129 protein-coding genes and 2 pseudogenes (1 of these 131 running past the window's edge) are annotated in these 112,272 nt (G+C 46.4%); 56 read left to right on the top strand and 75 right to left on the bottom strand.

All coding sequences use genetic code 11. From position 1 onward, the window contains the following. Window positions 1–129 precede the first annotated feature (129 nt). Window positions 130–672, top strand: coding sequence for a DedA family protein (locus tag KNQ02_RS09565; RefSeq protein WP_214808268.1), 543 nt, complete (start codon window positions 130–132; stop codon window positions 670–672). Window positions 673–707: 35 nt separating this feature from the next. On the opposite strand, the gene KNQ02_RS09560 is transcribed toward KNQ02_RS09565, so the two are convergent. The 4 genes from KNQ02_RS09560 to KNQ02_RS09545 form a co-directional block, all read right to left on the bottom strand. Then, window positions 708–1,922 carry a chloride channel protein gene (locus KNQ02_RS09560; RefSeq protein ID WP_214808266.1) on the bottom strand — a complete coding sequence of 405 codons (1,215 nt, stop codon included), beginning with the start codon at window positions 1,920–1,922 and terminating at the stop codon, window positions 708–710. A 24-nt stretch (window positions 1,923–1,946) separates the two neighbouring features. Next, complete coding sequence (locus KNQ02_RS09555) at window positions 1,947–2,288, bottom strand: potassium channel family protein (RefSeq protein ID WP_088837130.1); 342 nt, start codon at window positions 2,286–2,288, stop codon at window positions 1,947–1,949. 4 nt (window positions 2,289–2,292) lie between these two features. Then, window positions 2,293–3,345 (bottom strand): DUF389 domain-containing protein, encoded by a 1,053-nt coding sequence (locus KNQ02_RS09550; RefSeq protein WP_204251449.1) that lies wholly within the window; start codon window positions 3,343–3,345, stop codon window positions 2,293–2,295. Between the two features lie 68 nt (window positions 3,346–3,413). After that, window positions 3,414–4,361, bottom strand: coding sequence for a cation diffusion facilitator family transporter (locus KNQ02_RS09545; RefSeq protein ID WP_214808263.1), 948 nt, complete (start codon window positions 4,359–4,361; stop codon window positions 3,414–3,416). Window positions 4,362–4,669: 308 nt separating this feature from the next. On the opposite strand from KNQ02_RS09545, the gene KNQ02_RS09540 reads away from it, so the two are divergent. After that, entirely contained in the window at window positions 4,670–5,572 is a 903-nt protein-coding gene (locus KNQ02_RS09540) for a sensor domain-containing diguanylate cyclase (protein WP_214769126.1), read from the top strand. Window positions 5,573–5,624: 52 nt separating this feature from the next. On the opposite strand, the gene KNQ02_RS09535 is transcribed toward KNQ02_RS09540, so the two are convergent. The 5 genes from KNQ02_RS09535 to KNQ02_RS09515 all read right to left on the bottom strand — a co-directional run bounded on the left by KNQ02_RS09535 (window position 5,625) and on the right by KNQ02_RS09515 (window position 9,183). Beyond that, window positions 5,625–6,431, bottom strand: coding sequence for an SDR family NAD(P)-dependent oxidoreductase (locus KNQ02_RS09535; RefSeq protein ID WP_214808261.1), 807 nt, complete (start codon window positions 6,429–6,431; stop codon window positions 5,625–5,627). Next, the gene (nfsB, locus tag KNQ02_RS09530) at window positions 6,431–7,084 is read right to left on the bottom strand and encodes an oxygen-insensitive NAD(P)H nitroreductase (protein ID WP_088837125.1); all 654 of its coding nucleotides are present in this window, start codon (window positions 7,082–7,084) and stop codon (window positions 6,431–6,433) included. Before nfsB ends, KNQ02_RS09535 begins: the two co-directional genes overlap by 1 nt. A 167-nt stretch (window positions 7,085–7,251) precedes the next feature. Then, window positions 7,252–7,614, bottom strand: coding sequence for a winged helix-turn-helix transcriptional regulator (locus KNQ02_RS09525; protein ID WP_239456891.1), 363 nt, complete (start codon window positions 7,612–7,614; stop codon window positions 7,252–7,254). A gap of 19 nt (window positions 7,615–7,633) precedes the next feature. Continuing rightward, complete coding sequence (locus tag KNQ02_RS09520) at window positions 7,634–8,305, bottom strand: zinc dependent phospholipase C family protein (RefSeq protein WP_214766083.1); 672 nt, start codon at window positions 8,303–8,305, stop codon at window positions 7,634–7,636. A gap of 20 nt (window positions 8,306–8,325) precedes the next feature. After that, window positions 8,326–9,183 carry an alpha/beta fold hydrolase gene (locus tag KNQ02_RS09515; protein ID WP_214808258.1) on the bottom strand — a complete coding sequence of 286 codons (858 nt, stop codon included), beginning with the start codon at window positions 9,181–9,183 and terminating at the stop codon, window positions 8,326–8,328. Window positions 9,184–9,275: 92 nt separating this feature from the next. Between KNQ02_RS09515 and KNQ02_RS09510 the strand changes: the two genes are divergently transcribed. Both KNQ02_RS09510 and KNQ02_RS09505 read left to right on the top strand, forming a co-directional pair. Next, window positions 9,276–9,956 (top strand): HAD family hydrolase, encoded by a 681-nt coding sequence (locus KNQ02_RS09510; RefSeq protein ID WP_214808256.1) that lies wholly within the window; start codon window positions 9,276–9,278, stop codon window positions 9,954–9,956. Between the two features lie 18 nt (window positions 9,957–9,974). Next, the gene (locus tag KNQ02_RS09505) at window positions 9,975–10,403 is read left to right on the top strand and encodes a GNAT family N-acetyltransferase (protein WP_214801665.1); all 429 of its coding nucleotides are present in this window, start codon (window positions 9,975–9,977) and stop codon (window positions 10,401–10,403) included. On the opposite strand, the gene KNQ02_RS09500 is transcribed toward KNQ02_RS09505, so the two are convergent. The 5 genes from KNQ02_RS09500 to KNQ02_RS09480 all read right to left on the bottom strand — a co-directional run bounded on the left by KNQ02_RS09500 (window position 10,378) and on the right by KNQ02_RS09480 (window position 13,521). After that, window positions 10,378–11,295, bottom strand: coding sequence for a hypothetical protein (locus tag KNQ02_RS09500; RefSeq protein WP_214766075.1), 918 nt, complete (start codon window positions 11,293–11,295; stop codon window positions 10,378–10,380). The two genes, KNQ02_RS09505 and KNQ02_RS09500, sit on opposite strands and share 26 nt — an antisense overlap. Beyond that, window positions 11,292–11,822 (bottom strand): RNA polymerase sigma factor, encoded by a 531-nt coding sequence (locus tag KNQ02_RS09495; protein ID WP_214808254.1) that lies wholly within the window; start codon window positions 11,820–11,822, stop codon window positions 11,292–11,294. Before KNQ02_RS09495 ends, KNQ02_RS09500 begins: the two co-directional genes overlap by 4 nt. Window positions 11,823–11,907: 85 nt before the next feature. Continuing rightward, entirely contained in the window at window positions 11,908–12,471 is a 564-nt protein-coding gene (locus tag KNQ02_RS09490; protein ID WP_214769141.1) for a nucleotidyltransferase family protein, read from the bottom strand. 18 nt (window positions 12,472–12,489) lie between these two features. Continuing rightward, window positions 12,490–13,290 carry a phosphotransferase enzyme family protein gene (locus KNQ02_RS09485; protein WP_214808252.1) on the bottom strand — a complete coding sequence of 267 codons (801 nt, stop codon included), beginning with the start codon at window positions 13,288–13,290 and terminating at the stop codon, window positions 12,490–12,492. Between the two features lie 12 nt (window positions 13,291–13,302). Next, window positions 13,303–13,521: a hypothetical protein gene (locus KNQ02_RS09480; RefSeq protein ID WP_251135052.1), complete on the bottom strand. Its 219-nt coding sequence runs from the start codon at window positions 13,519–13,521 to the stop codon at window positions 13,303–13,305. A gap of 119 nt (window positions 13,522–13,640) precedes the next feature. Here KNQ02_RS09480 and KNQ02_RS09475 point away from each other — a divergent pair, with 119 nt between their 5' ends. From KNQ02_RS09475 to KNQ02_RS09440, 8 genes are all read left to right on the top strand, one after another. Next, window positions 13,641–14,639, top strand: a complete 999-nt coding sequence (locus KNQ02_RS09475; RefSeq protein WP_214808245.1) for an NADP-dependent oxidoreductase — start codon at window positions 13,641–13,643, stop codon at window positions 14,637–14,639. A gap of 45 nt (window positions 14,640–14,684) precedes the next feature. Next, window positions 14,685–15,095 carry a TIR domain-containing protein gene (locus KNQ02_RS09470; protein WP_214769153.1) on the top strand — a complete coding sequence of 137 codons (411 nt, stop codon included), beginning with the start codon at window positions 14,685–14,687 and terminating at the stop codon, window positions 15,093–15,095. 155 nt (window positions 15,096–15,250) lie between these two features. Then, a complete protein-coding gene (locus tag KNQ02_RS09465; protein ID WP_214769156.1) occupies window positions 15,251–15,841 on the top strand; it encodes an ArsR/SmtB family transcription factor in 591 nt (196 codons plus the stop codon). A gap of 17 nt (window positions 15,842–15,858) precedes the next feature. Further along, window positions 15,859–17,076, top strand: a complete 1,218-nt coding sequence (locus KNQ02_RS09460; protein ID WP_214808242.1) for an MFS transporter — start codon at window positions 15,859–15,861, stop codon at window positions 17,074–17,076. Window positions 17,077–17,270: 194 nt separating this feature from the next. After that, window positions 17,271–18,020: a creatininase family protein gene (locus KNQ02_RS09455; protein WP_214808239.1), complete on the top strand. Its 750-nt coding sequence runs from the start codon at window positions 17,271–17,273 to the stop codon at window positions 18,018–18,020. 13 nt (window positions 18,021–18,033) lie between these two features. Continuing rightward, window positions 18,034–18,576, top strand: coding sequence for an AAA family ATPase (locus KNQ02_RS09450; RefSeq protein ID WP_214808236.1), 543 nt, complete (start codon window positions 18,034–18,036; stop codon window positions 18,574–18,576). 65 nt (window positions 18,577–18,641) lie between these two features. Further along, on the top strand, window positions 18,642–19,532 hold the full coding sequence (locus KNQ02_RS09445; RefSeq protein ID WP_214808233.1) for an ABC transporter ATP-binding protein: 891 nt from the start codon (window positions 18,642–18,644) through the stop codon (window positions 19,530–19,532). Further along, a complete protein-coding gene (locus KNQ02_RS09440) occupies window positions 19,529–20,356 on the top strand; it encodes an ABC transporter permease subunit (RefSeq protein WP_088837110.1) in 828 nt (275 codons plus the stop codon). The genes KNQ02_RS09445 and KNQ02_RS09440 overlap by 4 nt, the downstream gene beginning before the upstream one ends. A gap of 127 nt (window positions 20,357–20,483) precedes the next feature. Here the strand turns inward: KNQ02_RS09440 and KNQ02_RS09435 are convergent, their stop codons facing one another. The 6 genes from KNQ02_RS09435 to KNQ02_RS09410 form a co-directional block, all read right to left on the bottom strand. After that, entirely contained in the window at window positions 20,484–21,422 is a 939-nt protein-coding gene (locus KNQ02_RS09435; RefSeq protein ID WP_214808230.1) for a DMT family transporter, read from the bottom strand. Window positions 21,423–21,543: 121 nt separating this feature from the next. Then, the gene (locus KNQ02_RS09430; RefSeq protein ID WP_214808227.1) at window positions 21,544–22,188 is read right to left on the bottom strand and encodes an HAD family hydrolase; all 645 of its coding nucleotides are present in this window, start codon (window positions 22,186–22,188) and stop codon (window positions 21,544–21,546) included. Further along, window positions 22,166–22,660 carry a VOC family protein gene (locus KNQ02_RS09425; protein ID WP_214808224.1) on the bottom strand — a complete coding sequence of 165 codons (495 nt, stop codon included), beginning with the start codon at window positions 22,658–22,660 and terminating at the stop codon, window positions 22,166–22,168. Before KNQ02_RS09425 ends, KNQ02_RS09430 begins: the two co-directional genes overlap by 23 nt. Beyond that, window positions 22,653–23,468, bottom strand: a complete 816-nt coding sequence (locus KNQ02_RS09420) for an MBL fold metallo-hydrolase (protein WP_214808221.1) — start codon at window positions 23,466–23,468, stop codon at window positions 22,653–22,655. Before KNQ02_RS09420 ends, KNQ02_RS09425 begins: the two co-directional genes overlap by 8 nt. A 25-nt stretch (window positions 23,469–23,493) precedes the next feature. Further along, the gene (locus KNQ02_RS09415) at window positions 23,494–23,688 is read right to left on the bottom strand and encodes an LPXTG cell wall anchor domain-containing protein (protein ID WP_088837105.1); all 195 of its coding nucleotides are present in this window, start codon (window positions 23,686–23,688) and stop codon (window positions 23,494–23,496) included. Window positions 23,689–23,720: 32 nt separating this feature from the next. Then, window positions 23,721–23,909, bottom strand: coding sequence for a PspC domain-containing protein (locus KNQ02_RS09410; protein WP_088837104.1), 189 nt, complete (start codon window positions 23,907–23,909; stop codon window positions 23,721–23,723). Between the two features lie 601 nt (window positions 23,910–24,510). Between KNQ02_RS09410 and KNQ02_RS09405 the strand changes: the two genes are divergently transcribed. The 4 genes from KNQ02_RS09405 to KNQ02_RS09390 all read left to right on the top strand — a co-directional run bounded on the left by KNQ02_RS09405 (window position 24,511) and on the right by KNQ02_RS09390 (window position 26,370). Beyond that, on the top strand, window positions 24,511–24,864 hold the full coding sequence (locus tag KNQ02_RS09405) for a hypothetical protein (RefSeq protein WP_214808218.1): 354 nt from the start codon (window positions 24,511–24,513) through the stop codon (window positions 24,862–24,864). A 139-nt stretch (window positions 24,865–25,003) separates the two neighbouring features. After that, window positions 25,004–25,402 (top strand): VOC family protein, encoded by a 399-nt coding sequence (locus KNQ02_RS09400; RefSeq protein ID WP_214804611.1) that lies wholly within the window; start codon window positions 25,004–25,006, stop codon window positions 25,400–25,402. Window positions 25,403–25,443: 41 nt separating this feature from the next. Next, entirely contained in the window at window positions 25,444–25,971 is a 528-nt protein-coding gene (locus tag KNQ02_RS09395) for a shikimate kinase (protein WP_088837101.1), read from the top strand. Window positions 25,972–26,022: 51 nt separating this feature from the next. Further along, entirely contained in the window at window positions 26,023–26,370 is a 348-nt protein-coding gene (locus KNQ02_RS09390) for a DUF2200 domain-containing protein (RefSeq protein WP_214808215.1), read from the top strand. A gap of 120 nt (window positions 26,371–26,490) precedes the next feature. Here the strand turns inward: KNQ02_RS09390 and KNQ02_RS09385 are convergent, their stop codons facing one another. Next, window positions 26,491–27,174 carry an alpha/beta hydrolase gene (locus KNQ02_RS09385; protein WP_371816418.1) on the bottom strand — a complete coding sequence of 228 codons (684 nt, stop codon included), beginning with the start codon at window positions 27,172–27,174 and terminating at the stop codon, window positions 26,491–26,493. A 126-nt stretch (window positions 27,175–27,300) separates the two neighbouring features. On the opposite strand from KNQ02_RS09385, the gene KNQ02_RS09380 reads away from it, so the two are divergent. After that, window positions 27,301–27,771, top strand: a complete 471-nt coding sequence (locus tag KNQ02_RS09380) for a M50 family metallopeptidase (RefSeq protein ID WP_214808209.1) — start codon at window positions 27,301–27,303, stop codon at window positions 27,769–27,771. A 258-nt stretch (window positions 27,772–28,029) separates the two neighbouring features. On the opposite strand, the gene KNQ02_RS09375 is transcribed toward KNQ02_RS09380, so the two are convergent. Together KNQ02_RS09375 and KNQ02_RS09370 are read right to left on the bottom strand one after the other, a co-directional pair. Beyond that, entirely contained in the window at window positions 28,030–28,692 is a 663-nt protein-coding gene (locus tag KNQ02_RS09375; RefSeq protein WP_214808206.1) for a phosphotransferase, read from the bottom strand. 95 nt (window positions 28,693–28,787) lie between these two features. Beyond that, the gene (locus KNQ02_RS09370) at window positions 28,788–29,231 is read right to left on the bottom strand and encodes an Lrp/AsnC family transcriptional regulator (RefSeq protein ID WP_214808204.1); all 444 of its coding nucleotides are present in this window, start codon (window positions 29,229–29,231) and stop codon (window positions 28,788–28,790) included. A gap of 151 nt (window positions 29,232–29,382) precedes the next feature. Here KNQ02_RS09370 and KNQ02_RS15820 point away from each other — a divergent pair, with 151 nt between their 5' ends. After that, window positions 29,383–29,541, top strand: a complete 159-nt coding sequence (locus tag KNQ02_RS15820) for a DUF1272 domain-containing protein (protein WP_088837093.1) — start codon at window positions 29,383–29,385, stop codon at window positions 29,539–29,541. Between the two features lie 59 nt (window positions 29,542–29,600). Here KNQ02_RS15820 and KNQ02_RS09360 read toward each other — a convergent pair whose 3' ends face one another. Then, window positions 29,601–29,927 carry an SRPBCC domain-containing protein gene (locus KNQ02_RS09360; protein WP_371816414.1) on the bottom strand — a complete coding sequence of 109 codons (327 nt, stop codon included), beginning with the start codon at window positions 29,925–29,927 and terminating at the stop codon, window positions 29,601–29,603. A 170-nt stretch (window positions 29,928–30,097) separates the two neighbouring features. Beyond that, window positions 30,098–31,420, bottom strand: coding sequence for a right-handed parallel beta-helix repeat-containing protein (locus tag KNQ02_RS09355; RefSeq protein ID WP_214801614.1), 1,323 nt, complete (start codon window positions 31,418–31,420; stop codon window positions 30,098–30,100). Between the two features lie 94 nt (window positions 31,421–31,514). Between KNQ02_RS09355 and KNQ02_RS09350 the strand changes: the two genes are divergently transcribed. Then, window positions 31,515–32,129: a hypothetical protein gene (locus KNQ02_RS09350; protein ID WP_214808201.1), complete on the top strand. Its 615-nt coding sequence runs from the start codon at window positions 31,515–31,517 to the stop codon at window positions 32,127–32,129. Window positions 32,130–32,172: 43 nt separating this feature from the next. On the opposite strand, the gene KNQ02_RS09345 is transcribed toward KNQ02_RS09350, so the two are convergent. The 4 genes from KNQ02_RS09345 to KNQ02_RS09330 form a co-directional block, all read right to left on the bottom strand. After that, a complete protein-coding gene (locus tag KNQ02_RS09345) occupies window positions 32,173–32,676 on the bottom strand; it encodes a DUF1572 family protein (protein ID WP_214808198.1) in 504 nt (167 codons plus the stop codon). 20 nt (window positions 32,677–32,696) lie between these two features. After that, a complete protein-coding gene (locus KNQ02_RS09340) occupies window positions 32,697–33,881 on the bottom strand; it encodes a hypothetical protein (protein WP_251135051.1) in 1,185 nt (394 codons plus the stop codon). A gap of 122 nt (window positions 33,882–34,003) precedes the next feature. Continuing rightward, entirely contained in the window at window positions 34,004–34,207 is a 204-nt protein-coding gene (locus tag KNQ02_RS09335; RefSeq protein ID WP_214808192.1) for a hypothetical protein, read from the bottom strand. Between the two features lie 68 nt (window positions 34,208–34,275). Next, the gene (locus tag KNQ02_RS09330; protein WP_214808188.1) at window positions 34,276–34,665 is read right to left on the bottom strand and encodes a DoxX family protein; all 390 of its coding nucleotides are present in this window, start codon (window positions 34,663–34,665) and stop codon (window positions 34,276–34,278) included. Between the two features lie 236 nt (window positions 34,666–34,901). Here KNQ02_RS09330 and KNQ02_RS09325 point away from each other — a divergent pair, with 236 nt between their 5' ends. Further along, entirely contained in the window at window positions 34,902–35,597 is a 696-nt protein-coding gene (locus KNQ02_RS09325; RefSeq protein WP_214808185.1) for an ABC transporter ATP-binding protein, read from the top strand. 89 nt (window positions 35,598–35,686) lie between these two features. Next, window positions 35,687–38,323: an ABC transporter permease gene (locus KNQ02_RS09320; protein WP_214808182.1), complete on the top strand. Its 2,637-nt coding sequence runs from the start codon at window positions 35,687–35,689 to the stop codon at window positions 38,321–38,323. Between the two features lie 58 nt (window positions 38,324–38,381). Here KNQ02_RS09320 and KNQ02_RS09315 read toward each other — a convergent pair whose 3' ends face one another. From KNQ02_RS09315 to KNQ02_RS09305, 3 genes are all read right to left on the bottom strand, one after another. After that, entirely contained in the window at window positions 38,382–38,705 is a 324-nt protein-coding gene (locus tag KNQ02_RS09315; RefSeq protein ID WP_088837084.1) for a hypothetical protein, read from the bottom strand. A 147-nt stretch (window positions 38,706–38,852) separates the two neighbouring features. Further along, a complete protein-coding gene (locus KNQ02_RS09310) occupies window positions 38,853–40,244 on the bottom strand; it encodes a DUF1565 domain-containing protein (RefSeq protein ID WP_214808179.1) in 1,392 nt (463 codons plus the stop codon). Window positions 40,245–40,371: 127 nt separating this feature from the next. Beyond that, entirely contained in the window at window positions 40,372–41,283 is a 912-nt protein-coding gene (locus KNQ02_RS09305) for a methyl-accepting chemotaxis protein (protein ID WP_088837083.1), read from the bottom strand. A 356-nt stretch (window positions 41,284–41,639) separates the two neighbouring features. Here KNQ02_RS09305 and KNQ02_RS09300 point away from each other — a divergent pair, with 356 nt between their 5' ends. Continuing rightward, window positions 41,640–42,143: a peroxiredoxin family protein gene (locus KNQ02_RS09300; RefSeq protein WP_214808176.1), complete on the top strand. Its 504-nt coding sequence runs from the start codon at window positions 41,640–41,642 to the stop codon at window positions 42,141–42,143. Window positions 42,144–42,434: 291 nt separating this feature from the next. Here the strand turns inward: KNQ02_RS09300 and manA are convergent, their stop codons facing one another. The 6 genes from manA to KNQ02_RS09270 all read right to left on the bottom strand — a co-directional run bounded on the left by manA (window position 42,435) and on the right by KNQ02_RS09270 (window position 51,006). Beyond that, entirely contained in the window at window positions 42,435–43,373 is a 939-nt protein-coding gene (gene manA / locus KNQ02_RS09295) for a mannose-6-phosphate isomerase, class I (protein ID WP_214766015.1), read from the bottom strand. Window positions 43,374–43,389: 16 nt separating this feature from the next. Beyond that, window positions 43,390–44,538: a glycerate kinase gene (locus tag KNQ02_RS09290; RefSeq protein WP_214808173.1), complete on the bottom strand. Its 1,149-nt coding sequence runs from the start codon at window positions 44,536–44,538 to the stop codon at window positions 43,390–43,392. A gap of 58 nt (window positions 44,539–44,596) precedes the next feature. Beyond that, a complete protein-coding gene (gene mngB / locus KNQ02_RS09285; protein WP_214808170.1) occupies window positions 44,597–47,215 on the bottom strand; it encodes a mannosylglycerate hydrolase in 2,619 nt (872 codons plus the stop codon). A gap of 15 nt (window positions 47,216–47,230) precedes the next feature. After that, window positions 47,231–49,159 carry a PTS 2-O-a-mannosyl-D-glycerate transporter subunit IIABC gene (gene mngA, locus KNQ02_RS09280; protein ID WP_214808168.1) on the bottom strand — a complete coding sequence of 643 codons (1,929 nt, stop codon included), beginning with the start codon at window positions 49,157–49,159 and terminating at the stop codon, window positions 47,231–47,233. A gap of 132 nt (window positions 49,160–49,291) precedes the next feature. Further along, entirely contained in the window at window positions 49,292–50,017 is a 726-nt protein-coding gene (locus KNQ02_RS09275) for a MurR/RpiR family transcriptional regulator (protein ID WP_088837078.1), read from the bottom strand. A gap of 137 nt (window positions 50,018–50,154) precedes the next feature. Next, a complete protein-coding gene (locus tag KNQ02_RS09270; protein ID WP_214766007.1) occupies window positions 50,155–51,006 on the bottom strand; it encodes a YitT family protein in 852 nt (283 codons plus the stop codon). 179 nt (window positions 51,007–51,185) lie between these two features. Between KNQ02_RS09270 and KNQ02_RS09265 the strand changes: the two genes are divergently transcribed. Then, window positions 51,186–51,863 carry a GntR family transcriptional regulator gene (locus KNQ02_RS09265; RefSeq protein ID WP_214766005.1) on the top strand — a complete coding sequence of 226 codons (678 nt, stop codon included), beginning with the start codon at window positions 51,186–51,188 and terminating at the stop codon, window positions 51,861–51,863. Between the two features lie 108 nt (window positions 51,864–51,971). Here KNQ02_RS09265 and KNQ02_RS09260 read toward each other — a convergent pair whose 3' ends face one another. Continuing rightward, the gene (locus tag KNQ02_RS09260) at window positions 51,972–52,400 is read right to left on the bottom strand and encodes an OsmC family protein (RefSeq protein WP_088837075.1); all 429 of its coding nucleotides are present in this window, start codon (window positions 52,398–52,400) and stop codon (window positions 51,972–51,974) included. 240 nt (window positions 52,401–52,640) lie between these two features. Here KNQ02_RS09260 and KNQ02_RS09255 point away from each other — a divergent pair, with 240 nt between their 5' ends. Next, window positions 52,641–53,321 carry a Crp/Fnr family transcriptional regulator gene (locus KNQ02_RS09255; RefSeq protein ID WP_214766004.1) on the top strand — a complete coding sequence of 227 codons (681 nt, stop codon included), beginning with the start codon at window positions 52,641–52,643 and terminating at the stop codon, window positions 53,319–53,321. Between the two features lie 96 nt (window positions 53,322–53,417). On the opposite strand, the gene KNQ02_RS09250 is transcribed toward KNQ02_RS09255, so the two are convergent. The 3 genes from KNQ02_RS09250 to KNQ02_RS09240 form a co-directional block, all read right to left on the bottom strand. After that, window positions 53,418–53,801 carry an ACT domain-containing protein gene (locus KNQ02_RS09250; RefSeq protein ID WP_157898478.1) on the bottom strand — a complete coding sequence of 128 codons (384 nt, stop codon included), beginning with the start codon at window positions 53,799–53,801 and terminating at the stop codon, window positions 53,418–53,420. Between the two features lie 84 nt (window positions 53,802–53,885). Continuing rightward, a complete protein-coding gene (locus tag KNQ02_RS09245; protein WP_214808329.1) occupies window positions 53,886–54,281 on the bottom strand; it encodes an OsmC family protein in 396 nt (131 codons plus the stop codon). Between the two features lie 80 nt (window positions 54,282–54,361). Continuing rightward, a complete protein-coding gene (locus KNQ02_RS09240) occupies window positions 54,362–54,982 on the bottom strand; it encodes a flavodoxin family protein (protein WP_088837073.1) in 621 nt (206 codons plus the stop codon). 208 nt (window positions 54,983–55,190) lie between these two features. On the opposite strand from KNQ02_RS09240, the gene KNQ02_RS09235 reads away from it, so the two are divergent. From KNQ02_RS09235 to KNQ02_RS09215, 5 genes and pseudogenes are all read left to right on the top strand, one after another. Beyond that, a complete protein-coding gene (locus KNQ02_RS09235) occupies window positions 55,191–56,933 on the top strand; it encodes a methyl-accepting chemotaxis protein (protein WP_214808165.1) in 1,743 nt (580 codons plus the stop codon). A 146-nt stretch (window positions 56,934–57,079) separates the two neighbouring features. Continuing rightward, complete coding sequence (locus KNQ02_RS09230) at window positions 57,080–57,823, top strand: alpha/beta hydrolase (RefSeq protein ID WP_239456888.1); 744 nt, start codon at window positions 57,080–57,082, stop codon at window positions 57,821–57,823. 177 nt (window positions 57,824–58,000) lie between these two features. Then, the gene (locus KNQ02_RS09225) at window positions 58,001–58,435 is read left to right on the top strand and encodes a MarR family winged helix-turn-helix transcriptional regulator (protein WP_214808162.1); all 435 of its coding nucleotides are present in this window, start codon (window positions 58,001–58,003) and stop codon (window positions 58,433–58,435) included. Window positions 58,436–58,487: 52 nt separating this feature from the next. After that, window positions 58,488–59,471: a ring-cleaving dioxygenase gene (locus KNQ02_RS09220; protein ID WP_214808159.1), complete on the top strand. Its 984-nt coding sequence runs from the start codon at window positions 58,488–58,490 to the stop codon at window positions 59,469–59,471. Between the two features lie 79 nt (window positions 59,472–59,550). Then, window positions 59,551–59,676: pseudogene (locus KNQ02_RS09215) on the top strand (NADPH-dependent oxidoreductase); the annotation flags it as partial. Between the two features lie 129 nt (window positions 59,677–59,805). Here KNQ02_RS09215 and KNQ02_RS09210 read toward each other — a convergent pair. After that, window positions 59,806–61,101 carry a globin-coupled sensor protein gene (locus KNQ02_RS09210; protein WP_214808156.1) on the bottom strand — a complete coding sequence of 432 codons (1,296 nt, stop codon included), beginning with the start codon at window positions 61,099–61,101 and terminating at the stop codon, window positions 59,806–59,808. A gap of 228 nt (window positions 61,102–61,329) precedes the next feature. On the opposite strand from KNQ02_RS09210, the gene KNQ02_RS09205 reads away from it, so the two are divergent. After that, window positions 61,330–61,983, top strand: coding sequence for a homing endonuclease associated repeat-containing protein (locus KNQ02_RS09205; RefSeq protein WP_088837067.1), 654 nt, complete (start codon window positions 61,330–61,332; stop codon window positions 61,981–61,983). Between the two features lie 51 nt (window positions 61,984–62,034). Here KNQ02_RS09205 and KNQ02_RS09200 read toward each other — a convergent pair whose 3' ends face one another. Both KNQ02_RS09200 and KNQ02_RS09195 read right to left on the bottom strand, forming a co-directional pair. After that, window positions 62,035–62,550 carry an SRPBCC family protein gene (locus KNQ02_RS09200; RefSeq protein WP_251131962.1) on the bottom strand — a complete coding sequence of 172 codons (516 nt, stop codon included), beginning with the start codon at window positions 62,548–62,550 and terminating at the stop codon, window positions 62,035–62,037. Further along, complete coding sequence (locus KNQ02_RS09195; RefSeq protein ID WP_088837065.1) at window positions 62,543–62,893, bottom strand: ArsR/SmtB family transcription factor; 351 nt, start codon at window positions 62,891–62,893, stop codon at window positions 62,543–62,545. Before KNQ02_RS09195 ends, KNQ02_RS09200 begins: the two co-directional genes overlap by 8 nt. A gap of 147 nt (window positions 62,894–63,040) precedes the next feature. On the opposite strand from KNQ02_RS09195, the gene KNQ02_RS09190 reads away from it, so the two are divergent. Beyond that, window positions 63,041–63,898 (top strand): LysR family transcriptional regulator, encoded by an 858-nt coding sequence (locus KNQ02_RS09190; protein ID WP_088837064.1) that lies wholly within the window; start codon window positions 63,041–63,043, stop codon window positions 63,896–63,898. A gap of 102 nt (window positions 63,899–64,000) precedes the next feature. Here KNQ02_RS09190 and KNQ02_RS09185 read toward each other — a convergent pair whose 3' ends face one another. From KNQ02_RS09185 to KNQ02_RS09175, 3 genes are all read right to left on the bottom strand, one after another. Then, window positions 64,001–64,372 (bottom strand): YciI family protein, encoded by a 372-nt coding sequence (locus KNQ02_RS09185; RefSeq protein WP_214765990.1) that lies wholly within the window; start codon window positions 64,370–64,372, stop codon window positions 64,001–64,003. 272 nt (window positions 64,373–64,644) lie between these two features. Then, window positions 64,645–65,112 carry a GNAT family N-acetyltransferase gene (locus KNQ02_RS09180; protein WP_214765988.1) on the bottom strand — a complete coding sequence of 156 codons (468 nt, stop codon included), beginning with the start codon at window positions 65,110–65,112 and terminating at the stop codon, window positions 64,645–64,647. A 16-nt stretch (window positions 65,113–65,128) separates the two neighbouring features. Beyond that, complete coding sequence (locus KNQ02_RS09175; protein ID WP_088837061.1) at window positions 65,129–65,566, bottom strand: NUDIX domain-containing protein; 438 nt, start codon at window positions 65,564–65,566, stop codon at window positions 65,129–65,131. A 285-nt stretch (window positions 65,567–65,851) separates the two neighbouring features. Here KNQ02_RS09175 and KNQ02_RS09170 point away from each other — a divergent pair, with 285 nt between their 5' ends. Beyond that, window positions 65,852–66,535, top strand: a complete 684-nt coding sequence (locus tag KNQ02_RS09170; protein WP_214808153.1) for an ABC transporter permease — start codon at window positions 65,852–65,854, stop codon at window positions 66,533–66,535. A gap of 2 nt (window positions 66,536–66,537) precedes the next feature. After that, a complete protein-coding gene (locus tag KNQ02_RS09165) occupies window positions 66,538–67,440 on the top strand; it encodes an ABC transporter ATP-binding protein (protein ID WP_088837059.1) in 903 nt (300 codons plus the stop codon). Between the two features lie 121 nt (window positions 67,441–67,561). Here KNQ02_RS09165 and KNQ02_RS09160 read toward each other — a convergent pair. Further along, window positions 67,562–67,675: pseudogene (locus KNQ02_RS09160) on the bottom strand (helix-turn-helix domain-containing protein); the annotation flags it as partial. A gap of 270 nt (window positions 67,676–67,945) precedes the next feature. Here KNQ02_RS09160 and KNQ02_RS09155 point away from each other — a divergent pair. From KNQ02_RS09155 to KNQ02_RS09145, 3 genes are all read left to right on the top strand, one after another. Beyond that, a complete protein-coding gene (locus KNQ02_RS09155) occupies window positions 67,946–68,152 on the top strand; it encodes a helix-turn-helix transcriptional regulator (protein WP_088838481.1) in 207 nt (68 codons plus the stop codon). After that, window positions 68,149–68,844, top strand: a complete 696-nt coding sequence (locus KNQ02_RS09150; protein ID WP_214808150.1) for a DUF3169 family protein — start codon at window positions 68,149–68,151, stop codon at window positions 68,842–68,844. Before KNQ02_RS09155 ends, KNQ02_RS09150 begins: the two co-directional genes overlap by 4 nt. Before the next feature lie 384 nt (window positions 68,845–69,228). Further along, a complete protein-coding gene (locus KNQ02_RS09145) occupies window positions 69,229–69,672 on the top strand; it encodes a hypothetical protein (protein WP_088837057.1) in 444 nt (147 codons plus the stop codon). Between the two features lie 33 nt (window positions 69,673–69,705). Here the strand turns inward: KNQ02_RS09145 and KNQ02_RS09140 are convergent, their stop codons facing one another. From KNQ02_RS09140 to KNQ02_RS09130, 3 genes are all read right to left on the bottom strand, one after another. Then, window positions 69,706–70,212 carry a GNAT family N-acetyltransferase gene (locus KNQ02_RS09140; protein ID WP_214808147.1) on the bottom strand — a complete coding sequence of 169 codons (507 nt, stop codon included), beginning with the start codon at window positions 70,210–70,212 and terminating at the stop codon, window positions 69,706–69,708. A gap of 12 nt (window positions 70,213–70,224) precedes the next feature. Continuing rightward, window positions 70,225–70,467: a hypothetical protein gene (locus KNQ02_RS09135; protein ID WP_214808144.1), complete on the bottom strand. Its 243-nt coding sequence runs from the start codon at window positions 70,465–70,467 to the stop codon at window positions 70,225–70,227. Between the two features lie 257 nt (window positions 70,468–70,724). Beyond that, a complete protein-coding gene (locus tag KNQ02_RS09130; protein WP_088837054.1) occupies window positions 70,725–70,904 on the bottom strand; it encodes a hypothetical protein in 180 nt (59 codons plus the stop codon). A 70-nt stretch (window positions 70,905–70,974) separates the two neighbouring features. Between KNQ02_RS09130 and KNQ02_RS09125 the strand changes: the two genes are divergently transcribed. Then, on the top strand, window positions 70,975–71,511 hold the full coding sequence (locus tag KNQ02_RS09125; protein WP_214765980.1) for a hypothetical protein: 537 nt from the start codon (window positions 70,975–70,977) through the stop codon (window positions 71,509–71,511). A gap of 16 nt (window positions 71,512–71,527) precedes the next feature. Then, window positions 71,528–72,013, top strand: coding sequence for an NUDIX hydrolase (locus tag KNQ02_RS09120; RefSeq protein ID WP_214808141.1), 486 nt, complete (start codon window positions 71,528–71,530; stop codon window positions 72,011–72,013). 4 nt (window positions 72,014–72,017) lie between these two features. Here the strand turns inward: KNQ02_RS09120 and KNQ02_RS09115 are convergent, their stop codons facing one another. Then, on the bottom strand, window positions 72,018–72,665 hold the full coding sequence (locus KNQ02_RS09115; protein ID WP_214808138.1) for a hypothetical protein: 648 nt from the start codon (window positions 72,663–72,665) through the stop codon (window positions 72,018–72,020). Window positions 72,666–72,755: 90 nt separating this feature from the next. Between KNQ02_RS09115 and KNQ02_RS09110 the strand changes: the two genes are divergently transcribed. Further along, complete coding sequence (locus tag KNQ02_RS09110) at window positions 72,756–73,052, top strand: hypothetical protein (protein WP_251135050.1); 297 nt, start codon at window positions 72,756–72,758, stop codon at window positions 73,050–73,052. Between the two features lie 21 nt (window positions 73,053–73,073). Next, window positions 73,074–73,940 (top strand): NAD-dependent epimerase/dehydratase family protein, encoded by an 867-nt coding sequence (locus KNQ02_RS09105; protein WP_214808135.1) that lies wholly within the window; start codon window positions 73,074–73,076, stop codon window positions 73,938–73,940. Between the two features lie 362 nt (window positions 73,941–74,302). Here KNQ02_RS09105 and KNQ02_RS09100 read toward each other — a convergent pair whose 3' ends face one another. Genes KNQ02_RS09100 through KNQ02_RS09090 form a run of 3 tightly spaced genes read right to left on the bottom strand, consistent with a single transcriptional unit; the run spans window position 74,303 to window position 75,638 of the window. Next, window positions 74,303–74,884 carry a hypothetical protein gene (locus KNQ02_RS09100; protein WP_214808132.1) on the bottom strand — a complete coding sequence of 194 codons (582 nt, stop codon included), beginning with the start codon at window positions 74,882–74,884 and terminating at the stop codon, window positions 74,303–74,305. Between the two features lie 18 nt (window positions 74,885–74,902). Further along, window positions 74,903–75,250, bottom strand: coding sequence for a DUF3147 family protein (locus tag KNQ02_RS09095; protein ID WP_088837048.1), 348 nt, complete (start codon window positions 75,248–75,250; stop codon window positions 74,903–74,905). Beyond that, the gene (locus KNQ02_RS09090) at window positions 75,231–75,638 is read right to left on the bottom strand and encodes a MarR family winged helix-turn-helix transcriptional regulator (protein ID WP_239456884.1); all 408 of its coding nucleotides are present in this window, start codon (window positions 75,636–75,638) and stop codon (window positions 75,231–75,233) included. The genes KNQ02_RS09095 and KNQ02_RS09090 overlap by 20 nt, the downstream gene beginning before the upstream one ends. Before the next feature lie 105 nt (window positions 75,639–75,743). Here KNQ02_RS09090 and KNQ02_RS09085 point away from each other — a divergent pair, with 105 nt between their 5' ends. Next, window positions 75,744–76,094, top strand: a complete 351-nt coding sequence (locus KNQ02_RS09085) for a hypothetical protein (protein ID WP_214808129.1) — start codon at window positions 75,744–75,746, stop codon at window positions 76,092–76,094. A gap of 20 nt (window positions 76,095–76,114) precedes the next feature. On the opposite strand, the gene KNQ02_RS09080 is transcribed toward KNQ02_RS09085, so the two are convergent. Beyond that, window positions 76,115–76,546, bottom strand: a complete 432-nt coding sequence (locus KNQ02_RS09080; RefSeq protein WP_214808126.1) for a DUF4362 domain-containing protein — start codon at window positions 76,544–76,546, stop codon at window positions 76,115–76,117. A 49-nt stretch (window positions 76,547–76,595) separates the two neighbouring features. Continuing rightward, window positions 76,596–77,231, bottom strand: a complete 636-nt coding sequence (locus KNQ02_RS09075) for a hypothetical protein (RefSeq protein WP_214808124.1) — start codon at window positions 77,229–77,231, stop codon at window positions 76,596–76,598. A 123-nt stretch (window positions 77,232–77,354) separates the two neighbouring features. Between KNQ02_RS09075 and KNQ02_RS09070 the strand changes: the two genes are divergently transcribed. Then, entirely contained in the window at window positions 77,355–78,122 is a 768-nt protein-coding gene (locus KNQ02_RS09070; protein WP_214808122.1) for an SDR family NAD(P)-dependent oxidoreductase, read from the top strand. Window positions 78,123–78,201: 79 nt separating this feature from the next. Continuing rightward, window positions 78,202–79,014: an SDR family NAD(P)-dependent oxidoreductase gene (locus tag KNQ02_RS09065; RefSeq protein WP_214808120.1), complete on the top strand. Its 813-nt coding sequence runs from the start codon at window positions 78,202–78,204 to the stop codon at window positions 79,012–79,014. A gap of 270 nt (window positions 79,015–79,284) precedes the next feature. Here the strand turns inward: KNQ02_RS09065 and KNQ02_RS15630 are convergent, their stop codons facing one another. Beyond that, entirely contained in the window at window positions 79,285–82,941 is a 3,657-nt protein-coding gene (locus KNQ02_RS15630; protein WP_251135049.1) for a YobI family P-loop NTPase, read from the bottom strand. A gap of 466 nt (window positions 82,942–83,407) precedes the next feature. Between KNQ02_RS15630 and KNQ02_RS09055 the strand changes: the two genes are divergently transcribed. Further along, window positions 83,408–84,823: an NAD-dependent succinate-semialdehyde dehydrogenase gene (locus KNQ02_RS09055; RefSeq protein ID WP_214808118.1), complete on the top strand. Its 1,416-nt coding sequence runs from the start codon at window positions 83,408–83,410 to the stop codon at window positions 84,821–84,823. Window positions 84,824–85,144: 321 nt separating this feature from the next. On the opposite strand, the gene KNQ02_RS09050 is transcribed toward KNQ02_RS09055, so the two are convergent. Beyond that, window positions 85,145–87,157, bottom strand: a complete 2,013-nt coding sequence (locus KNQ02_RS09050; RefSeq protein WP_214765962.1) for a Na+/H+ antiporter — start codon at window positions 87,155–87,157, stop codon at window positions 85,145–85,147. Between the two features lie 83 nt (window positions 87,158–87,240). Continuing rightward, window positions 87,241–88,128 (bottom strand): helix-turn-helix transcriptional regulator, encoded by an 888-nt coding sequence (locus KNQ02_RS09045; RefSeq protein WP_214765960.1) that lies wholly within the window; start codon window positions 88,126–88,128, stop codon window positions 87,241–87,243. 85 nt (window positions 88,129–88,213) lie between these two features. Between KNQ02_RS09045 and KNQ02_RS09040 the strand changes: the two genes are divergently transcribed. Further along, entirely contained in the window at window positions 88,214–88,735 is a 522-nt protein-coding gene (locus KNQ02_RS09040) for a dihydrofolate reductase family protein (protein ID WP_214808115.1), read from the top strand. 109 nt (window positions 88,736–88,844) lie between these two features. Here KNQ02_RS09040 and KNQ02_RS09035 read toward each other — a convergent pair whose 3' ends face one another. Further along, complete coding sequence (locus KNQ02_RS09035) at window positions 88,845–89,777, bottom strand: NAD(P)-dependent alcohol dehydrogenase (RefSeq protein WP_214808112.1); 933 nt, start codon at window positions 89,775–89,777, stop codon at window positions 88,845–88,847. Window positions 89,778–89,920: 143 nt separating this feature from the next. On the opposite strand from KNQ02_RS09035, the gene KNQ02_RS09030 reads away from it, so the two are divergent. Further along, window positions 89,921–91,132: an MFS transporter gene (locus tag KNQ02_RS09030; protein ID WP_214808109.1), complete on the top strand. Its 1,212-nt coding sequence runs from the start codon at window positions 89,921–89,923 to the stop codon at window positions 91,130–91,132. Between the two features lie 100 nt (window positions 91,133–91,232). Beyond that, window positions 91,233–91,892: a hypothetical protein gene (locus KNQ02_RS09025; protein WP_214808107.1), complete on the top strand. Its 660-nt coding sequence runs from the start codon at window positions 91,233–91,235 to the stop codon at window positions 91,890–91,892. Window positions 91,893–91,937: 45 nt separating this feature from the next. Here the strand turns inward: KNQ02_RS09025 and KNQ02_RS09020 are convergent, their stop codons facing one another. From KNQ02_RS09020 to KNQ02_RS09010, 3 genes are all read right to left on the bottom strand, one after another. Continuing rightward, entirely contained in the window at window positions 91,938–92,543 is a 606-nt protein-coding gene (locus KNQ02_RS09020) for a GNAT family N-acetyltransferase (RefSeq protein ID WP_088837034.1), read from the bottom strand. Window positions 92,544–92,742: 199 nt separating this feature from the next. Beyond that, window positions 92,743–93,951, bottom strand: coding sequence for an iron-containing alcohol dehydrogenase (locus tag KNQ02_RS09015; RefSeq protein WP_214765949.1), 1,209 nt, complete (start codon window positions 93,949–93,951; stop codon window positions 92,743–92,745). Between the two features lie 219 nt (window positions 93,952–94,170). Further along, a complete protein-coding gene (locus KNQ02_RS09010) occupies window positions 94,171–94,845 on the bottom strand; it encodes a bifunctional 4-hydroxy-2-oxoglutarate aldolase/2-dehydro-3-deoxy-phosphogluconate aldolase (RefSeq protein ID WP_214808105.1) in 675 nt (224 codons plus the stop codon). Window positions 94,846–95,034: 189 nt separating this feature from the next. Here KNQ02_RS09010 and KNQ02_RS09005 point away from each other — a divergent pair, with 189 nt between their 5' ends. Beyond that, window positions 95,035–95,802, top strand: coding sequence for an IclR family transcriptional regulator (locus KNQ02_RS09005; RefSeq protein WP_214808103.1), 768 nt, complete (start codon window positions 95,035–95,037; stop codon window positions 95,800–95,802). Window positions 95,803–95,866: 64 nt separating this feature from the next. Here the strand turns inward: KNQ02_RS09005 and KNQ02_RS09000 are convergent, their stop codons facing one another. The 3 genes from KNQ02_RS09000 to kduI form a co-directional block, all read right to left on the bottom strand. Further along, on the bottom strand, window positions 95,867–96,823 hold the full coding sequence (locus KNQ02_RS09000; RefSeq protein ID WP_214765943.1) for a sugar kinase: 957 nt from the start codon (window positions 96,821–96,823) through the stop codon (window positions 95,867–95,869). 41 nt (window positions 96,824–96,864) lie between these two features. Then, window positions 96,865–97,881, bottom strand: a complete 1,017-nt coding sequence (gene kdgT / locus KNQ02_RS08995) for a 2-keto-3-deoxygluconate transporter (protein WP_088837029.1) — start codon at window positions 97,879–97,881, stop codon at window positions 96,865–96,867. Between the two features lie 449 nt (window positions 97,882–98,330). After that, window positions 98,331–99,161, bottom strand: coding sequence for a 5-dehydro-4-deoxy-D-glucuronate isomerase (kduI, locus tag KNQ02_RS08990; protein ID WP_214808101.1), 831 nt, complete (start codon window positions 99,159–99,161; stop codon window positions 98,331–98,333). Between the two features lie 785 nt (window positions 99,162–99,946). Here kduI and KNQ02_RS08985 point away from each other — a divergent pair. Beyond that, window positions 99,947–100,558 carry a hypothetical protein gene (locus tag KNQ02_RS08985; RefSeq protein ID WP_159173642.1) on the top strand — a complete coding sequence of 204 codons (612 nt, stop codon included), beginning with the start codon at window positions 99,947–99,949 and terminating at the stop codon, window positions 100,556–100,558. A gap of 101 nt (window positions 100,559–100,659) precedes the next feature. Further along, the gene (locus KNQ02_RS08980; RefSeq protein ID WP_214808099.1) at window positions 100,660–103,890 is read left to right on the top strand and encodes an ABC transporter permease; all 3,231 of its coding nucleotides are present in this window, start codon (window positions 100,660–100,662) and stop codon (window positions 103,888–103,890) included. A 48-nt stretch (window positions 103,891–103,938) separates the two neighbouring features. Here KNQ02_RS08980 and KNQ02_RS08975 read toward each other — a convergent pair whose 3' ends face one another. The 3 genes from KNQ02_RS08975 to KNQ02_RS08965 form a co-directional block, all read right to left on the bottom strand. Continuing rightward, window positions 103,939–104,337: a hypothetical protein gene (locus KNQ02_RS08975; RefSeq protein ID WP_214808095.1), complete on the bottom strand. Its 399-nt coding sequence runs from the start codon at window positions 104,335–104,337 to the stop codon at window positions 103,939–103,941. An 85-nt stretch (window positions 104,338–104,422) separates the two neighbouring features. Beyond that, window positions 104,423–104,890, bottom strand: a complete 468-nt coding sequence (locus KNQ02_RS08970) for a hypothetical protein (protein WP_214808092.1) — start codon at window positions 104,888–104,890, stop codon at window positions 104,423–104,425. A gap of 89 nt (window positions 104,891–104,979) precedes the next feature. After that, window positions 104,980–105,279: a putative quinol monooxygenase gene (locus KNQ02_RS08965; protein WP_214804691.1), complete on the bottom strand. Its 300-nt coding sequence runs from the start codon at window positions 105,277–105,279 to the stop codon at window positions 104,980–104,982. Window positions 105,280–105,395: 116 nt separating this feature from the next. Between KNQ02_RS08965 and KNQ02_RS08960 the strand changes: the two genes are divergently transcribed. The 3 genes from KNQ02_RS08960 (at window position 105,396) to KNQ02_RS08950 (ending at window position 106,266) form a co-directional block, all read left to right on the top strand. Then, a complete protein-coding gene (locus tag KNQ02_RS08960) occupies window positions 105,396–105,788 on the top strand; it encodes a hypothetical protein (RefSeq protein ID WP_214808090.1) in 393 nt (130 codons plus the stop codon). Next, the gene (locus tag KNQ02_RS08955; RefSeq protein WP_157898475.1) at window positions 105,781–105,957 is read left to right on the top strand and encodes a hypothetical protein; all 177 of its coding nucleotides are present in this window, start codon (window positions 105,781–105,783) and stop codon (window positions 105,955–105,957) included. Before KNQ02_RS08960 ends, KNQ02_RS08955 begins: the two co-directional genes overlap by 8 nt. Before the next feature lie 105 nt (window positions 105,958–106,062). Next, window positions 106,063–106,266, top strand: a complete 204-nt coding sequence (locus tag KNQ02_RS08950) for a nucleic acid-binding protein (RefSeq protein ID WP_214769320.1) — start codon at window positions 106,063–106,065, stop codon at window positions 106,264–106,266. A gap of 174 nt (window positions 106,267–106,440) precedes the next feature. Here KNQ02_RS08950 and KNQ02_RS08945 read toward each other — a convergent pair whose 3' ends face one another. From KNQ02_RS08945 to bglA, 3 genes are all read right to left on the bottom strand, one after another. Next, window positions 106,441–106,605, bottom strand: coding sequence for a hypothetical protein (locus KNQ02_RS08945; RefSeq protein ID WP_214808087.1), 165 nt, complete (start codon window positions 106,603–106,605; stop codon window positions 106,441–106,443). A 20-nt stretch (window positions 106,606–106,625) separates the two neighbouring features. Further along, window positions 106,626–107,297, bottom strand: coding sequence for a 5'-methylthioadenosine/S-adenosylhomocysteine nucleosidase family protein (locus KNQ02_RS08940; protein ID WP_214808086.1), 672 nt, complete (start codon window positions 107,295–107,297; stop codon window positions 106,626–106,628). Window positions 107,298–107,435: 138 nt separating this feature from the next. Further along, window positions 107,436–108,896 carry a 6-phospho-beta-glucosidase BglA gene (gene bglA, locus KNQ02_RS08935; RefSeq protein ID WP_214808084.1) on the bottom strand — a complete coding sequence of 487 codons (1,461 nt, stop codon included), beginning with the start codon at window positions 108,894–108,896 and terminating at the stop codon, window positions 107,436–107,438. A gap of 167 nt (window positions 108,897–109,063) precedes the next feature. On the opposite strand from bglA, the gene KNQ02_RS08930 reads away from it, so the two are divergent. Further along, window positions 109,064–109,774: a GntR family transcriptional regulator gene (locus KNQ02_RS08930; RefSeq protein ID WP_214804699.1), complete on the top strand. Its 711-nt coding sequence runs from the start codon at window positions 109,064–109,066 to the stop codon at window positions 109,772–109,774. Between the two features lie 66 nt (window positions 109,775–109,840). Here KNQ02_RS08930 and KNQ02_RS08925 read toward each other — a convergent pair whose 3' ends face one another. Further along, window positions 109,841–111,043, bottom strand: a complete 1,203-nt coding sequence (locus KNQ02_RS08925; RefSeq protein WP_214808082.1) for a cation:proton antiporter — start codon at window positions 111,041–111,043, stop codon at window positions 109,841–109,843. Between the two features lie 223 nt (window positions 111,044–111,266). Between KNQ02_RS08925 and KNQ02_RS08920 the strand changes: the two genes are divergently transcribed. Both KNQ02_RS08920 and KNQ02_RS08915 read left to right on the top strand, forming a co-directional pair. Next, window positions 111,267–111,896 (top strand): ArsR/SmtB family transcription factor, encoded by a 630-nt coding sequence (locus KNQ02_RS08920; protein WP_214804705.1) that lies wholly within the window; start codon window positions 111,267–111,269, stop codon window positions 111,894–111,896. Window positions 111,897–111,979: 83 nt separating this feature from the next. Beyond that, window positions 111,980–112,272 carry the 5' end (the start) of an MFS transporter gene (locus tag KNQ02_RS08915; protein ID WP_214808323.1) on the top strand. 952 nt of this gene lie beyond the right edge of the window, so the window shows 293 of its 1,245 coding nt (coding positions 1–293); its start codon is at window positions 111,980–111,982; its stop codon lies off the right edge, out of view.

The following is a 112,272-nucleotide window of genomic DNA, read 5'->3' as shown; positions in this document are numbered from 1 at the left end:
CGTCGAGTCTATCGGAGATGTCGACCGTTTCATTTATGAAGGGCGTGTAACGATTCGGTAAACTTCTGGTGCGGGCTGCCGCTACACGACTTCGAAAGGAGAAATGACATGACAAACTGGCAAATCTGAATGGACCATTATGGGTATCTCGGTGTCTTTCTCGCCCTGTTCGCCCACTTTATCCCGACCGAACTGATCATGAGTTATGCCGGCTTTTTAGTGGCGACGAATCAGCTCTCCTACGTTTTGATGCTTGCGACGGGCGTCATCGGATTCGTCCTGTCGCAACTCGTTTTGTATGGTCTCGGCTACTTCGGCGGTGAACGGCTGCTGCATGTGCTGACGAAGTGGCTTCACGTACGTCCGGACCGTTTGCAACGCGCCGAACACAACTTACGCCAGTATGGTGGCTGGTACCTGCTCTTGTCCCCGCTCTGGAAAACGGTTTTTGCGTTTGGTGCCGGGACGGTCCGGATTCGCTTGACGACATTTTTACTTTCAACGGCACTGTCCTTTACGGTCTGGTCCTTGCTCTTCATGACGAGCGGTTACTATCTAAAGGAACGCTGGGATCTCGTTGCCACATTTGCCATGAAACACGTCTCCTGGATGGTCGTGTTCGTCGTGCTTTCTGTGCTCGTGATTCGTTGCTGGAGCAGGAAAAGAGATTGATTGAAGAAATCAAGGACCGCATGACTCGTCTGACTTTACTTGATACTTCCTTCGATTCGAATCGAGATTTGTTTAATCAAGATTGCGACGAATAAGATGAACGGGAAGAATTGAAGTGGGAACAAAAATAATAACAACGTCGCCGTGACGAAAGGTTGTTTCAAAATGGCGGTACAGCTCGCAGCAACGGCGACGGCGACGAGTAACCCGGGTGTATACGGAAACAAGACAGCAAACGCGAAGCCGATGGAGGTACTTGAGAAAATCGCCGGAAAGATTTTCCCGCCCCGCCATCCGAATGAAAAACAGATATTCGTCAGCAAAGCTTTTCCGAGCGCAAGCAAGACTAAAAAGAGAATGGATTGATCGAGCGCTTCTTTTGAAAAGTCTAATAGTTCATGTTCACCGGAAAATAAAAAATACGGTGACCAGATACCAAACAAACCGATGGCGAGTCCGGCGCTGATTGCGAGTCCGAGCGGTGATGGATATTTGATTGCAAGCTGGTCCGTCCATCGACCAAGAAGAAGAAACACTGCTCCGAAACCTGCCCCGATGAGGATTGCCGGGACTATGAAGTAAAGGACTTCCCGCGTCCAATTGACTTTTGGGGTACTGATACCGAATACGGAAGCACTCGGGAAGAGGCGGTTCAACAACGTAAACGCTAAAATCCCGCACGCTGTCGTAATCCCGTACAAGAGGGCTTTCGTCAGTTTTGATTGAAAACGACGTTCTGCGATTCCCTCTTCGATCGCTTCACTGACACCGACGAACGGTGCATAAAATATCGTCGCTAACATCGCCCCGATCCCGAGTTCAAGCAATTGTTCCTTTTTATGAATCGTCCACGTCATCCGGTCGCCGATCCACGTCATCAATCCTCCCAAAATACTGACGAGTGCCGCTTCCGGACCAAGACTTGCCCCGAACGTTAAGACAAGTAATGCCGCGCTACTGTTTTTGATAATCGCCCCTTCATACGTAACCCGTCCGGTTTCCTGAAATTCACGTAACGTTTCGTGCATCGTCTTCGGATAATCCCCGATGTATTTCTGAAACAGTCCAATCAACACCCCACCCGTCGCTCCCATCCAAATCGGGTACCAGGTGCTGTCAAACGTTTCCGGTAATGTCGTCCACACAAGATGAATCAATGCGTTGACGACGCCTAAAAAAAGTGACGCGACTACACCGACGAGAATCCCGAGTAAGCAACTGTAGAAGATAAAAACCAGATTGAACTTCACATCATTCCCCTCCTCCTTTAGACCTCATTTCGGCTTCCGTTTCGTTTGATGAAATTCTTTTAACGCCCGATTGAAGTTGGCAATGACGGCACTGAGGACCCCGATGCCAAGCAACACGTAGACCATCGAAAAGATTTTTCCGAGTGGCGTGATCGGATGAACGTCACCATAGCCGACCGTCGTCAATGTCATGACCGCTAAGTAGACGGAATCGAGATACGTCAATTTTTCGACGCTATGATAGAAGAACATTCCGACCGCGAGTAAAAAGACGACGGAAAACATGACCGCTTTCTGTTCTTCTTGGCGAAACAGGATTCGGACGACATGAAACATGTTTCGCATCAATATGAAAAAGGCAATCATCGAATCAGTCCTTTAATTGGAATGGAAGTTCATCAAGATTGAATGACCGGTTGCTGAACCAGCTGGATTGACGCAACCGTTCTTCGAGATAACGGTTCAGGACGGCTGCTGCTTGTTCGCCCGTCAAGGCGTTGATGTCCGGGACCTGATTGATCACCAAGTCTGTATCCGCTAATCCATAGTCCGGTAAGCTCGATTCGATTGCCGTCACCTCTTCTTGAGACAGGCGTTTCCCGGTGACCGTCACCGTCAATTGTTCTTTTTGTTCATCATAGGACTGGTCAATCACCACGTTTTCTGCGAACTGCTCATCGATTAACGACGTGATCCCGGTACTGATGACACTTTCCTGGACTAACGTCACGGCAGAAAAAATACTGGGGATCGTAATCAGGATGGACAGGACGGCAAGTGCAATGTTAATGCGAGGGTTTTGACGTTTATTAGCATTCACTGCAGAAGCGATGCCCATGAACCGAATACCGATGAACGTCGCAATCGTTATGAAGCCGCAATTGATGACGAATAAATAACTCGATCCTAAAAAATAGTCCAAATTCATCGTCGCAATCGAATAGCCGACCGTACAAAGAGGCGGCATTAAAGCGGTCGCAATCGCGACACCGGGGACGATGTTATTGCTTACTTTTTTTCGCGCACCGATGATGCCTGCCGTCCCGCCGGCAAACGCAATCACGACATCCCAAATCGTCGGTGACGTTCTTGCAATGATCTCATTACTTGCATACGTGATGGGTGAAATGGAAAAGTATAACGTTGCCACAATCAGACTGACGGACACTTGGACAATCAATAATTTCGTCGCACGTTTGAGGAGTGTTAAATCGGATACAGATAATGCAAATCCGACACCTAAAATAGGGGTCATCAACGGCGAGACGAGCATCGCGCCGATGATGATTGGAATGGAGTTCATGTTCAGACCGATTGAGGCAATGAAGATTGAACACATGAGAATAACGGAGTCGCTCGGTGTTACTTTTAAATCGGCATACATCTTATCTTTAAATTCACTCGGCGAATAATGATGATCCATTATTTAATCAACTCCTTTAAAACAAAAGGACAGCTGTCGTGAACGATGCATGATGTTGTTCCATTTAATTAATGGTGATGCGAATGAGGTGCGGCACGCCCCTCGAGTTCACAAAGTAAGGCATCACTATGCTCGTGATTGGCAGTCTCGATTTGAATCGTCGCATGATGGATATGTTGATCTTCAAGCTTATGCTTGATTTCCTGAAGTAACGCCTCCCCTTCAGCAATCGACATGTCCCCGTCCGTGACGACGTGACACGACAGGGCATTCAATCCACTCGTGATCGCCCAGACATGTAAGTCATGGACGTCGTTGACACCCTCTGTCCCTTGAATCGTCGCGGTGATTTCTTCGAGATTGACGTTCTCAGGGACACCTTCCATCAAAATATTGACGGCTGATTTCGTCACGAAGTAACCACTTCGTAAGACGAGCAGCGCTACGATGATACTTGCGAGCGGATCGGCCCAGTTCCAACCGAAAAACATGATGAGCAAGGCTGCTGCAATCGCACCAATCGAGCCGAGTGTGTCACTCAAGACATGGAGATAGGCACCTTTCATGTTCAGGTTTTCTTTGACGTCGCCACCACGTAACATGATCCAAGCGACAAGCAGATTGACGAGAAGACCGATGACACTGACAATCAGCATCCCTGTCGAGGCAATCGACGTCGGCTCTGTAAAACGACGAATCGCTTCATAAAAGATATAGAGCGAAATCCCGATTAAGGCGACACCGTTGATGACGGCAGCCAGGATTTCGAAACGTCTGTAACCGAATGTCTTACTGCCGCTCGCTGCCCGTTCCCCGAGCTTAAACGCGACGAGCGAAATCGCGAGTGACGCTGAGTCACTTAACATATGTCCGGCGTCAGCGAGAAGTGCCAAACTATTCGTCAAGTATCCGCCAATCACTTCAACGATCATAAATAGTGTGATGATGGAAAAAGCAATCAATAATACACGTTTGTTTCCAGTGTGTGCATGGTCGTGCCCGTGGTCATGTCCCATTTCATTCTCTCCTTTAAGTGTTGTCTGCAATTCGGACAGTCGATCGTCCGTAGATGCACGCGGAAAGGATGAAGCAGCTTCTTGTTTAAAGCAGACCGCAACCCGTTCAATTCCTCGTATATTGCAAGTAGTTCCTATCCACTCGATACCCGAAAAAGACAGGAACAATTCATCCGGTTCAAAAAAAGGAATTACAGTTCTGGATGGAAGCAGAACGGAAACCTAAAAAATCGTCGTGTAAAAAAGTAAAATAATTCAAAAAACATGGTATTATATAGGTTATATAGAATACAAGAAGGTGAATCCGCATGCTTGTTTTAGGAATGAGTATTGGTATTATCATGGCATTAATCTTTACCAAACTTCAAAAACCCGATGAAGCTTCTCAATTATCAGTTGAACTGATCGGACATCATACGAAAGATGTTATTTATGTTTACGAAGTGAAACCGATCCAACGCTTTCGGTACATCAGCCCGTCGCTTGATGAACATATTGGTGATGGCGTCGTCGACGCGAGCTACGCCGATCCGGCTGTCTGTTTTGACCGTATTCATCCGGATGACTTTGATATTTTGATTGCAAAGATATCAGGTACGGGAAATTATGATACCGCCTTTTTACAACGGTGGCGGACGAATGATGGACGATATGTCTGGTTTGAGGAGTATACAACTCCGATTTATGAAAATGATGAACTTGTCGCAATCCAAGGAATCATACGTAATGTTGAACAAGCGATAACTGAAAAAAATGAATTAGAGAAACGGTGCAGGACCGATGCTTTGACAGGACTTTATAACCGTTATCAATTTGATAATATGATATCGGAACTTATGCCGTGTCAAAACGTTCCACTCGCTATCTTATTATTTGATTTAAACGACTTAAAGATTCAAAATGATCATCACGGTCATGCTGCCGGAGATGAATTGCTCAAATTGACCGCGTTCGCTCTAAAGCAGCATAGCCAAAACGTTTACCGCATTGGCGGTGACGAGTTTGCCATTATCGAATCACACTTGACGCTTGAAGAAATCGAAACACTAAGAGCAGGCATTCATGCTGAAATGGACAAGATGCATATCGCTCTCGCTTCGGGCTTCGCGAACGGAATGGCACAAGATGTCGAGCAGCTCATCATGCAAGCTGATGCTGCCATGTACATTGATAAATCAACAAAAAAAATCCGTACATCTTCCACACTTTAAAACGCGGAAGATGTACGGATTTTTTATATAAGCGAATGAAAGGTGCTTCGTCTTACCGACTGATTTCGTCATGCTCAGGAGCACCGTCTGAACGAATCAATTTCTCTAAAATCTGAACAAGCCTTGCACGTTTGACCTGACTGGATGCATCTTGATGCGGATTTACGAACTGGCAACTATCGTTATCGTAATATTTTCCGGAAGCATTTTTGAACTCGTCTGAAAGTGCGGCGTCCACTAAAATTTTTGCGCCAATTTTCACATCATGACCTTCAATGCCAAATGCAGACTTGACCATTTTACTTCCTAATAGTGATTTAGGGTTAATTGCGATAAAGGCAGGTGCTTGCTGTTTCGCCATTTCGATGGTCCACATTGTAAGTGCTAACTTGCTTTGAGCGTATGCATCCCCGTCAGGCAATACTTTTTTTCCGAGAAGGGCATCGACCTCTACTTCTTGTTGAGCTGCTGACGAAACGTTAATGACGCGACTACTTGAAGACATCAATGGCAGAAGCGCTTTTGTCAGCGTATAAGGAGCAATTGTATTTACGGCAAACCGAATGTCTAAACCTTCAGCAGTAACCGTTTCGGGTGCACCGTAGACGCCGGCATTGTTAATGAGCACATCGATTCCGGAAACCTCATGAGAGAGTTGCTCCGCCAATCGCTTAACCTCGATTAACCTAGACAAATCTGCTACAAAAGGTACGATTGTCGAGTTTTTCAAAGTTTTACACACAGCGGTTAACTTCTTTTCGTTCCGTCCGTGTAACAATATCGTATGACCTTGTTCGGCTAGCATCTTTGCTGTCTCAAGTCCGATTCCGTCTGTAGCACCGGTGATTAGGATATTCATCAGAATTCTTCGATGATTTCAGATTGCTCGAGTCGCGATTTTGGTAAGGATGCATTAAAATCAGAAGCAGCCCGATAGCCTAATGAAACGACGACACTTGAAGTGAAGCCTTGCTCGCGTAAGTTAAATTCTTCATCTAATACTTTCATGTCTAGTCCTTCCATTGGGACAGCATCGATTCCTAAATCCGCGACGCCGAGAAGGAATGACCCTAAGTTCAAGTACACCTGCTTTTCCGTCCAGTGTTGAAGATCTTTAAAGTCGTATTTGTGTAAATCAACGAAAATTTTTCGCCCCCCATGATTTGCCTGCTTAAATTCTTCTTCAGCAAACCGGCCATCCGCATCTTCTTTTTCCGTCAGATGAAGTAAATATTCGTCTGAAATGTCGCTTTTCGCGGCAAAGATCACGACAGCTGCTGCACCGGTGATTTTTGATTCGTTGAATCCGAAAAAGCCTTGTGCCGCCTTTGCAATCCGTTCTTTCCCTGCTTCACTTGATGCGATGACAAAGTGCCACGGTTGGACATTTGTTGACGAAGGTGCTAGTTGAAGGAGTGATTTAATTGTTGCCATATCTTCCTGTGAAATTTGTTTTTCCTGATCAAACTCTTTTGTAGAGTAGCGTGTTTGTAATGTGTTGATCAATGTCATATTGCCACGTCCTTTGTATGTTTAATGTGTAAAGTACTTCGTCAGTATATATCCCGGAAAATCGGCAAACAAGTACTGACATTTTTATCCGTACGGACATTAAAGTACAAAAAACGTGAACCGTTCACCCCTTAGTAAAAGGCGCACAGTTCACGTTTTTATGTTTTTTACTCGTATTCCTCGCTAAAAGAAATTTCACCATACTCATACGTTTCGTGGTAGGTTTTTCCCCAAGTGCCCAACTCTTTCAAAATCGGCAGTAATGCTTGTCCCAAGTCCTCTAACGCATATTCGACTTTCAATGGCAATTCGTCATATACTGTTCTTTTTACAAGCCCCGCATCTACCAGCTCTTTTAGTTGTCTTGAAAGGACACGTTCATTCACATTCGGTATTTTTCGTTTCAATTCGCCGAACCGGAGGATTTTTGCTCCGCCGATATGATAAATAATCAAAGGCTTCCATTTACCGCCCATGACATCTAAAGAAAGTTCAACATTACAATAAAAGTGCTTCTTGTTTTGATTCACCATCTTAATCTCCTTTCTATCATTCCCTTTTTGAGTTTATGCTTTTTGAATGAAAGAAACTAGGAAAATGCTGATTGATGGTAATACCAACTTGATTCGAAAGGATTTTTAAACAACTGTTTACAGCTTGATTGATGTAGCTAGTAATTTCTTGATTGTGATTTTTATAAAATTCCAGCTTCTCGGTTTCTAATGAGGCATCAAGTTGAAAATCCAATGCCAACTCGTCAATTAAAGTAGGCAGATAAGTCTGATCATAGCCTTCGATTTCAAACAAAGGAACCGTTAGCGGAGAGAGTTTGAGTTCATATAATTTAATAATCCGACCATTTAAACGGTTGAAATCCCTGTAAGATTTTTCTAAATCCGCCTGCCATTGCTCGCGTGAGACGTACGCGACCTTCTCGAGGTAAAACGCTAACCATACCTGATCGGATATCAAATGACAGAGGTAACCGAGGTAAAACGGTTCCGCTAACCGTGTTTCATATGTATGCAAAAAGCGGTCCAGGTTAATCCGGTTCTTCCCGTTCTCATCCAGGTCCTTGAAATGGGTTTTCCCTTTCGGCACGCCCATCAGACCGTGGATATCCGGTGCAATCCCGCCTAACAGAAAATCACTCCGGGGCTCCGGTTTCAGCTTGTCCGCGAGCAATGACGCAATACAATAATGCATGATCCGCGATCCCATATGTCTTCGCTCCTTTTAGTTTAATCGTTCGCGCGTTCATCGATTCGGCGGACGGCATCAAGGACGGCGTCCGGTCGGTCCAGATGAATCGCATGACTTGCCTGCTCCACAAAAAGTAGTTCGCTTTGAGTCGACAGGTCGCCCTGTTCGCAAATCAATTGTTCCCATGTGTCCTCAAGTAACCGTAGCTCCGCTTCCGGCAACCCCTCTTCGATTCCGCTGTTCACGGCCAGTTCCTTGTCGCGTCCGAGCACAATAAGTGGAAGATTAGCGAGACGACCGCGTCGTTCCAACGTAACAGCGTCGTTCTGCCACTGTTCGATGGCGGTGGCCATTTCGCCGTACAGCAACGGATCGGTTTGGAAATCGAGCAGCTCTCGTTGGACGCTTACCGGTAACTGCCGTTGCTCGTGTGTCAGTTCTGGTCGAATGGCCTCGCATAAGGCGTGACGTGTCATTTCCGCGTAACTTCGGCACTTGTCAAGCCAGACCTGATCCGTCGACAGTTCATCGAGGACCGGTAACGTCAAGGAATCGAGTTGCCGTAAGCGAACGGATGTCGAGTCGACGAGAACGAGTCCACGGACGGTTTCCGGGTAATCATGCGCCATCTGTTGGGCACACAGCCCACCGTAAGAGTGTCCGACAAGCAGGACCGGCTCCGTGACGTCTAAAGTTTTCAGTAATTCCTGCAATTGCAAAGCGACCGCAACTGTCCCGGTTTGAGTTGTGTTCATCAGTTCATGGCGGTGAAATGAAATCACGCGAAATGTTTGTTTTAATGATTCAATGACTGGATACCATTCATGATAGGTGCAGCCAAGACCGGGCAGAATGACGAGTGGTCGTCCCGGCGTTTTCGTATCGAAATGGGACATGTATATCCTCCGTTTTCTACAGTATAAACATTTTTTCCTATAGTCGTCATTTTTCCATTATAATGAAATTATGTTTTGATTTTATTATAGGAATGGCGGTAATTGAAATTAAAAATATTCAAGCTGTTATCTTTGATTTAGACGGTACCCTTCTGAATCGTCAGTTGTCCTTACAAAGATTCATCACGGGACAATACCAGCGTTTTTTTAACGACTTACAGCCTGTTTCACTGCCGGACTATTCGCGTCGCTTCATCACATTAGACAATGATGGTTACGTTTCAAAAGATGTTGTCTATCAACAATTACTTCAAGAGTTCGAGATCACGACGGTAACGTGGCGTCAATTATTCGACGATTACCTCGTTTTCTTTCCAGACCATTGCATCGCGTATCCTGATACGACGGTCATGTTAAACAACTTAAATAAACAAGGTTATCTGATTGGCCTCATTTCAAACGGCGCATCTGACTTCCAGCGCGCCAATTTAGAAGCTTTAGGGATTGTACATTATTTCAATCACATCCTCATTTCGGAAGACATTGGAATCAAAAAGCCGGACCCGCTTATTTTTAACTACTTTTTAGAAAAGTGTGCCCTTGACGCACATGCGACCGTCTACATCGGCGACCATCCCGTAAACGACGTTTACGGTGCGCAGCAAGTCGGGATGAACGTGATTTGGAAAAGAAACGGATCCACGCGTCGGCCCCCGTGTACGGACTGGATCGACGACTGGTCCGAATTAGGCACATTGCTTCAGAACGACTAACAAAAAGGAGTTTTTACCATGTCAGAACTGCAATACCAAATCCGCCCCTACGCGGACCACGATTTCGAGGCGATTCAACGATTGAATGCGGCTGAAGGCTGGAGTAATCTCGTCGCCCGTGCTGACGAAACAAAACGCGCCTTTGCGGCGTCTAACGTTGCTTACGTCGTCGTCATCGACGGCACCGTTTCCGGCTACATCCGTGGCATGACGGATACGGCGATCACGCTCTACATCTGTGAGCTGTTGATCGCGGACAGTGCCCGCGGGCAGGGACTCGGGCAAGCCTTGCTCGGACACGTCCACGCCCTCTATCCGGCGACACGGCTCGAGATTCTTGCGAGCGCTTCCTCCCACTCGTTTTACGAACAACTCGGCTATCGTCCGTTTTATGGTTTTCGAAAGACGATCGATGCCACCGTCACAACGCCTCCCACATCGCTTTGAAGACGACCGGGTCGACCTTAAAGAAGACACCCAGTTGGTGATAGACGACGTAGCCGCCTGCAATCAGCCGCAGCGACACCGTGATCCCGTCCGCTTGCGTCACGCGTAAAACCTTCATTGTTTTGTAATCCGTGACTTCTGGCGGGACTTCTTCGCGTGTCATCGCACGGGCCTCGTACAAGGCATCAATGAAAGCCCGGTACCGATTGTCCGCTGTCATCGGTTGTGCCGTTTCGTCGTCGTTCCACTGGTCAAATGTTTGATAGGCGAGGCGTCTGACCGGCGCGTCGAGGTTTAAATCCCGGAAAAAATCGTTGCCTGTTTTCAGCACGAAGCCCGTCTGGCGCTCGAGTAGCCAGACTTTTTTTATGCCTTCTTCCTCCCCTACAGCGAACAGGAGCACGGACGGCTTATAGCCGTCGACCCGATACAAAGTGACCGGTCCGAGGTTCGAGCCACTTTCCAGTGTTTCAGGGGTAGTATCACCCGTTTCCTCAAGTGTTGCCGTCACGCGCCCCAGTCTCTTCCCTTGCAGGGCACGGACGTCATCCGTCAGCGGTGTCTCCATCGCAAGATAAAGCTCATTTTGATAGACGAGCCCGGGGAGCATACTGCCTGCGGTCGAACTGCCCTCCACTTGTTCGTCCTGCGCCCAGTTCGGGACGACGACGGCACCGTCTGTCCGAACGATTTCTGCCGCAGGCGGTGTCTCTTCCAGTAGCATGCCGCCACCGACCGCCAACAGGAGTGCTGCTGCAACCAGTCCTGTCGCGGTCTTACGTCCGACGAAGCGCGGACGGCGTGCCTGCTGAACGCCGGCGAGCAAATGACTGCGGACCTGTCCGCGGGGCACATCGATTGAATCCACTGCGCGTTTGACCTGCTCTTTCATTTTGCCCCGCCCCCTTTCACCTGTTTGGCCTGAACCTTTTGAATCGCCCGGTAGAGTGTACTTTTGACCGTGCTGACCGGTATTTGCAGAAGATCGGCGACGTGCTGCAGTGTGTAGTCCTCGTAATACCGTAAGAACAGGATCGTCCGTTCCGCTACCGTGAGCACTTCGAGCAGCTCCTGCAAGTAAAGATCATTGACGAGTCGCTCCTCGAAAATAACTGGTTCGGCGACATCCGTTGCCGCCGTCGCATAATCGACCCGGATTCCTTGGGTTTTCTTTAGCATGTCGAGCGCACAATTGATCGCGATCCGCGTCAACCAGGTTTTGGCGATCGTCGCGTCCAATAACGTATGGCGGTGTTTCCAGGCGCGATAGGCAACTTCCTGCACATTTTCGAGTGCATCCTGGTCATTTTTTAAGTACAGGTAGGACATCTTGTAAAGATAGGTATCATGACGCGTCAAAAACATCAGAAACGTTTCATCGTCAAACGCGGGTTGCCGCTTGTTTCGCCGACCGATCATCGCCCGTTCTCCCCTTTCTGTCTGTCACTACCTGTTAGACTGCGTAACCGACGGATTTCGTTTCAACGATTTAAATTTTTTTCACTCAAGTTGATTCATTCTCCGCTTCATGGACACCCGGCCAGTTCTTTCCCCACTGTTTTTCCGTCAGCCGTTGCCGGTAAATCACTTGCCGTGCCGTCGCCTGGAACAGCGGCGTCGGCCGCAGCCGTTGTTGCAACAAATCACCAACACCGTAGGCCGTGAAAAATTCGAGCTGGTCCGCTTGTAGCGTCAGACCGATCGCCGTCACCGTCTCCGGAAACTGTGCCATTGCGTCGCGGGACGACCGGTATGGCGGTAAGTCATTTTTGGTATGCATCCGTGCCTGATTTTTGACGGACCAGGGGTAGTCCGGCAACTGTTCGTTCAGTCGGGCTTCCAGCATTTGGTCAGTCGCTTCCGTCGTGTCGGATGCGTCAAAATAGATGACGTCGATGTCCGCCACCGCTGTCGCTTCCTTTTGCTCTAAAACATCCCAAACCTTTGCCCGGACATACCCGGCACAAATCCACCAGTCCGGTAAGTCGAGTGTCGCGACCGCCTCAAGAAGTATTCTTGTCTCCCGGTCCCGTTCAAACATCTGGACGATATCTGTTTCCGTCTTCATTTGCACCATCGCTCCTTTTTAATCGAACCACGTCACGCCATGCTGCTTGATGAAGGCAAGTTCTTGCTCATAATGCGTCGCATGCCCCTCCTCAATCATCCGCTGAAACGCCTCCTCCCCGTGGGCTGCTTTACGGTGAATCGTCAACAGGAGGGCTTCAATCCGTAGCAGTAACGTATCAAACAATTGCTCTTTTAATTCCGGCATCCCGTAAGCCGCTAAAAAGATGTCGATGCGGCGTTTGATCCGGTCCGGTCCCGTAACGGGGTCATAATCGACTTGTCGCCCGTGTTCATCGTGATGATGGCGGCTGAGCGGGACGAACGTATACAACGTGTAGGCGATGTCCCAAATCCGTGGTCCGGGTGCCGCTAAATCAAAGTCGATGACGCCGATTGGTTTTTTGTCCTTAAAAATGACATTGTAGACGGCAAAATCATTGTGACAGATGACTGCATACGGCAGCGGCGTATTGTCGAGCGGCTCCCATGACGCGGGTACTTCGAAGTCTGCCGTGGCATCATGAAACTGACGGAGTAACCGGGCCGTCTCTTCTAACACGGCCTCCGACCACATGTAGGCTTTGAGGGGATAGTTTCCCGCCTCCCCGTCAAGATACGACAGGATTTCCCGATTTTGCGGATCGATTCCGAGAAACCGTGGACTTGCCGGATACTCTTTTTTCTCGAGATGCACGAGCAGCCGGTGAATCCGCGGACTGTCCGGCTTTTGTTCCCGCCGGACCGTGTCGCCTGCGCGACTGACGGCAGAAACGTTTCCCCCTGTTAACGGTTGTTCCTGTTCGCTTTTCTTTGACAAGATGTAACCTCCCTATCGTTTCGAATCAAACTTGGGTAAGAAGACGATGATACCTGCACCAATCAAACACATGATGACATCACTGAACGTAACCGCTCCTATCTCAAAATCAAGCATCGTCCTGACAAGCTGCCAGACGAGCACGAGCGTGATTGCTAAAGGAACAGTCCGTTTCATCCAGCGGGGTATGCGAATCCATTCTTGTAATAACCGTGCTCCCCATTTCTTCAACACGTCCCCACCTTTCACGATTGGTTAATCCCATATTTTCCCTATCCAATTTCAGTATAGCATTATCGGAAGGCGTGATAAACTGGTTAAAAAGACTTGTCAGAGAGGGTGGATGTCCGGTGAAAGCAATGACGATTGAAAAATATGGAAACGTGCCACTCGAACTAACGGAACAGCCCCTTCCCGTTGTCTCCGCACATGATGTCTTAGTCGAAATTCATGCCGCGAGCATCAATCCGGTTGACTTTAAGATTCGGGACGGCAAGGTCAAACTGTTGATTCCCTTCCAGTTCCCGTTGATTCTCGGCAACGATTTTGCCGGCATCGTCACGAGGGTCGGTTCCGCGGTAACACAGTTTCAAGTCGGCGACGCCGTCTACGGCCGGGCCGAAAAACAGCGGATCGGGACGTTCGCGGAATTCATCGCCATTCATGAAGACCTCGTCGCACGAAAACCGGATGCGTTATCGTTCGAAGAGGCGGCGTCGATTCCGCTCGTCGGTTTGACGTCCTATCAGGCACTCCACGACGTTCTACAAGCGACACCGGGTCAAAAAATCTTGATCCAGGCCGGTGCCGGGGGTGTCGGGACGTTCGCCATCCAACTGGCGAAGGCGATGGGACTGTATGTCGCGACGACCGCCAGTCCTGCCGGCCATGACCTTGTCAAAGCACTCGGTGCCGACGAAATCATCGATTACCGGACCGTCGCGTTCGACGAGGTCTTACATGACTTCGACGGCGTCTACGATACGATTGGCGACGACACGCTCAGACGGTCCTTTAAAATCGTCCGGCCCGGTGGAAAAATCGTCTCGATTTCCGGATTGCCGAATGGTCGGTTCGGTAAAGCGTACGGTTCCGGATTTTTAAAAACGATGTTATTTCGTCTCTTGACGGTCCGTGAGGCATTTCTCGAGCGAAAATACCGCGTCACATACACGTTTTTGTTCATGAAACCGAGCGGACGACAACTGCAGCACATCACGGAATGGATTGAGACGGGGCAAATCAAACCGGTCATCGATCGCGTCTATCCGTTTGAAGCGGCACAGGAGGCACTCGCCTATTCGGAATCCGGTCATGCGAAAGGGAAAGTCATCTTGAAGGTGAAGTAAGCGAATTAAATGTTTTTGACAACCCATGCTGAAAGGAGCAGACGGATGCAGTTTTATATCGGATCAAGCTTTGCAAATATCACGAACGTCCGGATATTACAACACAAACTGATCGATCGCGGATTTACGCTGACGTATGATTGGACCCAAAATGAACGGGCGACGAGTAAAGCGGCACTGCAAACGATTGGTCATGCTGAAAAACAGGCCATCACGCTCTCGGACTGCGTCATCATTTTACTGCCGGCAGGGAAAGGAAGCCACATCGAGCTCGGAATCGCCTTAGGACAAGACAAGCCGATTTTTCTCCATTGTGTTGATCAGACATACGACCGGTTCGAGACGACGAGTACGTTCTATCATTTGCCGGAAATCATCCCCTGCAGCGGGACGCTTGAAGAATTGACTGAATTGATCGTCCATCATTGCCAGCGGATGTCTGCTCGTGGATTGTAGAGGGTTCTCCTCTGCAATCTTTTTTTTTGTATCGGTAACTACTACATATGGATTTTTTTGTAAGTTTCACTAGCTATTTTTTGCTATTACCGCTATGATTTATTTAACGGTTAACTTTTATTAACCGGTTTACTTTATGAGAAGAGGTGTTGGAAATGATGCAAAAATCGATTTTGATTTTAGAGCACTATGAACAGCTGAAGGTCATCAGTGACCCGATGCGGACAAAGATGTTGATGCACTTGATTGAACAACCGCATACGGGTCACCAGTTAGCTCAAAAACTGGATGTCTCCCGGGCAAAAATCCTGTACCACTTACGTGAACTCGAAAAGTACCAGCTGATTGCATTGGTGAAAGAAGAGATTCAGGGCGGAAACGTCTTGAAATATTATCAATCCGTCGCACGCGGCTTTATCCCGGCGGATCATTTGCTTAATTTAGTCGAGACACAACAAGCGACACGTCAGTCTTATCTTGAAGTCCTCGACCGCGCGAAAACACGTGTCCTCACTGCGCCGGACGACTCCTTTCAACCGCGTTCTTCCGATGTCGAAGCGTGGACCAGTTTGTCCGTCCAAAAAGAAGTCGCGACGACACCACAAAAATTTTTAGAATTCACGAAAAAATACCGTCAGCTCCTGGCTGAGTTAGAAGATCAACTTGAAACGAAAGACAACAACAAACTTTTTTATATCATGGCGACCGGGTTTGAAATCGACGAGGCATTATTCGAGGAAAAATAACAGAAGGAGGAACGCTGATGTATGAACGCACGGTGAAAGAAAATCGCTCCTTTTTTCGAAACCGCTCCTTTATTAGTCTTTGGCTAGCGAGTACATGTTCTTTTCTTGCACTATCGACTTACCTCTTTGCTGAACAATGGTATATCTTACGGGTGCTGCAGCAAGAGGCTTACCTCGGTATCGTCCTGATGTTGACGCTTCTTCCGCGAATTTTTCTCATGTTGATCGGCGGCGTGATCGCGGACCGCTTCAAAAAGGCGATGATCATGCGCTTTTCCAGTCTATTCCGGTTAGGTTTCGTCATCGCCCTTTTGTTTGTCTATCAAAATGACGCCTTAGGAATCGTCCAGTTGTCACTGTTCGCGTTTCTATTCGGTTGCATCGATGCGTTTTTTTCACCCGCCAGCTCAGCACTCCTTCCGTTACTCCTGTCATCCGAAGACTTCACACGGGCAAATGCCGTTGTCCAAACGTCGAACCAACTCGCCTTATTTTCCGGACCGCTTCTCGGCGGGATTCTTTTAACGACCTACTCGTTCACTCTTTTATTTGTTGTCGTCGGCTGTTTTTTGTCCGTGACGTTCCTTTGTTCCTTATTCATTAGCGAACGCCGTGTTGAACACCGACGTTCAACGTCTGCAACGGCTGAACTTGTCGAAGGCGTCCGTTATGTTTTTTCTGAACCTTATTTACGAAAGATCCTGTTCATCTTAATCATCATCAACTTTTTCTTTTTCGGTCCACTCTTAATGGGGATCCCGTTATTAGTCGATGGTGTGCTGCACGGGCAAGCCCTCGATTTAAGTTATCTGCAAGGAGCGTATCAAATCGGCATGTTGCTCGGTGCTGCCTTGATAGGACTGCGCAATATCAAAAGTCAGTCGATCCGCTTACTGCTTCTACTGATTGGCGGATTAGGCAGCGGGTTAGCCGCACTGGGTCAAATCTCAACGGTCTTTCAAGGTGTCGTCCTGTTGCTTACAATGGGGTTACTGTCCGCTGTCATCAACGTCTTACTCTTGACGACCATTCAAGCGACGAGCCAACAGCCGATGATGGGACGTGTCATGAGTTTAGTGAATGCGGCGTCGAACGGCTTAGTCCCGCTGTCGTATGCGTTAATTTCACTTTCGCTCTACTTTCATTTCACCATCACATGGATTCTCTTTTGTTGCGGCATCATGATCGTGACTACTTCCTGTTTTTTCTTCATCCGTTCAATGAAAAAAGATTAGAGATGAAGGTAAATGTTACCTACCTCTACCGTTCTGTCGCGCCGTCCTGTCTCAATCTGACTGTATAACGGCAATCTTCCAAATCGGATCAAACGGAATCCTTGATGATTTTAGTTGGTAATCCTGCTCTAATTGGATAAAATTAGAAATAGCAGTCGTAGTTCAAGAAATAAAAACAATAAAGGAGTCTTGCCATGATCAGTTATAGAAATAGCACGCGGGAAGTGGCCGCCAGTGAAACAACGATTGCGATAATTTCGGTTGGTGCGACGGAACAGTTTGGTCCCTACCTGCCGATGCACCTCGATACGTTGATTGCTGAAAAATACGCCGAGGCGTTCGGTGAAGCGCTACATGCCTATGTGCTTCCAACGCTGCCTTTTAATACGTCGGAAGAACATGCCGACCAAATCGGTACCGTCACCGTCAGCCCGACCGTTCTGATGGCGATGCTCGAAGAAATCATCGTCAACCTGCGGCGGCAAGGTTTTACTCAATTTGTGTTATGCAACGGTCACGGGGGAGCTTACTGGGAAGCAGCCTTCGTCAAACAGATGAATTACAAACATCAGGACATCGTGTTAATTACGGCCGATCGTCACCTCGCCTGGGAAGAGGCTCTTCAGGAAGTCGGTCTAGTGGGGTTAAACGAACGGCATGCCGGGTTGTTATCTGTCTCTGCCGCCATGTGGTTGTGTCCGGAACTCGTTCAATTGAAACCGATGGGAAGTGAGGTGCCGGCGTCGAACATTCCATATTCCGACTCGGTCTTTTGGAGTCAGTTAACCACAGACGGGTGCTGGGGAAAGTTTGATCCGGCCGACTATACACGGGAAGAACTGACAGCGATTGGCGAAACCTTTTGGACAAGCTTCATCTCAAAACGGAGCGAACACTTAAAAGAGACGTTAGCGGCAATATGTAAATTAAAATTAGGAGTTTAAAGGAGAATCATTCATGCAGCGTCTACTGATTTTAACAGTCGGTAAAACCCATACCGGAAAGTCGACATTCGCGCGTATGTTAGCGGAGCAGCTCGCAAACAGCCTCATCATCGATCAAGATCACCATGCTGCTTTCTTGAACACCCATTATCCCGAACTTGTTCCTTTGCGCGGAACGAACGACGTAAAACATGCTTTGACCCAGTTCATCTCTTCGATCGCGACCGAACGAACGGATGCGCATCTCATCGTCTGTAATGCGAACCTATCGCGGGGAAATCGCCTGTGCTTACTTAACGAACAATATCCACCGACTGTGTTTCACCGGATCATTGTTTTTTTTGACGTAAGCGACACCACCGCCTTGAACCGGATAAAACATTCTGACCGGAGTTCCGTCGTGATCCGCGGGGAGATTACATATGAAGTACTTATACAAAAGCAGGCAGTAGAACCTCCCGAAGCGGACGAAGCCGATCAACTCTATGTCATACAGGAAGCGAATGATGTCGAATCTGTCATTCAACAAATTAAACAATGTCAATTTGCTGAATAAATTGAAGAATCGTCATCAGCCCGGCTCGTTCAGCTCGGTATTCAGAACATGAGAGGATACAACAGATGCTAACATTACAAAACATTTCGAAAACGTTTGGTGATCGGCTTGTCTTATCAGACATGTCGCTTACGATTCCGCGTGGAAAAGTAGTCGGCTTGATCGGTCCGAACGGTGCCGGGAAAACAACACTGATTCGAATCATGAACGGTGTGATCTCCCCGACGCATGGCACGGTCCATTATGATGATCAGCCGATTGAAGCCCTTCGTACGAAAGCTGGCATCGTCACCGAAAGTGCGGGATTGTACCCTGATATGACGGCGCTTGAAAATTTAACTTTTTATGCATCTTTATATGGTGTCAGAAATAAAAATCATCTGCTTGAACTGTTGAACCAGTTTGATTTGACCCATGTCCGCGATGTCTATGTCCATACGTTTAGTACCGGTATGAAAAAAAGACTCGCGCTCGCTAAAGCAATGCTGCATGACCCGGAAATTTTATTTTTGGATGAACCGACGAATGGACTGGACCCCGACGGCATTCGCCAGGTCCTGGATATGATTCGGTCCGTGAATCAAACGAAGGGAACGACCATCATCATCACGTCGCACCTCCTCTACCAATTGGAAAGTGTCTGTGACGCCTACATCTTCATCGAACAAGGCCGCCTCATCGATCAAGGGACACTCACGGACTTACTGAAGCGTCACCAAACTGCGATTCGCGTCAGAATCCGGACAAACCTTCCACCAGATTCCGTCCACACGATGTTCGAAACAGCTGTTGCACCTGTTGCTTCTGACGTGATTGAAGTATCGTTTAAAGACGAAACGTGCATCAGTCCTTTTTTGAAACAAATCATTGATCAGGGCTACGCGGTGTATGAGTGTCAAGTAATCGACCGTGATTTAGAAGGTGTCTATTTTAAGTTAAGGGGTGAAACGAAATGAATTTACCACTCGTGCTTGCCGTGATTAAAAAAGACAGCATCCAACTCTTTCGAAAAAAGATCTTGCTGTTTACGTTGATTATCATCCCGGTCTTGATGGGGCTCGTTCTTCCGATCGGATTCTCCTGGTTCATCATCGAGCTTGATCCGTCCACGTTAACCGACCCGGAAGTGCTCGATTTACTGAATCGTTTTTTGGCGACTACGGCCAGTCCGGATGTTCTGACACTGACGTTTAATGAACAATTGCTTTATTTGTTCCTAAACTATCCGCTCGTGACGTTATTTTTGTTAGTTCCGGTCATTACATGTTCCGTCATCGCTGCCAATAGTTTCGTCAGTGAAAAGGAACAGCACACATTAGAAAGCCTATTGTTTTCGCCAATCACCATCCGTGATTTGTTTTACGGCAAGCTGCTGATCTCGATTGCCTCATCCTACCTGATTTCCGCCGTCTGCTTTTTGATAAATCTGCTCGTCATCAACACTTTGATTTCCGTCAACGGCTTTTCAGTCAGCTTTCCCTCGACCCAGTGGTGGGTGTTACTCTTTCTGCTGTTACCGATTCTTTTATTGACGACGGCGTTAATTAATTTATTGATCTCGACACGGGTCAGTACGTACCAGGAAGCACAAAACTTGAGCGGTATCATCATCTTACCGTTCATCGGATTAATCATCGGTCAAATCAGCGGATTATTCTTTATCGATACGCTGTTCCTGATTCTGTTATCGATCGGTTTACTGATTCTAAACATTTTCCTGTTAAAACTCGCGTTGCGCTTCGGGACACGCGACCAGCTGTTTAATTCCCAAATGTCATGAATCGGGTAACTTATGAAAAAATCGGTCTTGTTGAAGTTTTGCGTCACGGTTTTAATACAGCTGTCTGTGTAAGAATGTAACAAAAAACGCCTTTTGGGATTCAAAAGAATCTCGAAAGGCGTTTACTTTATAGTCGGATCAGAACAATTCCGCCGATCATCACGAGCAAGCTGAGAATTTGAACGCCGGTAACCGGCGTCCGGGCTGCCCCGAACCAACCGAACCGGTCAATCAAGAGACTCCCCGTCAACAGACCGATCGTCACGATGATGATGGCGACGCCGGTGCCGACGAGCGGGACGATGAACGCATTCCCGGCAATGAACGTCGCACCAATCAGACCGCCGATGAACATCCACCACGGTTTTGGCGCCGTCCGGTCCACTTGGAGCTTCGGTCGCACGAGCAACAACACGAACAGTAACGTCAGCGTCCCGATGACGAAGGAAATCAATGCCCCTTTAATCGCCGAATCGAGGACACTTCCGAGATGCCCGTTAATCGCTGCTTGCATCGCACTCATCATCCCGGTCGCGATGCCGAGTAAACGCCAACCGGTCAGGTTGACTTCCACAAGGTTCTTCGTTTCCTGTTGTCCGCGTTGCCGGCGTTTCGCTAACCAATCCCCTAAGGCGACCGTACCGACGACACCAAGCAGGACGAGCACGGCCCCGATTAACCGGGTCGGCGACAACCGGTTGACCGCTGAATCAAACCATCCGAAATGGTCAATCAACAGCCCCATGATGACTTGTCCGAAGATGGGCATGATGACCGTCTGGACCCCGCCCAGTTTTGGAAAGAGTAAAATGTTTCCCGTCAAGAAGATGACCCCGAGAACACCACCGAACCAAATCCAGCGGGGTTCCATCGTCCAGAGGGCTTCGTTCAATGTGAAGTCCCCTTCGACGATCACGGTCAAGAGGACTAAAAAGACCGTCCCGATACTAAACGAGATGAAGGATGCCGTAAACGGTGATCCGACAACTCCACGCAGCCGCGTGTTGACGCTCGTCTGCACCGGAACGATGATGCCGATCGCTAAACCAATGATAATTGCTAACATGACGCGCCTCCTCTAACTACAAACAGATTCCGTCTCATCATACGGCAACTGTTTGCGAAAAGGCGATTCCTCTGCCTATATGTTCAAACGAACTCATGATGAGGTAGCACGACATGTCCCGTTAAACGATTTTCGTAATCGCCAGCAGATCATCGACGATATACTCGGCCGTCGCGAGCTCCGCTTCCTGTGCAAAATCGAACCGGCAGCCAATCGCCGGCCAGCCGTTTTCTTTCGCTGCCGTAAAGTCCGATTGCCGGTCGCCAACGACGAAGCCCGCCCGTAATCCGTGTTTCGTCCGAATCATCCGGACGAGTTCGGATTTGTCGAGCGAATCAACGTCTTCGATGCTGTAGATGCCGGTCAGGTAACGGTCTAACGCAAACTGCTCGACGATCGCCGCTAAATATGCCGGCAATCCGTTACTCGCGACATACAGGTCGTGTCCGGCAGCGCGGAGTGTTTGCAATACCGTCACCGCTTCCGGATACAAGGCGCCTTGCCCTGCTTGAATCCGCTCGATCAAGGCCTGTTGAAACCAGTCGTCCATCAGCTTTCGGTCCGCCTCCGGATGGTTCGGCAAGAGCGTCGCCCAGACTTGCGGTAACGGGACACCCATGATCGCTTCGTATGTATCAAGCGGTGTTGCGTCATGCCATTTCCCTGCTTGCCGTAACCGGGTGAACGCCACGTCTAAAGCCGGTCCTAAAATCCGGTGCGTCTGAAATAACGTTCCGTCCATATCAAAGATGATTGCTTGTTTCATCGGTCTCCTCCTCTGCTTGAGCGTTCATATATAACCAGTCGCTCCAGTACATCGTACCCGTGATCCGGTGCGGATTGTCGACCGGGCAGATGAACTCGAGGCTGTTCCCGTCCGGATCATTGAAATGAATCTTCGCGTGCGCGTGGTGCGCCAGTGCCATGACGAACGGTTCCGTCGGTTCGAACCCGAACGCTTTTCGTGGCGTGTAACCGCGCGCCGTCAGCCAATCGACGGCATCCGTCAATGCCTCCAGTTCGACATGAAAGGCGATATGCCGGATGGACGGGTGGTAGTCGAGTTCGACTTGATCCGCGACCCAGAGGCCAAGCCAACTTTCTTCTTTGACAATCCAGAGGAACGCCAACCGGTCGTCGACGATATGATCGAGCGTCAGCCCGAACCCTTCGTAAAAGGCAATCGATTGTTTTAAATTCCGGACCGGGAGATGGGCTTCGTACAGGCCGTTAATCATCCGTGCCGCCTAACGCGTCGATGTAGCGCGCGGCCGACCGCGCGACCGCACCTGCCGCGTCGGTCTCGACGATGCGGTGAAAGGCATCATACAACTGGTTGAACGAAAGCGGGCTAAGTTGTCTTGCCATCTGCGCTACCGTCGTTGCCGGCAGCGGAATCAGGTTCGGGTAACTGTACATGAAGCTGACCCATGCCCGGTCAGCGACGACACGGACGATATCGCCCGTCAACAGGACACCCCGTCCCGCGTCTCCCTGCGTCCACTCAAGGACCGTCGCTCCGTCAAAATGTCCACCGATCCGGTGCAGGACGAGGTCTTCTGCCAGTTCCAGCCGGTCGCCGGACCAGAAAATAATCCGGTCGCTCGGTCGCGTCACCCACTGTTCGTCCGCCTGGTGGATATAAATCGGAACGTCAAACGCTTCTGCCCAGTCGACTTGTGTCGCATAGTAGTGCGGATGCGATAAGGCGATCGCGTCGAGTCCCCCCTGTTGGCTGATTTCATCAATCACGGTCTGATCGAGATAAGTAATGCAGTCCCACAACAGCCGTTTTGCCCCGGCGACCAGATACGCCGTTTGTCCGATTCCGAATTGTGGTGATGTCACGAGGCTCATCAGACCCGGCTGCTCCGGTGTCACCGTCGTCCGGTAGTTCTTGGACGCGACCATCGCCTCACGCGTCGTCCACGATTGTCCGTCCGGATTGACGTATTGCCGTTCATCACTGCAAATCCGGCAGGTCGTTGGTTGAACCGCCTCCTCATCCGTCTGCACCCCGCAGGTCGTACAAATCCAATAACTCATTTCTTTTCCCCCTTATTTTAACCAGTTACGCGTGCCGCTTCTTACGGGCCACTACGGCACTGATGCCCCCTAACAGGAGTGCTCCGCCGACGAATCCGAGAAAAACACTCCAGTTGAACTCTCCTTGTACGCTGTACATGATTGTTACTCCAATCAAGGCGCCGATTGTGATCGCGATCAGTCGCGCTGCTAAGGATGACGCGCGGTTCTGTTTGTTCATCTTGGTTGCCTCCCTTTTAGTTAAAACTCGTGTCATAACGTCCGTGGTGGACTCGCCATCGCATTCGCAAGAATCATGTAGATGATGACGTTGACGGGCAGTGGAATAAAGATAAAAATCAAGCGGACGGCGAATGACGACAACCCAAGCTGTTCCGCAAGTCCGCCGCAGACACCCTGGATTGATTTGTCCGTCGCTGATTTCCGTAATGTTCTTGCCATTTCGATACACCCCTTGCTGAATGTAAATATTCGATTTACCTGAACCTCCAGAAAAAATGGAGAATCCGTCCATCTGTTACAATAATTAGGTACTTCACCAGTCTACACGTTTTGGTATCGTTTTTCATCTGATTGACAATTTTCACTCTACTAAAAAAAGGAGACACTGGTCTCGGTCGGTACGAAGCATTCATACAACCTGTCGCCTTTTCTTGTCGGGCAGACGGTCCAGGTTGCCCCGGAGTATCTGTATGAACACGATATTTACTACACGCACTTCATCCAGACGAACGAAAACAAGGTCAGCAGTACGATCTACCGCTATACCCCGGGGTCGAACACGAACGAAGTCATCCAGACGGTCGATCAGACGATTGGCTCATTGACCGGTGTGTCCCATTACCTGTTCTGGGTCGCGTCAGCGCCGGCAGAAGACGGGATTGCCTGAACGATTCATAGCTTCAATCTTAAAAACGGAAAACAGGATCTGCTTGACCGAGGGATCAGCCGCTTCGACGCCTCCATCCCGGTGCTTGACGCTTCATCAACTCGCCTCTCCTGGCTGATCCATGACGCGACCGCGAAGAAGACGACAACGCTGATGAAGTCCTTTGATGTAGCCGCCGATACAATCATCGTCCACGAACAGTACGACCTAAACAAAAGAAAACAGGACGGCATCTTACCGTTTGATTCAAAACAATCCGACTTCACTTATGAATTATCCGATCGGCATTCGACCGTCGCTTCGTTTCGTTTCTTGTCCCGCGACCGGGTAATCTTCCGTGAAAACACGTCGCAGCTCCTCTATGCCGACTTAACGCGCGGAACCGTCGCCCCGTTGACCGAAATGGAAGACACGATGTCTAAACCGATTTACGTCAATAGGACGATTGCCTATGCCGTTTCGGACGGTCAGGATGTTACGTTTCATGTCATCGACGTCACGCCGTAACCGCTACTCCACCTTGATCTTTTCTTGAACAGGTGGAGCTTTCCGTCTGCATTGAAACGGTTTAAACTATGCTAAACTGACATATAGACTAAACAACGGAGCACCGGTTGCGGTCCGTTTTCGAAAGGACGTCCTGACGTTGAAACAAATCCATCACCTCTGTATCCAAACGGCTGATTACGCGGCCTCTAAATCCTTTTATGAAGCACTCGGGTTCGAACTCGTCCAGGAATCCCCGGACTTTCATACCCGTGCGTTCAACAGTTGGCTCAAGCTCGGCGACTTTTATATCGAACTCCAGACGAACAAAGTTGACGAGACCTTGATGCCTTATACGAAACATACGTCCGGTCCCGTTCATTTTGCTTTATACGTCGACGATTTAGCGGCGGAAGTCGCACGGCTCGAACAACGCGGTGTCACCTTCCTGCCGAAAAACGGCGGAAACATCTACTTCGTCGTCGACGGGCATCTCAGTAAATTAAAAGCACCGGAAGGGACGATTGTCGAGCTGCGGGATACCTTCGTGATTGCCTGACTATTTAATAGCGAGACTAGATTTTTAGGAGGAGTTCAATCATGCGCATTCAAATCATCGGCGGGTCCGGCACCGGCAAAAGCACGCTCGGCGAGTGGATCGGGCAGCAAGAAGGCATACCATGGATCGATAGCGATCACTACTTGTGGACGGATCAAACATTCACTGAAAAACGGTCGGTCGACGACCGGTATGCCTTATATAGACAGGACATCGAACGCCATCAACAGTACATTGTTTCCGGTTCCGTCTTTTCATGGAATCCATACGGCTTCCCGGACCGCGAGCTGCTCGTATTTTTAACGTTGGACGAAGAAACACGGATGAACCGGTTAATCAAACGGGAACAGGCACGCTATCCCGATTTTTCAGGGTCAAACGATTTCCTCGATTGGTGCAGGACGTATTTGACGGAGACGGATCCTGCCAAGATCGGGACATTGGCAGAACATCAGCTCCAGATGATCCTTTCAAGGTCACCTGTCATCCGGATCGATGCCGCACAATCGACGGACCAGATGTATCAACAAATCAAACAGCTGTATCACGAGCTGTGTCCGACAACGTAGTGCCCGCTTTTTTTTTGATATAAAATATACGAATCATAAGGAGTGAGAAAAATGGGGCAACACCGGCTGTACACGACAGCGTTCTCAAGCGTCTATCCGCTTTACGTCAAAAAAGTGGAACGGAAAGGTCGGACGAAACAGGAAGTCGATACAATCATCCGTTGGTTGACCGGGTACTCGGAACAACAGCTCTCGACGTTATCGCAAGATGCGACGACCTTCGAAACCTTTTTTGCGGAAGCACCAGACATGCAGGAACGGCGATCACTCATCAAAGGTGTCGTCTGCGGCGTCCGGGTCGAGGACGTCGAGGACGACTTAATGCGCGAAATCCGCTATCTCGACAAACTGATTGACGAACTGGCAAAAGGAAAAGCGCTCGAAAAGATTTTACGGTGACCGTGGCGAATGCCTCATGTTGGCGACTCTCGCTTCCATCTTCGGTGCAACAGCCCTTATAACCAACCACTTCTAAAGAAAAACCGGGCCCCTGAAGAGGAGTCCGGTTTTTCTGAACTGTTAAAAACGCTCATCCAACCAGTTCAAGATGTCGGCAATCATGTCATCTGAGACAGTATGGTTGATCAATGGATATTTGAGGAACGTGACATCACTGTTAGTTGAAGCAGATTGTTCTACATAATGCTGTTTTGTCGCAATCGGAATGACCTCATCGTCCTCTCCATGTAACAATAATGTCGGCGTCACCTGCTCTTGCGACAAGGGATCATACTTTCTCAGGCGTTGTTCTTCTGAAGTCGACAACGTCGTTCTTTTATCGCGGCTTCGTAAAAGCTGTTCCGCAAAGAGGAAGGAGCCTGAGCCGTTGATGTTAATCAATCCCGCGCTTCCCTGTTGTTTAGCCGCTGCACCGCTCGCGATGAATCCTCCCATCGAGACGCCGAGCCAGATGATGTCCCCTCTTGGAACGTTCAGCTGTTTTGCGAGCGTGCCCGATTCTTCAATGCTTTGAAACACCACTTCCCAAAAGTGCTGTTCGACGATGCCCCGGTCAAAATACGCACCTAGCGCATTGCGGCTGTCATGCAAAATCAGCTCCGGCACAATGACCGTAAACCCTTGCTTTGAAAGCATCTCGGCGAAATCCTCGTATCTGCTAACACTGGATCCCCCACCCGTGGTACAGACAGATGATTTTGCGGGAAATTGGACATTGCGCTGGAAAGGTCCGGATTGGCAAATTGGAATCAGTTAACAGGTTCATAAAACAAATCTCCTTTATTAATGTCTAAATGAATCGATGACAATTATGTAAGTTGCTTGTAACATCCATTTTTTGCTATGTTTATGGACGAGAGGAGGAAGAACATGGGTTTACTTTGGTTTAATCTAATCATGCTTGTCTTTTACTTTCCGAGTCTGATTCTGCACGAATACGGGCATGCGCTCGTCGGCCGCCTAATTGGTCTGAATCTAAAATCAGTTTCGATCGGGAAAGGAGAACCTTTCTTACGCATCGGTCATTTTTCCGTCGCTCGAAAGCAGATATGGGAAGGCCTATATCAACCACATCCTCCAACGGTTCCGCTTCACCGTGGACAAAAAGCTGCCTTGTTACTTGGCGGGATTTGCGCCAATTTTATAGCTGGAACATTCGTTGCCGGATTAAGTCAGCTCTTTCCAAGTCCGGTCATGCATCTGTTGGCTCCACCGTTTATTCAGTTGTCCACCATTTTCATTTTATTTAATCTGATTCCAATCCGGTTGACCAGTGGCTTTCCAAGCGACGGACTGCAATTAAAACGGTTGTTCTTTAACAAGAACTCACGAACCGACTGACAGGAGATGATTTCATGATGAGAACCATATTGCTCGCCAGATGTGTTGCTGAGCAACCGAAAACTGTTCCATGGGGTGAACCAAACGGAAACGGCTTAAAGCCAATAACATTGAGTTTATAGTCAAGGGCGACCAATTACTGATTTCGCAAGATCAGGTCGATCAAGCGACAAGGTGTTGTACTTAATAGAAAAAATAATCAATACGGCTATCTCCTCTTAATTTTCAAGAGATAGCCGTTTTTGCTTTTCAAACGGTTCAATAAAATTCATACAATCCGTCATCGAAATAGCGGAATGTTTCTTCTGAGATTGGTGAAAATCCATACCCGGAATAGAAAGCATCGAGAATCTTGATATCTTCCCGAAAAGATCGAGTCGCCAAGGCTTCATCGTAGCGAGGATCGCCGACCGTCATTCCAGCTAGGTCAATGAAAGCAACGATTTCGTTGTCTCGGACCAATAGATTGTCTGTCGTACAATCCCCGTGTATCCACGTCGCTGGAACAGGTTCCGGCTGCTTGGTGGATAATGCGTTGAGCAACTCGCGTGAACCATTTGTCCGGCCCTGTTCAATGTAGCGATTGGCTTGAAGCAGCTGTTTGCCCAGCCAGTCTTTTGAAGAATGGGTAGGGCTAGTCCCGCTCGTATGAAGCTGTCTGAGGAACCGTCCGAATGCACGAATCAGCTCAAGACGTTGCAGTTCGGAAGCACCCGCTAGTGCCGCTGTCAACGTCTCACCGGCTATGTAGGACATCAGTAAATAATCCTGTTGCGCGTCTTCGATATAATCAATATAAGTCGGGATAATGATGTGTTTTGACTTGAACGTCTGCATCACTGTCGCTTCCTGCGCCAACCACTCGCGGTATCGGGGTAAGCTTGCCTGCTTGAGGATATAGGTACCGCCTAACGTTTTCACTTAGTAGACGATGGCTGTTCCCCCCTGCTCGGGAACGGGATGGACCGAATCGATCACACCGACTTTTTGTTCGATTCGTTCTTGGATAGAAATGTTCATATCAAAATCCCTTCCCCGACCGTAAACGCCTTAAACGCAACCGGCGACGACAGACGAATCCAGGTCGACGGTTTTCCGTATTCCATCGAAGCATCGATAAACGCTTCCAGTGTCTCGACTGTCGGCGTGTACAGTTTGACCATGAAATTAAACGTCCCGGCGAGCCGGTGGCACTCGACGACATCCGGATGATCTTTACAAAACGTGATGAACGCCGCACAGCGTGTCTGCTCGAACATCAAAATCGCCATGATTGTTTTTTCGATCGCGACGGGATTGATGACGGCGCGGTATCCTTTAATCACTCCCCGATCTTCCAACTTCTTGACCCGTTCGTTGACGGCGGGGGTTGACAGGCCGACCGTTTTGCCGAGTTCCGTCCAGGACATTCGTCCGTCCGCCTGCAACGCCCGGATAATGGCGTAATCAATTTCGTCCAATTTTTCACCCTCCTAATATTATGAAGACATATCTTTAAATTACCATTGTTTCTTAGGCGAAGCTACTTGAAAATGAGGAAAACCATCTGTCGGACCGTGACTCCATTTTGTAAAATAAAGATAGGTAAACAAGAAAAGTGAGGTGAGACCGATGCAGGCAACGACGTGTACCCGCTGCGCAGAGGCGTTCAAAGACAACCAAGTGACGTATCATTGTTCGCACAACTGTACATATTGCGCAGATTGTACGAAGACACTCGATTCCATTTGTCAAAATTGCGGGGAAACATTGATTCAAGTACGGCAGTAAATCGATTTTTTCTCTAAAGAAAAAGCCCTCCTGCTTAGGAACGGGCTTTTTTGTCTGCTTCACTGTTGTTCCGCATATTCTTTGAAGCGGTCAAGGATCGCCTGCCAGCCCGCTTGTTGCATCTCGGGCGGATTCGCCGACTCCGCTTCAAATGTTTCGACGACGTTCGTTTCGTCCCCATTTGCTTCGAACAAGACCGTCACGTGGCGACCGTCGTCCAGTGTATAGGCTAATTTTTCGTTCACGACGACATCGTCATAAACACCGGAAAAATCAAACCCCATGCTGCCGTCTTTTGCCGCCATGTGACTGGAAAAACGACCGCCTGCTTGGACATCATTCGTCGCTTCCGTCGTATGCCAATCGTCCGATGCCGCATTTTCCATGCCTTGATGTGCTCCGGTTCCGTCCAGTACGTCCAGACTTCGGCGACGGGTCGTTGGATGACGGTCTCGATTTGTAACACTTGCACCTGACTCATATCAATCGCTCCTTTTCCAAATTCGTTCGCTTACCCCATTTTATTTCTCCATGTGCTGCACAATCCCTGCTCGCTTCACTTATTAAGTCCTCCTTTAACTGCCCGCTCAAAGGATGCCTGTGTCCGGTACTCGTGATCCAACCAAATCCACCGTTTCGCTGTTCCTTTTTTTAATTGATAAGTATTGTGGTCAAACTGATTGCCGGAACTCGTTTTGAAGAAGTTCGCGACAAACAGGTTATCCGGTCCTGTCGTAAATGCATTATGGTCAATCCGATTATCACGGACATCATGTTGGACGAGGAGCTGACCGCCTTCAAGTCCTTTCGTATCATTGCCGGTGACTTGATTATCCGTAATCCGGACCCGTTTCGTGCCCCCGCGCTTTTTATCGTATCCGCCGATTGAAATGCCGGTAAACCGGTTTTGTTTAACCAGATTGCCGCGGACCGTAATGTCTTCTGCATACTTCTTCGCATGTTCACTTGTTACTTCAATCCCGATATCATTTCGCTCGACGGTATTGTGTTCGATTGTCAGCTGTTTCCCGCCGTCGACGTAAATCCCCGCCGCATTGTAGTCCTTGCCGTAGACCGGATTGCCGTAACTCGAACTGTCGGAGACGTGATTCCCGGAGATGACTCCATTACGGACATAATCCTCCGAGTTGTTCGTCGCGACTCCCTCATAGCCGATCAAGTCGATGCCGATATTATCGTTACGACGGACGATGTTGTCCGTGACGGAAAACCCGTCGATGTTGCCGTTTAAGACAAGTGCTTCGCTCGCCCCGAGCCGGTTGTCTTCGACACGATTCCCGCGTACGGTGATTTGCTTCAAGCGACCCGTTCCGTAAATCGCGATTCCATGGGCATTGCCGTCTTTCGCATTCGTTTGGATGCGGCGGACCTGATTATCGATCAGTTGAATGTTCCGTCCTGTCCCGGTGATACATATCCCAATCGGTGTCTCATCGTTTCGTGTCGTCTTGATGTCTGCGACAACCAGTCCTTGAATCGTCACGTACTGCCGGTTTTCGATTCGGATGAGCGTCGTCTCCCCGTCCTGTTTCTTCAACGCCTTCCCACTTAAGACGACTTTTTCCGTTTGGTAATTCCGGAAGACGACCGGTGCCTGTTTCGTTCCGCTGTACCGGACTGTCAACGCTTCCGTGTATGTTCCTTGACGGAGATAGACCGTCGTCCCGGCTTTCGCAAGCTGACTGGCCCGTTTCAGTGTTTTGAGCGGTCGTTTCAACGAACCGGAATTCGTATCTTTGCCGGCTGGCGCGACATACATGACTTTTTTGGAAGCGGTCGCCTCTGCCTGTTCCTGGTTCCATGTCGCTAAACAACCGAACAGTCCAAGCGACAGGAAAAGAATAAATCGTTTTTTCACGCAAATCCCCCCTTTCCGTGAACACTTTTCTGATTGTAAATAACATCCAATCCTTTTATACTTACTTTATTTACATACGAAGGACGTGAAGTGGATGTTGAAACAAATGCTCGTCTGTTCATTATCGGCACTTTTACTTGCCGGTTGCAGTTCGGAAGAGACCGTTCCGAAAAAAGTCGTCAAACCGATGGATTTGCCGTTGACACTCACACTCGATACGACTAAAACTCCATCAGATTCGGATAAAAATGAGGCTGTTTATATCATGACTGGGAAAACCGACAACCTCCTTTACCTGACCGGAATTGAGTATTTTGCATCCGGCGAACAAAAAAATTGGTTTACCGAAACCATCAAACCCGGTCACTATGATGGGGAAAAACTGACACTCGGGCAAGTGTTCGATACGACAAAAGGCTACCGTTCATACATGTTTGACTTAGATGGTCTCATGCAGGAAAAATCCGAGGAGTCAGATGATTTAAAGAAAGTCATGATGAGTGGCGTCGAGTTTCGTGATACGTCATTTCGCCCATCTGAATACGAGGTGTTGATGTTTGAGAAATCAACCGTTCAGGAGTCGATGGGAACAGACTCAATCGACGCCATCCATTCTCCTGAAGATATCCAACTCAAAAAAGGCGAGCGCGCTTTTACGATTTCTTTATCGACAACTCCTGTCGGCAGTTCGAGTGACGATACATTATGAAAACAGACCTGCCCCTTAAGTCAAAGAGGCAGGTCTGTTGTATTCACTTCCGTTGATGCGGTAAGGGAATCGTCAACGGCTTGAAGTCCGGTCCGAGCAGGATCTTCATTAAAAAAATCAGCTGTCCGGTGTGATAGGCATAATGCGCGAGTTGCCGTTCGATTGCGTCAACGACAAGATGCGGTTCCTCGCGAATCAAAACGGTCCGTTCCAAATCGTCCGGTGTCAGGGACGCGAGCGTCGCTTCGACAAGCCGCCAGCCGTCATCCCACAGTTTCAGTAACGTCGCTTTGTCATGACCCTGGTCGATGAACTCAGCGTCCCGGTCGCGGTCCGGCTTTTCGCCGTCCGTCGTCAAAAAATCGGTCCAGCGTGACGTCATATTGTTCGTCATATGCTGAATCAACAGGGCAACGCTGTTCGTGTCCGGCGCCAGTGTCTGATGAAACTGTTCCTCATTCAGCCAACCGAGTGCCTGCTCTGCCGGTTCGCGGACCGCGCGGAACCGTGCTTGAATTGCCGTCAAATACACCTCTTCAAAAGCCATTTTCCTCACTCCTTCTGCTGTTAATCAATCACAAAGTCCACACCTTTTTCTCCATCAATCGGTATCGTCCGTAACGTTTTTAACTGGTCGTCCGTGACAATCAACCGGTATTCACCAGAAGATGACATGTCCGTTTCCGTGAAGTAGGAAGTCTTCTTATACGGATTCCGGTACAAGTAACGGTAATAGTTACCCGGCTTCCAAAAATCAGGTCGGACCGGTTCAACCCGGAACGCTTGTCCGAACGTCCACTTAACGAACCGTTGATCGGTATCGTTTTCACCGGTGTTGATGATTTGATAACCCGTCTGTTTGTTGATCATCCGCATCGGTTCCGTCGCCCAGTAGTTGACATCATCCAATACTGAAAATGACTTTTGCTGCATCGTTCCGTCCGTCTTCAGCTTGATCATCATGCCGTCGGTCGTTGCAAAATACGCGGTGTCTTTCGCGCCGTACAATGCCGTATAGGCATACGGTGCGACATCTTTTCGAATGACGCGTGATTTTCCGGTCCTCTGGTCGAGCAGGACCATTCCGGCCGCCCCTTCTTGATCATCTTCGGTACCGTTGTTGGCGTAAGCAATCGTCTGATCGAGTTCAAGGATTGGTGAATCAACGACCGGCATCAGCCGGTCTTCAATCGGATACCGTTTGTCCGTCCGGACGTTGATCAATTGAATGTTTTCCGACAGCTTTGCAGCGTTTGATGTGACCCAGGCATCTTTCCCGTAATGGGCAATGGATGTGATCGCTGTATTCGGCACCTCGTGTTTCTTGAACGTCCCTCGTTTTAAGTCATACGTAAAAAAGTGGTCCGCTTCGATACCGTCCGGGTGATGGATATAAATATTCCGCGGGTCAGTTCCTTTTTGTGAAAATGCCATCCGATACAAATCCGGATCAGCAATCGCCTCCGTCTTTAATGCTGTTCCCGTTTTTGATAATGTCGTCATCAGTGCCGGCTCTTGCGGATCATCCTGTGTTTCTTTAGAACGGTTAATATCGCTTCCATACAGCAGGATAACCTGACCGTCGTTCGGCTTAAACGTCATCGTCGTGACATCTTTTGATATGATCGGGTAAGAACTGGCTTTTGGTTCTTCGGGATGCGCGCCGATATAGAATGCACTCGCACATCCAGCTGCTGCTAGTCCAGCCGTTCCGTAAATCAATCGTTTTTTCCATGATTGCAGCAAAATCATTCACTCATTTCATTTGTCATTTCGCCCTTCCATTATACCGCTTTTTTTGTAAAAAAATTCTTTTAATCACAACCTCTATTACTTATTGACCAAATATTTCATTAAGAAAAGACACTGTCGCATTAACAGTGCCTTGATGTATCCTCAGTTATCTTGCCGTGACGCCACTGTCGAACGGAAGACAGACGCCTTGAGATATGGCTCGCTTCATCCGTCGCGAGGAACAGGACAGCATGCGCGATTTCTTCCGCATTCCCGACATGACCAAGCGGAACCACCCGTTGCATCACGCGAAACACACTGTTGACGTTATTGATCGTCAACATAGTTTCTTGTTATTTCTCACTAAACAAATAGAGAGTGCACAGTGCTAGCCGTGTCACTCTCCTATACTTTATGAAATTTGTTCAGCCGATTGATTCGCTTCGTTATTGACTTTCTTTTGAGCGACGAATACAAATGCTGCCAAGACGCGCAAAATCAACGGTGTCATTGCGACTGCCATGCCTTGTCCGGCATTTAAGTGTGTCAAAACGGCGCCTGCCATGACGAGTACAAGTAGCCCGCTGAAGACTGAAATAAGTTTCTTTTTCCAGTAACCAATCAATAAGCCGATGGCTGCTACCACTTCAATTGTTCCAACAAAATACATGAACCCTGTTCCATAGCCGTACACGTTTTCAAACGAGTCGACCATTGTCGGATCTGCACTCAGTTTCATAAATCCAAATAATAAAAAGCCAACTACTAACACTCCTTGAATAATTCGTACACTCCACTTCATTTTTACAACCTCCTGTTTTTTCTGTCTCTTACTCTCTTATCATAAAGTCCTGTTTGTGAACTGAGAAGTAGGCACATTAATGTGGTTAAGTATCAAAAAGGATACTACGCATAATCAGCAGGCACTGACGAGACAAGGCTGTCTCAGTTTTTAACCCGATAATAAAAAAAGCAATAGACAAAATTTTCAAATAATTTTATAGTTGAGTTACCTTATTTTGTAAAAGGAGCGTTCGAATGGATATTTCCGTTAATCACCTCTCCCATGCTTTTCAATTAGCCGGGAGTCCATCACTCGTCTTAAACGACCTCACGTGCCAGTTCTCAGCCACCGAAGTGACGGCAATCGTCGGTGCCTCGGGTTCCGGCAAGTCGACCTTTCTCAGTATGATCGGTTCACTCGACCGTCCGACGTCCGGACAAATCGAATACGACGGCCAAGACATCAGCCGTTGGAAAAATCGCCGCCTCTCCGCCTTCCGGGCACAGGAAATCGGCTTCGTCTTTCAACAATTTCACCTTCTGCCTGCGTTGACGGTCAAAGAAAACGTGCTCGTCCCGCTCTTAAAACAAAAAACGGACTTCAATAAAGAAGAGCGGATTGCCCAGATCCTCGAGAAAGTCGGCTTACTTGAAAAACAACACGCGTTACCGGCCCAACTGTCCGGGGGTCAACAGCAACGGGTCGCAATCGCACGGGCGCTGATCAGTCGCCCGCGCTGGATTCTTGCCGATGAACCGACCGGAAATCTTGATTCCGTCACCGGCGAGACAATTTTTCAATTGTTGCTTGACCTGCACAGGGAAGAGCAGTGCGGCATTTTGTTCGTCACCCATGACGTGGCACTTGCCGAACGGGCGGACCGGATTCTGTTCATGCAGGACGGACAAATCATCGAAGATCGTCGTAAGAAGACCATCCAAAGCGGGTAAACGAGACATCACAGCTCTTCTTATCGGCAGCTTTACCAAATGCTCCACGGCTCACCTCGCTACTCATTACAACATCAAGGAGGATTCAGATGCTACGTTTCGTTTTGAACCACTGGCGCCGGCAACGCTTTAAATTCATTTTGACGCTTGTCGGTGCCCTGATTATCAGTGCCGGACTCAGTTTGATGTTCAACCTGACCGATTCAAGTCAAGGTACGGTCGAACAGACATTACAGAAAAAATGGTCGTCCGCTTACGACATCGTCGTCCGACCGAAAGGCAGCCAGATGGCGACCGAAGCGAGTGACCTGCTTGAGCCGAACTATTTGAACGGCATCAACGGCGGGATTTCCTTTCAACAGTATGAGGACATCAAACAGATGAAGGAAGTTGATATTGCCGCACCGATTGCTGTGATGGGGTACGCGAATTCGAGTGTTTCTTACAAAAAAGCGTTAAAGTTTCCGACAAAGCCAGGCATATATCGTTTGACGACGACGAATTACATTCAAAATGGTTTTACGAAAGAACAGCAATCGCAAGAAATCATCCATATTGCACAAGGCACAAAAGTCCCTGTTCCTCAAAATGCCTCCTTTACGACGAATCCAGTTGAATATTTTCAAGATGCCAACGCAAGAAATCCTGCCCTTGTCGTCGCCATCGATCCGGTCGAAGAAGCGCGACTGGTCGGACTGGATGAAAGTGTCAGTTCGAAAAATAAATCGCGTTATTTCTCTAACCTTGATCACCATAAACCTGGAAACAACCCGGGTGAACATATCATTCCCGTCCTCATTAATCCGAATTCCTTTAATCAGGGCAATTATGAATATACGATTGAACGATTGGATGCTCCTTTTGTAACGGAACAAGATCAACAAAAGCTGATTGATGAATTGATTAAAAAACAACCAAAACGTTCCATTACTAACTCTGCCCTTACTACGTATTCTGCTAAAGTCATTCAACATCTCACAATCCCGATGTCTAAAGTAGAAAAAACGTATTTACAACAATTGATAGAAAAAACGAACGCTACTGCCTTAGGCACGGATGAGTTAGAGGGGGCACAATTGCTCTACACATCAGGTCCGCTCCAGTTCAAAACAATCAACAGTCCTTATCCAACCCGTTGGACTACGGCTTATGAGATAAATTCCGCTCCCATCCAAATTAAAAATTGGACATATGGTAAAAATTATTTCCCTGAACATGGATTCCGGTCACTTGAATCGAGTGGTCGAAAAATAAACAAGCCAAAGCCAGGTGAAGTAGACACTGCGTTCCCATACTTATCATTTAATGTTGTCGGTTTATACGACCCGAATAAAATCAACGTCTCAAAAGATCCGCTCAACGAATTACCGATGGAAACATATCGTCCGTCGTCCGCTGATCTCGTCCTTGACGCCGAAGGAAAACCGATCAATCCGGCTAAACCGATTGATACGTCAGGAAACCCGGTCGGTCTATTGACCAGTTCACCGAATATCCTGACGACGCTTGACAGCGCCTTAGCAGTTAACGGGAAACAAGCGATTTCATCCATTCGTTTAAAAGTCAAAGGAGCAGCGACCGTCAGCGAACAGTCGGAACAACTGCTGCAAGACGTGAAAAAACAAATTGAACAAGAGACCGGTCTCGTCGCGACGATCACGAAAGGCTCCTCCCCGCAACCGGTCGTGACGAAAGTCGTTGATGACGGGAAGACACTCGGCTGGATTGAACAGCCGTGGATCCACATCGGTGCCGCGATGACGATTTTCCGTGAGACGAGCGTCGGCTTCTCCGGTGTCATCTTCGCGATGCTTGCCGTCGCCATCGTGTATGTCCTCGCGACGAGCTACGTCTCGATGCTTGCCCGCCGGAAAGAGTTCGCTGTCTTGCTCGCACTCGGCTGGCGGACGAAAGATCTTTACCGGATCGTCATAATTGAAGCCGTACTGCTCGCAGGCTTCGTCTCGCTCGTCGCCCTGCTCGTCGAAAGTATTTTCTCGTATGTCCGCAATGAGACGATGAACGTACTGAGTCTCGTCTTGATCGCCGGGTTCAGCTTACTCATCTACCTGACTGGTGCTGCCTGGTCCGCCTGGACGATTCGTCAGATTTCGCCGTACGAAGCGATTAAGACCGGTGAATACGCCGCATCCTCACACATCAAACTGGGTCTGCGTTCGACCTTTACACTGGCGTTAAAGGAAATCTTCGGTAAATGGAAACGTAATGCCCTGTCGATTCTGTCGATTGCGTTACCGACAGCGCTGTTGACGTTCTTCCTGTTCGTGACGTTCCACTTGCAAGGTGTCCTCTATACGTCCTGGCTCGGCCAGTTCGTCGCGCTTCAAGTCGGCCCGATGCATTACGTGACGATGGGCGTCGCGATCACGATCGCCATCTTGACGACCGGTGAAATCATGTGGCAAAACGTCACCGACCGCCGCGCCTCCCTCGCCATCCTCAAAGCTGTCGGTTGGACAAATCGTTCGATCCGCCAATTGATTCTGCTCGAAGGGATGCTGATCGGATTCGTCGCAGGGCTGGTCGGTCTCAGCATTTCCTATCTGACGATTTACGTCCTGTATGGCTTAGTCCCGTGGGACGAACCGCTCTTGATTGGTGTCTCGCTTGCTTTGCCAATCCTGTTCGGGACAATCGCTTCACTGCTGCCGGCGCAAATCGCGGCACGGGTCAATCCGTATCAAGAGTTGAAAGATGCAGGCTAACCGCATCCATACACAAAACAGGCATGATGGCTCGCGGCCATCATGCCTGTTTTGTGATTCATTGCTTTGGAATCGGCAACGTCTCTGTCAGTCCGAGTTCAATCACTTTATTTTTCTTTAAGCGGTACAACATGTATTGATCCTGCTTGTATGCCTTCAGTTTGACGGCGATTTGGTGCCGCCGCTCCTTACTTTCGTCCGTATCGGCATATGCCGGACGGACCTCGACGATTTGTGCTTTTCCATATTGTTTTTGGACATATTGCGTCACTTTTGCTTGAACCATTTTTTCATAAGCGACGTCCGGTCCCCGGTTGAGGACGACATAGCCGACGCAACCAATCAGTGTCAGTAAAAAGAATGCTAAGATGGACTTTTTCACAATGTTCCTCCTCGGCCAAGCGATTCGTCTTTCCTGTGAAACGTACTTCTTATCGCAAATAGTTGACCGTTCACTTCTTTCTATTTATACACAATCGCTTCGTTTCCTTCTTCCGCATCGATTTAAGTGATTAAATGATGGATGCAATCATTTACGGAGTTTCAAGACGGGTGAATTTTCTTTTAACCGGAAGTCATAATCCGCGGCATTGACATATAACGGAGCTGTATACAGTGACGTCGCATCACTGACTTGTTTATTAAATGCAGCAAACGACAAGGTGTCCTCTTCCCATATCCAGTCACTCGTCTTGCCGGACTCTTTTTCATAGACGTTGCGTGCGAACTGATTCGTCGAACCGCTCGACACGTAATTGGCGATCATGATGCGTGACGGACCCGCCGTCACAGTATTTTCCTCGAAGCGTGTCGTTTCCACATAGTGCTGGACCAACAGTTGTCCGCCGTCTTCGCCCTTCGTATCGTTTCGGTAAAGGACATTTTGTTGAATCACCGTCTGTCGTGTCCCGCCCCGCTTGCTGTCGTAGCCGCCAATCGCGATGCCCGTGTAGTTGTTTTCATACACTGTATTCCCGACGACGTTAATCTGTTCAGCATATTTTCCGTGATGCTCGGATGTCACTTCGATTCCGATATCACTTCGATAGACGGTATTGTTGATGATGTCGATATTTTTCCCGCCGTCGACGTATATCCCGCCGGCAGCATACGCGTTCCCGTAAGCCGGGTTCCCGTAGGACGAGATGTCGTGGACGATATTGCCGGTGACGATTCCGTCCCGAACGTAATCTGTTCCGCTCGTCGCGACGCCCTCGTGCCCGATCAAATCGATTCCGATGTTATCATTTCGGCTGACCCGGTTCTCTTTGACAGTGAAACGTCGGATGTCCCCGTTTAAAACAATTGATTCACTCGAACCGAGCCGGCAATCTTCGACACGATTTTTTGTAAGCGTGATGTCATGCATCGGTTCTGTCCCGTAGACGGCAATCCCGTGCCCGTTTCCGTCTTTCGATGACGTTTCGATCCGGCGGACGGTGTTTTGCTCGAGCGTCACGTCGTGGCTCGGTCCCGTCAGGTAAATGCCGATGATCGTTTCATCGGCACGCTTCGTTTTGATGTCCTCGATGATGAAGCCGCGAATCGTCACGTAGGCCTTCCCGTCCATCGTGATGAGCGCCGTTGTTCCATCTTGCGACTTGAGTTTTTTCCCGCTTAAGATGACTTCATCATTCCGGTACGGTCGAAAGACGACCGGTTTCGCCTTCGTCCCGCTGTTTTTGACGACGAGCGGTTCCGTGTAGACGCCGGCATGGACATATACGGTCGTCCCTGGTTTCGCTAACGCAGCTGCCTGTTTTAGCGTCCGGACCGGGTTTTTCCGGGATCCGTCTTGTACATCGTCACCGTCCAGTGCGACATGAATTTCATTCGCCCTGAGACTCGGATTGATCCAGACGGTATAAAGAAAAGCCCCTCCTAGCAAGAGAAACAAGAGGAGGATGTAACGATTTTTCACAAGCTTCACGTCCTTTAAAAAACGATTTGACGTGCAATCGTTTCGTCTCTTCTTTTCATTATACTTGATTTTCAGAACGGTCTCCTAAAAAAAATCAGAAGCCGCTTCCTCGCTCCTGACGAATCGTTTAGATAACGGTCGTGAATTTTTTCGAAGTTTGATTCAAGGTCTCGGCCGCATGACTGACTGTATCAAACCGGCTTAACGTCTCTTCCATGACGCGGACGCTTGACGAGGCATCTTCGTTCGCCCGGGTAATCCCGGTTTCAATCCGGCTTAATTCCTTGTTCATGTCATCGGTCGTCGTCCGGACGTTGACGACGGCGAGTTCGACGAGTTTCGAAAGATTTCTGACTTCCATCGCAACGACGTTAAATCCACTCCCGTGTTCACCCGCGCGTGCTGCTTCAATCGAGGCGTTCAAAGACAACAAGTTCGTTTGGGCGGCAATCTCTTTAATCGTCCCGGCGATTTTTGTGATTTCCGACGATTGTGCCTGTAAGTTCGCTAACGTCTGCAAATTGTTTTTGGCATCCGTCGCCATTTTTTCAATCGTTCGCTTCAATTCTTCACTTTCCTGCTTTCCTTGAAGCGAACGCTCATCGAGATGTGTCGCAATTTCTTCGAAGGATGTCGCATATTCTGCAATCGTTTCCTGTCGCGCCGTAATGTCTGACGCAATCTTGACGACGCCGACGACCTGATCATTTTCGTAAATCGGCATATACGTCGCTTCGAGCCAAATCGCATTGCCCCGCGAATCAATCCGCTTGATTTTGTCGGCGGCACTGAAACCGCTCAGTAACTTATTCCAAAGTTCCTGGTAAGCAGGGCTGTTGACGAATTCCGGTGGACAAAACAGATGATGGTGCATCCCAATCATTTCGTCGCGTCGGTATTTCATCGTCTTCGCGAACAGATCATTGACGTCGACGACACGGCGTTGTACGTCAAACCGGATCATGGCGACATTTGTTTTTAAGGCTTCCAGGACATGGGTGGATGAGAGTGTTTTTTCGTTTGAAAGAAATGTAGTCAAGTGGGTGGTCTCCTTAGCTTAAATCTTCTCCCGTGTACAACCGTCTGTTTTATACATGGAGAAGTTTTTTAATAATGTACATAATGGAATGATTGACAATTAATTCTAAATATTAATAGTAAGAATTAAAGATAAATGGTAAAAAAAAGATTTGGGTCATTTTTACGTAAAATTCTTTATCCTCATATACTATACGTATTAAGTAATTATATCCTGATTTATCAGGTTTTAAACTTTTTTCCGAATTAAATCATGATTTAAATTTAAATGACGTTTTGTAAGCAGAGTTACAGCCTTTCTGCTACAGATGGTGTAAGGTAATAAGTAGATTTAACATTAAGGAGGAATAGAATACAATGAGTACATTTCAACTAGGTACACATATTCCATCATTTACGCTCCCTTCTACAACAGGTGAAGATTATCACTATCCTTCATCGAAAAAACAAGACAACAATTGGCAGCTAATCATCTTCTTTAGAGGGGCATGGTGTCCTGTTTGTGTCGCAGATTTAAAGGAACTTGAAGAAAATAAAGGCTTTTTTGATAAACATGGCGTCGATCTCATTACGATTGCGACGGATCAATTAAAAAATTTGTCGGAAATGACTTCAAAAGAGCAACTGTCCTTCCCTGTGCTCTCCGATGAAGAGCTGAAGGTCCTTAAAGACTTTGACGTCTATTACCACGGTGAAGATTCACCTTATGAGGATCATGGATTACATGGTGAGCCGGCTTATTTCCTTGTTGATGAAACAGGATCTCTTCTTTATCAGCAACGGCAAACTAGCCCGTTTGGTCGTCCTACTGCTACTGAACTTCGTAAAATCATTATGTACATTAAGAAGAACTTAAAATGATAAAAAAATAAATGGGTGAACGCTTATTTCATTCACTCCAATGAAAAATGTATCCAACAAAAACCAGGCTGCCCTTACACGGATAAAATACTGTGTAAGGGCAGCCTGATTAACTTGTTGATTTCTAAAACTCCTACTAGCTGGACTCCGAAATTAAACTCACGTTCATCCTCCCCCTAAGGAGTGGACTTTCTCGTTCACAAATCCTGTAATGTGTGAAACTAACCGACATTAAAGTCTGAATATTCAGTCAATTATTCACGTTATTATCTTGAAAGACTCCAATTATATTCATCGAACTTCCACATCACTCATGATGAATTCAAACGTTCCCATACAATTGCGGGGAGCTTGTCCCTGCGGAATAATGAAATGATCTCCCGCTTGAACCGGTACATTTTCAATCTCTCCGTGCCCGTTTAAAATTGTGATCGTACGGAAACGTTCAAGTGGCTTAAGGACAAACCCGTCTTTTACTTTGACGTGATATACGTTGAATTCCGGAACTTTAATAAGCGTCGTGATCTCTGCGTTTGTCACTTGCTTCGTCTCTGTTCGTCCGTAAAACGTAACATCGGGTGTTGTAATGACATTAAACGCTTGTTCAAGGTGCAAAACTCTTTTTTCTCCAACATCATCAATACGGTCGAAATCATACAGCCGGTAGGTCGTATCAGAAGATTGTTGTGTCTCAAGAACCACAATGCCTTTTCCAATCGCATGGATCGTTCCGCTCGGTACAAAAATAAAATCGCCCGCTTTGACACGTTGTGTCCGCAACAAGGTACTCCATTCAGCTTGTTCGATTGACTCTCGCAACGCTTCTTTCGTTCGGGCAGTATGACCTAAAATGATTTCCGCATCTTTTTCTGCTTCGATGACATACCAGCATTCCGTTTTTCCGTATGCTTCACCCTCCAGCTCAAAAGCTTGTTCATCACTCGGATGGACCTGAACCGACAGATCTTTTTCTGCATCGAGAATCTTCACTAATAGTGGGAATTCCGCTAATGTGTAGTCGCCGAACAATTCCCGTTCCTCAGACCATAACCGTTCTATTGAGTAGCCGGCATAGTGTCCTGTTTCAATGATGCTCATTCCATTGGGATGACCCGAAATCCCCCAACATTCGCCGATTGGACCGTCAGGAATTTCATAGTTAAAACGTGAGGCGAGCTTTCGTCCCCCCCAAAGCCGTTCTTGAAATACAGGTGTACATTTTAAAATCATTTTCGGCTTCATCCTTTCATCTCATCGTCATCCATAGTGCATATAGATTGGCCGCCGTGTACTTCAGAGTGTCATATGCTTTTTTAGGCTGCATCATCTCCTCTAGCGCGACCGGTTGTTGTGTAATCGAAAACGCAGCTGTGATCCCTGCTGTTCTTATGTGTTCAATCGATGCGTCGACACTTCCGCCTAATAAAATAACGGGGATGCCGAACCGGTGTCCGAATTGCCCGATTGCTTGCGGCAATTTCCCTTGAAACGTCTGTCCGTCAATTTTTCCTTCACCTGAAAAAATAAACGCATAGTCCGCTATTTGCGCCATGACCCCTGTTTCCTCCAAAATCAGTTCAGCCCCGCGTTTTAATTCAGCCTGTAAGAGCGACGAACAAGCACCTCCTAATCCACCTGCGGCACCTGCTCCTTGAATAGACTGAACATCTATTCCAGTATGTTCCGTAATTACTTTTGCTACATGGATGAGACGGTCATTCAGCTCGACAACATCACGCTCGGATGCCCCTTTTTGGGGACCGTATACATATGCAGCTCCAGTTGGACCGTAGAAAACATTATCGACATCACAAATGATTGTGAATTGACAATCTTCGAGAGCAGGGTGAACCCGTGTCTCATCGATGGACGCCAAAGAAGTAAGTTCTTGCATCTCTGTAATTTCTGTCCCGTCCTGTGCCAGAAATCGGTACCCCAATGCCTGAAGCATGCCGACCCCTGCATCAGTCGTCGCCGAACCGCCGAGTCCTAAGTAAATCCGCCGTGCTCCTGACGACAGGGCATCTGTAATTAATTGTCCGACCCCGAACGATGTCGCAGTTAGCGGATTCCGTTCTTCCTTTTTCAGTTGTGGTAATCCACAAGCAGATGCGACTTCGATCACGGCACGTTTTGTCTTTTTGTTATGACCATATACGGCTTCAGTCGGACGGCCGTTTGCATCATGCACAGTAACTTTCCGTCTCGTTAAATTAAAGGGGCCAGTCAAGGCAGCGACCGTTCCTTCGCCGCCATCTGCCACCTCGATCGATTGTATGGATTGATTCGGATTGATTTGACGAATTCCTTCCATGACCGCCCCGTTTGCCTGAGCTGAACTTAAACTTCCTTTAAAAGAGTCCATTGCGACTAAAATGGTTTGTCGTTCTTGCATTCGTCAGCCCTCCTGTCGTTTTACAGACCTTCAAATCAGACCATGGTCTGACGGTTAATTATCTTTTAATAAGAATTGTTTTTACTTGGTTCGGTGCGACCTCATAAGATTTGTCTTGTACCGCTGACGTGATTTCAACTGGATGTGCTTCGTTTAAATTGACTTCATGGAACGTTCCCGTTTGGTTTGATTTAAATCGAACAGATCGGCTGGTCGTCGTCGGATTGAAGACACGAAGAATGAGTCCTTCCCCTTGCTCTGCTTTTTTCAACGTACTCATGATAATCCCCGTCGATTCGAGTTCGAATAACGAATACGATACCGGCAAATGGAGTCCGGTCGGATTTAAACGCATCGCATCGTGCGGGATTTTATTGTAAGCAACAGTCGGTGATAAGTGACGCTTAGCGCAAACGGCCAGTTCTTCTTCTTTGCGGAGTGAAACGAGACCGAAATCAAAGCTGTATGTTCCGATCATCTGCGAATCCGGTGTCGCTAATTTGATTCCTGACGGACGACCCGGGCGGCGTACGAGCTCTTCTTTTCCGAGTACACCTACGCTACGGAACAGCGTAACTGCAAGCGTTGGTCGAGCTCCTGCAATGACCTCATATTCCCGTGAGCTGTTCGTGATTAAACCGAGTCCGTTCTCTGTCTCATCATCCTTTAGCCCAACATACGATAACATCGGGAAGATACCGTCTGGTCGTTCATTCCATTGTTCCTCTTCCCACACACGGAGCGCATCATCGACGAAGGGGCGGTGTATTACACCAAACTGATTATCTGAAAATGTTTGCCGGGTGTTTACTTCTGCCGGAATCAACAAACGTAAACGGTGGTCCTTCGCGTTGTTCGTAATCGTCACATTAAAGGCAATAACAGGATCGTCATGCTTTAAGACGATTTCAAGCGCGACCGTCATCTCTTTCGTCCGTTTGCCTTGCTTCCGCTCTTCTAAATCTGCCGGTACAGCGAAGCGGTGATCAATTCGGATCATTACCCGATAATTTGTTTGTGTGACTTCGATTGTCGGGCGATCCGTTTCTGTCGTAATACTCACATCATGAAGCAGGGGCGAATAATCATATTCATCTCCATCGTCCCCACTGTCCTCAAGCAGGAAGAGATCGCGGTACGTCCGATTCGACTGTTTATCTGTCACATCAAGTGTACCGTTCGACTGAATTACTACGTGATAAAGCGCTGTGTCACATTCCGTTATACCTGTTTCCGCCTGCGGCAACGCGTCCGGAGTCGCACTCTCTTCAACAACGAAAAGTGTTTCATAACTCAAGGCCGGAAGTGTGATATCAAGTTCAATTGTGTAACGATAAAACGGATCATAGTTTCCATAGTGGACGATTTGGCGGTCAATCAGCCCCGGATCGATGACTGCTTTTTTCATCAACTGATAAGGAACAGGCTGCCCTGCTTCCGTTTCCAGACGGATATTTTCAAATTTACTGATGATTTCCGTCGTCGTTGTGGTCGTTTCCTGACTCGCATTCAAATTAAAGAAGGTTAACCGGTCTTCCATTCGCTCCGTCGCAATCGAATCGACAATCTTTCTTTTATAGAATGAAATCAATTGATCGGTTTTTTCGTTTGCAATGAAAAAACGGTTGTAAATTTCTTGATGGACTTTATCGGAGCAACAACATCCGATGCTATCATGGGCATGATTTTTCATGATTTCTTTCCAAATCAATTCGACTAGCCCGTGATGGTATTCAATCCCAAGTGAATAGGCAAGGCTCATTAACGGTTCTAATGTATTCGTCAGCTTGTTTTCGATTTGAGTATTCATCGCTTTGATGTCCATCCGTGTCGAATAGATGCTACGGTGAACACGCATATATTTCCCATCTAAAAACTCTCCTGAAATGGTCGGCAGATTAAGTTGTTGCTCCAGTTGATCAAATAAATCTTCGTATCGACTCAAGAAAAACTCGCGTTCCGGATACAGACGATGTAGTTGTTCGATGACTTCCGTAATGTTTTGCTGGAGCGGCATTTGATCATGACCATTCGGTAACAGCAGATGATCTCCGGTCGCACCCTTATCGAGGACAGGCAAATATTTATCCATTCGCTTTCTTAGTGCCGTTTCTTCAGTCGGTAAATATTTACCGATTGCATAGCCGAGCGGCATCAGCTGGACGAGTACATTGGAACCGTCCGCTGAATTCCAGTTGAATTCAGTTTTGTTCGTTCCATGCCGTTCCGACGTTCCTCGCCAGAAAATCGAGCGTTCGATATCGAATCCGTTCAAAATCATCGGCATTTGTGCCGACTGCCCGAACGAATCCGGTAAATAACCAATCTTCATATGGGGACCAAATTCACCTGAATCTTTAATGCCGTACAATAAGTTTCTGACAATCGACTCCCCGCCTACAATCATTTCGTCTGTTTGGGTATACCAAGGTCCAATAATCAATTTTCCTGATTGAACTAGCTGTTTTATCCGTGACCGGTTCTCCGGCTTTACCGCAAGATAATCTTCGAGGATTGATGTTTGTCCATCTAAAACGTAATATGGATAATTTTCATCCGTTTCAAGCCTTTCCATGATTTCTTCTAAATTATTGACTAATAAGATGCGTGATTCTTCGGTCGAGAAGTACCATTCCCGATCCCAGTGCATATGTGGTACGACATGAACATTTTTCATTGTTTCCAGCTCCCTTTAAGCAACATTTTTCAGTGCATCCTGATGCTTTTTATTTTTATGTTTTCGAGTGAGAAGGAGAAGGACCATCGAAATGAACGCTCCAACCAATGCCGCACCAAGCCATACTGATGCCGCAAGTACGAGGGGTTGTCCCTGAAGTAATGCCAACGAAAAGATACCTGCTCCCGGTACGTTCAGACCGATTCCGAAATAGGCCACAATCGCTCCCGTCACGGCGGATCCTGCGACTAATGAGGGAATGACACGGAGGGGATCATTAATCATGAAAGGAATCGCCCCTTCCGTAATCCCTGCTAAACCGAGTAACCAGGTTTGTTTTCCAATTTCCCGTTCTTCTTTAGTGAACGCCTCTTTGCCTAGGCGGGTTGCACCGGTTACGGCAAACGCTGATACCATCTTGACTGAAGCAAATGTGGCATACGGGATTAAATTTCCGCTCGCCATCGCTCCGATACAAAATGTATACGCCGCTTTATTGATTGGTCCACCGAGATCAAACGAAACCATCGCACCAATGATTGCCCCGAGTAATAAAGCATTAGCCCCCTCTAATCCATCCAGCCAAGAAATCAGTCCTGTATTTAAATACGCTAACGGACGACCGACGACAAATAACATGATTGACCCGACGACAAGTGTTCCGACGACCGGATAAAACCAAAAACTGATAAACCCGGCAAATGTACCCTTCGGTTTAACTTTTTGCTTTAAGAATTTGAGGAAATATCCGGCAAGTAAGCCTCCGAGCATTCCACCTAAGAAGCCACTACCGATTAAGTTGGCTGCGACTCCGGCAGCAAATCCAGGTCCTAGAGCAGGCTTATCAGCAATCGAATACGCCATGTATGCAGCTAAAATCGGAATCATTAACTGACCGAGCAGGGATCCCCCTAATTGACGCAGTAACCATAACCACGAACCTTCTTCCGCATAGAGCGCCTGTAAATCAAACAGTTGGGAGATGAAGACGGCGACGGCAAGCGTCATCCCTCCGGCAACGATAACCGGAATGATATGCGAGATACCTGTCAGCAATGACGCTTTCACTTCGCTTTTCCAATTCGTCGGCTCCTCATCCGCTTCATCCGCCATCCGGTCAGCATCAGACTTCACATTTTCACTTTTCGTCAAAGCTTTTTCCAGGAGATCCTTTGCACTACGAAGCGGGGCAGCGACTGATGTTTTTATAGACGGAATGCCTTTAAAACGTGCTTCGTCCTTTACCGCGACGTCAACTGCAAAGATGACGGCATCTGCCTGCTGTAAATCTTTGGCTGCATGTCGGTCTTCGATTCCGTTTGCGCCTTGTTTTTCAACCTTCACTTCGATGCCAAGTTCGCGACCGGCCTTAATCAATGCTTCGGCTGCCATGTACGTATGCGCAATCCCTGCCGGACATGCTGTAACTGCCAGTACTAACTTTCCAGACGAAGGAACTTCTGCTGTTGAGTCCGTCTTTTCATCGACAGAGGCGTCTAAGGCTGCCAGTAAGTCTTCTGCTGAACGCGATTGAAGGAGGCGGTTTTTGTAGTCTTCGTTTGAAAGACGGGTTACAAATTCAGCCAATAGTGTCAAATGGGTTGATCCCGCTTCCGCTGAAGGAATCGCCAGCAGGATGACCAGCTCCACCTTGTTTGCCGGATCAATGCTTTCCCAGTCCGTTATCGGTTTTGTCAACGTCGCAATCGCAAATGATGCTTCTCTGACACTATCTGACTTACCATGGGGAATCGCAAGCCCCCCTTCAAATCCTGTCGGTGACAGTCCCTCCCGAGCGATGACTGCTTCATAAAATGCTTCTTCCGATGAAATTTTACCGGCTTCGGCGAGTTCGTGAATTAAAAAGCGAATCGCTTGATCTTTTGAATCAAATGCCTGTTGAACATGTAAAAGTGAGGTTGATGTATTCGCTTGCAACAACATGTTTGTAACCCCTTTCATTTTTACTTTTAATGAATTACCTGTAGTGTATCAACAAAAAAAGAAGAAGCTTGATTCTTCTTCTTCTTTCACATCCTTTTCTTTTGTAAGGGTTTTCATGTGTATAAATACACATCACTTGTGATTTTTCCAATACTGTTCTAACAGATGACGCAACAAGTAAAAAATCGGAGTCGGGTTTGTAATGTTGTGATGTAATAAGCGTTCAGGGGGCGAATAAAAATAGAGGCGGTAATCGGCATAGTTCACGAGGCTGTTATGCGTAAAGTGGGTGATACTGACAATCGGAATGTTTTTCTCTTTTGCCCGCCCTGCCAGTTCAATGACGGCTTCACTCTCGCCAGAAACGGATATCAAAAGAAGTAAGTCCTTCGGTGTCATCGCTTCTAGTTCCGTGATTGTCGTATGACGGTGAAGATAAAACTCACATTTTTTATTAACGACTCGATACCCTTGCACCAAGTATTCGCAATAGGTGACAGAGTCTCCAATACCGTATACGAGTACGCGACGGGCTTGTTCGAGTAAATGATGAACTTGCTCGACATGTACTTCATCGATGAGTTCTTTCGTCTTTTTTAATACGTCACCCGGCACATCTTCTTCATTTGCTTCAAGTTCATGCTTGATTGCATTTTTCATGTGCGAAAAACCGTCATAGCCTAATTTTTTAGCTAACCGGACGATTGTATTCGGGACTGTAAAAGATTCTTCCGCAATCGCCTGAATCGACATGCGTGTTACGTTCGTAAAATGATCGTTGATATATGAAATAATCTGATCGTCTGTATCGTTCAGGTGATATTCATACTTTTGAATCCGTTCCTTAAAAGTCAACATATACCCCACTCCTGCCGCAACGTTTAACCGTTTAATTGTCTACCAATTAAACAGTATACAAAAGCTCGAGTCAAAACAACAGTCACTTCAAGGACAGACCCTTTAACCGGTTTCAGCGAATTCCTTTTAATGAACGTTCACGCACGCTGGAATGCCTTCTCTTCATGACTTCCGTATATTTCCTTGGTCTGCGTAATCGTTAAATAGGCAGTGGAGTCCGTTGCCAACACAAAACGCTTTAATTTCGTGACATCCGGTGACATCAAATGCACCGTGATTACGTGTTGCTTCGCCTTCGAAGAACTAGTATTAACGACATGAACCGTTGCCGGTGCCTTTAATTCCTGTAGAATAAAGGACTGGATATGTTCAAATTGATGACTGATGATGACAACTTCACTATGCTGCTTTAATTTTTGTAGCAAAGTATCGATCAGGACCCCATTGAGAAATACACCAAATACAGCATACATTCCCTTCTCAATTCCAAATAGCATACTGGACACAAGCGCAATGCTTAAATCAAATAAAAGTACAGCTACTCCAATTCGTACACCACTCCATTTATTCAATATCATCGCTAAAATATCTGTTCCGCCGGTCGAAGCATTATGACTAAAAATCAATGCCATCCCGTATGCATTAATCGAAAAACCAAATACTAGCTGGATGAATAAATCATTTCCTACCGGTTGACGGATTGGTGCATACAAATCGAGCATATACACAAACAAAGATAATACCAGACTTGCATAGACTGTTTTAAAACCGAAAGTAAACCCTAAGAAAGCAAAACCGATACAAAAAATAAAAACGTTCAATCCTATCATGAGCACACCTAACGACAAGTTCGGCAGAAATTCGTGGATGATAACGGAAAGCCCTGAAATCCCGCCGGCCGCGACCGAATTTGGTACTAGGATAAAGTGAATATTAAAGGCCACCATCAAAAGCCCGGCATGTAATTGCAGTACATGTTTTTTTTGCATTTTTTTGCTCTCCTTTGTAGTAGAACTAAATTGTAGTACAATTTAGTTCTACTACATAAAACCTGTTTTGTCTATTGCTTTTTTCAGTTATAAAAACCATTCGATTTTTCAGAAAGAATCGACCGGGAAAAATGCTAAAATAAAATAAGAGACAATTCAATGGACGGAGGAACGTTTTCATGAAAACTGTAAAACCCATCGAAACGATTATTATTGAAAAAATTAAACGAGCTATCCTCAATCGGGAATTTGCTCCCGGTATGCAACTTACTGAATCCGTCATCGCCGAGAAACTTGAGACAAGCAGGACGCCCGTCCGGAACGCTTTTAAGAAACTCGAACTTGATGGATACGTCGTCCTGAAACCGAATCGCGGAGCTTATGTGATTCAACCGACCGTAAATGACATCATTCAGGCGTTTGAACTCCGGATTGAATTAGAAGGTGTCGCCGTAAAATTTGGTCTCGCGAATGTCGAACAGAAGGATCTTGACTATTTAAAGCAACTCATCGAAAAAGAACTGGACGCCTACACTCATGAAGATTTAACCGAATATACGAGCATCAACAAAAAATTTCATATGCTACTCGCCGAAAAAAGTCAGAACCGGTATGTCATTGAATTTTTAAGTCGGATCATTGATCAAATCGACGTCTATTTAATGATGTACAATGTCATTGATTATAAAAGTAAAAGAAATAACAAGAGCCTTAAGGAGCATCTCGAGATCATCACAGCGATTGAATCCCGTCAGGTTGATCTTGTTACCGATGCCCTGCAACGCCATTTACACCAGACATTAGACTCTATTAAGTCAATAACGGAACCTTACCAGTCGCTTGAAGATATGTTCTAAAAAAAAACGCAACGCATCCATTTCCCGACGACTCGGAAGTGAACGCGTTGCGTGTGACAGATTACATATTATATTGATGCTGCAGTTAAGAATAGTTCATTTATTCGTTTACGCTTTTGTCCAGTTTGGCACCATTTCAACATTTGCAGCGACCATAGTCGTGTAGACTGGGCAACGTGAATCCACAATGTGTTGCAATTCTTGTACACGTTCTTCGGATTCACTTGTTAAGACTTTTGCATTGACTGTGATGCGTTCGAAATAGGGACGAACTGATGCATCCCCCATCATACCGCGTGGATCCAGCGTGCCTTCCACTTCAAATTCAATTCCTTGCAGATCGAAGTTGATTTCTTTTGCGACGAAGTTAGCAATCGCATTTTCGCAACCTGTCAAAGCAACAAGCAGTGTTGCAAGTGGATTTGCACCTTCATCTGTTCCGCCCATTTTCGCCGGCTCATCGATGATGACTTTATGACCGTGTGAAACGCCTTCTGTATACATACCTTTTGATACTGCTGTAATTTTTTCAACCATTTGTAATCTCTCCTCATACACTTTTTTGTTGGTTTCTTTACCACACGCATACCGTACCACGCAGTCTTTTCTCTCTCCAAGACGAATGCTTACGCGTGTAAGCCAGCTTACACTTTCGGCGATTACCTGTTCATGTTTGCTGCTGATTCGAAACTATCTGTTTAGAAAATCTATGAAAACCAGTTATAGTGAAAAGACAATCCTCATCTTGATGAAGAGATGACCAAAAGGAGTAATAACATGGATAAACTTAAGCTTTTGTCGCAAATCAGCTTGTTTGAAGAACTTCCGACGAACGAATTGCAACTTATTAATGACGCAAGTGAAATGGTCCAGTTGAAACGGGGCGACGTTATCCTCTCGCCGCATCAACGGCAAGACGCACTATTTTTTCTAAAAGAAGGACAAGTTCGTTTGTATCGGATGAATAAACAAGGCAAGCAATTCACAGTTGATGTTTTAGTTGGTGGCAACACGTTCGGAGAAACGGCAACACTATCGTTGACGGACGACGACATGTATGCAGAAGCCATGACAGATACGTGCCTTTGTATCATGCCAACTGATCAGTTCGAAACATTCATCGAAAGTAATCCAAAAATTGCGATGAAATTGATTCAAGTCTTGTCAAATCGACTAAAGGATGTCTACTCCTTCAGTGAGCACCTTGCGCTAAATGATGTGAAATACCGAATCGTTTATTTGTTGCTGAAGCTGAGTGAAAAATCGGGCACGCGACACAAACAGTGGCAATCAATCGATTTGAAACTTACCCACACTGACATCGCACAAATGATCGGTTCCACAAGAGAGACAACGAGCCTCATTCTGAATCAGTTAAAAAAAGAGGAAGTGCTCAAAAAAGAGCTCTACTTCGCGATTGATGCCAATCGTGCAAGTGAGCTTCTCAATCAATTTTAATTTTTTAAGTACGGCCTACTAATTACGCCAACTAAAAACGGTCATTGCCCGAATCTTTTTTCGAGAAATGACCGTTTTTTAGGTTTAAGCACAAGTTCAAACAATCTGATGGCCATCTGCCCGGAACAGTTCAACCGTTCGCTCGAGCGTGACATCTTTTACGAGAATATAGTCCGTATCATATGTGGATAAAGCAAAGATACTGATTTCATGTGCTGCAAGTGGACGAATCAGCTTGGATAAAATACCCGTCAATGCAAAATCAAGTGGACCTTCGACCTTGATTGCCCGAAATCCGGACTCGATTTTTAAGTATGTCTCGTCTGTCGGAATACTGGATGTCTCGCAGACGACCGATAGCTCATCACGTGTTTTCATGATGTTCCAAAATGATCCACTCTGAAAGATCCATTCTGGTAGTGTGGCTTCAACCGCATAGCGAACGACCGATAATTCTTCTGGTAAGACTGTTAAGTTCAATTGTTTATCCCCCTCTTATCTTAAATGTCATAAGAATACCCCCGAATCTTAGCCTTGTACAGGTCTAGATTTCGGAGGTGTTTTTTACGCTTTCGTCCAATTCGCGACAAGTGTGACGTCCGCTGCGACGAGTGTCGTCGAAATCGGACAACGGGCATCGACGATTTTTTGCAATCCCTGGACCCGTTCTTCCGTTTCCGATGTCGTGACCTTCGCATGGACCGTGACCCGCTTGAATTGTGTCCGGACAGACGGGTCACCCATCATGCCGCGCGGGTCAATCGAACCTTCGACTTCAAAGTCGATTCCTTGTAAATCAAACTCAATCTCTTTTGCGACGAAATTCGCGACCGCATTTTCACAACCGACGAGGGCGACGAGTAGCGTCGCAAGAGGATTCGCGCCTTGATCTCCACCACCCATGCTTTCGGGTTCATCAATCCGGATCGTATGAATCCCTGCCTGACCTTCCGTGTGCATCCCTTTTGAGACTGCTGTCACTTTTTCGATCACAATCAACCGCTCCTTTTAATCGTTTAGTTTTTCAATATGAAAGTAGATTATTCAACGACGTTGCCTTCAGCCGGGATCGGGTGAGCTTGCAGCAGCTTCGCGAAATGCATCAAGTTGTAGGCCATGACTTTCGCATGCCCTTGCGTGAACGCGTTGTTTTTTCCATTTGCTTCAATGAAGGACGGACCCGGTCCCGCTTCGCCAACCCAGTACGTATCGACGTTCGGCGGAATCGTAAAGCCGATATGTGATAATCCGTAAAGAATCGACGCCGATGCATGCTTCGCCCCGTCCTCGTTCCCCGTGACGATGACTCCCCCGACTTTGTTGTAATACATGTATTGCCCTTTCTCATTTGTTAACCCGCTGCCGCCATACAACCGTTCAATGACTTGCGTCGCGATGCTGCTCTTCTCACCGAGCCAAAGTGGTGTCCCGATGACGACGATGTCAGCAGCCTTTACCTTTTCAAAAATTACCGGCCACTCGTCCCCGTCTCCCTCGTCAGTCGTCACGCCATAGGCGACGTTATAATCGACGACGCGAACGATTTCCGACTCGATGTCAAAGTCTTGATAATAAGCAATCACTTCGTTGATTAAGGCTTCCGTATTCGATAATTCATCTGACGATTTTAATGAACAATTTAAAAATAAAGCTTTTGTCATAAGTCTCAACTCCCTTATTGTCTAGCATTCACGTACTTTTTTATAATTCCTTTGTTTTTGATTTGTCAAACCTGACCGTCCTGCATTTTAAACCGTCACAACTTCTCCATTCAAAAAAATTGAACTTTTATTTTAAAACATCGAAAAAATAATTTTCAGACCGATAGTATATATATCACCAACTAGAAATCCACCAGGAGGTCCATCTATGACTGAAGCAAGAACCCATTCCATTCGTACACGTTTGTTACTGATCATCAGCTCCATCCTCATCATTTTTTTCCTCTTTAGTAGTGCCGCCCTTTATTACAACACGAACCAAACAGCGGTTTCGACGCTTAAAAAAACAGCGGAACAAGACGCTCTTCGCATCGCAAAAACATTCGACACGGCTGCCTACGCTGAATTTTTGAGCAATCCGACCGCTTCCGAGAATTATGAAACGCTTCGTGAATCGCTCGATACGTTACGTCAGCAAAACGGTTTACTGTATGCCTATACGGCAACGATCGACCAAAATAAAGTCAATTTGTTGATTGACGGTCTACCGAAAGCAGAAGCCGCAGCCATTAATGACCCGGCGACAGGTGCCGTCGCGCAGGACATGAAACACGTTTTGAACGGTGAGACCCATACGACGGACGTGATTGATGATCCGGAATACGGACAATACGTCAGCGTCTATGTACCGCTGAAAGATGCCTCGAACACAATCATCGGCATATTAGGTGTCGATATCGCTGCAAAAGACGTCGATGCGCTGTCGACAACTTTACTCAAACAAAACCTACCGCTCTTCATCGGTTTATTACTGATTTTACTTGCACTCACCTTAGCTGCCTTGTACTATATGCTCGGACGGAAGCTGAAACCGCTCGAGACGCTCCAAGCCGTCTCGGAAAACATCGCGGCCGGGCAACTTCGGCAGGCGGATACACAACTGACCCAGCTCGAAATCAAATCGCATGATGAGATTTATTCGCTCGCCCACTCGATTAAACAGATGAACGACATGTTACGGACGATGATCACCGACATCTCGCAGACGTCACTTCTCGTCCATGAGACGAGTCAATCGATCGACGACAGTACAACGGAAGTCCTCGACGGTTCAACACAAATCGCACAGACGATGACCGAAATCGCGACCGGGACCGAAAGTCAGACCCACGTCACGTTATCATTGACGGATGAAATGGATGCATTCTCGCGATTAATCGGGGCGACTTCGACGGAAGGTGAACAGGTCCAGATGACGGTAGCTGAGATGCGTGACATGACAGACGCCGGACGTTCCCAAATGGAACGGTCGGTCAGTCGGATGGAAACGATCAATCAACAAGTTCACGCTTCAACAGACCAAATCCAGCACCTGAAACGACAATCGACGGAAGTCCAAGCGCTCGTCACAATCATTCGCGACATCGCCGCGCAGACGAATCTGCTTGCACTGAACGCCGCGATTGAGGCAGCACGTGCCGGAGAACAAGGAAAAGGCTTTGCTGTCGTCGCGTCCGAAGTCAAAAAACTGTCGAACCATGTCGCAAGCAGTGTTAACGAAATCGCGGCAATCGTCCAAAGCGTCCAGGAAAACACGCAGCAGATGGAAAGCAGTTTTGCCTTGACGCTGCAGGAAACGGTGTCCGGACAAACGGATATTAAAGAGACGGATGCTTCGTTCCGCCACCTCGCTGAACATGTCACAAGTGTCGCCTCGTCGATGGCACAAATGACCGATCAGATGACACAAGTCACCCGGTCGGAACAAACCATCCGCAGTGCCTTGCACGAAATCGCGACGGTCGCAGAGGGACATACGGCAAGCAATGAGGAAGTCGCAGCCGCTTCTGAACAAATGATTGCGACGATTACGGGCCTGCATACGCTTGTCGCGACCCTCAACACAACTTCTCGTCATTTGGAAGATCAAACGAACAAATTCTCGTTATAATGAAAACCGCGCAGTGCCCAAATGGGATACACTTGAAAAAGTGAACTGTTTGGGTTTTTCTATTGTTAGACGCCACTCGCCGGTACTGCGCAATCATGATTGGATTAACGTAAAATCAAATCGACACCTAGAAAGTGAGGCATCTTATGGTCATCAAACTATCACCGCTCAAACCCGTCTATTATGAAGGAGGTGAACGCGCCGTTCTCCTCTTACACTCGTTTACAAGTAGTCCGAACGACATGAAACCGCTCGGACGTTATTTGCAGCAAAATCAGTATTCGTGTTACACCCCGGTACTTAGTGGTCATAGTCTGCCGGCAGAAGACCTTCTGACCTATGGACCAGCCGACTGGTGGCAGGATGCACTCGACGCTTATCAACTGTTGCAGGACAAAGGATTTGAAAAAATCGCCGTCGTCGGTATTTCACTTGGCGGTGTCCTTGCGTTAAAACTGGGACAGGAATTGCAGGTCAACGGTGTTGTAACACTGTCTGTGCCGATGTACAAGAAAGCCGGTTCCTTGCAAAAACGGCTGCTATATTATGCCCGACGCTATAAACAGATTGAAGGGAAAGAGGAGCAGCAAATCGAGTCAGAAATGGAAGCGCTCCGGCATCTCCCCGTTGATTCATTAGTCGATTTTGAACAGCTCGTCAACCAAACACGGGACAACTTGGTGCAAATCGATTCGCCGATTCGCATCCTGTACGGAGAATTAGACACGCCCCTGTACAAAGAAAGTGCCGAGGAGATTTTTAACCGCGTGGCGTCAGATCAAAAATCAATTAAGGGGTTTGCCCAATCAAAACACTTGATGACGTTAGGTCAGGACAGAAACGACATCAATGAAGAGATTCTTACCTTCTTAAACGAGCTGACGTGGTAGAAGACAGGCACGGAAAAGCAAGTTCAAATTGTTTTAAGGCACCCTGTACGCTACAGGATGCCTCTTTTTATATCGTCAGCATGCAGAGAATCAAAACAATTGACGACGAAATCGGTAGATGTTATATTTATCTTGAATTAAAGATATTTGAACTAAAGACAAATTGAGGTGAACGACATGGAACAGTCGAATCCGAACTTAAAAGCGTTGACCGTCATGGTTCGGGCCGTCGATGTGCTTCATGAAGTGATCAAACAGGATGTTGCGAAGTCCGGACTAAATCCGACCGATTTTTCTGTCCTCGAGTTGCTGTACCATAAAGGAAGGCAACCGATTCAACTGATCGGTAAAAAAGTCTTGATTACGAGCAGCAGCATCACCTATGTCATCAATAAGCTTGAAAAAAAGAATTACGTCGTCCGGCAGGCGTGTCCGACTGATCGGCGCGTGACATTTGCCGAACTGACCACAGAAGGCCGAGAATTAATGGACACGATTTTTCCGGAACATGAGAAAACAATCAATCAGGTGTTCGAAGGAATTGACCCGTCTGACATCAAAGCGTTGATTAACACTGCTAAAAAAGTCGGCTACCAGGCACAAAACCATTAATTTTTTTAATAGATATCTCGAATTCGAGATAATAATCAAAGGAGCGATTTTCATGAATGAATTAAAAGGAATCCACCACGTCACGGCAATTACAAGCAGTGCCGAGAAAAACTATGCGTTCTTCACAAATGTCTTAGGGATGCGTCTCGTCAAGAAGACCGTCAACCAGGATGACATCCAGACCTATCATCTATTTTTTGCCGACGACAAAGGGTCAGCCGGGACGGATATGACATTCTTTGATTTCCCCGGCATTCCAAAAGGAACACACGGTACAAATGAAATCTTTAAAACTGCTTTTCGCGTCCCGACGGATGCAGCGCTTGACTACTGGATTAAACGGTTTGATAAATATGACGTCAAGCATCGCGGCATCAAGGAACAGTTCGGGAAACAGACGCTCTCGTTCGTCGATTTTGATGACCAGCAGTATATGCTGATTTCAGACGAGTTGAACGAAGGCATCGCCTCCGGAACCCCGTGGCAGAACGGTCCCGTTCCATTAGAATTCGCGATTACCGGTTTAGGTCCGATTCACATCCGGATCGCGGAATTCGACCGGTTAAAAGACGTCTTGGAAAAAGCGATGCTGATGCGGGAAATCGATCAAGCCGGTTCCCTGCATCTGTTTGAGATGGGTCAAGGCGGAAACGGCGCCCAGGTCATCGTCGAACATAACCTGTTACTGCCGAGTGGACGTCAAGGGTTCGGCACCGTCCACCACGTCGCGTTCCGCGTCGAAGACACGGCTGCCTTAACTGAATGGATCGAGCGGATGCAACAGTTACAATTCAACACATCCGGCTACGTCGACCGGTTCTTCTTCGAATCCCTGTATGCACGGGTCGCCCGCGGTGTCTTGTTCGAATGGGCGACAGACGGTCCCGGCTTCCTAGGCGATGAGCCGTACGAAACGGTCGGAGAAAAGTTATCCTTGCCACCATTCCTCGAATCCCAACGGCAACAGATTGAACAAATGGTCCGTCCGATTGATACCGTCCGAAGCACACGGACGATCGAAAAGGAATATCTCTAAAATCGAGCACGATCTTAATTAGCTTAAATCGTTTGAGGAACCCATTCGACTGGAGGAGGAAACGAACATGACAAAATTAAACATCGGCGGCATCTTAGGTGAATTGATGATTGTCGACGTCCGGGTCCACCCCGCTTTATCGTTGTTCACGGATTTTGGAAATGGAGCTGTGTTAAAGGCAGCATCCGTGAGCACCGCATCGTGATAAAACTCCTATGCAAGCGCACTATAAAGCGACTCCGGCACGATACCGAAATCACCTGATTGCTACTCTTTTATAGACGTAAGGCGTAGTTCCGAAGCGGGAGCTACGCCTTTTAGTTCGCAACTTCCGTCATAACGTCGTTGCGACTTCCTGCAGGTCATCCGCCGTCTCGGCAATTGATTCTGCGACGGTCCGCATTCCTTCGATTGTGCCGGCGACATCCTGGGTATCGCTCGACAAGTCGACGAGTTGTTTTGAGACATGGATCGTCTGATTCGAAATCATCGTGAAGGCCGAGACGACACGCGCCATTTCATTCGTCGTCTGCGTGACTGACTGTTCCGTTCCCGCCATCTGACCCGAGACCGTCATCATTTTTGACGTGATTTCCTGCGCGATATCGGACGCTTCCGCGGCTGACCGTTTGCTTTCTTCCGCTAACTTGCGGATTTCCTGGGCAACGACGGTAAAACCGCGCCCCATCTCGCCGGCGCGTGCCGCTTCGATGGAAGCATTCAGACTCAATAAATTCGTCTGATCGGAAATTGCCGTTACCATCGCGGCGATCCGCTCGATTTCTTGCGACAAGAAGGCGAGCTGGGCGACCTGTTCCGTCGTCGCCTTCATGTCCGTGACGACGGCTTCGAAGCGTTGTGTCTCTGCTTCGACCAACTTGACACCATCTTCCGCCTCTTTGACGGCTTCTGCCAACTGACTTGAGATTTTCTCCGTCGTCATCGAAACGTTGTTCGCATGCCGCTCCATCTCCTGGAAACTCGCTGACGATTCTTCACTCATCGCCGCCAGTTCCTCGGTTGATTTTTGGACGGCGGCACCGACACGTTGTTTCGTCTCCAGCACACCTTGACGTTCCTCGTCGACAGTCGCTTCATACATCGTCAAAACGATTTGTTGTTCGAGATTGAATAACTTCCCGACAGAACGCAACATTTTCATCTTTTCGAGCTCCGGCCAAGTACTTCGTTCGACGTGTCCGCTAAAGACGTTTAATACATTCTGAAAAGCGGCGATGTACCACTTATTATGTAGGCCGATCTGAACATGACGCATGGCAATCCGTTGCCGTACCGCAATATAATCTGTCGTCACTTTACCTTCGAACATTTGTAAAATGTGCGTCGCGAGCGTCCCTTTTAACCGCTCAAGTGTCGAGTGCCGTTCAATCAGTTGCTTGAGTTCCGGCACACGGACGAGTTCTGCATAAAAGGCATCGACCATCTGTGGCATCCAGTCTTTAACGTCATCACGGATGACCCGGACGTTTTGTAAATCCTCGACCGTTAAATCAATCAATCGGAGTTGTTTCACTAAATCTGTCCCGAGTTCGAGCTCGACTTCGCTTGCGACCGACGCACGTGCTTTCTCAAAGTCGTTTCCTTGTCGGTTCGCTGACCACCATTTCATCATCCATTCCCCCAGTCATTCGTTCCCTCCCTAATATCGGTTCATTTTCCAGATATTAAACGCTTTCAACACACTTTTTTCTTTTCTAGAACAAAATCATATGGATGATCGGCTTATCGTAGTCGTTGATTAATTATTTCCTTATCTTACGGTTTTGTTAGTTAACGAACCCGTGACGAACTGCTACACTAGATTTAAGTTTTTCACCACTTTAAGGGAGACTCCGCTATGCGAAAGACCACTCACGCACTTCAACCCGATTTGACGGACTATCAAAAAATTATCCGCTTGATTCAAGGACTCCATCATATTCACCCAGAGCCGATGAGAGCAGCACATTATCAAAAGCTCGCTGCCTATCTTCCCTACCCGCCACTCGAAGAACTCGAACAGCGTTTTGACTCCTGGACGAATTTATTGCAGGAAGCGGGTGTCATCACGGAAGGACAACTGACACCGGCAGAACTGTCGACATTGAACCGACCAAAACCAGGAACAGGACCAAAAAAGCGCTGGACGGTGGAACAAAGCATCGCTCATTACGTCGAAACATACGGAACGCGCGTGACGATTAAACGCTATTCCGACTTACGCGAGACCGAGCGTCGCATGGTCAGCAGCAATACGATCATCCGCCATTACGGGACGTGGAAAAATGCGTTGGAACAGTTTGCTTTGTCCTCAAACGGCTGTTTTACGAACGAAGACTGTCTCAATGGATTACGGCAAGCCGCGGACGAATTAGGTGATCGTTTGACGAGTCAGACGTATGCACGGTGGGCGCGCGAACACCATGCGCCTTCATTAACATTATTGATTGAACGGTTTTCGAGTTGGCGGGAAGCCGTCCGGTATTATGAAGCTCATGATTTCGAAGCGTGACGACCGTAAAAAAAGGACCATCCCGCTCGAGGATCGTCCTTCTTCGACTTATCATGTGTTTACGTTGACAGCTAACCAGTGGTCAAGCCGTTCTAATTGTGACGTGAACCCTTCTTTCATTCCCATCTCAAGAACTTGACGGACGGCTTCCGCTGACCCGAAGTCAGACCGGAAGATGACCCGCGTCTTTCCATCAAGCGCTTCGAATGTCGTCTCATTTTCGCTTCCTGGCAAGGTTTCAGAAATCGTTCCTGCCTCGTCGGAAAAATAATCGGCATGGGCATAACGGACCGGGGCGTCGATACTCCGGAAGATTGCTTTCCCCCATGACTCCATCCCGTAAAAGTCTCCTTGTGCCGGATCCAGACACCGCATGCAGTAATGCCAAATGCCGTTCGGGACGAACTCGAACTGTTTGATTTCCGTCTCCCAGCCGGCTGGTCCCCACCATGCCTCGAGGTGATCTTTTTCTGTGAAAGCAGAAAAGACTAGGTCACGCGGTGCATCAAACGTCCACTCCATGATTAAGGTTGATCCGTCAAGCGTCGTTTTCAACTTTTCAGTCATCATCCGTCACTCCTTCAGTTGGTTTTTCCTGCAGCTCTAAAAGATACGATTCAAGGCGTAACATCCGTTCCTCGACTTGTTGTTCGAATGATTGGCTCCACGCCGTCAGCTTAAAAAAAGTTTCCGGACGCAAATGATAGATCCGCCGATTACCGAGCGGTTTTACCTGAACGATCTCAGCATCATGTAGCGTCCGCAAGTGCTTCGAGACTTGCGGTTGATTTAAACTCAATCGCTCCGCAATCTCTCCGACCGTCAACGGTCCCCGTTTCAACAAGTCGACGATCGCAAGACGGTTTGCGTCTGCTAAGGCGACGATGATCTGTAACATCGGTTCTGTCATGGCTGTCACCTCTTCTATATCTTCTATATACCCAAAAAGGAATATTCCAAAAGAGGAATATATAAATTTGAGCGAATTGATTGTCGCCACGAGCGGTTCTGCTGTATCGTCAATCACAGTGAACGACGAAGAAAGCGTGGGATTTCAATGAAAACGGAATGGTTGGAAGCATTTCAGATGACGGCTGAAACAAAAAGTTTGACGAAAGCGAGTGAGCTGTTACATCTGACACAACCGGCACTCAGTAAACAGATTAAGAATTTAGAACACGATCTCGGTACAAACGTCTTTCACCGCTCGGCGACGGGGGTCGCTTTGACGCCAGCCGGCGAAATCGTTTATGCTCAAGCCTTACAGATTTTGTCGCAACTGAGCGACATGCAACGGCAAATCGACCAATTGCAGGGTCAGGTTACGTTCACACTCGGGTCATGGCCGAGTGTCGCGATGTCCTACTTGCCGCAACACTTGGCGCTCCATCCGTCGGCAAACGGTCCGGAACTCAAAATCAAGACGGCCCATACGTATGTCGAATTGATGGCAGGACTCGAGCAACACCATTACGACGGTGTCCTGCTCGACGACCGGAAAATCGACCATCCGTATCCGTCGACGCATCTTTATACGGAACAGTTTTTACTCTATTTCCACCGTGAAGATGAACGGTTTACAGGGTGCGACGACGTCCGGTTCGACCAGATTGAGGCTGCTTCGTTTCTGTCGTTACCGACCGACTGCGACTCGACGAACATCTTAAAAGCGGCGTTCCAGGAGCGCGGTGCCACTTATACGGCTGCTTCCGAAATGGAGTTCGGGTCAAGCGTGCTCGGTTTCATCCGTGCTAAGCTCGGGATTGCCATCTTACCGGAGATTTTCCAGGACGGGCTTCCCCCGGAAATCCGGACATTGCCGATTACAGGGTTCGATGTCAAACGTGAATTATCGCTTCTGACGCGTGACGCGACGCATCACAAGACATTGCTCGGTTTGATTGGTCATGACTAAAACGGATGATCCCCTATACGAAAACAAAGCTCGAGTTCCCGTTGTGCTTCGGGAAGTCGAGCTTTGTTTTTACATATAACCCGGCAAGTGGCTAATTTGACCTTAAGCATCCTTGACATCAAGCAGCGGCCGCACTTCCATCCGCCAGCCGTACTGTTCCGCTTCCGCAAGTTGCGTCGTCGGATGGAGCAGCGCCAAGTCGACGGCCTGCTCCAAATCATCCGCTTCAAAAAGGATCAGGCTGCCGATTTGCTCCGCTTTACGCGTATCCGGTCCATCCTGCCGTTCAATCTGTCCATCAAGGAGCCGGGCATGTTTCGTCTCTTCCCCCGGACGCCATTCATACAAGACATTCGTCTTTTCAAAAAAATCTTCAAGTGGTGGATTACAGCGTTCCATGACGGCATCGAGCTCTTCTTGCGAGGACTGATTCATCTTTTCTGCATCGTAATAGCCGATGAATAGAAATATCATCTAACCCCTCCTAGTTCCAAAGCTTTCCTGACACGTCGCTCTTTAAAAAAATACCCTGATTTGAGTTGACTCACTCGCTTAAATCCCCTATTTAACAGAAAAACCCCTTGTCTCCCTGACGAAAACAAAGGGTTTCTTATTTATTTGCAATCTTGCGTAACAGATACAGCGCGTACACCATTGACGGAATCGCCATGACGAGTACCGCAATACGCAACAATCCAAAAATAAAATTCAATTCTATATTATCCGTTCCTAGATCCTTCTTCCTATTAGTAATCAAGCGATTTCGCGACGACCTGCCGCGTTTTTTCAAAACCGATTCGCTCGTAGAAGACCTCGACCCCGTCGTTGCTCATCCAGTAATCCAGTTCAACCTTATGTATTCCCTGCTCACGTGCCCGCCGTTCAATGTCTTCGAGCAACAGGCGACCGTAGCCGTTCTGCTGTTTCGTATCCATGATACAGAGGTGATGGACACGGACTTTCGCCTCAGCAAACTTAAATGCACTCTCAGCACGTCTGACGTACTCAATCCACGCGTAACCGATTGCTTCATCCTCCACTTCAAGGACCAGGAACTGATACAGCGCTTCCCCGGCGATTTTCGTAAAAAAGGCACGGACGGCATCAACGTCGTACGGCTTAAAATGATGCGGCTGCTGACGCACATGCGGCTCATGGACGTACCGGTTGAGTCGTGCCAGGACGTCGACGTCCGTTGTTTCGATGATTCGCATCGATTACACTCCCGTCTTAATGTGTGATTTGCCCATTGAAGATATACGGCACCGTTTGTTGTTTCGTCAAGATGTGTTCATACTCCGGCTCGAGCTGCATGTAGCGGACGGCGTCCGGAATCGCAACCCATGTGATGTCTTCGATTTCATCCGGGAAGACGGTGCCGATGACACCACCGACGATTTCCGATGTGAAAAAGAAGAACAGGCAGTGTTCGTCGACTTGCGGGAAAAACGCTTCACTGACGTGTAACAGGTCTCCGACTTCGACGTCAAAACCGGTCTCTTCCTTCGCTTCGCGAATCGCTGCTTCCGGTAAGGTTTCACCTGCTTCGACCGTCCCGCCCGGTAGCGTGTAGTACGAATACGACGGGCCGATGTTTTTGACCATCAACAGCTGATCCCGCGTCTCATTGAATAAGACATTATAGACGATATTTTTCCGTACAGTCATTCCTTACTCCCCCCCCATGGACAGATGGTATTTTTTAACTTAATTACTATAACATATTCCATTTCAAATACAGCAAGGAGTTATCACAAAACGATAAAAGGTAAATTATCCCTAATACATAATGCTTATGGTACACTTATTCCATCTAAAATCAGGGTGTTGCCTTATCTGATAATACACTGGTGCAAACTTCCTGTTTTATTACGGACGACTAATAAGGTGAGCTGATTTTTAATTTTTTATCACATCCTGCACCCACTAACTCTTACTTAGAAGGAGCAAGCTATGATTCCAATCATTCGAAATGAATTTTTCCAGACGTTTAAAAGTTTTAAGTCCGTCGCAATCGTCCTATTTTTTACGTTAACCTCCTTTTTGACTGCCACTTATCTCGCGAACCATCCAGAACTGTTAGGAGATGGAGGCAATGACTCGGCTTATACATCAAGCATCAAGTTTTCAATTTTCTTTTTAGGTTTTCTGTTCGTCTTCGCTGTCTCGCATGACATCGTGAATCGTGAGCTCGATGATCAAACGGTTCGCCTGCTTGTCAGCAAAACGTCCCGTTTCAACATCATCGCCGGTAAGTTTCTAGGATCATTTTTGTTTTGGGTTTGTTCGATTTCCATCAGTTTTTTTGTTGTAACACTCTATGCCAAGTCCACATTTTTTCTTGATTACCTGACTGTCATCACAGTCCTGTTCTTCATCACTTGCTTAAACGTCTTGTTGTCGACAGTTCTTACTCGGCCAGGCATGACGATGTTCGTCGGTATTATATTGGGTGTTCTCTGTCCCGTCCTCGGGTTTTGGGCCGCTTTTTCGAACACCTGGTATTTGCTGTCCTTCAAGTATCTCTTACCGTATTATTATGTCGTCGCATCCGGCGGGTATCTCGTTGTTCCGTTTTTACTTGTTTTACTGTTTCTCGCAGCGTCATATTTCATGTTTAACAGAAGGGATTTGTAACGATGGTAGCAATTGAAGTGCGTGACTTACATAAGCAGTATGCGACAAAGGATGTCTTGAAAGGAATTCAACTCCGCGTCAAGCAAGGGGAAATCTTTGGTTTTTTAGGACGAAATGGCGCCGGCAAGTCGACGTTCATTCATATCTTGACCGGTATCACCCAGCCGACGCGTGGTTCGTTTACGATTTTAGGGGAAACGCATCACCACATGGATGCGATTAAACAGAAAATCGGTGTCATGCCGGATACGTCCAACCTCTACCAACACATGAAGGCACTTGATTTTTTGAAGTACATGGCGGCACTCAAAGGTGATAGAAGAAATACGACCAAGTTAAAAAAATTACTTGAACAAGTCGGGTTGCAGAATGTTGCCAAACAAAAAATTAAATCGTTTTCATTCGGAATGAAAAAGAAAATCAGCATTGCCCAAGCTCTACTCGGCAACCCGGAACTCCTTTTCCTCGATGAACCGACGTCTGGTCTTGATCCAGAATCCGCCATCGAAATTCAGCAGCTGATTGTCTCGTTAAAGGACCAAGGCAAGACAATTTTTCTGACATCGCATAATTTAACGGAAATCGAAAAGATTTGTGATACCGTCGCCATCATGACAAATGGTTTGATTGCAAAAATCGGGACAATCGCACAACTAAAACGCGTGGCGAACGAGACGATTCGTGTCCACCTTCGGACCAGTCCGTCACTTGACACGTCGATTTTACAGCATTGCAAAATAAACGACATCCGGTTCATCAAACATGAACAAGATTTTGCCGTTGTAGAAGTGAAAGAGGAAGAAGGTATTCCACTCTTGATTGAACAGTTGACGGCAGCGCGTATTAAAGTCTACGAAGTCAACATCGAAGCTATGTCTTTAGAAGATGTCTTCATGACGGTCTAGGAAACCCTCAACTTCTTACATGAAGGTGAGGGTTTGTTTTTGTAATGATCTGTCTTTCTAATATCCTACGTCTTCATATTTATCCAATCCTTGATAGATTGTTGAACTACCTCCACCTACGCTTCGCTAAGAAGTGGTTGAAGACGAAGCGCGAACAACCGACGGTCTTCGCGATCAGGATTTCCTGCTCTTTTGTCGGGTATGTTCTGAATTTGCAGGCCTTGTGTGTCAACATGATGTTCACATCCTTACAAAGGATATACCCGAAAGAGAGGGTGGCGATTCATCTCCCACTTTCACTAGGGCTTCACCCGGATCGTTTAGAAGTGGGCGTATTCTCGCCTAATTTTGATAAAGATCACGCTTTAAGTAATCATGCATGATGGCTTTTCCAAGCATATAGTTGCTCTAGAAGGAATAAAAAACGACTAATCCCTTTGTCTTTTTGACTAATATCATTGTCATCAAGACGAGTATTGGTTATAATTCAAGTGAGGTGAAGGAAATGAAATCAAGATTAAAGGAACTACGGGCACGCCATGGATGGAATCAAACAGAATTGGCAAAACGCGCCAACATCTCACGTCAGACTGTTAGTTTGATTGAACGGGAGGAATTCATGCCGTCGCTCTTGATCGCTACTAAAATTGCCCTAGTTTTCGAGACGACAATCGAGAATATTTTTCAATTCGACGAGGAGGAATTACTGTGAAAAAAACTCTACAAATGATCGTACGGATACTTGTTGGTGGCACCATTGGATTTTTCGTAATGTATTGGATTATGAATAGTCCGCTTGAAGGACTCGCCTTCTCACACTACAGTTTCATCGTAAACGGTCTACTGCTTGTGATACTGGTAGGATTACTTCTGTTTTCGCTGATTCGTTATCGTCAAATTCAACGTCTTCTCAACCAGTCACTGACGGGTGATGCTGAAGATGTGGCAGACCAACAAATGTATCGCTGGTTCAGCGATGGTACGCTGAGTTTAAACTTAACCCTCCCAATCAGTCTTGCTCTAGTCAGCGTAAATTTAGTACTCCATCAACAACTCCCACTAGTTGTGATTGGAACCACTTTGATTGTTGTCGGATTGGTCGGTTCAATCCATTTTCAAACGCTTGTTCAGCAGATGTATCCGGAACGGAACCTTCCTGACGTCAGTGAAACGGATTACGGAATGAAACTCCTAGCGGCATCTGATGATGGTGAGAAACATATCATGCTCGAAGGACTTTATAAAACACATTCTGTTGTTAACATGATGTTGATTGTCGGAATCATCTTACTGCTCTTTTATTCCTTGTTGACGTCGACCTCTCAGTTATTCAGTATTTTCGTGATCACCTTGATCTTAATCGTCAGCAATACAAAATATTATTTTTCGATTCGAAATCGTTAAAAGGAAAGGAAAATCATCATGCCAAAAAATTATTGCTGTCGTTCTGACATCAATTTTTGTTTCTAGCGTCTTGACATATTGGTCCTATACACCGATGTCGGAACGAGCAGACGATACGTTGTATACATCAGCAAGCGAATTATTCATCTTTCAACGGATTTAAAGGTTTTTCTTCTGTCCGATTTACATTTATCTTACAAATATTTTATATGTACTATCAGGTGCCGTCATCGGAATAATTCTGACTTTACAGTTCACGAAAGGTGATTTTGATATTCCGAGTTCTCTGACGATTGCTGGATCATCAGCTATGCTCTACTTCATCGTATCTTGGATAATCGAACGAACTGGGCGGCGTTCTACATAAGAAAAGGATGTTTTCGTATGTTCAACAAACTGATTGCCGCCGGACTGACGTCAATCGTAACATCGGGTCTGTTGACTCTGATTTTGTCCATCTACGCATTTTTCCAAGATTTCGGCGAAGATGTCTATTTTTCAGCCGTTGATCTTTTTTTAATCTACACCGTTTATTCGTTTCCAATAATTTTAATTTCAGGACTTATGGTTGACTTACTTATGAAACGAATCCTTTTGTTCTTTCCGACTAGTCGGAACACTTTTTTCATATCAGCTGTTCTCTATGGTTTGTCCGGCAGTCTAATTGCCCTAGCCCTCCTGCTGTTCAACCATGAGGGCAACTATGTATTCAGCGACCTCTATTTTTTGTTGCTCGCCATTTTGCTCGCCGGGTCATCGGCTTTCTGTTATTTTTGGACATCTTATCAGTTGCAACGAAAGCGACCGCTTACTCCCCCTAAAAAATGACTCCGCTCAACGGGAAAATTCGCTAAAAACACCTTACCGTCTCCAGCTGTAATGCATCAATTGTATCCGTTGACCGTCTAACACCGCTTCTTCTTTCTTGTCTATCGGCTCAAATCCGTTGTGCGCCAAGATTTTTTGTGAAGCGATGTTTGCATCCGTCGTTTTGGCCTGGACTTCATCAATGTCGTGTTCCCGACATTGTTCGAGTAGCAAGCGGACGGCTTCTTTGGCGATTCCTTTTCCCGCATGTATTTGTCCGATCCGGTAGCCGAGTTGAGCAGTTTTTTCGATTTGGTTCCGGTCGACCAGATTGATCCGACCGAGAATTGTTCCGACTTCGTCCTTGATCAGGTAAAAGAACGAACTGCCGTCTTGCTGTTCCTGCAGGAGCGCCGCGTGCCGTTCCTTGAACGTCTCCGGCAAATAATAGGCGTCGCCCCGTGAAGGAATCGATTGTTCGAAGTAGAGACGGTTTTCGATTTCAAAGGCATAGAGTGCTTCTATGTCTTTCGCGGTACAGCTCATCAGTTGGATGTTCATGTTTTCCCCTCTTCATCTCAAGAATTGTTGCAACAAAAACACGAGCAGCCATAATAACAGAAGCCCCGTTGTATTGACGGCAATGGTTTTAGACAACGGATCTTTCGACGTGTTCCGGAAACTGAACACGTACAGGACGAACATCGTCACGTACAGGACAGAAAACCACTGCGTGACTATAAAAAGGAGCATTCCGGTAATCGTTACGTTTGTCGCCAGGCGATCTTGTTGTCGGTTTTCGATTCTTGTAAACATCTAGTATCCTCCGTTCAGCATCATCTCGCTTTTTCCTTAAGTACATTATCCTCTTATTAAAAATCCAATTATTCCTTCCTATTCCGATATTTTCTAATTATAATCATATAGAATGCCGTGCCTCATCATCGCTCAAGTCAGGAACATTCATGTTTATTAAACGAAAAGCAATTGATTTAGCCCGTCGCTGTTGTGACATCCGTTCCATGACTGATTGAAACATTTCGTCTGCTAAAAAAAAGACACAACGCTAGAAATTACTGTGTCTTCGGTCCCTTTTGCTTTTTTCCGAGAAATAATAGTGCACACAGCAGGAAGAGCGTTCCTAAACCAGCGCCGACGAGCATCGCGGAGTCAAACAGGTTACTCAGTCCAAGTCCCCCCATGATGACGGCAGCATACAGCAGGAGAAATATGACTGTATAATTTTTCTTCAATTTGCATCAACCTCCTATATCGCTAGTATACTCGGACATTCATTCATTTGAATACACGCAGCCTCAAGAAATGGACGTGATTCTAGTCTTTTACCGCAAAATCATCGCCGCCTCACTTGCAGGTTCACTGTTTGCGATCGTACTCGGACTGTTCGTACCGGATCCGAGTGCTGATATCGGTTATTCAATCCTGCGCTATCTCTCGACCGTGATCATCAGCATTCCTGCCTATTTGATGTACAGCTTTCCGGTCATCTTCCTTTATGGTGGGACGACATCGATTTTGAGTGAGACATTCAGTCGATTCATCTACCGAAACCAAGCAAAGAATAGAAAAGAAGTCGTTCTTTCCGGCATATTCCACGTCTCGTTCGGTCTCGTTTTTCTTGTCCTCAACCCACTTATCGCTTTCCTCAGCGTGATTGCTGCCGTCCTGTTCTTTACGGTTGATTGTTATTTACAAAGAAGACAAGCGACGTACCGATGGACGCAGGCATTGATGAGTCTTGAAATCCCGCTTGCCGTCTGGATCCTGTTCTCGGGAACCGATTATCTCATAGGTCTGTTCCATTCCCTAATCACCATCTTGCAGCACACGATCAACTGAAAAGGAGTCGTTACATATGTCAGTAACCACCTGCCATCGCGCGTTTGGCGTCTATGGCCTGCTCGTAAAAGACCATCAATTATTAGTCATCAACAAAAATGGCGGTCCGTACATTAATCGCTATGACCTCCCGGGAGGCAGCCTCGAAGCGGGCGAAGTGTTAGCCGATGCGATGCGTCGCGAGTTCTGCGAAGAAACGGGTCTCGAAATCGAACTCCTCCAAAACATCGGCGTGATTGACTTCAAACTTCCGTGGCTCTGGCGAAATTTCACCGACGTCCACCACATCGCCGTCTACTACACCGTCAAGGCAATCGGCGGTGCCATCACTGTCCCGGAACAGTTCGACGGACAAGATTCGCTCGGGGCTGTCTGGATCTCGGAACAGGACGTGACGCCTGACAATGCATCACCGCTCGTCCTCAAAGCCTTTGACTGGATCCGATCGGCGCAGTTAGGGATTGAGGCAGAAACGTATGATGCCTGGACTGTTTTGAAGTAATGTTTTAAAACACTGCTTTCAATTCTTCCCCGCCTTCGAATGATTCACCATCTTCATCCACATATTCGACTTGAATTTTGCCATGCGGGAGGTGGTTGTTTGACTGCAGTGTTGTACTCAAGTTGTTTAAACGCTTTTTGTCAGTCGCTTGTTGCTTGCGGTGAAGGGTGATACTGATGGTCGGTGAAAGTTTCATATCACGATAATCCACCTCGGCACCCGGCTGAAGATTTAACGCCATCACGCTTTCTTCATCAAAATGGACAAGATAATCCGCATCGTTCCCGAACACCGCTCCAACTGACGGCTGGATGACCGCGACCACGTCGGCTGTCCACTGTTCGACGTAATAGGTATCCACAACTTTATTTGTCGACTGATCGAGATAGACTAAAAACTCAATGCCTGTTTTGCGATCGATGACTTGCGCCGCGTAATCAAATGCTACATGATTCCCCATGTTGTCAAAGTAGACATCTACAACTTCGGCCTCTTCATAATGTTGTTCCAGATAAGCTTCTGCTTGGCGTTTGACGATTTTTTCTTGCTCCGCGTCTGGTTGCATCGACCGGATGAAGAGGACTCCGAGTATTATAGTAGTTCCGAGAATTAATCCAAAACCGAATAACATACCTTTTACGAATCGACTCATCTGTCTCCTCCTGTAGTGAGCGTCCTATCCATACGGAGCAAAGTTTAACGTGATGCCATTTCTTAGCTAAAGAAAGTGTAGGTGGAATCCTTGAAATACAAAATCCAGTTCTTGTTGGTTAGTTGCCTGACGTCATTCGTTTTATGCGCCTGTTCGGCAGACGACGCCTATGTCATCGTCGACATACAAGGAGACCAACTTTCTTTAGGACCGGAAGAACAGGACCCGGACGCCTCCTATGCGTTGACGGAAGTCACGGTTGACCGGAAAACACGGATTTATGACAAGCGGGACAACCAATCCGCTTTAAAGAAACATGACGTCATCCGGTTCGACTATCGGACGGATCAGGAGCCGCTTGTCGAAACGATTGAGCACGGCAATTAACGACAGAAAGAAGGTCATCTTATGGAGATTACAGGAAAACGGATTCTCGTCACCGGGATCAGCGGAACACTTGGCCCACAGGTCGCCCGCCGTTTTATAGAAGAAGCAACCGAAGTCCGGGGGCTCGTCCGGAGCGAAGGACAAGCCGACCGTTGCAAACAACTTGGGATTACGCCCGCGTTCGGTGACTTGACGGACGCCGCGGCGCTTGAAACAGCGATGCAGGACATTGACATCGTCGTCCACTGTGCCGCTTACCTCGGCGACGACATCGAACTTGCCGTAGCAGCGAACGTCACCGGAGTCGAACACCTCGCGGCTGCCGCGCTTGCCGCGCACGCCTTGTTCCTCCATATCTCGACGACTTCCGTTTACGGCGAACCGGCGGGCGGTCTCATAACGGAAGCGACGCCACTGAGCGACGATCACCCGGCACCGTACATCTTGACGAAAGTACGGTCCGAACGGATTTTACAACAGTATGCGGCTGACGGGCTTGACGTCATCATCCTCCGTCCCGGTGCGATCTGCGCCGAAGAAAATTCTTACTGGGGCGACCGGCAAGTCCAACGGATGCAGGAAACAAAAGTCGTCACGTGGGTCCATCCGGACGATGTGGTCAACTGGGTTCACGCCGATAATTTGGCGGAAATGGTTCACCTTGCCGTCCGGCGCGCAACACCGGGAGATATCTTTCATGCAGTCGACGCCAACATCCCCGAGACCGAATTTCGGATGCAACTGATAAAGGCGTCCGGTAAACCCTATCAGGTGCCGGACCGACCGGTTGAACGCCCTCTCTACACAACGGATAAAATCACGACGCTCGGCTACACACCTGTTCGTTCGTTTTCGGAGACGATGCAGCGATTGATTGAGTTGTTTTGAACGTATCTTTGACAGCAATACTGAAAGACGCTATGACGCGAATTAATCAGGCGTGACGGCGCTTGAGTTCCGTTCTTTGCATCTGCACACAGTAACGCCTGCTCGAACTCGACGCGCATGTTGTTGAAGAACAGCAAAACACGCCGACCCGCGACCGTTTTCTTGAAATGACACAGCTCCTGAAAAAACGGCGACTCAATCAAATGAAGAAAATCAGAAATCATCTGCTCTGACGCGTCACAAAGATTGATTTCCATATCGTGATGCTTCAACTTGTATCCTTTTCGAAACCAACGTTTGGTCGGACGCGGAATGAGTGTATAGGACACGCCGTAACTTTGGACGAACTGTTCATACTGACGCTAATTCGCTTTGCTGCACGAGATGACGAATTCCTGCATCGCCAGTTCCTTCACCAATTGCGGTAAGGCGGACGGCACACCATCGACGGAATATGGCAAATCAATCGTCACCCAGTTTGCCTCCGGATCGATTCCGTATGTTTCTTCCACTTGTAAATCAATCGCATCGGGACTCAGGAATTCAGCGCCTTGATTGAAATAAAAGTCCTCGACCACTGCCTTTCTATTTTCCATCGTTTCTTCAAGCCGTTCGCCCGCCGGCTCCGACGTCCAATACGACCGCATGTAAGGATTGTAGAGAAATTGCAGTCCGTCTTCCGTGTAACAGCCGAGTGGCAACATCGACTGATGAAGCGTGTGTAAGTCAGGTAACGCATCCGAAGTAATTTCCTGTTCAAACGTCGTGTAGTCGGTCACGAACACGGAACCGCTGAAGCGGGTAAACAGTTGCGTCCGAAGAATCCGCTCCAGTTGCCGGGCAGTCAGATTTTCAAACGTGACGCGTTTTAACGCCAATTCTTGCATGCGGATGTGACTGAATTTATATTTCGGGATAAAAAAAGCATCTTCTTTTTTAGACATCGTTCTGCTACGTTTATTTTACAGCCGGCTAATAAAAAGTCCGACTTGCTGCTGAATCGTCCAAAAAATCCACCAACATCCACCAGCCAGTAACACGCTGATGAATATGGACACCCCTTGATTGAGTAATATGTATAAGATCAGCACCAGAAAAAATGTTGCCGGCAATCCATAGAGTACACTTTTAACGAACATCGTCACTTCCGTTTTAGACTGTCCTTGTTGAACCAACCAAATCAGACTGAGCAGGCTGACGAGTGGAAGTGCTGCGATCACACCACCATATGTCACCGAACGGCGTGCCACTTCTGTCACGATCCCGATGACGACTGCGCTTGAAAGCACCTTAATCAGAAAAGCAGTCATCTGCCGTCTCCCGAAATAACCGAAATGCCTGCTGAATCGACTGTTGTTCGTCAGCCGATAACTGACGGAGTACGTGCGCGACACGATCGACGTCGAGTTCTGTATGTGACCGAACTGCGCGTAACCCTTCATTCGTTAGACTCACATGAACCACCCGTTGATCGTCTGAAGCACGATTTTTTTCGATATAACCGAGTTGTTCCAGCTTTTTAATATGTTCCGACGCCGTATTCGGTGAAAGGGCAAATTTTTCAGCGACCTGTTTAACCGTAATCGGTGCCGTCATCTGAATCATCTGCAAAATACGTACGCTTTGATGTGACAAATTTTCTTTCCATTGCGGATGAAGATGGTAATAGAGTCTAGCAAAATCTTCATGAATCGTCATCAATATCCCCCTTATATATATCGCATGAGGCGATTATATCGTAATTAACGACATATATAAAGTATTTTACCAATCACCTACACTAAAGAAACGAGGTATCACTTTATGAAACGTATTCTCTCACTTGCCCTCGCAGTCAGTCTCATCCCGTTAAGCGGCTGTTCCGACGATACGACACGTGTTTCGACGACTGATACAATCGCCGCAGAAGCCCGTCAAAACAAAGATGCCGACTTAATCCGAATCAAAGACCGTGTTTACCAGCTATCCGATGCACCCGTGACGCTTACACAGGCAGACGTCAAATCGTTTGCGACCGTCACGAAACAATTGACCGCAAACGAGCCCTTAGCGGAAGGGATGGCGACAGACTGGCCGGCAGGAACGAAACTGTACCGGGGCGACACGACGGGTGTCCCCTACATTTTCGAAAAAAAATCAAACGTACTTGTATGAAGCGATTCCGGAAGGCTGATTTACTTTCCGAGTTCTGCTGCTGTCGCTTCGAGTAACGGATGATCTTCTCCTTCGGCACAATCTGTCAACAGATAGACGTGCGTTTCGTCTGTTTGGTCTTTTTTCAACGCCTGACAGCTTTCCCCGTCCCGGTCGTCCGCTTGGTTGCCGAACTCATCTTGCGACGAATCGAGTGAATAACTGAACTGTTGTCCGTCATACGTGACGTCCTGAAAAACCGTGTCACCTTCTGTTGTGTAGGAAGTAATCCGGATGCTGTCCTCGCCTTTTTGATCGACTTGATTCAAAAATGTCTGGAACCGCTCCACATTCTCACGACTTGGCGTCGTTACAATATCACCATTTTCGATTGCTTGTTCAATCGGATAACTTTTTCCACATCCGACAAGAACGACTACCAAAACAAGACCTACCCATCGTTGCTTCACCATTTGTCTGCCTCCTACCATAATAAGCTGTCACCACGCACAGTACCGTGCGTTAATTTTCTGGATGACGCCGCAACTGTTGCCGTAGTATATCGACGTCTGCCTGTTTAAATAATGTCTCATCCTGTTCCCCGTACCGTACGAGATGATAGAGCACCGGATCAACTGTCAGCCCGATCCGCTCTAACCATTCCTTCATCGTCTCTTCCGGTCGACGCCTAGATGAAGCGGGAAGGCGCTGGTCAAACATCTGAATCAATCGACGGACTTCAGAGGCATTGTTTGATTGGTAAGAATGTGTATCATTACTCGGCGACGTTGACGGTTTTGGTAAGATGTTCAGCTCCTCTTCAAAAGAGGTATCACCACTTTGTTTTACCGTTCGTTTGTTCCGTTTCCTCTTCAACACAGACGCCAGTAAAATCAACAGCCCGATCGTCACGATGGCGCCGACTGAAGCGAGTGCTTTCGGAAATGTCACATCAACAAAATGAGGCATCGGACCAGCGGGAAAAGGTTTCCCCCTCAAATCTGGTGAGCCGAGTGGCTTACGTGGTTTGATGTCGTACTTAAACGTATAGTCAGCCGGTTCATGAATATATGTCGTGTAGAGATACTGCCCGAAGACTTGAAAAGAGGCTGCTAAAAAACAAACGATCAAAATAGCTATCCCTACTTTCCGTTTCATCTCATCCCTCCTTTTTTCCCAAATAATAACATTAAAATTAAGTGCTTACAGCATTTTTCTTTCTTTTCAGTCAATTTAGACGTACAGTAAAGACAGACTTTTTTTAAGATAGGATGTGGCTAGATGTACTTACCGACGTTTCGACTTGATCAAACAACAGCCCTCGTGACCGGAGCCGGACGCGGCATCGGACGGGCACTTGCCATCGGGATGGCAGAAGCTGGTGCTGACGTCATCCTCGTCGCCCGGACGGAAGCGGATTTACGGGAGACGGCAAGCCGGATTGAAGCACTCGGACGACAGGCGTTCGTCCTGACGTGTGACGTGACCGACCGGACGCAAGTCGTCGCGACGGTCGAAAAAGCCTATACGCTCGTCGACCGGATTGATACGCTCGTCAACAATGCCGGGATGAACATCCGCTCGAAAACGCTCGACGTCACGGAAGACGAATGGGAGACGATCCAACAGACGAACTTGAAGTCGGCCTTCCTGTTTTCGCAGGAAGTCGGACGCCGGATGCAGGACACGGGTGGCAACATCATCAACATCGCCTCGGTTGCAGGTCACGTCGCTTTGCGGACCGGTGTCGTCTACGCGACGACGAAGGCGGCCTTGATTCAGATGACGAAAGTCCTCGCCCTCGAATGGGGTCCGAAAAATATCCGCGTCAATGCGATTGGTCCGTGGTATTTCAAGACGCCGCTGACGGAACCGTTACTGGCGGATCCGGCGTACTTAAAAGACATCGTCGACGTGACACCGCTCGGTCGGGTCGGTGAACTGACGGAACTCGTCGGTCCGACGGTCTTCCTCGCGTCGGACGCCGGATCGTACATCACCGGTCAGACACTGTTCGTCGACGGCGGGATGACGATTAAAGGGTTTTAAGGACAACGAAGCAACAGGGACTTCCACGCGTCATGGAGAGTCCCTGTTTGACGTATTACATATTCGATTGGAGGACTTCATGACAGCATGGATTGGAAAAATCGCAGTCGTCACCGGTGCGTCACGCGGCGCCGGACGCGGGATTGCTTACGAACTCGGACAAGCCGGGGCAACGGTTTATGTGACCGGGCGCAGTACACAGAACGGGACGACCGACAATCGTCCGGAAACGATTGAAGAGACGGCCGCCGGTGTCACGGCTCGCGGTGGCCACGGAATTGCGGTCCGCTGTGACCATACGGATCCGGATGATGTTGCCCGATTGTTTCAACAGATTCAAGCGCAACACGGTCGGATTGATCTGCTCGTCAACAGTGTGTTCGGTGGTTCGGAAGCATCGCTTCCCCCGGGTGACGGTAAACGGTTTTGGGAGCGACCACCGGAGCACTGGGATGCGATGATGGTCGCTGGACCAAAAGCCTATTTGCTGACGACGCGGGCCGCTGTTCCGTTGCTTGAACAAAGTCCGGCAGCATTGATTGTCAACTTGACGTCGTTCAGTCCGAATCAAGCCGCCGGCAACCTGTATTACGATTTAGCGATGCAGTCGATCAACCGGATGACGGTTGTCATGGGTCAGGAACTTCAAGCGTCTCGAATCGCTGCCGTCGCCCTGTGTCCCGGTTTCATGCGGACGGAACGGGTCGTGGACGCAGGATTCGGCAATGATGCGACCGAAACAACCGTGTACGTCGGCCGGGCCGTCGCCGCACTCATGAGTGATTCGACCGTGATGCACCGGACCGGGCAAGCCTTATTCGTCTCGGATCTCGCACGCGACTACGGCTTTACCGATGTGGACGGTTCAAAGCCAGCAACATTTTGCTTGTAAGTGTTCGTTTCTTAATGACTGCTACAAAAGAAGGTTCGGCTTTGTCTTACGACAGCGGAACCTTCTTTTATTTCATAATGTCATTTTCCAACCAATTATTCGTTACATCAGTTTGAGTAGAATCAGAGTCACTATAAGCGGTAATATGAACGGATAATCAAGGACTGGAAATTAAGCCATCGTTATGGATTCAATCTAATTTCAAATTCTTGAAATAAAAATATATCATAATATAAGAAAACATTTTTAGATAATATATAGGATGTAAATCTAATCTTTTTTTACCTTTGTATTAATCTTGATATTTTCTTTTGTAGTACTAAAAGAAGAAATATAATTTTTATTTTCTAAAGATTTTACAAATTCTTGGTTTATCTGATTATTTTTAATTTGAGGTCGCTTTCCATTATTTGAAATGTCTGAATAAGGGTTTCCTAATTCAATTAATACTTCCGTTATATTAGAAAAATTAAGATTTTTAATATTTTTTGTAATTAATCTGATTTTACTACTGACATTTAAATCAAATGATAATAACCATTTAAATAAATCGAGCGACATCTCAATATTGTTTTTTAGAATAAAATCAGAGAGTTCGTTAGCAAACACACTATCTTGAAGAGATAATTTGCTTACTTCTAAATGTTCAATTAATCTCACCTTGTACTGTTTAGAAATACGTTTTGAATGAAGAAGTTGAATCAAATCATCACTTTCTAAAGAATAATTTTTAAAGTTTTCAATAAGTTCATCAATATTTTTTTCTAAATATAAAATAACAATATCATTAAAGTCAGATTTCAAAGTTTCTAAGTTTTCATGACTAAATGCTAATATATTATAGTTAATCAAAGTCGTTACTCTTCTTCTACTTAAAGATTTAATCGGAAAATTGATATACTGAGGAAGAGAACTGGTTAAAACTTTAAACGACTCTTCCCTAATATCTTCGTTTTGGATGAGCGCTTCAAAAAATTCATCAATATTTTTGTAAAAATCTTTATAATCGTTAATATCATGATGAACTAATTTTTTTAATAATATTATTGAATTAAAGTAATTCAGAAGTTCATTATCAATTTCCCCTTTTTCTTCAAAGTAGGTGAGTATATTACTCCAAACTGGATCAACCTTACTCGTTAAGAAAAGCTTACTCCAAACATCAATGTTTACTTTTGTAATATCATCAATAATAATGTCCTGTTTATCAATGAGTGCTTTCTTTAAGTCCATTGAGACATCCTCATGATTTAATAATTCGACTAACCAGTCCATATTCTCCTCTTTAACAGCTCCTTCTAATAATACTTGTTCTATATAAATTTCAATATTTTTATCTAGATAAGATATGACACTTTGATTTCTTGTTTTCATAACAAAAGAATACGATAGTTGACTACTTGATACTTTAAAAATACTAGACAGTGTATTTCGATTAATTTCGTATAATTCATTTTGTATTACATAATTTAAAAGGCTGTTATCTTCAATGAGAGTTTCTAAAGATTTAAATTTAACATTAAGTACTAATAGTATTTCTTCTATTTTCTTCTTCTCCGACGGGACAATAATTGGAAAATTATTGTGTTTAGCTATATACTCCGATAGCTCGTTCTTCTGGTTAATTTTCTTAATATCTTCAATATCAGAAAAAGCAAGAATTTCTGATAAAAATCTATCTTTTTCTTCTTGATTAAAATTCATTTTCGAGTCAATAAATCGCCAAATATTATTCCATTTTTTACTAAGTGACTGAATGAATATTTGTTTGTTAGTCTCATTTAATCTAACCCCTTTAATAAATGCTAAAGATTTAATAGTTTCGTTAGATAATTGAATAATAATTGTTTCATAATAATTCTTAAAAAATTCCTTTTCTCTATTTTCTATTAAATAATTAAATAAATCATAGTTAAGAATTTCTATTTGTTTAAATTCATTCCCATTTAATCTTTCAATAATCTTATCGATTTTATTTAATGGATAATCCATTTCTAAAACTTCATAATTTTTAATACTGAAGATAAACTTCATATCATTCTCTGTCAAACTTCCTGGATGAAAATAAGTGAGGTAATGATTATACATCTCATCAATATATCCATGACGTAATAGGTAAATTAAAAGTTTTTTATCTTCAAAAACATTTGAAAAAATAGCTTTTTGATCATTTATTGCTATCAATTCTTTTAAAGATTTTGTACTGATTTCATCTCTCTGTTGCCTAAGTTTTGATAGCTCGTTCTTGATACTGTCAATTTTTAATTCTTCTAGAATCTTGACATGCTCTTCTCGCTCAAAATAGTTTTTCTTTGAATCGAAAACTGATGCAATTATAGTTGAATTAACTGTTCCACTACCCCATCTAGGTAAATTATATCTGACTTGTTTTGAATTCTTTAAATTTTCAAAAAAACTTTGGATTCCATAACTAGTCCGACAACTAAATTGCATTGAATCTAGGGTAATAGAATAATTATTAGACCCATCATATTTATATATGCCTAATTCATCCAAATAGCTAACCTGAAGTTCTTTTATAGAAACCAACGTTTCTTGTTCAGCACCATCAATTTTCTCTTCTAATTTTTCAATTTCTTTATCCAAAATAAGTGTTGTGGAGTGAATGATTTCGCGTTTACTTTTTAAAATTTCGTATACGATACCCTTATTGAATTGCAATTGCGAAAAATCAAACGGATAGATATTTTTATAAACGACTATTGCCATTAGTCTATTTAAATCTAAATCAATTCTTCCAAGCTTTTCTTTATATATTATAAATTCGTTAAAAATATTTTTTAGAATTCTCATATCATCTATATAAATTGTAATATCACTTAAAAAGTTTTGGTCAAGTCTATGTCCATAAGATAATTTATCAATTTTTATTGTTAATTTATCAATTGAGTTTGAAGAATTGATGATAGGGATTACAGGAATTATAAAATCGAAGAATTTAGTTCGATTTTTTCCAATTTCATTAGTTTTACTTTCTTTGTCAATAATACCGAATATTTCATCTTTGATAGCATAAATAAATACTATTTTACGTTTAATTTGTTCAGAGTTATTAAGTAAAGAATTTAATTCTCTTAACCTTTCAAAAATATCCAAGTTATCAAATCGATCTAAATCCTCCAAAACTACTACATTGTATTTTGTTGCCTCAAAAAAATATAAAATTTCATCTAAATACTTATCAAAAATAGATTGTGTTTCTTCATTATTTTTTTCAAGTGTTGTACTTGCAATTGTCACTTTATTGAAATTTAGATTTCCACGGAAAAACTTATAAATATTTTTTAGAAATATGAGTGGAAACATTAACATAATTATCAAAAGAAGTATGGTCAATACTATTCTTGAGGGAAGTCCACTAGTAATATTTTCTTGGAAAGGTGTCTCATAAAATACAGATTTCAAATAAATTGGATGAAATAAAAAAATTCCAGCTAATAATGAAGATACAAATAGTATTAAAAATAGAATAATATTTAGATTTTTAACATGCTTAATTCTTTTAAATCGCGAATAAGGGATAGTTCGATCTTTTACTCGATATATCATTTGTTGAAGTATACTTTTTTCCAAATCACTCTCTTGATTTTGTCCTTCCTTTGACTGAAACGTTGCTAGAGAGATATTTAAAAAATAATATTTAACTTGATTTCTTTTTTCATACGTCTTTAACAAACTACTTTTCCCTGATCCATAGGGCCCAGTTAAAGCAATATTTTTCACTTCTTTGTTTTCCAATCCCCAAGTGATTGCTTCAGCATATTTACCATCTTCGTCTATATCAGTACTTGGTGTTAAATCTTCAAAAAGTTTTTCAGAATTTTTTTCAACATCATCGAGACTCTTTTGAATCTTGACAAGTCTATTATTTACTATCGATATAAATTTAATAATATAACTTTTCATTTTAATACCATCCAAATCATTAGAATTTTGATTAACTTAAACTCGTTCTAAAACTTACAAGATCTACCTCTTCATTATGATAATAACATTAGAATAGAGATCATTAATTAAAATATGTATATTTCTTCTTTTGAGTTTACCTTTGATGAAAAGTTCTCATATGACCTTATATTCATTAATACAATAACCTACAAAATTTTTTTCGTACTACAAAACTAAAATCAAAACGTGAATTTTAACTAACTTTATTACCTATTATCAATGGAAATCTTTAACTTTAATCTTGAAAATATTACATTTTAATAACTTATTACTTTAATTACTTTATAAAAATCCTCTTATTTATTACTCTTTTTAAATTCTTTCATTCCATTCCGTTATGCCCCCCCTCCAAAGCGGAAGTACACAAATGTACTTTCCGGGTGTTTAATTAGGGACGTAATGAATACACATGGAGGTGCAACACATGATTGAAAAAAATGTAGTGAACGGACAATGGTACGAAACAGAACAAACGATTCCGGTCTTTAACCCGGCAACAAAAGAATTACTCGGGCACGTCCCAAGCAGTTCGGCAGATGACGCTCTACGGGCAGTCGACGCGGCGAGCGATGCTTTCGTCACCTGGTCAAGCTTAACGGCGGATGCGCGTGCCGATAAAATCGACGCCTGGTACCGCTTGATCAATGAACACCGCGACAAAGTCGCTGACATCATGACACGCGAACAAGGAAAACCGTTTGTCGAAGCACTTGGTGAAGTCGATTACGGCAATCAATATGTCCGCTGGTATGCAGAAGAAGCACGCCGGATTTACGGGGAAACAATTCCGGCATCGGTTCCGGGTAAACGCCTGTTCGTCGAAAAAGAACCGGTCGGCGTCGTCGCTGCGATCACGCCGTGGAACTTCCCCGCTGCGATGATCACACGAAAACTCGCCCCGGCTCTCGCAGCCGGTTGTACGGTCGTCTTAAAGCCGTCGGAAGAAACACCTTTCACAGCCCTTCGCCTCGTCGAACTTGCTGAAGAAGCAGGAATTCCGGCTGGTGTCATCAACGTCTTGACAGGTGACGCCGCAACAATCAGCGGTGTCTGGCAAGCCGAACGCCGTGTTCGCAAAATCACGTTCACCGGCTCTACTGCCGTCGGTAAATTGATCATGCGCCAGGCAGCCGATACGATGAAAAAACTATCACTTGAACTCGGGGGTCATGCACCGTTCATCGTCACGGAAAACGCGGACATCGACAAAGCCGTCACACAAGCAATCCGCTCGAAATTCCGCAACGGAGGCCAGGCCTGCGTCGCAACGAACCGCTTTTACGTCCAAGCCTCTGTGCTCGACGCGTTCACGGAGAAGTTCGTCGCGGAAGTGAACAAACTAAAAGTCGGGAACGGTCTTGACGCCGATTCAACGATCGGACCCTTGATTAACGCAAAAGCCGTCGAGAAAGTCAAAGCACACATCGACGACGCGGTTGCGAAAGGTGCAACGATCTTAACAGGCGGTACAATCGACGACTCGGTCGGTTACTTCGTCACACCGACGGTTCTCGCGAACGTCACGGAAGACATGATTTGTATGCAGGAAGAAACGTTTGGTCCGCTCGCACCAATCTCGGTCTTCGAGACACTCGACGAAGTCATCGAACGCGCGAACAACACACCCTACGGTCTTGCGGCGTATGCGTTTTCTGAACGGATCGATGAAGCGCTCCTGCTCGGTAAAAAACTCGAGTACGGCATCGTCGGCTTGAATGACGGCGCGCCGTCTGCTGCCCAAGCACCATTCGGCGGCTACAAAGAAAGTGGACTCGGTCGTGAAGGCGGCGTCTACGGCATCGAGGATTATCTCGAAGTCAAATACTTGTCACTCGGTTAAACCAAAAAGTCCCGCCTCTGAAACAACAGAGGCGGGACTTTTAGCATGTAGACAAACGATTTAGAAGCGTAAACCTGTTATGTCGAGATACAATCCGTTTGCGCTTTCCTGTCTCGCCTCGTCTTCAAAGCGGCAATCTTCCACGCCCGCTGCAGCTGTGCTACATGGTCGCGACCGATTGCTCTTCGCTTTGGAAGCGATTCAAGACGGAGCGCGCTTTAAAACGGCTGAAAGAGAGTAGCGTTCCTTCTTCCATTACACCACTCTCTTGGCGCACAAAAAAGTCCCGCTTCTGAACCATCAGAGGCGGGACTTTTTTAATTAATCGACATATTCATAGAGCACGACGCTTTCGATGTAGTGGATGAAACGACGTAACTCTTTTTCTTTTTCCGAAGAAAGGTCCCCTTCCTTCGACATTTCGGCAATTTCTTGACGCTGGACTTCGATCGCCCGTAAGCACAGTTCTTCTTTTTGCTGTTCGACGTCGCCCTTACTGCCGACCGGTGACGCCCACTGCGTATGTTTACCGCGGAGGCGGAAGTAATGTCCTTTGACGCTTTGGACGACTTCCGTCGGATACTTGTCACGGCACGTCTCGAGCCGGTCGATGATGTCGCCGATGACATGTTCATAGAGGGCATGTTCCATCTCCGTCAGACGAATCAATTCATCCGGTGACAACGTGAACCGTTTACGTTTTCGCATCAGCTTCCGTAACGGCTGATAGAGCCGGACCGTCGATTCGGAATGAATCGCCCGGCGTCGGTGTTCAATCGAGGCAACCGTTTCTTTTTTCAGTAAATCCGGCACGTCATGGTTCTTAAAGAACGCTTTGACGAATTCCGTTTCCCACGCGACGGCTTCAAGGCGCAGTTCCTTCAACTGTTCGTTGTAGACGTTGAGTTCCTGTTCGCTCTTCTCTTCGGCACGCAGCAACCGCAACATGACATGGTATTCGTTCAGCAGGTCAAACGCGACCGGGGAATTATCGGAATTCGTCGCCTGTTTGACTTCCTGAATCGCCCGTAACATCATTCGTTGCTTTTGGGCATTCAATCCGAAGTCCGTTTGACTGACCGTCTCTTTTTGACTCAGCAACGGTAAGGCAATCGTCGCGAGCACTAACGTAAAGATGATGACGCCCGCCGCGAGGAAGATGATCAACGACCGTTCCGGGAACGCAACACCAGCATCCGTCAAAAACGGCAGCGATAACACACCGACCATCGTGATTGTCCCGCGCACGCCGACGAGCGTCGTGATTAAGTCGCGCTTGAACGAAGGTGGCCGTTGCTCCTCTTTACGAAGAAAGCGATGATCAAACCAATTAAAGAACAGTGTCCAGACTAAGCGGATCCCGAGAATGACAAGACCGATTAAGCTGACGTACCCGAGTAAGCGCCAGTTGTTGATGGCGTCATCAATGAAGATGGCCTGCGTCGCTCCGGGCAACGTCAAACCAAGCAATAAGAAAATGACCCCGTTCAAGATATAGGCAATCATCGTCCAAATGTTATCCGTCAAGACTTGTTCCTGGGCAAAGAACGTCTCTGTCCGTTCCTTAATTAAGGCATGAAGTAAGCCACCGGCGACGACGGCGATGACGCCAGACGCATGAAGCAGTTCTTCCGAGACGAAAAAGATGATGAACGGCGTCAAGATTTGCAGGAGGGCATAAAAGACGACGTCATCAATTCCTGACCGGCGGAGCCGGATCTTCAGCCAGTTCATCACGACGATGATGACAAGGCCGACGACGGCACCGACAGCAAACATATAAACGAATTCAAACGAAGCTTCACGTAAAGAGAAATAGCCTGTCATGACGGCCGTGACGGCATAACTAAAGGCGACGAGTCCCGACGCATCGTTAATCAACGATTCTCCCCGGACAAGATTTAAAATCGGTTCCGGAAGCCGGACACGTTTTGCGATCCCGTTGACCGCGACCGGGTCAGTCGGTGATAAAATCGCGGCTAACGCAAAAGCGGCAGCGAGCGGAATGACCGGCAACATCCAGTGGATGAAGTATCCGCCGATCACGGTCGTCAATAAGACGAGCACGATGGCGTTGCCGAGGATCGCCCCGCGCATCTTCCACAGTTGTTCCCGCGGAAAATGCGAGCTGTCGTTGTACAGTAAGGGAGCGATGAACAACAGTAAAAACCATTCCGATTCGACTTCAATCGAAAGTTCTTTGATTGATAAAGCAACGAGCGTACCGACGATGATTTGAATCAGGGCCGTCGGAATAAAACGGATGTAATGTCCGATGACGTTCGTCAACAAAATTAAGGCCAGTAACAATAAAATCAATGATAACGTTTCCATAGTAAATCACTTCCATTCTTTCACTTTTCTCTAGTTTTATCGTACCATAATTTCTTGCTGGCATAGGAGAATCACTCCTTTTTTCAGGCATCATAGGACGCGAGCAGGTCCCTTGCCTGTTTCAGGATTTCTTCCTTTAGTGTTGACGGTTCAAGGACTTTTACGTTTTCGCCCAGTCCAAACAACTGTCGTCCGAGAAACGGTAACTCGGTAACCGGAACAGACCACGTCCGCTGTGCGTTCAGCGGTAAAATCCCTTCAAGCAACCGTTCCCCGAGTGACGTCATTTCCAGTCGGATCGTCACCTGTTCACCTGACTTCACCTGACATTCTGCTTCCTCGAATGTCAGCTGTTCGGACGAAATGGTCGTCGGTAAGACCTGCTCCATCCGGTCGACCCGGTACTGCCGCAGTCCCCGGTCAGTCTGGGCGAGCAGATACCAGCGATTGCGTTCAAACGTTAAACCGATCGGATCCATCAAAATCGTCCGTCGTCCGCTTGTCGTCCGGTAAGTGATTTCCCCTTTGACTTCCGCTTCCAACAATCGCAACACGTCTCGCGTCAACGGAGACGGCGGCGTATCGGGTCGGGCAAAACGGACCCGTCCTTTCAGGCGGTCCATCTTCGCTTCAAGGTCCGGCGGCAGTTCCTGGAGATACCATTCAGCAAGATCCCCCCGTAACGGACCGAACGGCAGATCGGGAATTTGACCGACCCAGTCGAGCATTAAAAATAAAGTGATCGCTTCCTGTTCCCGTAAGGCAAGTGGCGGCAGCAAACGGTTCGGCAGGACCCGGTATCCGCCCCCTGCTCCCCGCTCGCTGTAAATCGGATATCCGTTTGCTTCAAGTTCGAGTACGTCCCGTTGAATCGTCCGTAACGAGACGCCGCACGCTTCCGCCAGTTCCCGCGCCGTCAACAACTGTTGCCGATTAAGCAGACGCATCAGTTTCAAATGGCGACCTTTCATACAAAATCCCCTCTCTAATTACGACATCTTTTGTCATAATTATAGCGTAGACTAGAGATAGCTCGAACAAAAGGAGGAGTTATTGATGACTAAAACCGTTTTATATATCGCCTGTAGTCTCGATGGAAAGATTGCCCGATCAAATGATTCGCTCGATTGGCTGTTCGCTGTCGAAGGGGACGGTGATAATGGGTACGCGGCGTTCATGGAAGACGTCGATGCCGTCATCATGGGTCGAAAAACCTTTGACGAAGTCTTGGTCCTCAGTGACGACTATCCGTACAGTGGACTCGAGAACTACGTGTTGACCCGGCAGAACGATCAACAGTCCGAATACGCGACCTACACGAATGAGCCACTCGATGTGTTGATTGACCGGATTAGTCCGACCATCAACGGCAAGATTTGGCTCGTCGGCGGCGGCGAGTTGATTCAAGAAGCCTTACGTTTACAATTGATTGATCAGCTTGAACTGGCGATCGCGCCGGTCGTCCTCGGCAGCGGGATTCCACTGTTTCCGGAAGGGACGCTTGAGACACGGTTCCGGCTGACCAGCTGTTGTCCGTCCGGTCAGTTCATCATGGCGACGTATGATGTCTTGAAGTGACGTTCTACGCAGATAAAAAACACCTTTGAAACGCTGCAGGCAAAGGTGTTTTTTGTTTTACTTTGTTTTTTGCGTCAGTCTGACGGTGTCCGTCCTGACGAAGTGGCATCTAATCCGTTTTACCGGAATCCTCCACGACCGACACGATGACATTGCCGTATTTCCGCCCGGAATCGACGTAACGGTGGGCAGCGACGATCTCTTCGAGCGAATATACCGTATCGATGACCGCTTTGATCTTCCCAGTTTCAAACCACTCATTCAGTAGTATCAAATCTTTTTTCAGCGCCCGCGCCACGCCTTGTCCGGCGACTGAACGAAACGCCCCTTTCGCTCCGACGTGCTTACGTACCGTTCGTTTGTCAATTTTTCCGGACGCGTCAAATACTGCGTCATACGTCGTCAGGTGCGCATCATATCCTTCTGCTGTATAGTCGACGACACCATCCGCACCAAGACCTTTCACCAACTCAACGTGCCGTCCGCTGCAGACCGCCGTCACATGAAGTCCGTATTGTTTGGCGATTTGGACTGCAAGCGAACCGACGGCGCCCGAGGCTCCGTAAATCAAGATCGTTTTCGCCTGCTTAAGGTTCAGCTTCCGGAAAAAATGGAGGACGGTCGTTCCGCCAAACGGAAGACTGGCTGCTTCCGCGAAGCTTGCATTGCGCGGCATCTGCCCGACACAGCTCGTTTCCTTAATACAGGCATATTCAGCGTAACCACCAAAGCGCATCCCGGTCAGGGCATAGACACGGTCGCCGACTTTAAAATTCTGGACACGATTGCCTGTCGCGACGACTTCGCCGGCTAAGACAACCCCTAAAATTGGCTGTCTCGGTGTTTTAAACCCGATGACGACACGCATCGGAAGTTTCCCTGCTGCCGGTACATCGAGTGCCCGCAGACGACGATCACCTGAATGCACGGCGGAGGCATGGACTTTTATCAGTAGCTCAGATGCTTTCGGGACAGGCTGTTTCACTTCTCGCAGCTTCAGTACATCCGGCGGACCATATGCAGTACAAATGACGGCTCTCATCGTACCCCTCCTCAAGCTTATTTGTTACTTAAGTAATACGACAGATCGGTACAAACAACCTGCACGGTTCAGGCATTGTGAACCCTGGAATCATCCGATATACTATTGGTAATATATGTATACAGAAAGCGGGTGGATTCCCCTTGTCTCGTGCTACGACGCTCCTAGCTTCATTCGGCATTTCGCAATTCGGTGACTTTATTTACCTTGTCGCAATCAATGTCTACCTCTATCAATTGACCGGCTCTGCCACCGCTGTCGCCGGACTCTGGATCATCGGTCCGTTTGCTGCCCTGTGCACGAAATTTTGGGCCGGCAGTCTGATTGACCGGGTCGATGTACGCAGGTGGTTAATCGGGACGGACTTCATCCGGGCGTTGCTCGTCGCGCTGATTCCGTTCCTGTCGACACTGCCGTTGATTTATCTGACGCTGTTTGCGCTCGCCCTTGTCAAAGCGTTTTTTGAGCCTGCTGCGACGACCTACCTGACACAACTCGTGCCGGACACCGGTCGGAAAACGTTTAATGCCTACCGTGGTCTGATCACGTCGAGTGCTTTTTTGATTGGTCCGGCGTTAGCCGGCCTGCTGTTACTCGTCGCGACCACCGATGTCGCGATTTGGATGAATGCCGGCTCGTTTGTCGTTTCCGGGGTTCTACTAGCTTTCCTGCCCTCCGTTCCCCGTCCCCCTGATGTCGAGAAATTACGATTCACCGACGTCGCAGCGGACTGGCGCATCGTCGCCCGATTCAGTCGGTCGAACCGGTTTATCATCGTGATTTACGTCATCGGATTGTTGACGATGAGCCTCGCGCTTGCGATGGACGCACAGGAAGTCGTTTTTCTGCAGACCGTCGTCGGACTATCGGTAACCGATTATGGACTGTTGATCAGCTTGACGGGCATCGGTTCCGTGCTCGGCGGACTGACCGTCGCCCGTTTCTCGCGTCGCCTGTCGCTCAAAACGTTGCTCGTCAGCGGTTATCTGTTCGTCGCAATCGGTTACTTGATCTATGCGACGGCCACCTCTTTTTTACTCGTCGCGACCGGTTTCATCTTGCTCGGCTTTTTTAATGCCTTTTCCGGGACCGGCTTTATGACGTTTTATCAAAACAATGTGCCCGATGAATTGATGGGTCGTGTAACGAGCCTTTATGGACTTGGGCAAAGCATGCTCCACATCGTGTTGATTTTATTCGTCGGTTTTACGGGTGACCTGTTCCCGCTCCGCTTCACCGTGTTGACGGCTGCCTGTCTGTTGGTCGGACTGAGTCTGCTTCAAAGCATCGCTGTCCTCCTGCCGGGTAAACAACTATATTTTAAAGAAGATTTGCCGGCGAAACACATTTCCTAAATCAGACGGCGTGACGTTCTCCTTTTGAAATTGACAAATTATGCTAAACTTAAACCCATCTACATAATCAATGACATAATACGAACGGAGTAAATGCCACATGCACATTTTGATTGGACAACCGAAACAAGAAACAGACTTACAACAGTTACGACGAGAGATTGCCGCCTATCCTGACATCGACATCGTGTTGTATCCGGAAGGCTACTGCCGGCAGACCGATCTCGCGACGCTCTGTCAACTAGCAAAACAGTACACGACGATGATCGTCACCGGGTACCGGGACGCCGACCGGTTAGATCGGGCCTTGATCATTAACGAACACGGGGAAGTCATCCTCGACCGGGCAAAAACGCCGGAAGCCGGTCCGCTCTATCAACCGTCGACCGTCGACGATGATGGACAACGGTACGGGTATCTGCTCTGTCGCGAAATCTTCTTAGGACTGGACGGGCTGAAAAACGATACCGTTGAGTTAATTTTCAATCCAATTGGCGTCGGGATGTTCAGTCCGGAACAATATGCCGAGTGGTCCGGCGAAGCAGCACGCATCAGCCGCCAGCAATCCGCCATCGTCATCGGGACGAGTCATGCCGACGGGTCTTACCGCAACTGCGGCTTTTCGATTCCGACAGCGTTTGCGTATGACGCGACCGGCGAAGCGATTTTCCTGTCAAAAGACGATCGACGGACACGGATTCTCGATACGGTCACGAACACGGTTACCGTCATCGATTCGTTGATTGAGAACAGAACATAATCAAAAAGCCCTCGACCGCTCAAAGTGGTCGGGGGCTTCATTCGTTCATTGATGTTGTTTTTCGTTCTGTTCCGCTGCCTGACGTTGCGTCACGTACTCCTCCCGTAAAATGGAGTACATCTTGACATCGTGAAACGTCCCTTTGATGAAAATCAAGCGGCGTAACGTGCCTTCGTACGTCATCCCGACCTTTTCCATCACCCGTGCTGAACCGACGTTCGGTTCCATGCACCGCGCCTGAATCCGCTCCAGCTGTAACGCCTTAAAACCGAAGTCCAGCACCCGTTCCACGGCTTCTGTGACGATGCCTTCGCCCCAGAATTGCCGCGATAACGCGTACCCAAGCTCGGCCTGTTTGTTTTCATCAAGCAACAGATGAATGAAATCAATCGTGCCGATCATCTGTCCCGTCGCCTTCCATTCAATTGCCCACGGTGCCTGTTTTCCCTGTTCGTAGTTCGACAGGACGTGCGTCAGGAACTGCTGCGCCTGACCAATCGTCTGATTTGCATTCCACGTCACGTAACGCGCCGTCTCCTCGTCCTGGGTATAGGCGAACAAATCGTCTACGTCCTCTTGGCGCATCGGCCGCAAGAGCAAGCGGTCCGTCTCAAGTGTTGGTAACGTCTTGTAAAATTGTTCAGTAGTCATCCAGGATTCTCCGTTTCTTTTTTTTACATTATATACAAAAAAACGAGACAGTACAATTATTGGATAAAAACCGTTTAATCCTTGCACTGTATGTGTACTTCTACTCGTTTGATCGCCGTCGCGTATAATGAAGACATTCAAAAACCCCCGAATCGGAACTTGTATCAAGTGTCCGTCATTCGGGGGTTCCGTACATTATTCAACTATATGTCAAATGACTATTTTGAGACATCTCGTAAATTTTGATGATTTCCTCTTTCGTAATCGGTCGTGGTCCAGTTGTCGTACTCGGTTCACTTCCCGGGAACATTCGTACTACATCTTCGGCCATTCTTTCGAATTGGTCAGACGGGATGTCAACATCTTCAAGCGTCAGATAAGATTCTGTATCTTTCAACCATTCCACGACTTTAACTGAAAGTAACTTAGCTGCTTTCAAATCATCTTCTTCCGTTACACCGAAACATCTTCTAGCTAATTTTGCCCATCTAGCAGGCATCGCTTCTGCCATCACTTTAAGATATGGTGGAATAATGATTGTCATCCCTCTTGCATGCGGTAAATCATAAACAGCACTTAAAGGCATTTCAATTGAGTGCATCGGAATTGATCCCATTCTCCCTAGCGCCTGGAAACCAGACCATCCAAAGATTGAACATAACGCGATTTGCCCTCTGACATCGATATCGGTCGGATCTTTAATGATTTTATCAAAATTTTCTTTTAGTGTTAAAATCATTCCTTCTGTTGCCCGATCTGCAAATTCCGATTCTGCCTGGCTTGATAAATAATGTTCGATCAGATGAGAGAAAATGTCGACACAGCTGTCTTTAGTGATCGAAAGTGGTACAGACGTCAATAACCCTGGATCTACGATGGCAACTTTCGGGTAACGATATGCTGATCTAGAAAAGCTTTTCTCATTCGTTTCAGCATTTGTTAAAACACCACCAGCATTACACTCTGAACCCGATGCCGACATCGTCGGAATCGCAATGATTGGATAAGCGCCTGTGTACTCACGCGGAACTCTGTCCCCTAAGACAACATAGTCCCATGACTTACCGCCAGAAAAACCTGTAGCAGCGATATATTTTGAACCATCGATTACACTTCCACCGCCTAGTGCAATGACGAAGTCACACTGCTCCGACTTAAATATCTCAATCGCTTTATCGATTGTCTGCGCTCGTGGATTTGGTTCGATTCCAGTAAACGTCACAAATTCAATTCCCGCTTCTCTTAACAGGGATTCCACGTTATCAATGATTGGGTCTAAAAATCCACCTCTTTTATACGTCGCGATCATTGCCTTTTTTCCATACGACTTAGCGATTTTACCGATTTCATTGACTCTACCTTCACCATAAACGATTTCTGTAGGGAAATTCCAATTAAAATTATCCATTTTCAATCTCCTTTATTTAAAAGATTTTTAACGTAACAATTTCTTTTTGTTTCACAATACGGAACGACGTTCCATAAATTAATTATAACGTTTCTTAAAATAAAAATCTACATAAATCCCTTGTATTTCGCGGAATTTCAAAAGCTTTATTACGATATTTAGTTTAAAAACCGCATCTTTTTCTTATAAACTGCCCTTTACTATTTGACCGGCTTCCCTTTACACTCTTACCTTTTCAACTTCTTCGCCATCCCGTCGCACACTTCTGACTTTTTCTACATATTGTGCGGCGTATTCACTAATCAGGTTATAATCCCCGCTCTTCGCCGGGGTTATAAGATTCCCCCCCACCCCTACGGCTACACATCCGTTTTTTATCCATTGATCTACATTGTCTAAACTAACACCGCCGGTCGGCATTATATTTACTTGGGGCAGTGGTGCATGGACACCTTTAATGAATTCCGGTCCAAAATTGTTCCCTGGAAACAGCTTTACAATATCGACTCCTGCCTCTAGGGCCTGTTTCATCTCTGTAATTGTCATGCAACCTGGCATATACGGTACCTGATACAGATTGCACAACTTTGCCGTAGCTTCGTCAAAACAAGGACTTACGACGAACTGTGCACCTGCTAAAATAGCAATCCTTGCCGTAGTAGAATCCAGAACAGTCCCTGCTCCAATCACCACCGAATCATCGCCAGTAAAGAGTGATCTTAATTTTGAAATGACACTATCTGCTCCATCAACTGTAAACGTTATCTCAATGCCTTTAATCCCTCCCTCCACGCAGGCTTCTGAAATTTTAATAGCTTCTTCTTCATTGTCTGCTCTTATTACCGCTACTACACCACAGTTCGTAATGCTGTTTAAAATCTTTAGTTTATTCATTAAGTTCCCTCACTTTTCAATAATTTTTCATACCACTTAAAAATTTTCAAATTTAGTTTCATTTCCTGTTATTTAGTAAGCCAAATTTTCATCAATCTTTGGTATACTTGAGAAACTAAACAAGTCTTGAAGAGACTGATTTTAAACAGTCCCTAAAACAAAAATACTAAAATAAAGAGGTTGAAGATTTTGTCTAACGTTCAATCATTAGAAAGAGCACTTACTATTTTAAACAAACTGTCAGAATATCCTGATGGCCTTAAAATTTCCCAATTAACTGAACAACTGGACTTATCTAAAAGTACTATTCACCGGTTGTTAACTACGCTGGGAAGCATGAATTATATCGCTAAGGATGCCGAAACAAACAAATACAAACTGGGGTTACAAATTCTTTTCCTCTCTAGAAATATTTCGGACAGCAACGAAATAATACGTGCTGCAAAACCTTTCATCGAAAAACTGTCCAAAGACATAAATGAAACGGTTCATTTATGCATAGAAGATCGTGGTGAAATTGTTTATATTGATAAAATCGAAAGTAACCACACAGTCCGAATGTTTTCACGGATTGGTACACGCGGCCAAATGTACTGTACAGCCGTAGGTAAAATCCTGCTTTCCGGAGTAACTCCAAGTTATTTTGAGGAAGTTGTTGAAAAAATTGATTTTGCTCCACGAACTCCAAACACGATTACATCACAAGGAGAATTCCGGCTAGAAATCGAAAAAGTAAAACAGCAGCAATATGCACTGGATAATATTGAAAACGAAGAAGGTATTCGTTGCATCGCTGCCCCGATCTACAACCATAAAGGTGAAATCATTGCTAGCTTTAGCGTATCTGGTCCTAGTAACCGGGTAACGATGGATATGATCGAAGATACTTTGATTAATAAAATGAAAGATACGAGTTTAAACATTTCGCAAACACTTGGTTTTACGAATGTTAACTAGTTTTCAATGATTCATACGATAAAAGTAAAGAAAACCGTTGAACACGGTCATCTTTACTTTTTTTCTACATTGTCAAATCAATTGCATTGCCTGCCATAAATTCTCCTAAACGTCTACGATCAGGCAATCCGTCATTGTCCCCAGGTGACATTACCGCCAACGCACCGATAGCAGTTCCCCGTCTTACTGACTCTTCCAGTGATAATCCTTCCAAGATTCCGCTTATCACACCTACTGCAAAACCATCCCCGGCACCGACAGTGTCCACCACTCGATCAACCGGATAGCCATCTGTATAAAATTGATTTCCTTCCGAGCTAGTGTAGGCTCCATCAGCTCCAAGCTTCATCACGACTGTTTTAACCCCGAGATTATGATAAAATCTTGCAATGGCTTCAATTGACTTTTGTCCTGTCAATATTTCCCCTTCGCCAACACCGGGTAGTACGATATCCGCCAAAGAAGCTAACTCATTGACGACTTCAACCATCTCTTCTTTACTGGACCAAAGACCGGGCCGTAAGTTTGGATCATAAGAAACTTGAATACCTTTCATTCGTGCTTTTTGCATCAAGGTGTAGACCATTTCTCTGCAGTCTTTAGATAACGCAGGTAAAATCCCTGTCACATGAACGTGATCAATTGCTTCCAAATCCAAGTGTCGGATGGTTTCCGCATTCATATGTGATGCTGCAGAATTTTTTCTCGCTGAGAACACTTCTGGATCAAATTTGCTTACCTTTTGTTTCCACTGCATTCCTGTTTTATAGGTTTCGTCATACGTTATATGACTCGTATCAATTCCATTCTCGAGTAAAAAATTCTCAATCGTTTTTCCGAACGGGTCTTGACCTAGTTTCGTGACGTATGTCATCTCATGTTCAAGACGAGACATCCCGATTGAAAAGTTAACTTCCGCCCCAGCCACAAAGCGGCTAAAGTTTTCAACATTTTCAAGTGGACCTTCTTGTTCGGCAACAAACAATGCCATAGGTTCTCCAATAGTTACAATTCTACTCATCATAATCTCTCCTTATTATTTAAAAGGTTTTTCTCTGAATTTTACGATTGTAAGACTTCTTTCATCTCTTCCGGATGATTTTGAGGGTCTTGGTGATCCTGATTTTTGTTTTTATTTTTCATATACTTGGCCCAATAAGCAGTTAAAATCGGTACTAAAATCGAAGTTACGATAACTGAAGCTGCAACTAATGCTGTAGCAGATTGTGCAATAGGAAGGAACTCCGGCTTCATCGTCGCGATAATCATCGGGTTTGCAACTGCAGCTCCCGCCGTACTAGAAGCTGCCAATCCTGCAGTACCGTTACCTCCCCCAATGAATTTGTCTGCCAGCATCAATGGAATACCAGTCACAATGATGACTAAAACCCCTAATATCACTCCACCCAGTCCTGTCTGCAGAATTACTTTTAAATCGATTGCATTACCTAATGCGAATCCAAAGAAAGGAATCATTACGTGTGATGCTCTACTGAAGAAGTCTCGCACATCACTATCCAGATTCCCCAGTATAAAACCAACCAGGAAAGGCAATACTGCGCCTACAAAAACATGCGGTTCAAAAGCAGCTACTCCTGTAGATCCTAAAATTAGCATGGTCACTAATGGACCCGACTCGATTGACATTAAAACAAATGCACCGGCTTCTTCTTTAGAACCGTATTGTTGCATGATTGATGCGTACAGTCCTCCGTTTGTCATATCCATCGCCGCAATTAAAGCTAAAACCGAAAAACCTGCAAAAATGCCTGTTTGGATACCATCAACCGGAATAAAGGACGATGCAATAACAGCAACTACCCACGCTACGGCAATTTTAGTTAGTACAAGAGTTCCAGATTTTCTTAATACTGTACCGGTCGCTTTAATATTTATTCCTGTTCCCATACAGAAGAACCAAACCGCTAAGATTGGAACGGTCCCCGTCATTAAGCCGTTCGTAAAGGAACCAAAATATTCACCGGATCCCGGGGCGAACGTGTGAATAAGTGCTCCGAGGAACAACGGAACTAACATTAAACCACCGGGAATTTTATTAAGTGTCTTCATAATTTTCATTTTTTACACACCTTTCATAATTGATTTAAATGCTAAATCTCATTGAAAAGATTATTTGGTTACTCCAATGCAGATTACCGCCAATATTGATAACGCTTTCAAAAATATGTTTTTTAAAATTTCAGCCGCGAGTGACCACCCATGATCTATCCGGTGTATGTGACTCCTTCTCTACAACAACGTTTTTAACTTTAAGAACGAAATAACTACCTAGGTATTTTTGATCTGCTTCCAAAAATTCTTCTACATTCATCAATTCAGATTTATTTAAATAGAAAAGCGTATCTTCTTCATCATAACGACCAACTGAATACGGAGAAAAACCTGTTATTTCTAAATCGGCTAAGACTGTTTTTAATTCCTCTTCTAGAATATCCGTACTTTTAAGTTTGTTAATTTCCAGTAATCAAGTTAGCATCGTCTCACATGAACCTTTAGCGTTCAGACACTCATCGCATTTCCTCTAATTTTACTGCAATCGCGTCACTGATTGTTTTATTGTCGCCTGCCATCCCCCAAACAAATGCATAATTACTAGTTGCCGTACCGCAATGAATTGACCATGGAGGTGAAATCACTGCTTGCTCATTTTTCAGAATGACATGTTTTGTATTACGCGATTCCCCCATGAAATGAAATAACCGTGCATCCTCGTCCAAATCAATATACAGATACACCTCAGTTCTCCGATCATGTGTGTGTGTAGGAACGGAATTCCATACACTTCCTTTATCGAGTTGAGTCATGCCCATGACAATCTGGCAACTTTGAATGCCTTCCTCGTGAATAAAGCGACGAATCACACGTTGATTGGCATTATTTACAGTGCCCAACCGATCTCCCTCAATTGAACGAAAAGATACATGTTGAACGGGGTATTCTTTATGCGCCGGTGCTGAAAAAATGTAATACTTTGCTGCGTGTCCAGAAGATTCGCTTGAAAATACTAGTTCTTTTTTTCCTAACCCTACATAAAGGCAGTCCTTGTTTTCCATATCGAAAGTTTCACCATCGACGACAATCTTTCCTTTGCCCCCAACATTAAATATTCCGACTTCTCTCCGATCTAAAAAATATTCTGATTGCATCTGATCCGTACCTTCTAATAAAATCTGAGCATCCTTCGGTGTAATGCCTCCAATGATTATACGATCATCCATTGAATAAACTAGTTTAGTTTCATTTGATACAAATAACTCCTCGATCAAATAATTTTCCCGTAACTCCGCTGTACTAAAATCTTTAACTTGGTTTGGATGAGTCGAATATCTTGTTTCCATAAAAAAATACATCTCCTTTAGTTTCTGAATTTTAAACGCGAAAAGACAAATCTAATTTAAAATGAAGGCGTTTACAAAAAAGATTAAAAAAATAGTTTTGTTCCGTATTGTGAAACGCCGTTCTACATAATGATTATATAATGCTGTTTTAAAAAAAGCTAGCGAATTAATATTGTCAAAATTATGAATGTAACTTGTGTATTTTTTCACTAATACGTAATTAATTATCCATATATAGGTTTTAAAAGGTGAGCTACGTCCTCATCAAACCTCTCTTGAATGCAAAAAAACAACAAATCTTTTTTAACGGATGATTGGTCGGTAGGAGATTGTTTTACTTAATCGTTACTTTTTTAAACAAGCATATTTGCTTGCTATTAATAGTAGAACTATTTCGATGTAAGTAAAAATCCGGTTGGAAGTGATCATATAACTCTTGAGTACATAAAACTATTTTTTACAATGCGTGCTAATTCAAACTAAAATGAACGGGGCTTCTGTATGTTTTATGTAAATAGAACGCTGTTTTGTTTTTTTTATTGTTAAGCAATAAAAAAATAGGAAATACACATTCAAGTGAACCTCTAGATTAATTATTTTTTAATTTTTTTACCTTTCATGAATAAAAACGTGAATCATAATTTGTACTTTTCTAATTTCTTGTTTTCTTATTTCTCATTTCCCATCTATAAAAAATCCGTTTGCGTTTGGAAATAATAAACAGTATATTTAGACTGAGTATTCTGATAATTATTTCCAAATTAAACAGGAGAAGGAGTGTTTCCATGATGACGACTCAAAAACGCTTGCTTTCACTCGCTACAATCACCGTCCTTACCGGAGGAGCTGTCTTTGCTTTTACGAATACAGATGGATTCAATACGCAGGACGAAACGGTATCCGATGTTGCAGCGACTGACACTACCGTCACAAAAGTCAGCACTTCCCGAGTATCGGGTACCCCGTCAATCCAAAAATTAATGAGTGCCGGGATGGTCCAGACGTATCCGGGCGATCCTGCACTAAAGAAAAACTCTTTCCGTGTTGATCCAATCGTTTTATCTGCCCCAAAAGAATTGAAGCTGAAAGAAAAAGACGGGTACCGCTACATTACGGTTCCGCTCATTTTACACAATAAAGAAGGTACGTCAGACGGCTATAGCGTCTATCGTCCGAATGCTTTCTCGATTAACGACGGTCACGGGCATGACTATGCTCCGGTCGACTACATCAGTCATAACAAAAAAGCCTGGAAGTACGAACATCAATACATCGCTCCGAACCGACTCGTGATGGATGTCGTCTACCACGTCCCAAAAAATGCCAATACGTTTGTTATGTTTGCGTCAAGCGATGCTTTTCCGAAGACATATACCGTCAAAATCAGCATCGATTAACATGCTGATCTTTTCTACCCTGATCGGTTAAAACGACGGCCGGTTCCGATTTGGAATGGGCCGTCTTTCATGTCGTTACACGTAAAAGGAGGTGGACGCCTATGATGTCCTTCATTTGGAACTCATGGTGGCGAAACAAGGAGCGGTTCATCCTGTTACTCGTCGGTGTCCTGATTGTCAGTACAGGACTCAGCTATTTAATCGGGACGACCCAAGCGAACAATGGGACCGTCGTTGACGAACTGCAAAAACGCTGGAACTCGTCATATGATATCGTCGTCCGGCCGCCGGGAAGCCGGAGCGTGACGGAAGACTTACATTTACTCGAACCGAATTATATGAGCGGTCTCGACGGCGGCATCACGATGAAACAATACAAGACGATCAAAGACATCACGGACGTCGAAGTCGCAGCCCCGATCGCGATGATCGGAAATAACTCGACACGCTCATCCGTCGGGACGCATACCTTTGATGACCCCGGCGTCTATAAGCTGACGATCACCGATTATCAAAATACCGGCCTGCAAGTCGACAAGTCGACGACGGTCCGTTATTTAGCCGCCGGCTGGGATGCGAGCGGCGATACAAGACAATCCGGCGTCTCACCGGTCGGTCTCGGAAAACAACCGCTCGACGAGTATGGCAGTGATACGATGATTGCCGGGATTGATCCGGAAGCGGAAGCACGCCTCGTCGGGCTTGATCAAGCGACGAAAAAGTCGGACCACAGCCGTTATTTCACGGATGAAGACGTCGTGACGGCGCTCGAGAACGTCGATATGATTCCGGTTTTAATGAACGAACGGGATTACATCGATGCGTCCCGGACCTATAAATATGAAAAACTTGATTTACCGCTGATTGATGACTCGATGGTACCGACGATTCAAGAGGTCACGAAAAAGGGCGGCAAAACATACTTAGACAAGCTCCCTACCGTCGATGAAAAGGCACAGACGTATAAAATTACGACGGCGCAAGTCCAAAAACAATTCATTCATGATATTTTGAACAATTCATTACCTGAAAAATACAGCGGCTACTCGGAATGGCTGATTCTCAAGCCTTCACCAATCACCTATCAATCCGTCAAGAGTCCCTATCCGTCCCGGTGGCCGTTCACCTATCAGGTCGAACCGAAGCTGATCAACCCGGATTCCCTGCTTGCGAAACGCAGCATGTACCGGGCAGCACGCGAGTTCGGGACGTCGAGTGATGACTGGCCGCGGATCAATCCCTATTACATCGGGGTGTTTGATCCGAAGAAATTGAATTTATCGAAAGATCCGTTGACGGAACTGCCGATGGAAACCTATTTCCCGGCGAAGGCACAGTGGGTCATGGATAAAAATGAGACACCGGTCAACCCGCCGCGTGACGTCAAACCAACAAACGACCCGTACGACTTCATGACGAAACCGCCTTCGATGTTGACGACGCTAGACGCTGCTTTCAAGATTCGCGGCAAAAAAGCCATCTCCGTCATCCGGGTCAATGTCAAAGGCATCGATACGATGAATGAACAAAGCGAGAAAAAATTACAGGCCGTCGCGCAGGAAATCGAAGACAAGACCGGACTGATCACGGATGTGACGCTCGGTTCGTCACCGCAACTGGCACTGACGTATCTGCCCGGACTTAAAGACCAGCCGGCACTCGGCTGGGTCCAGCAGCCCTGGATTAAACTCGGTTCCTCGATGGCGATCTTCCAGGAAGCGAAAGTCGGGATGAGCGGTGTCATCGCAAGCGTCATTTTGGTGGCACTCGTCTATGTCTTCAGCTCGAATATCATCCTGCTTTACGCCCGAAAAAAAGAATTTGCGATTTTACTGGCCATCGGCTGGCGGCCGCGCCAGCTATCGAAAATGCTGTTCCTCGAAGCAACGTTACTCGGGTCTCTCGTCGCCTTGATTGCCTGGACGATTCTCGGGACGTTTTGGCTGACGACGGACCATCCGATCGCCCTTGCCCGAATCGTTCTGATTGGTCTCGCCGGACTGTTGATTTACTGGGGCGGCACGTTCGTCCCGATGCTGTTGATCCGGAAGATTCAACCGTACGAAAGCATCCAGACGGGAGAAGTCTCGCGCGGACGTCGTTTCGTCCGTTCGCAGTCCGTCCTCGGCATGAGCGTCAATCAATTAGTCACGTACTGGCAACGGACATTACTGTCGCTTGTCGCAATCGCCTTACCGACCAGTTTGTTCATCTTCTTCCTGTTCGTCACGTTCCGGCTCAAGGGGGTCTTGTATGCGTCCTGGCTCGGAGAATTCGTTGCCCTTGAAGTCGGCATGATGCATTATGTCGCGATGGGGGTCGCCCTGCTGATCGCCATCTTGACGACGACGGAAATCATGTGGCAGAACGTCAACGAACGGAAATCACAGCTCGCCGTGCTGAAAGCGACCGGCTGGCGCGACGGGATGATCCGTCAACTCGTCTTGCTTGAGGGGGTCATGACCGGTCTGATTGCCGGATTGATCGGTCTTGCCGTCTCGCTCGGGTTGATTTACAAGATGTACAATCAATTCCCGACGGCCGAGCTCGGATTCCTGAGCCTGACGCTGTTGATTCCGATTACGACCGGGATCATCGGTGCTTTATTACCCGCCTACCGCGCGGTTAAAATTACACCGAATGCAGCCATCGGGAGCGTCGCCGTCAATGCCAAGGCGACGGAACGCCGCTTCAAAGTCGCGCTCGGAACAGTCGGGACCGCGCTTGTCGCGGGTGTCACCGGACTATTCTTCTTTGCGACGACGAGTGAAGTCGAGCAACCGGCGGCCGAGCCGACAACTCAAACAACTGAAACGACGACAGGGACGAAGCTCGCCGATTTGACCGCCAAAAAATCGACCGCCATACAACCGTCGAAACAGGAAACGGCAAAAATCGAAAAGCTGATGAATCAGGGGCTGCTCAAAACGTATCCCGGTGACCCGAAATTAAAGGATGCCACCTTCCGTGTCGGGAAACTGCTAGACCGTCCGCCGGCTGAACTCAAACTGACACAGCAAGCCGGTAAACGCTACATCACGCTCCCGTTGTTTTTGCATGACCCGGATATTACAGAAGATGTACTCGGCTCCTACAGTCAATATAAACCGGACCGGTTCACGCTTCAGGATGGGAATGGGCATGTCTACGAGACGGTCGATTACGTCAACCGCAATGAGAAGGCCTGGAAAAACAGTTACCAGTACTTTGCTCCCTATCAATCAAGGGTCGATCTCGTCTACGAAGTACCGGAAACGGAAAATGTCTTCGTCATGTTTGCGTCAAGTGACGCGTTCGCAAAACCGACTACTGTCAAAATCGAACTCAACTAAAAAACAGTACTTCTACCCGTTGCTTGATACGCGAGTAGAAGTACTGTTTTAGTTTGCCATCCGTGTTTTTTTGCGTAGATCGTCGTCCGTCGGGTGACTCGGATCCGTCCGCATGATCCGCAATTCCAGATATTGTTTCAAAAAGGCAATCAACAGCAGAGCCAGCAGAAGAACGATTAAAACAGATATACCCCAATAATTAGGGATCCATGCCTGAAGCGCAATCAATAAAGGAACGGGAACGAAACCGAACTCGACCGCGTAACGGAAACGAATCAGCCGTCGTGCTGCTTTGATGCTTGATAGGGCACTGATCCGCCTTGCCTCGCCGAGCAGTATCAGTCCATGGATGAGGACGAGGAGGACGAGCAGTGGAACAATCCATTCGTCAGCCCCCATTTGAACCAAGCCGTACAGACTTAGCGCGACGACTCCTAGTAATACCAATCGTGTAACGAGATTCCGCTTTCTTTCCTACTGCATGACTAGAATTTTCGTTTGTTTTTCCATTTTGTTCATCCCCTACTTAAAGTCATCTGGCTTTCAGGACAGGCATTTTACTCCGTAATTCTTTTTTCGTCGGATGGGTTGGGTCAAGCACCGTCTGCGTTCGCTCGAGATAGATGTCACCGATAATGAAGGCTGCAAGTCCGATAAAGTAGCCGATAAAACTTGGCAAAGGCGGTAGTTCGAACCGGATTAATAGCGGGAAGAAAAAAGCAATCAGTCCGATTAGAGCAAAATCAACCGCGTAGCGGAGTCGGATGATGTTGCGTGCTGGTCGGCTGTCTGAAAATACACTGATTCGTTTCGCTTCAATCCAGTGCAAAACACCGTGTGCCAGAAAGCTCACCCCGACGAGGATTTTAGGCCAAATTGCTGTTTCATATTGAAGAAGTGCAAAGATACTAAAACCAAGCATTACAGCAAAAATAATGCGAAAGAACGCGATGCGTTCCTTTTCTTCCCGGATACGTTGAATTCTTCGTCGTTTTTCCATCATACTCACCTCATGTATACTCTACGTCAATCGGTAAAAAAAGTTCTAATTTTTTACAAACTTTCGACTAAAACATCAAAAATTACCCTTTATAACCCTTTTCCGCCTTGCGGGTTGAATGTCAATAACCGCTCCATTCCCGTGACCAACGGGCGTGCCTGCTCAATCAGGCGCCGCGTCGTCGGAAGCTCGAGTGACGCCTTGTGCGACGCTTGATTCGTCCAAATTTCGTGGACGATGACCGTGTCCGCTTCTTCTGATACGCTGACGATATAGTGGAGACATGACGGCTCGTCTTCGAACGAGGCTGCTGCTTCAAGTAACAGCTCCACCAATTTTTCTTGCTGTCCCGCCGTCGTCGTAAATTTCCCAAAAATCCCGTAACTCATCCTGATTCCTCCTCATTGTTTCTTAAGTTCCTTTTGTATGCATTCATAGCTTGAAACATTTTCCTTGCCGTGCCGTAGAACAGAGTAGCATCGACTGACTTTCAGGAGGACTTACTTTGACTACACGTACGAAACGAATCGTATCAGCACTCTACTTACTCCTGTTCGGGATGACCCTATTTAGTATCTTCTTTGAACAGACAGGCGCTACCTTCTTTTCGGTCGTCCAACTCGGCGTCCTCAGTTATTTTTATTTTGAATTACTGAGTCAGAATACGCACTACTCCAGTCCATCGAAAGAACAGGACATCATTCACCGGAGTACACGGCTCCGTTTTCGGATCATCCAGATTTTATTATTCCTGTTGATCGGCATCGATTATTTATTTTTCGAGCAGACCGATTTGTTGCTCGTTGGCGCTTTTTCAATTTCGATTGCGGTACCAGCCATCATCCGGTATGTCCGTTTGCGGATGAACGATCACTCAAAGGAGGAGAACGATGTCTAACCGCAGTTCGCTCGTCAGCTTGACGACCATTTTGACCATCATCCTGCTCAGTTTATTTTTGTTGGATGCCATAACAACACTATCGTTTTTAGTATTCTTCATACCACTTTCGCTTTGTATGCTGATCCTTGGCGTCAGCGAACTCCGACACGTATTAAAGGACAGTTGAAGAATATTTATCAAAATCAGGCGAGAATACTCCCACCTCTAAGTGTCTCAGGGCGAAGCCCAGCGCAGGTGGAGGTAGTTCAAGCTAAATAGGAGGACAAGTTACATGAACCGAACCTGTACCCAATGCGACACCCGACTAGTCGAAGACTGTGAAGTCCACGTCAAAGGTGCCATGTACGGCTTAAAGATTAAAAAACCGGGTCGTTTTTTCAGTAAGGCATCTGCAGAAGCGAAGGCTGCCGTTTGTCCGAAGTGCGGACTGGTCCAACTTTATGTCGATCAACCAAACGACTTTCTAAAAACATAACAATACTTTGAAAGAAAGGAACGTTTTAAGTGAGTACATACCACATATCTAGTATCCGCCTCCTTCTAATCATGATTGTTTTTACGATTTTCTGGTATTATTTTTTAAACTTGCAGCTTGGGTATGGAATGGTCATTCTTCCTGTCACTGTCGGTTATACGATTTATCGCAACTTCAAAGCGGCTCAGTCAGAAAAACAAGAGTCTGAACAAAATTAGCAGCCGATGCACTAAGCATAAATAAGACGCAGTTCCGGGATTTCATCCGAGACTGCGTCTTTTGTGTCATTAAGCTTTTAGCGTTGACGGTCAGCAGACAACCAACCACTAATGTTTTCATGCGTCGCCCCTCCTGATGTTCTAAATGAATCGTGTTAGATAGTCACTGAATATTTTGCGCATCACTTTTGGCGTATTCGCTATGTAGACGTTGATTTGTTCCTCGTTCGACTGGACCGGATCGCTGTCCGTCTCGTCCGCCGGAAAATCGGAGATGCCTTTAATGATGATACATTCGATCCCGTTTTTCTGACAGATATAGGCGATTGCGCCGGCTTCCGTATCGGCTACCGTGATGGCATTGTCTTTCAGCTCCAAGTAATCGTTCCACATCACGACGGCCCGGTCTGCCGTACCGATCGTTCCGGTGTGACAATCTGTTTGGTAAGCCGCAACAGCGAGTTCAACGATGAAGGACGGCTTGATCAACGGCTCGACTTCTTTCACCGTACAATCATATTGGACCGCGCGGTTTGGCACGATGATGTCGAGTACGGCAAACGACTCGTCGATGCCGGCACAGGTCCCGGCAACGATGATTTTCGTAAGCGGGAACTGCGCCATCATGTACTGATTGGCCCCGACCCCGTTTACTTTCCGGACACCGGTGCTGTAAAACAACACACGTTTTCCGGCAATCGTCCGGAAAAAATATTCGCCGTATGGGTACTTAGTACGTTCTGATTCTTCTACATCGAAATACGCGAGCGTCGCTTCGAACTCCCATATCGTCGCAATACTGACACCAATCATTCATTCATCCCCTTAAACGCCCTCGTCACTTTTGGATAATATATACATTCTCATCATCGCTTGTTTTCATATTTCAAGCAAGCGTGATTTGACAGACAACAAACAACCTCCACCCGGTATAGGTGGAGGCTTATCGATTTACTGTTGTGTCGCTTTGTCGTACGACAACTCCTGTCCATTCGTCGCAATGACCTGTTTATACCAGTCGAACGAATCTTTTTTCATCCGTTCCATCGAGCCATTGCCTTCATTATCGCGGTCGACATAAATCATCCCGTAGCGTTTCTTCATCTCACCCGTCGTGAACGAGACGATGTCGATGATGCCCCATGGTGTGTAGCCCATCAGTTCGACGCCGTCCTCCGTGACCGCTTCCGTCAACGCTTCGATATGTGTTTTCAAGTAATCAATCCGAGCTGCGTCGTGGATCTTGCCGTCCTCAATCGTATCGACGGCCCCAAAGCCGTTTTCGACGATGAAAAGCGGGAGCTGGTAGCGGTCATATAACCGGTTCAGCACGTAACGGAGTCCGACCGGATCAATCGCCCAGCCCCAGTCACTCGACTGGATGTACGGATTCTCGACGCCGTTCGCAAGACCGCCGTTGACGATGTTACCGGTATTGTTGACCGTCGCATCGTGTTTGACGGTCGTCGACATGTAGTAACTGAAGCCGATGTAGTCGACCGTTCCGCTTTTCAGAATCTCGTCATCGCCGTCGAGGATCGGAATCTGATAGCCTTCCCGTTCGAACTCTTTTAAGGCATAGTTCGGATAATAACCGCGTGCCTGAACATCCGGGAAGAAGTAACGTTGACGCATCGATTTTTCCGCCAGCATGACGTCTTCCGGATGCGATGAGTACGGATAGATCGGGACGTGGGAAATCATCGCTCCGATCTGGAAGTCGGGATTGATCGCTTTCCCTTTCGCGACGGCAAGGGCGCTCGCAATCAGTTCGTGGTGACCGGTCTGATACATGACTTCCATCGCGTTTTCGCCCGGCTCGACTTTGACACCGGAGTTCGTCCAGAGGAACAGCGGATTCTCCACATCCATCTTATTGTTGATTTCATTAAACGTCATCCAGTACGTGACTTTATCTTTGTAGCGTGTGAAGCAGACTTCGGCGAAGCGTTCGAAGAACTCAGCGACTTTCCGGTTACGGAACCCGCCGTATTCGCGCGCGAGGTGGAGCGGCATTTCAAAGTGCGATAACGTGATGATCGGCTCGATGCCGTGTTTAATCAACTCGTCAAAGACATCATCATAAAACTGCAGTCCCGCTTCGTTCGGTTCCGTTTCGTCACCGTTCGGGAAAATCCGGCTCCAGCCGATCGATGTCCGGAGACACTTCAATCCCATCTCGGCGAATAAGGCAATGTCTTCTTGATAGCGGTGATAAAAATCGATCGCCTCATGGTTCGGGTAAAACGTCCCCTCTTCAATCGTATCGGTAATTCGGCGGGCGACGCCATGCGCGCCTGCCGTCATGACATCGACGACACTCGGCCCTTTGCCGCCGGCGTTCCAGCCACCTTCAAATTGATGCGCAGCCAGTGCGCCGCCCCATAAAAAGTTGTTTGGTAATGCTTTCATCTTCAAGTCCTCCCTAACAATCGAGATGTATACCTTTATTATCATCATAATTGTACATGCACAATTAATCAATACACATTTAATCTTAAAAAACATGTTTACAAATATCGTCTTTTTATTATGATATAGTTGCGATATAACAATTTTTATATAAATGAGGGTGAACCATGCTGAAATATGAACAAACGGCGACGGAAATCGAAGCCTACATCGAACAGAATGCGTTACAGCAAGGCGATAAATTACCGGTTCTCGATCAATTGATCCGACAATTTGAGGTCAGTAAAACGACGATGACGAAAGCGCTCGAACTGCTGGAACGAAAAGGAATCATCTTTCAAGTTCGCGGCAGCGGCATTTTTGTCCGCAAAAGTAATCGGAAAGGGTATTTTAATCTCTTCTCGACACAAGGCTTCAAGCAAAACTTGATCGATTATGATATCACGTCGCGTTTACTCGAACTTGAAGTCATTGCCTGCCCGGAGGATCTCGCTCATAACCTTGCCATTACACCTGGGACAGACATCTATTTCGTCAAACGGATCCGCTACATTGACGGACGGCTTCTCTGCCTCGAAGAATCCTATTACGTAAAAGCACTCGTCCCATACTTGAACCGGGAAATCGTCGAACAATCGATTTTCGAGTATCTTGAGACGGCACTCGGACTGAACATCGGCTTTTCCGACATGTACATGCACGTCGGCAAATTGCCGGAGACGATTGCGGAACATTTGGAACTTGAAGCCGGTGATCCGGCATTGACGGTCGAGACGATCTTCCACTTGTCGAACGGTCGTCCGTTCGATTATTCCGTCATCACCTATCATTACGAACACTCGCAATTCGTCGTTCAGGCGAACGGCTTGTATCTGTAAACGCAAAAAAGCAGACACGATCCAAGTACTTTTTGGACAATGTCTGCTTTTTGATTTTCTTTTTTATTATCGTTTATGCCGCTTACTCAAGAAAATCGTCAGCGGATAAATACCGATACTTTGGACAATCAACGACAGGACGATGACAGCAAACGCTAAGGAAATCAACACATCATATTGCGCTGAGACCGTTTTTTCGAGCCATAGTAACAACGCGACAGACATCGAACCTTTAATCCCGGCTGCCGTAATGATTGAGATCGTCGAAAAGTCGTCGCGAAATTCACCTTTCCAGGCCGGTACCGCATAAATGAAGCCGCTGACCATGATGAACCGTGCCAACAAGGTTAGGCCAAAAATGATCAACGCCAGTCCCCATTGTGAAAAAACTAAGTATCCAGCTGCTTGAATCCCAATCAGTAAGAATAAAATCGATAAAAATGTTGGTTTGATGATGTTCCAAAATCCATCTAATGATGCTTTAATTCCCTTCTCCTCATCCGCTTTTTCGATTTCGTAAGACAAGAAAATCCCCAAAATGACGGTGGTGAGAACACCTGAGACACCAAGCGCTTCTGCAAGATAAAATCCACCGTACGACATGACGATACTCAACATCACTTGATATTCTTTTTGCGTCGTCAAGTGAATGATTTTACTTAAAATCCATCCGAGCAAGAAACCAATCAGAATTCCGCCAAACGAAACAAGCATAAATTGTTCGATAAATGTCGTGAAATTAAAACGTTCCCCCGTTTGAAACATCGTTAATAAGATCGTAAACAAAACGATACTCGTCCCGTCATTGACCATCGATTCTCCTTCCACGATATCGGCGAGTTGTTCGTCCCCTGTACTTTTTTTGATGATGGACGTTACCGAGACCGGATCGGTCGGAATCAGGATGGCGGCAAGGAGCAGCGAAGCCGTCAGCGAAAGTGAAATGAACAGATTTGAGATCCAGTAAATTGAGACACCGAGTAATAAGGCCGTCACAATCAACCCAATCGTGCTGAACGCCGTAATGATACCCCAATTATTTTTCAACTGTTTAATCGGAAACTGATACGCTGCCGTAAACAGGAGCGCCGGCAAAAACACTTCAAATACGATTTCCTTTGATAGATGAAGCGAAGAAAAATAGGGGATAAATGAAAGACCCAGTCCAATCACGACGAGCACCATCGGAACAGGAATCATTTTTTGTTTTAAATCGATTGTGTAAATTACGTAGCCGATAAGTAGTAGAATCAAAATTTGATACGTCATACAGTCACCCTTCCCTTACATGTCGCACTAAAATATTCTATGTGCCCTTATACCTTTTCAATAATTAGTTAAAACAAATCCTTCACTCGATTTTCCAATCTGTCAAGTAATACCTCATCCAAGAGAATGTAATGCCTTGCAAAAAATATTAACTGTTAAAAGTAAATCTATGTTATTCTATTGTCAAATAAATTAGACCGGTCAAATAAAAAGGAGTCTTCTCATGAAATCCATTTTAACGCTAACCACTTTAAGCCAATTAAAGGCGCTGAGTGTTCCGATCCGAGCTGAAATCATGATGCGGTTGATCGAAAAACCACTCACGGGTCAAATGTTGTCTGAAAAACTTAACTTATCGCGTCCTAAAGTACACTATCATTTAAAGGAGCTCGAAAAGAATCACTTGATCACGTTAGTCAAAACGGAAGAAAAAGGCGGAATCATCCAAAAGTTTTATCAATCGGTGGCACGGGGGTTCACTCCATCACTTGAGCTCTTGCCCCATATGGAAGACGTCAATGAATCCAATCGGCAATTGCTTTTTCAAATGGCCGAAAAAACAAAGCAAGTTATTTTATCTGCGCCCGAGCATGCATTTACCCCTCAACGAGCCAGTGAATCGCCTGCTGACTGGAATCACGTCGGTTCAATGTGGCAAATCTCTGCAACGGAGGAACAGTTTAACGATTGGATGAAAAAATATTTTGCTTTGATGGAGGAACTTAGACACCTCTCAAAAGAACCAAGTGAAGAAACCGCTCAAAAACTTTACTTCTTTTCTACGATGGCGTTTGAAGTGGATGAACTCATCATGGAAACGATTGAACATGAGGATGAAGAAAACAAGGCTTGAACGTATAGCCTTTTTCTTTACCCTTCATTGTCAAATTAAATTGACTGGTCAAAATAATAAATCTTCTGGAGGTTTTATGTATGATTGAACTTTTGAAAAACCGTAATTTCATGTTTTTATTGGCCGGCCGACTCGTGACGAATATCGGAGACAGTCTTTATTACATCGCCGCGATGTGGCTTGTCCATGACATTGGACAAAGTGCATTTTATACAGGGCTCGCCGGGTTTCTGATTTTATCACCAAAAGCCCTGCAATTTCTTGCGGGTCCGCTGGTCGACCGCTGGAGAATCAAAACGACGTTAATCGTCACCCAAGTCGTGCAGTCGATTTTGATTTTGATCATTCCACTCGCTTACCTGCTCGATTTTTTAAG

The organism is Exiguobacterium sp. s102 (genome assembly GCF_018618635.1).
GTDB classification, from domain to species: domain Bacteria; phylum Bacillota; class Bacilli; order Exiguobacteriales; family Exiguobacteriaceae; genus Exiguobacterium_A; species Exiguobacterium_A oxidotolerans.
This window is presented reverse-complemented; position numbering and strand designations above follow the sequence as displayed.

Bases quoted from the DNA above. Each gene is read 5' to 3' on its own strand.
- KNQ02_RS09565 (WP_214808268.1), top strand. From the start codon at position 130: ATGGACCATTATGGGTATCTCGGTGTCTTTCTCGCCCTGTTCGCCCAC.
- KNQ02_RS09555 (WP_088837130.1), bottom strand. From the start codon at position 2,288: ATGATTGCCTTTTTCATATTGATGCGAAACATGTTTCATGTCGTCCGA.
- KNQ02_RS09550 (WP_204251449.1), bottom strand. From the start codon at position 3,345: ATGGATCATCATTATTCGCCGAGTGAATTTAAAGATAAGATGTATGCC.
- KNQ02_RS09545 (WP_214808263.1), bottom strand. From the start codon at position 4,361: ATGGGACATGACCACGGGCACGACCATGCACACACTGGAAACAAACGT.
- KNQ02_RS09540 (WP_214769126.1), top strand. From the start codon at position 4,670: ATGCTTGTTTTAGGAATGAGTATTGGTATTATCATGGCATTAATCTTT.
- KNQ02_RS09535 (WP_214808261.1), bottom strand. From the start codon at position 6,431: ATGAATATCCTAATCACCGGTGCTACAGACGGAATCGGACTTGAGACA.
- nfsB (WP_088837125.1), bottom strand. From the start codon at position 7,084: ATGACATTGATCAACACATTACAAACACGCTACTCTACAAAAGAGTTT.
- KNQ02_RS09520 (WP_214766083.1), bottom strand. From the start codon at position 8,305: ATGGGATCGCGGATCATGCATTATTGTATTGCGTCATTGCTCGCGGAC.
- KNQ02_RS09515 (WP_214808258.1), bottom strand. From the start codon at position 9,183: ATGTCCCATTTCGATACGAAAACGCCGGGACGACCACTCGTCATTCTG.
- KNQ02_RS09510 (WP_214808256.1), top strand. From the start codon at position 9,276: ATGGCGGTAATTGAAATTAAAAATATTCAAGCTGTTATCTTTGATTTA.
- KNQ02_RS09505 (WP_214801665.1), top strand. From the start codon at position 9,975: ATGTCAGAACTGCAATACCAAATCCGCCCCTACGCGGACCACGATTTC.
- KNQ02_RS09500 (WP_214766075.1), bottom strand. From the start codon at position 11,295: ATGAAAGAGCAGGTCAAACGCGCAGTGGATTCAATCGATGTGCCCCGC.
- KNQ02_RS09495 (WP_214808254.1), bottom strand. From the start codon at position 11,822: ATGATCGGTCGGCGAAACAAGCGGCAACCCGCGTTTGACGATGAAACG.
- KNQ02_RS09490 (WP_214769141.1), bottom strand. From the start codon at position 12,471: ATGAAGACGGAAACAGATATCGTCCAGATGTTTGAACGGGACCGGGAG.
- KNQ02_RS09470 (WP_214769153.1), top strand. From the start codon at position 14,685: ATGCAGTTTTATATCGGATCAAGCTTTGCAAATATCACGAACGTCCGG.
- KNQ02_RS09465 (WP_214769156.1), top strand. From the start codon at position 15,251: ATGATGCAAAAATCGATTTTGATTTTAGAGCACTATGAACAGCTGAAG.
- KNQ02_RS09460 (WP_214808242.1), top strand. From the start codon at position 15,859: ATGTATGAACGCACGGTGAAAGAAAATCGCTCCTTTTTTCGAAACCGC.
- KNQ02_RS09455 (WP_214808239.1), top strand. From the start codon at position 17,271: ATGATCAGTTATAGAAATAGCACGCGGGAAGTGGCCGCCAGTGAAACA.
- KNQ02_RS09450 (WP_214808236.1), top strand. From the start codon at position 18,034: ATGCAGCGTCTACTGATTTTAACAGTCGGTAAAACCCATACCGGAAAG.
- KNQ02_RS09445 (WP_214808233.1), top strand. From the start codon at position 18,642: ATGCTAACATTACAAAACATTTCGAAAACGTTTGGTGATCGGCTTGTC.
- KNQ02_RS09440 (WP_088837110.1), top strand. From the start codon at position 19,529: ATGAATTTACCACTCGTGCTTGCCGTGATTAAAAAAGACAGCATCCAA.
- KNQ02_RS09435 (WP_214808230.1), bottom strand. From the start codon at position 21,422: ATGTTAGCAATTATCATTGGTTTAGCGATCGGCATCATCGTTCCGGTG.
- KNQ02_RS09430 (WP_214808227.1), bottom strand. From the start codon at position 22,188: ATGAAACAAGCAATCATCTTTGATATGGACGGAACGTTATTTCAGACG.
- KNQ02_RS09425 (WP_214808224.1), bottom strand. From the start codon at position 22,660: ATGATTAACGGCCTGTACGAAGCCCATCTCCCGGTCCGGAATTTAAAA.
- KNQ02_RS09420 (WP_214808221.1), bottom strand. From the start codon at position 23,468: ATGAGTTATTGGATTTGTACGACCTGCGGGGTGCAGACGGATGAGGAG.
- KNQ02_RS09415 (WP_088837105.1), bottom strand. From the start codon at position 23,688: ATGAACAAACAGAACCGCGCGTCATCCTTAGCAGCGCGACTGATCGCG.
- KNQ02_RS09410 (WP_088837104.1), bottom strand. From the start codon at position 23,909: ATGGCAAGAACATTACGGAAATCAGCGACGGACAAATCAATCCAGGGT.
- KNQ02_RS09405 (WP_214808218.1), top strand. From the start codon at position 24,511: ATGAAGTCCTTTGATGTAGCCGCCGATACAATCATCGTCCACGAACAG.
- KNQ02_RS09395 (WP_088837101.1), top strand. From the start codon at position 25,444: ATGCGCATTCAAATCATCGGCGGGTCCGGCACCGGCAAAAGCACGCTC.
- KNQ02_RS09390 (WP_214808215.1), top strand. From the start codon at position 26,023: ATGGGGCAACACCGGCTGTACACGACAGCGTTCTCAAGCGTCTATCCG.
- KNQ02_RS09380 (WP_214808209.1), top strand. From the start codon at position 27,301: ATGGGTTTACTTTGGTTTAATCTAATCATGCTTGTCTTTTACTTTCCG.
- KNQ02_RS15820 (WP_088837093.1), top strand. From the start codon at position 29,383: ATGCAGGCAACGACGTGTACCCGCTGCGCAGAGGCGTTCAAAGACAAC.
- KNQ02_RS09360 (WP_371816414.1), bottom strand. From the start codon at position 29,927: ATGGAAAATGCGGCATCGGACGATTGGCATACGACGGAAGCGACGAAT.
- KNQ02_RS09350 (WP_214808201.1), top strand. From the start codon at position 31,515: ATGTTGAAACAAATGCTCGTCTGTTCATTATCGGCACTTTTACTTGCC.
- KNQ02_RS09345 (WP_214808198.1), bottom strand. From the start codon at position 32,676: ATGGCTTTTGAAGAGGTGTATTTGACGGCAATTCAAGCACGGTTCCGC.
- KNQ02_RS09340 (WP_251135051.1), bottom strand. From the start codon at position 33,881: ATGATTTTGCTGCAATCATGGAAAAAACGATTGATTTACGGAACGGCT.
- KNQ02_RS09335 (WP_214808192.1), bottom strand. From the start codon at position 34,207: ATGTTGACGATCAATAACGTCAACAGTGTGTTTCGCGTGATGCAACGG.
- KNQ02_RS09330 (WP_214808188.1), bottom strand. From the start codon at position 34,665: ATGAAGTGGAGTGTACGAATTATTCAAGGAGTGTTAGTAGTTGGCTTT.
- KNQ02_RS09325 (WP_214808185.1), top strand. From the start codon at position 34,902: ATGGATATTTCCGTTAATCACCTCTCCCATGCTTTTCAATTAGCCGGG.
- KNQ02_RS09320 (WP_214808182.1), top strand. From the start codon at position 35,687: ATGCTACGTTTCGTTTTGAACCACTGGCGCCGGCAACGCTTTAAATTC.
- KNQ02_RS09300 (WP_214808176.1), top strand. From the start codon at position 41,640: ATGAGTACATTTCAACTAGGTACACATATTCCATCATTTACGCTCCCT.
- manA (WP_214766015.1), bottom strand. From the start codon at position 43,373: ATGATTTTAAAATGTACACCTGTATTTCAAGAACGGCTTTGGGGGGGA.
- KNQ02_RS09290 (WP_214808173.1), bottom strand. From the start codon at position 44,538: ATGCAAGAACGACAAACCATTTTAGTCGCAATGGACTCTTTTAAAGGA.
- mngB (WP_214808170.1), bottom strand. From the start codon at position 47,215: ATGAAAAATGTTCATGTCGTACCACATATGCACTGGGATCGGGAATGG.
- mngA (WP_214808168.1), bottom strand. From the start codon at position 49,159: ATGTTGTTGCAAGCGAATACATCAACCTCACTTTTACATGTTCAACAG.
- KNQ02_RS09275 (WP_088837078.1), bottom strand. From the start codon at position 50,017: ATGTTGACTTTTAAGGAACGGATTCAAAAGTATGAATATCACCTGAAC.
- KNQ02_RS09270 (WP_214766007.1), bottom strand. From the start codon at position 51,006: ATGCAAAAAAAACATGTACTGCAATTACATGCCGGGCTTTTGATGGTG.
- KNQ02_RS09265 (WP_214766005.1), top strand. From the start codon at position 51,186: ATGAAAACTGTAAAACCCATCGAAACGATTATTATTGAAAAAATTAAA.
- KNQ02_RS09260 (WP_088837075.1), bottom strand. From the start codon at position 52,400: ATGGTTGAAAAAATTACAGCAGTATCAAAAGGTATGTATACAGAAGGC.
- KNQ02_RS09255 (WP_214766004.1), top strand. From the start codon at position 52,641: ATGGATAAACTTAAGCTTTTGTCGCAAATCAGCTTGTTTGAAGAACTT.
- KNQ02_RS09245 (WP_214808329.1), bottom strand. From the start codon at position 54,281: ATGCACACGGAAGGTCAGGCAGGGATTCATACGATCCGGATTGATGAA.
- KNQ02_RS09240 (WP_088837073.1), bottom strand. From the start codon at position 54,982: ATGACAAAAGCTTTATTTTTAAATTGTTCATTAAAATCGTCAGATGAA.
- KNQ02_RS09235 (WP_214808165.1), top strand. From the start codon at position 55,191: ATGACTGAAGCAAGAACCCATTCCATTCGTACACGTTTGTTACTGATC.
- KNQ02_RS09230 (WP_239456888.1), top strand. From the start codon at position 57,080: ATGGTCATCAAACTATCACCGCTCAAACCCGTCTATTATGAAGGAGGT.
- KNQ02_RS09225 (WP_214808162.1), top strand. From the start codon at position 58,001: ATGGAACAGTCGAATCCGAACTTAAAAGCGTTGACCGTCATGGTTCGG.
- KNQ02_RS09220 (WP_214808159.1), top strand. From the start codon at position 58,488: ATGAATGAATTAAAAGGAATCCACCACGTCACGGCAATTACAAGCAGT.
- KNQ02_RS09210 (WP_214808156.1), bottom strand. From the start codon at position 61,101: ATGAAATGGTGGTCAGCGAACCGACAAGGAAACGACTTTGAGAAAGCA.
- KNQ02_RS09205 (WP_088837067.1), top strand. From the start codon at position 61,330: ATGCGAAAGACCACTCACGCACTTCAACCCGATTTGACGGACTATCAA.
- KNQ02_RS09200 (WP_251131962.1), bottom strand. From the start codon at position 62,550: ATGACTGAAAAGTTGAAAACGACGCTTGACGGATCAACCTTAATCATG.
- KNQ02_RS09195 (WP_088837065.1), bottom strand. From the start codon at position 62,893: ATGACAGAACCGATGTTACAGATCATCGTCGCCTTAGCAGACGCAAAC.
- KNQ02_RS09190 (WP_088837064.1), top strand. From the start codon at position 63,041: ATGAAAACGGAATGGTTGGAAGCATTTCAGATGACGGCTGAAACAAAA.
- KNQ02_RS09185 (WP_214765990.1), bottom strand. From the start codon at position 64,372: ATGATATTTCTATTCATCGGCTATTACGATGCAGAAAAGATGAATCAG.
- KNQ02_RS09180 (WP_214765988.1), bottom strand. From the start codon at position 65,112: ATGCGAATCATCGAAACAACGGACGTCGACGTCCTGGCACGACTCAAC.
- KNQ02_RS09175 (WP_088837061.1), bottom strand. From the start codon at position 65,566: ATGACTGTACGGAAAAATATCGTCTATAATGTCTTATTCAATGAGACG.
- KNQ02_RS09170 (WP_214808153.1), top strand. From the start codon at position 65,852: ATGATTCCAATCATTCGAAATGAATTTTTCCAGACGTTTAAAAGTTTT.
- KNQ02_RS09165 (WP_088837059.1), top strand. From the start codon at position 66,538: ATGGTAGCAATTGAAGTGCGTGACTTACATAAGCAGTATGCGACAAAG.
- KNQ02_RS09155 (WP_088838481.1), top strand. From the start codon at position 67,946: ATGAAATCAAGATTAAAGGAACTACGGGCACGCCATGGATGGAATCAA.
- KNQ02_RS09145 (WP_088837057.1), top strand. From the start codon at position 69,229: ATGTTCAACAAACTGATTGCCGCCGGACTGACGTCAATCGTAACATCG.
- KNQ02_RS09140 (WP_214808147.1), bottom strand. From the start codon at position 70,212: ATGAACATCCAACTGATGAGCTGTACCGCGAAAGACATAGAAGCACTC.
- KNQ02_RS09135 (WP_214808144.1), bottom strand. From the start codon at position 70,467: ATGTTTACAAGAATCGAAAACCGACAACAAGATCGCCTGGCGACAAAC.
- KNQ02_RS09125 (WP_214765980.1), top strand. From the start codon at position 70,975: ATGGACGTGATTCTAGTCTTTTACCGCAAAATCATCGCCGCCTCACTT.
- KNQ02_RS09120 (WP_214808141.1), top strand. From the start codon at position 71,528: ATGTCAGTAACCACCTGCCATCGCGCGTTTGGCGTCTATGGCCTGCTC.
- KNQ02_RS09115 (WP_214808138.1), bottom strand. From the start codon at position 72,665: ATGAGTCGATTCGTAAAAGGTATGTTATTCGGTTTTGGATTAATTCTC.
- KNQ02_RS09105 (WP_214808135.1), top strand. From the start codon at position 73,074: ATGGAGATTACAGGAAAACGGATTCTCGTCACCGGGATCAGCGGAACA.
- KNQ02_RS09100 (WP_214808132.1), bottom strand. From the start codon at position 74,884: ATGTCTAAAAAAGAAGATGCTTTTTTTATCCCGAAATATAAATTCAGT.
- KNQ02_RS09095 (WP_088837048.1), bottom strand. From the start codon at position 75,250: ATGACTGCTTTTCTGATTAAGGTGCTTTCAAGCGCAGTCGTCATCGGG.
- KNQ02_RS09090 (WP_239456884.1), bottom strand. From the start codon at position 75,638: ATGACGATTCATGAAGATTTTGCTAGACTCTATTACCATCTTCATCCG.
- KNQ02_RS09085 (WP_214808129.1), top strand. From the start codon at position 75,744: ATGAAACGTATTCTCTCACTTGCCCTCGCAGTCAGTCTCATCCCGTTA.
- KNQ02_RS09080 (WP_214808126.1), bottom strand. From the start codon at position 76,546: ATGGTGAAGCAACGATGGGTAGGTCTTGTTTTGGTAGTCGTTCTTGTC.
- KNQ02_RS09075 (WP_214808124.1), bottom strand. From the start codon at position 77,231: ATGAAACGGAAAGTAGGGATAGCTATTTTGATCGTTTGTTTTTTAGCA.
- KNQ02_RS09070 (WP_214808122.1), top strand. From the start codon at position 77,355: ATGTACTTACCGACGTTTCGACTTGATCAAACAACAGCCCTCGTGACC.
- KNQ02_RS09065 (WP_214808120.1), top strand. From the start codon at position 78,202: ATGACAGCATGGATTGGAAAAATCGCAGTCGTCACCGGTGCGTCACGC.
- KNQ02_RS15630 (WP_251135049.1), bottom strand. From the start codon at position 82,941: ATGAAAAGTTATATTATTAAATTTATATCGATAGTAAATAATAGACTT.
- KNQ02_RS09055 (WP_214808118.1), top strand. From the start codon at position 83,408: ATGATTGAAAAAAATGTAGTGAACGGACAATGGTACGAAACAGAACAA.
- KNQ02_RS09050 (WP_214765962.1), bottom strand. From the start codon at position 87,157: ATGGAAACGTTATCATTGATTTTATTGTTACTGGCCTTAATTTTGTTG.
- KNQ02_RS09045 (WP_214765960.1), bottom strand. From the start codon at position 88,128: ATGAAAGGTCGCCATTTGAAACTGATGCGTCTGCTTAATCGGCAACAG.
- KNQ02_RS09040 (WP_214808115.1), top strand. From the start codon at position 88,214: ATGACTAAAACCGTTTTATATATCGCCTGTAGTCTCGATGGAAAGATT.
- KNQ02_RS09035 (WP_214808112.1), bottom strand. From the start codon at position 89,777: ATGAGAGCCGTCATTTGTACTGCATATGGTCCGCCGGATGTACTGAAG.
- KNQ02_RS09025 (WP_214808107.1), top strand. From the start codon at position 91,233: ATGCACATTTTGATTGGACAACCGAAACAAGAAACAGACTTACAACAG.
- KNQ02_RS09020 (WP_088837034.1), bottom strand. From the start codon at position 92,543: ATGACTACTGAACAATTTTACAAGACGTTACCAACACTTGAGACGGAC.
- KNQ02_RS09015 (WP_214765949.1), bottom strand. From the start codon at position 93,951: ATGGATAATTTTAATTGGAATTTCCCTACAGAAATCGTTTATGGTGAA.
- KNQ02_RS09010 (WP_214808105.1), bottom strand. From the start codon at position 94,845: ATGAATAAACTAAAGATTTTAAACAGCATTACGAACTGTGGTGTAGTA.
- KNQ02_RS09000 (WP_214765943.1), bottom strand. From the start codon at position 96,823: ATGAGTAGAATTGTAACTATTGGAGAACCTATGGCATTGTTTGTTGCC.
- kdgT (WP_088837029.1), bottom strand. From the start codon at position 97,881: ATGAAAATTATGAAGACACTTAATAAAATTCCCGGTGGTTTAATGTTA.
- kduI (WP_214808101.1), bottom strand. From the start codon at position 99,161: ATGGAAACAAGATATTCGACTCATCCAAACCAAGTTAAAGATTTTAGT.
- KNQ02_RS08985 (WP_159173642.1), top strand. From the start codon at position 99,947: ATGATGACGACTCAAAAACGCTTGCTTTCACTCGCTACAATCACCGTC.
- KNQ02_RS08980 (WP_214808099.1), top strand. From the start codon at position 100,660: ATGATGTCCTTCATTTGGAACTCATGGTGGCGAAACAAGGAGCGGTTC.
- KNQ02_RS08970 (WP_214808092.1), bottom strand. From the start codon at position 104,890: ATGGAAAAACGACGAAGAATTCAACGTATCCGGGAAGAAAAGGAACGC.
- KNQ02_RS08965 (WP_214804691.1), bottom strand. From the start codon at position 105,279: ATGAGTTACGGGATTTTTGGGAAATTTACGACGACGGCGGGACAGCAA.
- KNQ02_RS08955 (WP_157898475.1), top strand. From the start codon at position 105,781: ATGTCTAACCGCAGTTCGCTCGTCAGCTTGACGACCATTTTGACCATC.
- KNQ02_RS08950 (WP_214769320.1), top strand. From the start codon at position 106,063: ATGAACCGAACCTGTACCCAATGCGACACCCGACTAGTCGAAGACTGT.
- KNQ02_RS08945 (WP_214808087.1), bottom strand. From the start codon at position 106,605: ATGAAAACATTAGTGGTTGGTTGTCTGCTGACCGTCAACGCTAAAAGC.
- KNQ02_RS08940 (WP_214808086.1), bottom strand. From the start codon at position 107,297: ATGATTGGTGTCAGTATTGCGACGATATGGGAGTTCGAAGCGACGCTC.
- bglA (WP_214808084.1), bottom strand. From the start codon at position 108,896: ATGAAAGCATTACCAAACAACTTTTTATGGGGCGGCGCACTGGCTGCG.
- KNQ02_RS08930 (WP_214804699.1), top strand. From the start codon at position 109,064: ATGCTGAAATATGAACAAACGGCGACGGAAATCGAAGCCTACATCGAA.
- KNQ02_RS08925 (WP_214808082.1), bottom strand. From the start codon at position 111,043: ATGACGTATCAAATTTTGATTCTACTACTTATCGGCTACGTAATTTAC.
- KNQ02_RS08920 (WP_214804705.1), top strand. From the start codon at position 111,267: ATGAAATCCATTTTAACGCTAACCACTTTAAGCCAATTAAAGGCGCTG.